The organism is uncultured Campylobacter sp., from assembly GCF_905372745.1.
Taxonomy (GTDB): domain Bacteria; phylum Campylobacterota; class Campylobacteria; order Campylobacterales; family Campylobacteraceae; genus Campylobacter_A.
In genome coordinates this window covers 1-98910 of record NZ_CAJPQR010000002.1, presented here as the reverse complement: position 1 = coordinate 98910, position 98910 = coordinate 1, and the positions used below count along the sequence as shown (strand labels likewise).

Below are 98910 nucleotides of genomic sequence, written 5' to 3'. Positions count from 1 at the left end.
AGGTGGGGGCTTGGGGGCGGAAGGGGCGACGCTTCGTAAGTAGAAACCCCCTTCCGCCTCCAAAGAAATAGAAAAACTAAAATTTGACACCGATATCGTTTGTTACAAATTTGGCTTTATTAAATTCGACCGAAATTTTCGCTAAAATCATACTCAAATTTTACTAAAGGAAAGCCAAAAATGATACTTTGCGAGGACGATTATCCGAGGATTTTGGATCAAATTTGCGACTATTTGACTGCGGGCGAGGTGGAGCTTAGCTTTGTTGACGCCGAGGAGATGAAGGAGATAAACGTCCGCCAGCGCGGCATCTACGAGACTACGGACGTGCTGAGCTTCCCGCTTGAGATGCAGCTGCATGCGCCGCTTGGCTGTATCGTGATAAACACCGAGCTGGTCGCCGCCAAAGCCGCCGAGCTAGGCCACGGCGAGGATGACGAGACGGCGCTACTTTTCACGCACGGGCTGCTTCACGTGCTGGGTTTTGACCACGAGAGCGACGCTGGCGAGATGAGGGCAAAGGAGTGTGAGGTGATCGAGAAATTTAGTCTGCCAAAGAGCCTCATCGTGCGAACGGAGGATGCGGGCGAAGAATAGGCAAAATCTCGGTAGCTTCGTAAAGGCGCTGGTCATGCCAAGCGTAAAACTAAGCGCGGCGGTAAAGCTTGGATTAGCTGCCTGCTAAAATGCGTTTTAAGCAGCCAGTAAAATCAAATTTGCATTTTGGCGTCGTGAATCAACGCGGCGTTAAGCGCTAAATTCGTTCAAACAAGCTATCAAATTTACCCTCCGTCCGCACGGATATCGCCGCGTAAAAAAGACGTTTCTAGCGTATGCTTTGCCTCTGCGTTTAAATTTCCTCAAATTTGCCGCGCGTAGTGGTTAGATATTTAATAATTTTGGCTAAATTTACGAAATGTTTTATGTTTTATCGTCTTTGATCATCATTTTTATGAATTACGTTTCTTATCGCGGGCTTTTCGCCGATGCCGCGCTCAGGCCGCTTGCCACGCATAAAAGGGCGCTTGGACTATTTTTCTTAACGCTTGCTATGGGCGGCGTCGCGCTGGCTTTTTCGCTGCGGTTTAACTTTTTAGGACCTAGTCTTCGCATCGCCTGTTCGCTGATGTTGGCGCTGACGTTTATTATTTTTTCGTTCGTGCTTTTTACGAACGTCGTCGCGCTCGCGGTTCGCCCCGTAACCAAGCGTGCGTTTAGCGAGAGCAGGCGTAAATTTTTGCGCCTATATCTTGACGTCACGATACTTATTTTGGCGTTTAGCTACTTTTTTAAAGGCATCTTTAACGCCGTAAAATTGCCCGAAGTAAAAGAGCAAGATATCGAGCTAAAGGGGTTAAAGGGCGAGCTAAAGATCGCGGTTTTAACGGATATTCATTTGGGCGATTTTTTAGGAGCGGACTTTGCGCGGGCGGTAACCGGGCGCGTAAACGAGCTGGATGCCGACGCGGTCGCGATCGTAGGCGACATCGCGGATCTACCGCCGCGCCGTTTGGCCGAGTTTATCGCGCCGTTTAACGAGCTAAAGAGCAAATACGGCACCTTTTACGTGCCGGGCAACCACGAGTACTATAACGGCATCGACGGCACGCTAAAAGCGATCCGCGAGACGACGAATTTTAAAATTTTAGGCAACGAAAACGCGCGAGTGGGCGGGGTAAATTTAGCCGGCGTTTATGATATCATCGGTTTAAGATTTAAGGCATACGAGCCTGATCTGGTCGCAGCTCTGGACAGTCGCGACGTAAATTTGCCTACCGTTTTGCTCGCTCATCAGCCTAAGTTTTTAAAATACATGGACGAAAGCGCGCCCGTGGATCTGGTGGTGAGCGGACATACGCACGGCGGGCAGATTTTTCCGTTTTCGCTACTAGTAAGGCTCGATCAAAAATACGTCGCCGGGCTATACCGCGCGAACAAAAATACGCAAATTTACGTTAGCCGCGGTGCTGGATTTTGGGGGCCGCCGGTGCGCGTGATGGCGCCTAGCGAGATTTCGTTATTAAGATTAAAAGGAGTTGTATGAGGGGACTTATTTCTAGGATATTCGGGTTTGTAGCGGCGGTTAAATTTCCGAGATTTTTGCAAACATTTATCAATGAAAAATACGTAAGCGGCTTTAAGATCGACATGAGCGAGTTTAAAGAGCCAAAGGAATACGAGAGCCTGACGGCGCTTTTTACCCGCGAGCTACAGCGTCCGCGAAATTTTGATGTTTCGCCGCAGGCCTTTATCAGTCCTAGCGACGGCACGTGCCTGGAGCGCGGAGTTAGCAAGGAGCTAAAGGCAATCAGCGTCAAGGGCCACGAGTACGGTATAGCAGAGCTTCTGGGCGATAGTATGGACCGCAGTGAGCGAGATGCCGAGCTAGAGTACGTAAATATTTATCTGAGCCCGCGCGACTACCACCGCTACCATGCGCCTTGCGATATGAGGATTTTGTCCGCGCTCTACGTGCCTGGCGAGCTATATAGCGTGGCCGTCAGTGCGCTGCTAAAGGTGCCAAATCTATACGCCAAAAACGAGCGCGTGGTGCTAAAATGCGAGCTTGCAAGCGGCAAAAAGATGTGGCTGGTCTTTGTCGGCGCGCTAAACGTGGGCAAGATGAAATTTGGCTTCGACGCGCGCATACAGACTAACGCCTGCGCCGGCAACGTCGCGCTTTATGAATACGAAAATTTAAGCGCGAAAAAGGGCGAGCAGCTGGGGATGTTTGAGCTGGGCTCTACGATCCTAATCCTTAGCGAGCAGGGCGCGGTCAAATTTGATCTAGCAGCCGAGCAAAAGCTAAAATACGGCGACAAAATAGGAACTATCAACTAAGGAGGCGTGATGGGAATGCAACTAGTCGAACAAAACGAGCTAAAAGAAACGCTAGAACTAAAAGAGCGCATCGAAAACAACACGGTGGTCGAGCTCTGGGAAAACAGCGAGGACTACGAGCGCCTGGCTAACGCGACGCGCAAGACCATGCGATATATCAACGACGAACAGATAAAGAGCTTTGCCGATGCACTAAATCAAACGAACGAAAAGATCTTAAATTTGACCTTTGAGGGCGTGAAAAAGCATCACGAAAAGAAATTTGAGCAGATCAGAAAAAAGCAAAAACTCTACGTCGCTTTGGCCTTTGCGGGCGGCGTTTTAGTCGGCGCTCTTTGCGTCTGGGCGGCATTTAGAATTTTTGCTGGATAGATTTGGTTTTGGGCTCGGTCGCTTGCGATGCTTGCGCGCCGGGAGTTTATTTTGCTCGGTTTTTGGCAAATTTGACTTTTAAACCGCGCGACTGCTTGCGGCTTGGGCGTGAGGGCTTAAATTTTACGCTTTGATTTTCGGATTTGCTTGGGTGTTTTTGCTTTAAATTTGAGCACGGCGGCTTTTAAAATTTGCTTGTTATTGCGTGCTTGGCTCAAATTTGATTTCGGACTGCGGCTGTAAATTTGATCTTTTATCTTGCACTGCTACCATCAAGCTCGGCTCAACTTTTTATGTGGCGGATTGAACCGCTTTTTATTTATAAAATGCGTTATAAGTTTATAAAATTTACATCTCAAATTTAGCCGCCGACTTGCGTATCTGCGCAAAAAGCTAAATTTTGATTTTTCTTGTGGCGTGACGGACGATTTGCTGCGTGTTTTTGTTTTGCGAGCTTTGCCAGCGCACGAGCAGCTCTTTTGCGGCGGCGAAATTTACCTTTAGATAGTCTGTGACGTTGTTTGCGACCGAGCGCTGCACGAAGCGCACCTCGTCTTCTTTTAGTATCTCCAGCACCGCAAAAACAGGGCTTGGGTCACTCACGAAAAGCTCCAGTTTACTAGCCCACGGCAGCTTTGGTCGTAGACCTTCGGACGCTAGCCTGCGCAGGTGGAAATTTGACGAACGCGCCCACTGCGTCATGGTTTTGAGCGAGTTTTGCGGATATTTTTTGATAAAGGCGCGCACCGCATACTCGCCCGTGCCGCGCTTCGTGATTTCCTCGATCGCGCTCATCGAGGTTTCAAAGTCGTCTATGCCGTAGATTTCGACGTATTTTGCCAGCGGCAAAGTCCAGTAAAAATGCTTAAACATGCCCGTTTCGTTCGGGTTTTCTTCGCCTAAAATCGCGACCAAAATCTCTGCCGCGCGCCTAAAATCCGGCGGCAAAAGTTCATTTAGCGTGTTTGCGTGCGCCAAAATCCTTTGCGAATAGCCGAAATTCGGCGTGCTTTCAGCGATTTGTCCGCAGTAGCTCTGCGCGTCAAATTTAGGATAAACCGCCTTTATCTTTTGCGATAAAATTTGCGCCAAATTTTCTCCGAAATATACCGCCAGTCCGCCGTTTTCCATGTTTTTCCTTTGGGTAGTTTTATCTAGCCTTTAAGCAGGCATGAATCGTAAATTTGTCGCCTAAAACCAGGCGGAGTTAAATTTGCAGCCGTTACGCTCGTCAAATTTGACCGCCCGCGCAAGCAAAGCGTCAAATTTGTCGCGGTTTTTTTGGGTCAAATTTAAATATCGACCCAAAAAGAGGGCGCTAAATTTAGCGGCGGCTAAAATAACGCCCGAAAGTAAATTTATTTACACTCGACCTGCGGCATTTGCGCTAAAAATATCGGCATTTTTTGCTTGATTAGCGTGTGAAATTTACTTCTATCGGCGATATTTAGAAACTTTAGCGCGTAGTGCGTGACTCTAAGCCCGCAGTTAAGGCTTTTTACGTTGATTAGATTGATTTCGTAGTTGTCAAAATCGGGGTTGCCAGCGATCGGATAGTAGATCGTGTAAGCTTGATACTCTTTGTCGTTTATAGACTTGAAATCATACTCCGCTTTGCCGAATTGTCCACTTTTTAGCGCGGTCATAAAGGTCCTTTGGTATTCGTTGATATCGGCGTTTTCGTCGACTGTGACGCTTACTAGCTTGCTCCACTTAAAGCCCACTTTTTCGTTTGGTAGATAAAACTCAGCCGTTCTTGCGTTTTTTTGCTTTAAGACGAATTTTTCGCCGTCTATGGCTACCTCGTTTGGCAGATTTACGCTATCTAGCGCGCTTTTTGGTAGCTCTATCTGCACGGTTTTAGGCTGGGTGCAGCCGCCCAAAAATAGACAAAAGGCCGCAACAGCGGCAAACGAAACTTTTTTAAAACTCATGTTTTGCTCCTTTATTAGTTGATTTTTTAAACTCCATGCACTTTTTGGCTAGCCCAGCCTCGCACTCTTTTTCGTGCAGTTTTTGCGCCTTTTGGCGTAGCGTGGCGGCTTGTTTTTTGTCGCTGCGCTCAAGATGGCGCGCTAGATTTAGGCACCCGCGCGCGTCGCCGGCTTCGCAAGCCTCGCTAAAAAGGCTATCGGCTTCGTTTTCGTCCGCTTTTATCGCTTCGCCTACGCCTCTTTCGTAGATCGCGCCTAGATTCGTGCAGGCCGGTTTTAGCCCGTTGTAGCAGGCAATCCCGTAAAAGTTAAAGGCCTTTGCTATATCTTGCGGCACGTCTGATCCATCAAAATACGCATCCGCTAGGCTCTCGCAGGCATCTAGTCGCCAAAGTAGGCAGGCTTTTTCAAAAAGCTCCAGTGCGCGAGAAACGTCCTTTATTGCGCTGCGTCCATGAAATAACATATCACCAAGCTCGGCGCAAGAAGCGCCAAAGCCGCCTTCGCAGGCTTTCTCGTGAAATTTGACCGCCTGCTCGCTATCTTGCCGCGCTCCGCCAAGTCCTTTTGCGTAGAGCTGCGATAACGCCGCGCAGCCGCTTGTTACGCCTCTATCGCACGCCTCTTTGCCTAGCTCGTAGGCTGCCTCAAACTGCCCGCTTTGATACTGCGCCCAGCCGCCGTATAGCTCGTCCAGCCGCTCGCTGCCGCTGCATTTGTAGGCATTTACGGCGCAGGCCTTGTCGTAGTAGGATCTAGCGGCCTTGATATCCTGCGCAAAACCCGCCTCGCCGTCCTCGTAAAGCCGTCCCAAAGCCTCGCACGCTTCGTAAATTTTACCATCGCAGGCAAGCGAGTAAAATTTGAGCGCGTTTTTTGAGTTTTTCGCGGCTTCGTCGTTTTTGCCCATTGCGCCGTCCGCATACACGCCGCCTAGATGGTAGCAAACTACAGCGTATCCGCGCTCGCAGGCTTTTACGTAGAGGTCTAGCGCTTTGCTTTCATCCGGCGCGACGCCGACGCCCGCTTCGTAAATTTGAGCTAGATTATAGCAGCTTAAACCAAATCCTTTTTCGCAGGCTCGCTCAAAAATCATGGCGGCTTTGGCGTGTTCGCCGCTGTTTTGATAGAGCGAGGCTAGGGTGTTGCAGCCGCTTAGCTCGCCCGCGTCGCAGGCTTTTTCGTAAAATTTGCCGGCTTTTACGTCATCTTGCTCTACGCCTTTGCCGCTTTGATATAAAAACCCAAGCCTTACGCAGCCGCGTGCTTCTCCTGCTTCGCATGCTTTTTGCCAAATTTGAGCCGCCCTTTGCTCATCGCCCGCGTCATAGGCTGCTTGACCTTCGCTCGTCAAATTTGCCAAAGCTAAATTTAGCGCAAAAAGTAGTAATAAGACCGGTTTTATCATTGCGCTCCTTTGTTAAATTTTACTTATTTTGTTTTTCAAATTTGATCTATTTTGCCTATTTGTATGCCACAGTCCTGTTTGTATCGGACGGGTAGGTTGTCGCGTCTTGTGCTGCCTTGATAGCGCGACGATATACTAAAATCGCGCGACATTGGCGTTCTTTAAAATTATTTGAGTGCGGAGTAAATTTGGCGCGGTTACGAAAACGGCTATGATCTTTTTCAAATTTTTCCTTAAATTTAGCGCGAGTCAAATTTGAGCGACAAAACCGCGCCGAGCTGAATTTAACGCGCTCTTAAGGACTAAAATAAATTTTGCGGCGCAAGTTGTTGGGGTAAATAAAACATCGGCACAAAAGGGCGTCAAAATTATTTTGATCACGTTTAGACTCGTAGCTGCGCGGCATAAAACAGATAGCGGTCAAATTTAGCCAAAAACCGCTCGGCTATAAAGCCAAATTTGACCGATTTTGCGCCTTAAACGTTAAATCTAAAATGCATCACGTCGCCGTCTTGAACGACGTAGTCCTTGCCCTCTAGGCGCATTTTGCCCGCCTCTTTGGCCGGGTTTTCGCCGCCGCACGCGATGTAGTCCTCGTAGCCGATGACTTCGGCTCTGATGAAGCCCCTCTCAAAGTCGTTGTGGATGACGCTGGCGGCTTTTGGCGCTTTCCAGCCTTTTACGATCGTCCACGCGCGCACCTCGACGACGCCAGCGGTAAAGTAGCTGATCAAATTTAGCTTCGCAAACGCCGTTTTGATGATCTTTTCTAGGCCGCTCTCGTTCGTGCCGAGCGAGCTTAGAAATTCATGCGCCTCTTCGTCGCTAAGGCCTACTAGCTCCTCTTCGATCTTGGCGCAAAGCTTGATGACCTCGTGCCCTGAGCGCGCGGCAAACTCGCGAAGCGCCTGTACGTATTTATTATCCTCTGAGATGCCGTCCTCACCCACATTTGCGCCGTAGACGACCTCTTTTGCGCTGAGTAGCCTTAGCTCTTTGTTTAAATTTATAAACGCGTCGTCGTCCTTGCCACCGAAACTGCTCGCGCTTTTGCCGTCATTTAGGTGAGCTAGCAGCGCATTTGCCGTCTCTAGCGCCTCTTTTGCGCCTTTTGCGTTTGCTTTGGCTTCGCGGGTTAGGCGTTCGATTTTTTTGTTTAACTGCTCGATGTCGGCAAGGATGAGCTCGGTCTCGATGATCTCGACGTCCCTGACGGGATCGACGCCGCCTTCTACGTGCGTGATGTTTTCGTCCTCAAAGCAGCGCACGATGTGCAAAATCACCTCGGTTTCGCGGATGTTTGAGAGAAATTTATTTCCCAGACCTTCGCCCGCGCTTGCGCCCTTTACGAGCCCCGCGATATCGACGAATTCGATCGTGGAGTATTGGATTTTGTTTGGATTTACGATTTTGGCTAGCTCGCCTAGGCGCTTATCGGGCACCGGCACGACGGCTTTATTTGGCTCGATCGTGCAGAACGGATAGTTCGCGCTCTCGGCGTTTTGCGCCTTCGTTAGCGCGTTAAACGTGGTTGATTTGCCGACGTTTGGCAAACCTACGATACCTACTGCTAGTCCCATTACAGCTCCTTTGCCATAGCGCATAGATAATAAAGATTCATTCGCACGCCCGCTCCCGTCGCGCCCGCCTGGTTATATCCCCAAGCTTTTTCGGTGTATGCGGGACCAGCGATATCTTGGTGTATCCACTTGTCTTTAAATTCGTCTTTTATAAATTTATCGAGGAAAAGCCCCGCCGTGATCGCGCCGCCGTAACGACTGGATCCAGTGTTGCTGACGTCTGCGATCTGACTTTTTATTAGCTCGCGCAAATGAGGGTTAAACTCTAAAATCGTATTTAGCTCGCCGCTCTTTGCCGCTTTTGCCTTAAATTCGGCCTTTAGCTCCTCGTTGTTACCCATTATGCCGCTTGTGTATTCGCCAAGACCGACCACGCAAGCGCCAGTTAGCGTCGCCATGTCGATGAGGATATCGGGCTTAAAATCCTGCGCGTAGCTGAGGCAGTCGGCAAGTACCAGTCGCCCCTCGGCGTCGGTATTTCGCACCTCGATACTAACGCCGCTGCGAGAGATCAGCACGTCGTCCGGTTTATAGGCGTTGCCGCCGATCATATTTTCCGTCGCGCCTAAAATCGCGTGAATTTCAAACGGCAAATTTAGCTCCGCCGCGCCTTTTATGATACCTATCGCCGCAGCTGCGCCGCTTTTGTCGGCTTTCATCGTTAGCATATAATCAGCTGGCTTTAAGCTAAGCCCGCCGCTATCGTAGGTTAGTCCTTTGCCGACGAAGATTACGCGTTTTTTCGCGTCTTTTGGTTTGTAGATGAGGTGGATGAGGCGAGGCGGATGGACGCTGGCTCTATTTACCGCTAAAAATGCGTTCATCTTTTCTTTTTCGAGGAATTTCTCGTCGTAAATTTTGCAGCTTAAATTTGGGCTAGACTTAGCTAGATTTTGCGCCTCTTCAGCCATTTTTTGCGGGGTGTAGATTTCTGGTATTTCGTTTACGATGTCTTTGGTGAAATTTGTCGCAGAGGCGATTATCTCGCCGTGAGCAAAGCCATCCTTTGCGTCGTTTTCGCGGACATCCTTGTTGTTATACTCCTCAGAGCTAAAAATAATATCTTTTAGCGCGTATTTTTCTTTTTTTTCTTTGTATTTGTTAAATTCGTAAGCGCCTAGCAAAAAGCCCTCGGTTAGAGCCTGAAAGCTCATTTTTTGGCAGCCTGCGACGTATGAGGCTAGTTTTAGGCTTTTGACGTTTAGCGATTTTACCGCGTTGTAGGCTTTTGCCGCAGCTATGCGAAGCTCGTCGTAGCCAAGCTTATTTAGCGGGACGTAAACCCTGCCGCTTTCTAGCAAAAGCAAGACGCTCTCGCCCTTGTAGTTGGCAAATTTAAACGCCTTTTCGTCTTTTATAAATTTATGTTTTAGGTTTTTATCTACGACGAAAATAAGCTCCAAATCGGCCTTGATTTCTTCTAAATTTTTATTTACTATTTGAAATTGCACCTCTGTGTTTCCTTTCGTTTAAAATTTTATTTTCTATGCGCTTAAAGCCGTAGAGCAAAGCGCCTAAACATAGCGCTACTACCGGCACGGCGACGTACCAGTGCTCTTTTGCTTTGTGTAAAATTTCAAGTATGTGCTCGCCCAAAACCCACGCGGGAATTATCGTTATCGCGGCCCAGCACCACGCGCTTATTAGGTTTATAAACGCGTATTTTTTTGCGCTGTATCCAGTTAAGCCTATGGTCATCGGTATGATGACGCGAAAGCCGTACATATAGCGCTGGATAAAGATGATCGGCCAGCCGTATTTTTTCAGCATTATATGCGCGATGGCGAATTTTCGGCGCTGGGTATGAAGCTTTTTGGCGATATATTTTTTGTTGTAGCGGCCTAGATAAAAGTAAATTTGATCGCCGACAAAGCCGCCCAGACCTGCTACGAAGATGGCCGGCACGATATGCATATGCGTTTGATGAGAGAGGATACCTGCCATTATGAGCGCCATTTCGCCTTCCATTATGCACCAGACGAAAAGTATGATGTAACCGTACTCGATGAGTAATTTCGTAAAAAATTCTTCCATCATAGCTCCAAAATGCTGTAAATTTTAGTTAGCGGGCGTAAATTTGCACTACCGCCCAGATCCTTTAAATCGATCAAAAAGCAGGCCTCTACGCAAACGGCGTTTGTTTGATTGATTAGCTCTGCTGAGGCTTTGGCCGTGCCCCCAGTAGCGATTAGATCGTCGATTAAAAGCACTTTTGCGCCCGCTTTTTCGCCGAATGCGTCGACGTGAATTTGCACTTCATCCACGCCGTACTCTAGGCTGTATTTTTGCGAGATCGTGATGTAGGGTAGTTTTTTTGGCTTTCTAATCGGCACGAAAGGTAGTCGCAGTTTAGCCGCCAAAGCCGCTGCGAATATAAATCCGCGCGACTCGATGCCCGCGATGAAATCGATATCGGCACCCTCGTATCTGGCAACTAGATGATCCATTAAAAAATTAAACGCCTCTTTGTTGTTTAGCAGCGTCGTGATGTCGCGAAATACTATGCCCGGTTTTGGAAAATCGTTTATGCAGCGGATAGAATTTAATAAAAACTCCTTCCCCGCTTTGTCTAGTCCTTTCATTTTTTGCCTTTAAATTTGATTTATAGTAGCGCTTCGATTTTGCCCTCTAGCTCGCGGATGCGCTGGCGGAGTTTGTCGTTTTCCAGGCGGTACTGCGAGTTTCTGGTGCGAAGGGCGTTGGCATCGTTTTTGACTTTGTTTAGTTCGTCGGTGAGTATGTCGATGTTGCCAAGGCCGCGCTGGAGCTGGATTTGTAACTTGCGAATTACGACTTCGGTATCTTGGAGATTGTTTTTCATAAAATCGCGCGTCGTGCGCTCTTTTTTAAGCAAGGTTTTAAAGTAAAACACCATCACGGTGAGATAGATACAAATGCAGATCAAAATCGTAAGTACGAGCCAATCGGTCATTTCTCGCCTCCTAGTTTTTTCACGCGCCTTTCGTGTCTGCCGCCGGCAAATTCGGTAGCGAAAAAGGCTTTTATCATATCAGCAGCTACGGCGTCGCCGATAGTTCTAGCACCCATGGCTAGCACATTTGCGTCGTTGTGCTCGCGCGCTAGTTTTGCCGTGGTGACGTCGTGACAAAGAGCGCAGCGAACGTGCGAATGACGGTTGGCCGCGATACTGATGCCGATACCCGTGCCACAGATTAGCACGCCGTATTGGTTTTTGTGCCGTAAATTTTGCGCTAGAAGCTCGGCAAAATCGGGATAATCGACGCTATCTTTGCTATGCGTTCCTAGGTCGCATATGTCAAAACCTTCGTTTTTTAAAAGCTCGCAAATTTGCGCCTTAAGATCAAAGCCCGCGTGGTCGCTCGCGATAAAAATTTTGTCTATTTTCATGAAATTTCCATAAGCTAAAAAATGCTTAATTATAGCAAAAAAGCATTAAAGTAAAATTTCGCCGCGAGCCTTTAGGAGCGAAATTTGGGCTAAATTTTAAAATTTGCCGTTTACAAAAACATCCTCATGATCGCCACGGCATATCGTATGGGCTCGAAAAAGTAATCTTTTAACGGCGAGATCACGATGATAACTAGCGCGATAAAGCCGTATCTTTGCATGCTATTTAGCCAGTTTGCCGCGCCGTGAAGCCCGAAAATGTGCAAAAAATACTCAAGCGCCTTTGAGCCGTCAAGAGGCGGGATAGGGTAGAGGTTAAAGAGAGCTAGGACTAAATTTACGGCTGCAAGCATAAATGCAAACTCCGCTATCGCGCCGTCAAAAAATCCCTCGAAGCCTATAAATTTAAATAGGCAAAACGCTAGCGCAAAAAGAGCAAGGTTGTATGCGATGCCAGCAAGCGCGACGACGATAGCAGCCTTGTAGCCGCCGTTATAAAGCACCGTGCGCAAATTTATGGGTACGGGTTTAGCCCAGCCAAACGTCACTCCCGTGCTAAGGTACATGAGTGCTGGCACGACGATAGTGCCTAGCGGATCGACGTGTTTTATGGGATTTATGCTGAGCCGCCCCAAATTTTTGGCGGTCAAGTCGCCGAATTTAAACGCTGCGTATCCGTGCGCGATCTCGTGTCCGACGACGGATATAACGAGTACGGCGACTAGGATCGCTACCTGAGCGAAGTTGATACTGTCAAGGTTCATTCGATCTTGTTTCCGTCGTTTTTAGCTTCTGCTCTGGCGGCGTTTAGCAGCTCGGGCGAGTTTTGTATAAAATCCACGCTCTTGCCGACTCTGTTCCATCTGATTTTGTATTCGTCGTCCCAGCTAAAATATACAAACCAAGGCTTGCCGACGATATTTTTGTAGGCCACGGACCCCCAAAATCGGCTGTCGTTTGAGTGGTCGCGGTTATCGCCGATCATAAAAAACTCGCCTTCAGGGACCTGAAAATAAAATGCGTTAAACGGATAGTTGCCTACGCTTGGTAGTTCGTTTACGATAACGGGTTGCATGGCGAATTTGCTTGCGTTTAGGTAGTTTACGGCTAAATCAAATAAATTTACCTTCTCGTCGTAGTGGATGCCGCCGAATTTATAGGGCTCTTTGACGAAAAGTTTGCCTCCTAGTTTAACGATATCTTTTTCGTCGAAATTTGCCTTTATAAACTCCTCGCCCTCGTGCGGATGCAAAAATAGCGCCTTTTCCGTAAATATCACTTCATCGCCGCCGACTGCGAAATTTCGCTTGACGTAGTGGATCTTTTCATCGTGCGGATAGCGAAAAACCACGATATCGCCGCGCTGCGGCTTTGCTCCCTCGATGAGATGACCGTTACCGTTAAAATCTGGCAAAACCTTGACCTCGATCCACGGAATGCGCGGAGTCGAGATGCCGTAGCTAAATTTTTTAACGAAAAGATGATCGCCGACTAAAAGCGTATCCTTCATCGAACCAGACGGTATCACGAAGGCCTGCGCGACAAAGAAAATCACGAGCAAGACGATGACGACCGTGCCCGTCCAGCTGTTTGAAAAATCTAAAAATTTATTAAACGCTTTTTTCAAAATTTATGCCTTCTTCGCGCGGTTTTTGGCCGATTTTATGGTGTTTGACAGTAGCATCGCGATAGTCATCGGGCCTACGCCCCCGGGAACGGGCGTTATAAACGAGCATTTTGGAGCTACTTCGTCAAATTTGACGTCGCCTTTTAGCTTGCCGTCGTCCATTCGGTTTATGCCTACGTCGATCACGACGGCGCCCTCTTTTACCATATCAGCCGTTACGAAATCGGCTCTACCGATAGCAGCCACTAGGATGTCGGCCTCCGCGCAGATTTCTTTTAAATTTCGCGTTTTGCTATGCGTCACGGTTACGGTCGCGTTGGCGTTTAGCAGTAGATTTGCCATCGGTTTGCCCACGATGTTGCTACGTCCGATCACGACGGCGTTTTTGCCCTCTAAATTTATATCGTATGCTTTAAAAATTTCCATTATGCCTAGCGGCGTGCACGGTACGAACCCGTCAAGCCCGCTAGCTAGCTTGCCGACGTTTATCGCGGCAAAGCCGTCCACGTCTTTTGCGGGGCTAATGGTTTCTAAAATTTTATTCGTATCTATGTGCTTTGGTAGCGGCAACTGCACTAATATGCCGTCGATGCCGTCGTCTAAATTTAGCACGTCTATTAGCGCGATTAGCTCGCTTTGCGTCGTAGACTCGGGCAAGCGGTGCATCACGCTTTTTATCTCGCAGGCTATGCAGGCTTTTTCTTTTGCCGCGACGTAGGTTTGGCTGGCTTTATCCTCGCCTACCAGTATCACCGCAAGTGCAGGCTCTATGCCTTGATTTTTCAAATTTAGCGCTTCGTTTTTTACTCTTTCTTTTACCTGCGCGCTTACGTTTTTTCCATCTAATATCGTCATTTTCGTCCTTTATTACTTTTTAATCGCAAAGATTGTATGATAGCTAATTTTAGATTAAATTTACGAAAAAGCGAAAGAATTTATGAAAATTTGGCTGATTTCAGCGCTACTTTACGGCGCGGCGTTTGCGAGCGATTTTATCACGAAAAACGAATACGCGAAGATGCTCTATCAAAACCCGCGCGGCATCGGCTGCGACAAGTGTCACGGCAGCGGCGGCGAGGGCAGCGTGATCGCAAAATACAAAGAAGAAAATAAAAAAACAAAAGTAAAAGAGGAAAAAGAACTGGTAGCTCCTAGGATAAATAATCTTGATTTAGAGACGTTTAAAAAAGGCGTACTTGGCGCAAGGAGCATGATGCCTAGCTACTTTTTAACCGACGAAGAGATAAATTTGCTTTACGAATACGTGATAAATTTCAACAAGGATAAAAAATGACGAACAAAGAAGCTTTTGAACTAGCCAAAATTTATATCCCTGGCGGCGTAGATTCGCCCGTTCGCGCGTTTGGTAGCGTCGGCGGCGAGCCTTTTATAGTAGATCGCGGCGAGGGGGCGTATCTAGTCGATATCGAGGGAAACCGCTATCTGGACTTCATCCAGAGCTGGGGACCGCTCATCTTTGGACACTGCGACCCGGATATCGAGAGCGCGGTAATAGCGACGGCTAAAAAGGGGCTTAGCTTTGGCGCCCCGTCAAATTTAGAAACAAGGCTAGCTAAACTAATCTGCGACGAGTTTAAAAACGTAGAAAAAGTACGCTTCGTAAGCTCCGGCACCGAGGCCACGATGAGCGCGATACGCGTAGCGCGCGGCTTTAGCGGCAAGGACGGACTGATAAAATTTGAAGGCTGCTATCACGGGCATAGCGATGCGCTTTTGGTAAAAGCGGGCAGCGGCGCTACGACGTACGGCAATGCTTCAAGCGGCGGAGTGCCTGCCGATGTGGTAAAAAACACGTATCTAGCGCGCTACAACGATTTAGAAAGCGTACGGGCGATATTTGAGGCAAATAAGGGCAAAATAGGCGCTCTAATCATCGAGCCTATCGCCGGAAATATGGGGCTAGTGCCTGCTAGCAACGAGTTTTTAAGCGGGCTTAGACGCCTTTGCGACGAAAACGGCGCAGTTCTGATATTTGACGAGGTCATGAGCGGATTTCGCGCGAGCAGGCGCGGATCGTTCGAATTTAACGGTATAAAGGCCGATCTAGTAACGTTTGGCAAGGTTATCGGCGGAGGCTGCCCGGCGGCGGCGTTTGGCGGACGAGCCGCTATCATGGACTGCCTAAGTCCGCTAGGCGCAGTGTATCAAGCAGGCACGCTAAGCGGCAATCCCGTAGCTATGGCCGCAGGCATCGCGAGCCTAAGTAAAATTTTTGCCGACGACGGTTTATACGCCGAGCTAAGTAAAAAGGCTAATTTGCTAATGAGAGGCTTTGCCGAGGCCGCTAAAAAGCACGGTATCGCGCTGCAAACGACGGTGCGAGGCTCGATGTTCGGGTTTTTCTTTAATCAAAACGAGGTCAAAAACTACGACGACGCGCTAAAAAGCGACGTAAATTTATACGCCAAATTTCACGCAAGTATGCTAAAACGCGGCGTTTATCTAGCGCCTAGCCAGTTTGAGACGGGCTTTGTTTGCAAGGCGATGAGCGACGAGGATATAGTTTTTGCCGTTAGGGCCGCAGACGAGAGCTTTGACGAGATCACGGACGAGATGCACGACGAGCACGAGAGGATGCAAGGCGTAAAAGCCAGGATCGCCGAGCTGGAGGAGCGGCTAAAAGAGGCAAAACTAGAGCGAGAAAAGATAAAAGAGCAGATAAAAAACAGTTGGGGATTTGTCTGATGGCTAGGATAAATTTAGGCGAGATCGTAAAAGGCGCCGAGCAGCTAAGCTTGGGCATCTCTATCGTCGTGGCGCTTGCTATCGGGGCCGGGTTTGGCTACTGGGCGATGAAGGAAACGGGCTGGACGTGGACGCTGTTTGCGGGCATAGCCGTCGGTATCGCCGCAGCCGCGCTAAATGTCAAAAAGGCCTACGACGCGCAGATAAAAAGCCTTGACGAGCTAAAAGATAAAGGTAAATTTAAACCCGCGAAAGACGACGACGAGGACGATGAGTGATTTTTAGGCTCCTTGCCGTTTACGGCGCGTTTGAGGCTTTGCTCTTGCTGGGCTCGGCGGTGTTTGGCCGCGCGTGGTTTTACAGCTCGCAGGTCGCGTTTGCGGGCTCGCTTTTGGTGCTGGCGGCGACCTTTAGAGCCTACAAAAAACGCGTAGAAAACGGCGTGCGAGACTATGACGCCTCCGCAGATGACGACATAGACGAGTGGGGCGAAAATCACGAGGAGTTTCCGGACCGCCCCGCTGAGTCTAAATTTGACGGGCATGACCCGCACTGCGAAAATGCTAAGCGACTAGATGCGTCAAATTTGGACGGCTCGGTAAAAGCGGACGCGAAATTTGACCAGGCGGCGGAGTTAAATTTAAACGGCGAAAACGAGCGGGTTAAATTTGACGCGGCAACAGAACAAAACGAAGCCGCGCAGGGCAAATTTGACGAGCAGAATTTAAGCGGCGCAGGCCAAAGCGGCGAGTCAAATTTAAGCCGGGCAAATGAGTCAAATTTAAACGAATCAAATCAAAACAGCGAAACTAAGCCGTCAAAAAAGCAAAATTTCGCGCGTAATTTAAAGCAAAATTCGCCCAACTATTTCACCGCCTTCGTGCCTTTTCGGCTGATCGCGTATGCGGTTTTGGTCGTCGGATTTTTGGCGCTAAAAAGACAAGACAACCTTGATATCGCCGCGTTTTTGATCGCGCTTGCGGCGATGCCCGCGGGCGCTTTGATATATGGAGTAAAAAGCAATGAGAAATAGCTCGATAATAACGATTAGATCGATGTTTGCGCTATTCGTCGGGATGGCGTTTTTGTTTGTGGGAAACGGCCTCATCATCAGCTCTGCGGGCGTCGAGCTAAAAAAAATGGGCGCGGACGAGCTAGAGACGGGATTTGTTATCGCGGTATTTTTCGTTGGAGCTATGATAGCTACGATATTTTCGCATAAAATCGTCTCAAAAGTCGGCCACATCAGGAGCTTTGGGATATTTGCGTCGCTTTTTGGTATCGCGGCGATGTTTCACGACCTTAGCCAAAATCTCTATTTTTGGGCGTTTTTGCGCGGGTGTTTGGGATTTTGCTACTACTCGATTTTAATGATAATCGAAAGCTGGCTCAACGCGCGCGCTAGAAACGAAGTGCGCTCGCGAGTACTGGCATTTTACGAGATCACGTTTTACGTATGTTTTGGACTGGGTATCCTCGTGCTATCGCTAAATTTATCCACTTCGCACGTGCTTTTGCTTAGCGCGGCGTTTATTTTGTTTTCGAGTATTCCTTTAAATTTAATCCGCATCAAAGAGCCGCCTATCCCCGAAAAAAAGAGCGTCTCTATCCCGAAGGTCTTTGCGCTCGTGCCTTTGGCGCTCATTACCAGCATCGTAGCGGGCATCCTCATAAACGGCTTTTTTGCGATGGCTAGCGTTTATATCCTGCTGCAAGGATACGGCGCGAGGGAGGTTTCGTTTTTTATGACCGTCGCAATGGCGGGCGGCTTTATCGCTCACTCTCTCATCGGCGGCTTTTCGGATAAATTCGGTCGCCGCCCCGCGATAATGTGCTGCGCGGGCGTGTCGCTATTTGCGGCTATTTGTTTTTTGGCGCTTAAGCCCTCCATCTACGCGCAGTACGTTTTGTCGTTTTTTTTGGGTTCCGGCGCTTTTTGCCTCTATGCGTTATCGCTTGCTCGCGCCAACGATGTTTTAAAACATAAAAATCAAGGCATCGAAGTAGGGCGCGCCGTGCTTTTTAGTTACTCTTTCGGCTCACTTCTTTCGTCCGTGATAATGGGCGCTAGTATGAAAATTTTAGGCTTTGACGGCTTTATGTGGGTTTATGCGGCGCTGCTTGCGTTTCTCATCGCGTTTTGCCTCACGCAAAAGACCGTTCCGCTTGAAAGCAGGCGAGGCTTTGAGCATAGCCCCGGCACGATGGCCAATAGCTAATGAAAATCTCAAATTTGACGATATAGCCGTATGGAATCAGTAAATAACGCTATAAGCTCGCAAATCGCGACCCAAGCCGCAGTCGGCGGCGCGCTACCCAAAACAGGCGGAGTAGGCGGCGCAAACGCCGGACAGACGGGTCAGGCGGGCGAAACCAAAAATCTTTTTAAAAATCAGCCCGCGCCCTCGCAAAATTTAGGCTCCGAAGCCGCAGATAACGCCGTAAAGGATTTAGACAAGCTCGTAAATAAGCTTTTAGACGAGCTAAAATCAAGCCCTACGCAGGCCAAAGAGCTGGCCGCGCAGGCTAAAAATCTCCAGCTCTCGCCAAATCTCGCAAAAGATATGAAAAGCCTCGTCGCGCTTGCCGAAAATGAGCCCGACCTAAAGGAATTCGCGCTTAAGCTAAAGGAGTTTTTAAAACCCGTCGCCGACATAAAAAGCGCGCCGCTAAACGAACAGATAAAAAACTCGGGCATCATGCTGGAGGCAAATTTAAAGGACGCGCTAAACGGCAAATTTAACCTACCTAGCGCGATAAATAAGCTGTTTGGCGATATAAAAAATCTCTCGAATCAGCAGCTTTTGGAGCAAATTTCAGCCTTGGCTAAGGATGACAGCCTAAGCACGAACGAGAGCTTTGCAAGGCTTGATCAAATTTTACAAAACGCTAAAACCGCAGCCAAGGATACGCTAGCGGGCTCGCCTTTTAAACAGCTTTTTGAGATCGCTGACAAGCTCGAAAATGCGGCTAAATTTATGGATAAACAAGCAAGCGCCATGAGCGGCAGCGGGCTAAGCCTAAACGAAAAAACGCTAAACGCCGAGCTAAATAAAGTCTCGCAGCTACTAGCAAACGCGGGCGAGAAAATGCAAAATTTAAACAGCGAAAAACTAAGTCAAAACAGAGGCTTTGCTTTAAATTTCGCCGAGCTAAAAAACGCGATAAAAGATCTAACGGACGAGCTTAGCGCGCTTGCGGCCTCGCAGGATAAATTTAACGATTTCGCGCAAAAAATCGTCCGAGACGGCGCGGAAGGAAGCGAGGGCGCGACGCTGCAAGACAAGCTGCAAAATGCGGCTAGAAAGTTAAATTTCGCCCTGCAAATCGCCGATAAAGCCGGCTTTGAAGCAAAAAACAACTTAGATGAAGTCGGCAAGCTAATAAAACAGCAAAACATCGCCCGCGGCGAGCTTGGCGCCGTGACGCCAAAAAGCGCCGAAGAGACGGCGAAAGTCCTGCAAAACGACGTAAAAAGCGCACTTTTAAACATGCAGTCAAAGTCCTCTGACGCTAGCTCCGTAAAAGACGCCGCCTCAAAGCTACTCGCTCAAATCGAGATGCACCAGCTAGCCTCCGCGGTCGCAGGCGGCGTGCAGACCTATCTGCCATACGTCTGGGAGGGCGTAGAGGGCGGAAACATCAGGTTTAAGCAGGGTAAAAAGCAAAAACACTACGCGCAAATCGACCTAAATTTTCAAAATTTCGGCCAAATCAACATCATGGTGGCGCTTAGCGAAAACAAATACATCGACCTTGCGATCGCGACGCAAAAAGAGGAGTTTAAGGAGCTCATCTTAAGCGGCGCAAAGGAGCTAAAAAGGGCTATCGGCGAGCAGGGGCTGATAGTGTCGAATTTTAGCCTAAAAACTATACCTAAACTGCGTCTTAGCGGCGTTTACGGCGGTCTGGATAAGCTTGATATGGGCTTTGATAAAAAGGCGTAAATTTGGCAAAAGTACAAAAAACTAAAAAAGCCGTGGCTCTTGGCTACAACCGCCAAAAAGATAATGCTCCAAAGGTGCTAGCTACGGGTTCGGGCGAAGTGGCGAAAAACATCATAAATCTAGCCAAATCTCACGATATCCCAATCAAAGAGGACGCCGATCTAATCGAGGTTCTAAGCAAGGTCGATCTAAACGAGGAAGTCCCGCCAAATCTCTATAAAGCAGTCGCCGAAATCTTTAACTTTTTGTATCAAATGACGAATAAAAAATAGGGCGCTTGCGGCAAAGTAGAAGCGAGGGCAGGCTTATCGCAAGTGCAAATTTGAGCGCGAACTAGGCAATTTAAATGAAAAAGACGGTCGGGATAATAGCGATTTTAGCCTTGCCTTTGTTGATCTTATTTTCGGCTCTAGTTTTTGCTAGCGGTAACGGCTCAAAAGGTGCAAACTACCCAAAATACGCGCTAGAAAAAGCGGTAACGCACGATAAAAAAGAGCCTCATCTAAAGAAAATAAAACCGCCCGCTATCAAGTAAAATTGACGACTATTCCGCCGCTACTGCAAGCGCAAAAATCTCGTCCAAAATTTGCCGCAGCACCCAGTTATCATAAAATTATTTGCATTATTTTATGTATTTTGCCTTATAGCTAAATTTAATATAAATAAAGATAAAATAGCCGTAAAATTAACTTGAAAAACGGAATAAATTTGAAACAAAAACTGGTCTTAGTCGGCGCCTCGACGGGCGGTCCGGGACATTTAAAAAGGCTTTTTAAAGGGCTTGAGCTAAACGGAGCTAGCGTCGTTATCGCGCAGCATATGAGCCTGGCTTTCATCCCTAGTTTTATCTCGCAGTTTGACAAGGAGTGCGCGGCGCAGGTCGCGATGCTAGGCGCGCCCACGCAGCTAAAAAGCGCGATATATATCTGCGAAAAAAACTCCGAGATAATCTCTGCTAGCCCCCTAACGGCCGGCATGTGCTCGCCGGCAAAGGAGACCACGTATAACCCCAACGTAGACGTGCTTTTTCACTCCGGCGTTCAGGCTTGTAAGTTTGCCGACGTCATGGCGATACTGCTAACTGGCATCGGCGACGACGGCGCGCGCGGGCTAAACGAGCTATATAAAGCCGGCGCTAAATGCATCGCCGAAAATGAGGAGAGCGCGATCGTCTACGGCATGCCAAAACGCGCGAAAGAAATCAACGCAAATTTAAGGTCGCTACCCATCGGCGGTATAAGAGCGGAACTGGAAAGGTTTTTACATGCTTGAAAATGCAAATTTGACGCCCGCTCCTAGCGATGCGGCGGGGCTAAATAAATTCGTCGAAGTTATCAAAAATATGTGCGGCGTGGATCTGGAGTCCAAAAAGGACATGATAAAGCAGCGCCTAATAAATTTCTGCCAAGCAAGCGGCATTCCAAGCTTTGAAGCGTTAAGCTCAAAAGTCGTCGTAGACCGCTTTATGAGGCAAGAAATCGTAAATTTGATCACCACGAACGAGACTTATTTTTACAGAGAGTTGCCGCAGCTACAAGCCGCGATCTACTACGCTAGAGAGGAGCTTGATAGCGTGCGTATACTGTGCGCGCCGTGCTCGACGGGCGACGAGGCGTACTCACTAGGTATGCTAGCACACTCAAATTTGCTTGACGTAAATCGCGTCACTATCGTTGGTATCGACATAAACTCCGAGGCTATCGATAGCTGTAAAAAGGGCGTTTATAACGAGCGTTCATTGCACCGCCTAAACGACAATCAAAAAAATATCTACTTCACAAAACGCGACGGCAAGTACGAAATCAAGCGCGAGATGCTGCCTAGATGCGAGTTTAGCGTGGCAAATATCTTTGACGACGCGATCTTTAAGCTGGGCAAATTCGACATCATTTTCTCGCGAAATATGATGATTTATTTTAACGAGGAATTTAAGCTAAAAACCGTCGAGCGCTTTCATAAAATTTTGAGCGATCACGGCAGGCTCTACGTCGGACATGCCGATTTGGTGCCGTTTACGACGCTCTATAAAAAACATATTTCAAACGGAACGACTTATTACGCCAAGGCCTGAGCGAGATAAATTTGAGGTCAAATTCGGCTCAAATTTGCTTAAATTTGACGCGAGCGGACGGCTGCATTTTTGGTGTGGACGGCAAATTTGCCACTTGCCAAACCCGCGCCGCAAATCAAATTTATGCTAGCTCGTCTTTGTAAATTTTACGCACGAATAGCCAATAAATCGCTCCGGCAAAAAACATACAGCCTATTAGCGCAGTGATCAGCCAGAGACTAAGTCCTAGCTCAAAAAGAAGTCCTATGCCGCTAGAAATCACCGCCGCGACGCCTAGATAAACCATATCGTTATAGGCGATGATACGGCCGTAAAATGCGGGATCGCACTTTTGCTGGATGAGCGTGTAGGTGTAGCTCCAAAGCGTCGAGGTGAAAAATCCCGCGCAAAAAATCCCTATAAATCCGATATAAAAGTTAAACTGCAGCGCGCTCCATGCTATGACGCCAAGGCCATGCCCGGCGTAGATATAGACTAGGTTTGCGTTTGAGACGAATTTGCTAAGCACGAGCGGACCGACGATAAGGGCGACGGCGCGGCAGGCGTTTATGTAGCCGATGATGAGCGATGCCGAGAGCAGGCCAGCGTACGGATAGTCGGCTAGCAGAGCCACGAGCGCGTCATAGCTGGTTACGCCCACAACGGCGTGTAGCATGATGAGATGTGCGATGAGCGGATTTTGTTTTACGTATTTTAGGCCGTTTTTTAGCATCTCGCGGACTCTTTCGCCGCCTTTTTTGGCTCGCACGGCGATGTCCGTTTTAAGCAGGACGATGAGTGCTACGCCGTAAAGAGCGCAGTCTAGCAAAAAGGCGCTTTTTATCCCGAAAAAATGGATATAAATGCCCGCTAGCCCCATGCCTGCGGTGTATGAAAATGCCCAGATAAGCGAGTGGATCTCGTTTGCGGTTTTTAGGTCGTCTTTGTTTAAAATTTTAGGAAACAAGCTCATCTCGACCTGAAAATACGTTCCGCCGGCCCCGACTCTGATAAATATTATCGCAAATAGTAGCCACATCAAGGAGAGCTTGTCAATAAAAACGAGCATAAAAACCGTCGCCATCTCTACGACCGTGAGCGCTATTAGCATAGGTTTAGGGCTAAATTTATCCACCACGATACCGCTAAAAGGCGATAGCAGCACGCCCGGCACGAAAGCAAGCGCTGCTGCCGCCGTGATCGCCCAAACGGGCGCGTCAAGCTCGATAAGCAGCGTGAAAATGCCCGTGTGCGAGAACCAAACGCCAAAATAGCAAATCAGTTGTATGAGCGAGAGGCGCGCGAAAACGGGCTGCGTTTTTAGTAGGGTTATAAATTTATTCATTTTGGCTTCGGGTCAAATTTGAGCGCTAAATTTGCTGCTTAGTTGGCTTCTAGCTTTTTGTAGATGCGCTCCTGGGCAAAATTTTCTTTGATAAAGCTGTTTTGGTTGCTTATCTGGCGTAGCGTATCGCCGCTAATCTCGAAATTTAGCTTTTCGCGGTATTGATTCGTCACTCTTAGGGTGTTGCCCTCTATCTCGTATTTGCCATTTTGTAGCTCTCTTTGCGCGATCTTTTTTTGATAAACGGTGTCGATTTTAAACGTGCCGTCCGCGTTGAGCGTTAGCGTGCTTTTTGAGTTTTCGCTACATCCGTCGCAAAGCACCTTGGCCTCGTAAACGCCGATCAAATTTTCCTTATCTATTTCAGCACCGCACGTTTCAAAAACCTCCGTACCGCCGCATTTTTTGCTATTTACCGCACTTGCGCCGTCGCTTGCCGCACAGCCTGCAAATATCATCGCAGCCGCTGCCAAAAATAAAATATTTTTCATGATTTATCCTTAAAATTTTGGCTAATTATACTAAAAATTTTCCGCTAAAATGGCGATTTTTTAGCAAAAAGCGGCTAAAATGATGAAAAATATTTTAAGGAGTAGTCATGGAAGAGAGCATCCCGTTTATCGTATTTGCCGTGGTCGTGCTGGCCTTTGCGGTCTTGTTTTTAAAAGCCGGTATTAAGATCATCTCGCAGTCTGATATTTACATCGTCGAGCGTTTGGGTAAATTTCACAAGGTGCTTGACGGCGGATTTCACATCATCATCCCTTTTGTCGATCAGATCCGTGCCGAAATCACGGTAAGAGAGCAGCTAGTAGATATAACCAAGCAGCAAGTCATCACCAAAGATAACGTAAATATCAGCGTCGACGGCATCGTGTTTTTAAAGGTCGTGGACGGCAAAATGGCTCTGTATAACGTCGATAGCTACAAGCGCGCGATCGCAAATTTAGCCATGACGACGCTGCGCGGCGAGATAGGCGCTATGAACCTCGATGACACGCTTAGCTCGCGCGACCGCCTAAACTCCGCATTGCAAAGAGCGCTCGGAGACGCCGCCGATAACTGGGGCGTAAAGATCATGCGCGTCGAGATCTCCGAGATCTCCGTGCCTCAAGGCATCGAAGAAGCGATGAATCTACAAATGAAAGCCGAGCGAGAAAAACGTGCGATCGAGCTAAAAGCGCAGGCTGAAAAAGAGGCGCTCATCCGCAACGCCGAGGCGTTAAAGCAAGAAAAAGTATTGCAAGCCGAAGCCATCGAGCGTATGGCCGATGCGAAAAAATACGAGCAAATAGCGCTAGCCACGGCTCAAAAAGAGGCTATGGACATGATAAACGAAAGCATGGCGCAAAACGCAAAAGCAGCCGAATTCCTGCTCGCGCGCGACCGCGTCGGAGCCTTTAACGAGCTAGCCAAAAACGGCTCGAAAGATAAAATTTTAGTCCCTTACGAAGCGACCGAGCTTATCGGCTCTCTAAGCGTCTTAAAGGACTTTTTGGGCGCTAGGGCGGCGAAATGATACCCGCGTACTTGATGCTGGCTGCCGGCGTGGGCCTAATCATGCTCGAGTTTATGCTCGGTAGCTTTTTCGTGCTATTTTTCGGGCTTGGATTTTTAGCGGTCGGAGTGCTTGGATTTTTTGTCGATATCGCTTGGGAGTATCAAATTTTACTCATCGCTATCGTCTCATTAGTTCTGCTTTTTGCGCTTAGAAAGCCTTTAAAGGCTAAATTTAACCGGCACGAAAGCGAAGTTAAGGACGACTTTTTAAACGAGAGCGGCGAGGGCGAGATCAGAGAGGGCATGGTTTATTTTAAAGGTACTTTGTGGCGCTATGACGGAAATTTAGCCGAGGGCTCGAAAGTGCGCGTGCTTGGCACCAAAGGCAATAAAGTCGTTTTACAGCGGGATTAAATTTTTATTATTGCGGTTTAAAAACGCTTTTAAATTTTTCAAGGAGTCAAAATGTTTATCGTAAATTTAACTTATGTTAAAGAGTTAAGCGAAGTAGATAGCTTCATAAGCGAACACAATGCATTTTTGGATAAATTTTACGCAGAAAATAAATTTATCTGCTCGGGGCGTAAAATCCCGCGTAGCGGCGGCATCATCTTGGCAAACATTAAAGATCGCTCGGAGCTTGACGAGATTATCGGACAAGATCCGTTTTTTAAAAACGGTATCGCAAAATATGAAATTACCGAGTTTTCGCCGACGAAATTCGTACCTGGTTTTGAGCGGCTTTTAGGCGAGTAAACGAACTGGGCAAGCTAAGGTTAATCGGCTTGGGTAACTATTAATAAAATTGCAAAAAGGCAAACGACTGCGACTGGATTTGCGCGTTTGCCTGCAATAAAATTAACCTTTAACGGTGCAGTTTAAAATACGGTTGCCGTTTTTACAACTTTTATAAAATTCTCGTTTAAAATTTAAAATCAAAAAAGTTGGTTTCTCTTCGTAAACTTAAAATCTAGCCAAATTTAACAAACGGCTAGCTTAATTTAATATACGTTTAGTCACTAACGCTCATTTAAGATAAATTTATAACAACCACTCCGGCTACTATCATGTCTATGGCGATGATTGCGGGCAAATCAAGCTTTTGCCACATAAAAAATAAGCTATCGCCGAGATGAGAACTATGCCCGCCTCGGACCGTATCGCGTAAGCGATACCCATGGGAATGTGCCTAAAATATCGCAAGCAGGTAGAATAAAATCCCGAATAAAACAAGCGAACCAACGGCGTATAAGGGCTTTGCAAAGCTGCAGCTTAGCTTTAAAAGCGAAGTTGCAGCCGCCACTAGCGTGATACTTATGCCTATAAATACCCGGTATTTGATCATTTTTTCTTCTTTGAATTAATAAAGGAATTATAAACTCAAATTTTAAATATCTAAATTAACTATAAATAAATTAAAATTTGACCCTCTGCGTGCTTTTGCAGGCTTAAATTTGATGGAGAAAGCGATCAAATTTGACCTTGACCGCATTTAAATTTTAGTGTTTGTGATGAGGACAGGCGTGCGCTTCGTCGCTTGCGCGGCTTTTGCCGTGATGAGTGCACTCTTTATGTTGTGCACATCCTTGCGCTTTCGCGTCGCATTTTGGGCACGGCTTTGATTTGGCGCTCTCGCCGCTACAGCCGAGATTTTTGTCCGCTCCGTGATTTCCGTGATGAGGGCACTCTTTTATCGCGCCGTGAGCCTGGGCGCAGCTAGCGTCTTTTATCTGCGTAGCGTGGCGATACTCCTGCGCGTTTTGCTCTGCAGGAGCCGGTTTGTTTGCCGCGCAGCCTGCAAAAAACAGCGCCGCAATCGCAGCTAAAATTAAATTTTTCATCTTTTCTCCTTTGGTAAAATGTCTCGCGATTTTATCAAATTGAAGCTTTATAAATCGGGTTAAATTTAAAAAGCCGCGGCAAATTTACGCCGCGGTTTATATAGGCGTCTATCTGCGACGGTGCGGACCATAGTGCCTACCTTGGCGATGCCTAAGCCCGTTGCGGCCGTCTCTGCGGTCGGGCTGTTTTATGACGCAACGAGACTCAACACCCCGTCTAGCGCCAAATGGCTAAATTTCTTAGCTTGGTTGCGTCTTTTCCCTTTTTTGAGGCGCGAAACGATATCCGCAAGAAGTTAAAAAACGCTTTTATCAAAGATAAAAGCGTTTTTCGCTAAACTCGCATAAAAAATTTAAAGGAAAAATTTGAATAGACTAAGCGTGGACGAGGCGGTAAATTTGATAGAAAACGCCGAGCTAAACGAGCTTGGAGCGATGGCTCTAGCACGCAAGCGCGAGCTGCACTCTGACGGCGTCACGACCTTTATCGTAGATAGAAACATCAACTACACGAACGCGTGCTGGGTGGACTGCAAATTTTGCGCGTTTTACCGCGATCACAAGGACGAGGACGCTTATGTGCTTAGCTTTGACGAGATCGGGCAAAAGATCGAGGAGCTCATCGCTATCGGCGGGACGCAAATTTTGTTTCAAGGCGGCGTGCATCCGAAACTAAAAATCGAGTGGTACGAGGATCTCGTGGAGTTTATAGCAAAAAAATATCCAAGTATCACGATTCACGGATTTTCCGCGGTCGAGATCGACTATATCGCTAGGATCTCGCGCATTAGCACCAGGGAGGTGCTTCGTAGGCTGCGAGAAAAGGGTCTCTACTCGATGCCCGGAGCCGGAGCCGAGATACTCAGCGACCGCGTCCGCGACGTAATCGCGCCTAAAAAATGCGACGTAGAAACGTGGCTACGCATCCACCGCGAGGCGCACGAAGAGGGGCTAAAGACGACTGCTACGATGATGTTTGGTACGGTAGAAACCACGCGCGAGATCGTGGAGCACTGGGAGCACATTAGGAGTTTGCAGGATGAGACTGGCGGCTTTAGAGCGTTTATATTATGGAGCTTTCAGGGGTTAAACACGCGCCTAGCCGCCGAGCATCCCGAGATCAAAAAGCAAAGCTCGAATCGTTATTTGCGCCTGCTTGCGGTATCTAGGCTGTTTTTAGACAACGTACCAAACATCCAAAGCAGCTGGGTCACGCAGGGCAGCTACATCGGGCAGCTAGCCTTGCTGTTTGGCGCAAACGACCTAGGCAGCACGATGATGGAGGAAAACGTCGTCAAGGCCGCCGGCGCTAGCTACCGTATGAATCAAGACGAGATGATACGCCTCATCAAAGACATCGGCGAAAAACCCGCCAAACGCAATACTAATTATGATATTTTAGAAAGGTTTTATTGATGAAAATCATAAATTTAAAAGCCGCAAATTTACAAATCCCGGCCGTCTACGAGGCGAGCAAAACCTTGCCAGCGGTGAGCCTAAAGCTCATTTTCAAGGTTGCCGGAGCTTGCGCGGAGGAGAAGGCCGGACTTGCTAAATTCGTCGCGAAAATTTTCGACGAAGGCACGCTAAGCAAGGGTGCGGCAGGCTTTGCCAAAGAGCTTGAAACGCGCGCGATCAGCCTTTACGCGAGCGCGGGATTTGAGACGTTTGCGTTTGAGCTAAACTGCCTAAAGGAGCACTTTTCTTTTGCGCTTGCTAAGCTAAAAGAGCTTTTAGAGGAGCCAAATTTAAGCCAAAAAAGCTTTGAAAAGGTTCGAACTCTGACTCTGGGCGAGATATCTAGCAATGAAAGCGACTACGACTATCTAGCTAGAGTCGCGCTAAACGGACTACTCTATCCCGGTACGAATCTAGCAAGACCTAGCATCGGCACGAAGCAAAGCGTGGAGAGTATCACGCTAGACGACGTTAAAAACTTCATCTCTAGCAAGCTTGATCTAGCAAATTTATTTGTAGTGCTCGGCGGCGAAGTGGCGCCGGGGGAGCTAAATTTGGACGAAATTTTAAGCTCGCTAAAGCATGGCGAAGCGCGCAAGCTAAAACTACTAAAAACAGATGAAAAATGCGGCGAAAAAGCCATCATCAAGCCTAGCGAGCAAGCCTATATTTACTTTGGCGCGCCTTTTGACGTTTCCCGTGAGGAGCGGTATAAGGCCAAAGTAGCGACGTTTATTTTGGGCGAGGGCGGCTTTGGCAGTAGGCTGATGGAGGAGATCCGCGTGAAGCGAGGGCTAGCGTATTCGGCGTATGCTAGGAGCGAATTTGCGCTGAGCCACTCGCAAATTTGGGGTTATCTACAAACCAAAAATGAGAGCAGAAGCGAGGCGGTCGCAGTCGTAAAAGACGAATTTGCAAAATTCGTCAAAAACGGCGTAAAGGCTGGCGAGCTAGCGCAGGCTAAAAGATTTTTGCTAGGCTCGCAGCCGCTACGCCAAGAGACGCTTTTTAACCGCCTAAACATCGCTCAGAGCGAGTTTTATAACGGCTTTAAACTAGGAAATTTTAAAGACGAGCTAGAAAAAATCTCGAAGCTAAAGCTTGCCGAGCTAAACGCGTTTATCGCGGAGCACGCGGAGATAGAAAAGCTCAGTTTTGCCGTGCTTTACAATGAAATTTGATGAAAAAGACAGAATCAATCTAAAAAAAATCGGCGTAACCACTCTGCTCGATCTAGCACTTAAGCTTCCTAAAAGCTTCGAGGATACGAGTCTAGCCGCCGCACCAAAAGACGGGTACGTGAGCGTCGCCGTGGAGATAAAAAGCGCGTATCGCCAAGGCGGAATGCTGCACGCCGTATGCTGGTGTGAGGCGTGGGGGCAAAGCGTAAAGATCGTGATTTTTAACGCCAAACCTTGGCATCACGGCGCTTTTAAGGTCGGCAAAAGCGTATTTGTAAGCGGCAAATGTGCCTACGCCTACGGCTCGTGGCAGCTAACAAATCCAAAAATTGTCACGAAAATAAACGAAATCATACCCAAATACAAGCTTTCTCTCAGAGACGATTCGTTTAAAAATTTGATCCAAAAATACGTAAATTTGCCAAATTTGATCGAGGCGGGACTCGCGCCTAAGGAGGCTCGGTTTTTGCTAGATCTGCACAGAGGAGACGAAAAAAGCGTGGCGATGCTAGAGGCTCTCGTGCGAGAAAAAGCTGGTGAAGAGGTGCTAAAATTCGTCGAAATTTACAACTACCTAAAAAAGCTAAACGTCAAAAAAACGCATTTTAAAGCGCCTAAAATCAAGCTTTTTGATATCTCGGAGTGGCTTAAAAATTTGCCGTTTGCGCCCACGGATGACCAACTAAATGCCATCGCTGATCTGCGTGCGGACTTTAGCAGCGAGGAGGCGGTGCGGCGCGTCGTGATGGGCGATGTGGGTAGCGGCAAGACACTTGTTATGCTAGCTGCCGCGCTTAGCGTCTATCCCGGCCCTGCGCTCATCATGGCGCCCACGTCGATACTGGCCGAGCAAATTTACGCCGAGGCGGCGCGTTTGCTGCCTGATTTTATGCGAATTTTGCTTGTTAAAAGCGGCGACAAGCCTGAATTTGACGGCGTAAATCTCATCATCGGCACGCATGTTTTGCTCTATCAAAGCTTGCCCGCCGCGCCTTTAGTTATGATAGACGAGCAGCACCGTTTCGGCTCAAATCAGCGCGAGAAAATCAACGCTCTAGCTAGCGGAGGGCTTGGGCAAGAGACGCAACTTGACGGGGCGGAGGGCGAATCTAGCGGTAAATTTGACAGCGGCGAGCGGGCAAATTCGACCGCAACCGAGCCCGAAAAAAGAAATAAACAAACAAAAGCGGCGAATGAGACCAGAGCTCACGTGGTGCAGTTTTCGGCGACGCCGATCCCGCGCACGCTAAGCATGATACAAAGCAGCTTCGCGGAGTTTAGTTTTCTAAAGCAGATGCCTTTTGAAAAGCACATCCATATGCAAATTTTACAAAGCGCGAACTTTGGCGAGCTACTGACGCATATCAAATCGCAAATCGCCAAAGGCAAGCAGGTTGCCGTGATCTATCCGCTGGTTGAGAGCAGCGAAAACTCGAACTATCAGGGACTAGAGGAAGCGCAGGGGTTTTGGCGGACAAATTTTACAAATGTCTACGTCACGCACGGCAAGGACAAAGAAAAGGAGCAGGTGCTGCGCGAATTTCGCGAGCGCGGAGACGTGCTACTCTCGACGACGGTTGTTGAGGTCGGTATCTCGCTGCCGCAGCTTAGCACGATCGTGATCGTGGGCGCAGAGAGGCTAGGACTAGCGAGCCTGCACCAGCTGCGCGGGCGCGTAGGGCGAAACGGCGGGAGCGGATTTTGCTTTTTGTTTACAAAGCTCAAAAATCCGCCGTCGCGTTTGAGGGAGTTTTGCGAGACGCTGGACGGCTTTAAGATCGCCGAGATAGACCTCAAAAATCGCCAAAGCGGCGACATCCTAAACGGCGCGTTTCAACACGGTGCAACGTTTGAATACTACGACTACGAAGAGGAAATCACGCAAGCGGCCAAAGATAGGGCGGGGCTTGGGTAAAAAGCGATTTAACGCTAATTTCAAGCCCTTAAATCTCGTATTTTTGTTTTATAAGAGCCTTAAATTTAGCCTGTTTGGATTGCTTGATGTAGCTCTAGATTTGACGAGTTTTAGCGACTTTACGCGGAATACTAAATTTAAAACCGCCAGTAAGCCATCAAATTTGATTCGGCTTTTTGATATTTCAAGTTGCGTTTTGCGTCGCTTGCGTAAATTTTAGGACTAAAATTTACTCGGTATCGCGTTTTTGGTATTTGATTTTACTCGGCGCGCTGCAGATTTAAGCTTGCTGCGATTTTTAGCTTTAAATTTGACGGTACTTGCGACCTTGTAAATAGCACGCGGCTAAATCGCACGCTAAAAACGGCCACATGATTTGGCTTGATTTAAGCTATTTTTTGATTCTACCGCCTCGATGCCTGCCCTAAATTTATCCAAATCAGACTATAATCGCGAAAAAGGATAAATCATGCAAGAGTGGGCTTTATGGGCGCTAGCTTCGGCGGTTTTTGCCGCGCTTACGGCGATTTTCGCCAAGGTCGGGCTTGAGGGCGTGGACTCAAATTTCGCGACTTTTATCAGGACTCTAGTTATCGCAGCGGCTCTAATTTTGTTTCTAACCTATACTAAAAAGTGGCAGCCCCTTGGCGAGCTTGGTGCGCGGAATTGGCTGTTTTTGACGCTCAGCGGACTGGCCACCGGCGCGTCGTGGCTGGCGTATTTTAAGGCGCTTCAGATGGGCTCCGCGTCGCAGGTAGCGCCCATAGATAAGTTTAGCGTCGTTTTGGTCGTTGTTTTTGCGGTTATATTTTTAGGCGAGCGCCCGAGCGCGCGAGAGTGGATTGGTATCGCGCTGATCGCTAGCGGCGTGTTTACGCTGGTTTTTGCCAAGGCTAGCTAGATCGTTGCTTGCTACCGCGAGGCTTAAAGAATCTCGCCAAGCACCGCCGTACCGCGCGCTTTGCGAAGATACCGCGCTTAAAGTCTAAAATTTGCGCTAAATCCGACGCATTTTTAAATTTAAAATCCAAATTTAGCAAATATGCCGCCAAATTTCGCGCTCTATCTTCAAAATTACCGCCTAAATTTTGCGATTATTTTTCTTAGCCTAGCCGCGTTTTTCACGCCCTCAAATTTACCTTCGCAGTACTGTCTTGCGCTCGTTCCGGCGTCGTTTATCGCGTCCAAGTCGGCGCCCGCCGAGAGCAACAGCTCAAAAATCCTCTCGCTATCGCAAAAACATGCGCGTTGTATTGGCGTGAAACCGTCTTGGCCGTGCAGATTTGCATCCGCGCCTTTATTTAGCAGTATTTCCACGGCATATTCATCTACGTCCGCAATCGCTAAGTTTAAAATCGTTTCGCCGTTCGCGTCTTTTTGATTGGGCGAGACGATTTTACTATCAAATTTGCTCTTTAGAGCGAATTTCTCGTAAACCTTGTCCACTAAGTCGCAAACTATAGCACCGCGTAGCCGCACAAGATACGCACCGAACGTAAAACCTCCAAAATTCGGCTCGTAACCGTGACTATGCGAGATCTCTTTGCTTTTGTATTCGACCGGTTGCAGTACGCGTCCGTACGGTCCGTCGCATGGTTCGTAGCGAAAATATATCGCCGAAATTCCCGTCACGACACCCGTTATCTCGCACTCTTCTCCGCCGTGCGCCTTGTAAGAGTAGTCGGCATCCTTGAAGATGAAATCCGAATCCGCTTTAAATTTTGCCGTATACCAATTTACCTTGTCGCCGAGCTTAAACGCATCGCCGCAGCACTCCATTTGCCAGTTGTCGTAGAATATTTTTAGATCCATTTTTTCCCTTTTAAATTCGTCGCAATTTTGCCGAGCGAGCTAAAGTCGCCGCAAATTTTATTTAAACGACAGCGCTAAATATAAATTCAAACGGTCGCTACGCGCGTTTGACGAGGTATTTTGCGCTGCTAAACTTTATCTTTAAATTTCGCTTCATGCTCCAAAAGCCAAATTTTAGTCGCCAGCCCTTCGCCGCCGCTGTATCCGCCAAGGCCGTTTGAGGCGACGACTCTGTGGCAAGGTACGATGATGGGGATTTTGTTTTTTGCGTTTGCCGAGCCTGCCGCGCGAAACGCCTTCGGTCGCCCAGCCATCGCTGCAAGCTTGGCGTACGTGACGCGCTGCCCGTAAGGGATCTTTTGCAGATTTTCGTAAACGCACCTCTGAAATGCCGTGCCGCCGATATTTAGCTGCGTTTTAAAGGTTTTAAGCTCGCCTTTAAAATAGCTTTCAAGCTCGCTTAAGCAGAGCTTTAAATTTGCGTCCGTTACGTCAGTGCGGACAAAATCTCGCACGAAATTTATCTCGCAAACGCCGCTCTCGTCGCCGCAAATCTCCAAAACGCCGATAGGCGAGTCAAAATACGCTTTTTGCAAAATTTACTCCTTGGGTATCAAGTAACGCAAATTTAGCGAAATTTAGTTTATATTATTATCTGTTTTTCGCTAAAATCGTATCGTTTAAAAAATGGATTAAGGAAAAACGATGGATTTTTTCACAGAGTACGAAAAACACGTAAAAGAGCGCGAGGCCCTAGGCGTGCCGCCGCTACCGCTAAACGAGGAGCAGACGAGGGAGGTTTGCGAGCTTTTAAGGCTTGAAAGCGCGCACGAGAGGGAGTATCTAGGCTTACTTTCAGGTCGCGTACCGCCGATGGAGCTGGGCGGTGAGGGCGAAGCGATTATCGCCGCAAAGCTAGACGAAAATCAAAGGAGGGTAAAGCGGCTCGTAAATTTACTAGCAAATCGCGTAAATCCGGGCGTAGACGACGCGGCGAAGGTAAAGGCGGAGTTTTTAAACGAGATTATAAATCACGGGCTTGAGATAAGCGGCCTTGACAAAATCGGCGCCGTAAATTTGCTGCGGCCGATGCTAGGCGGATACAGCGTCATCGTGCTGCTTGAGAGCCTAAAAAACGCCGACGAGGCCGTAGCGCAGGCCGCCTGTAACGTGCTAAAAGAGACGATTTTCGTGCATGATTATTTTAACGACGTGACAGAGCTTGCAAAAAGCAATAAATTTGCGCTTGAAGTCTTGCGCTCGTGGGCGGAAGCCGAGTGGTTTAAGGCGCGCGAGAGCTTGCCGCGACGCATTAGAGCGGTCATATTTAAGGTCGCCGGCGAAACCAACACCGACGATCTAAGCCCGGCTAGCGAGGCCTACACGCGCTCAGACATCCCGCTGCACGCAAACGCGATGCTAGTTAAGCGTCAGCCGGGCAGCCTAGAAACGATCCGCGAGCTTAAAAAAGGCGGGCTCGAGGTCGTCTACGCGGGCGACGTCGTGGGTACTGGCAGTAGCCGAAAGAGCGGCATAAACTCCATCCAGTGGCACCTCGGGCGCGAGATAGAGGGCGTGCCGAACAAAAAAACGGGCGGCATCGTGATAGGAACGGCGATTGCGCCGATATTTTTCAATACCGCCGAGGATAGCGGCGCGTTGCCGATCGTAGCCGACGCGAGCGCACTAGAGACGGGCGACGTCGTCGATATCTATCCGTACGCGGGCGAGATTTTCCGCGTCGGGCGGGTAAATTTGAGCGCCGAGGGTAAATTTGACGCGGTTCAAATTTGCGGTGAAGCTAAATTTGATAATTTAAACGAAAATGCTAAGCCTCAAGGCGAGCCGGTCGCTCGTTTTACGCTTGCACCAAACACGATATTTGACGAGATCAGAGCAGGCGGGCGTATACCGCTCATCATCGGCCGCTCGCTTTGCGGTAAGGCCAGAGCCGCGCTAAATTTAGGCGCGGAGGATATATTTGCGAGGCCCGTGCAGCCGCAAGCGGACGAGAGTGAGGGCTATACGCTAGCTCAAAAGATCGTGGGCAAGGCCTGCGGCGTGCGGGGCATTAGAGCCGGGCAGTACTGCGAACCGGCGACTCTAACCGTAGGCTCGCAGGATACCACGGGGCCGATGACGCGCGACGAGATCAAGGAGCTGGCAAGCCTCGGATTTTCAGCTGATTTCGTGCTGCAGAGCTTTTGTCATACGGCGGCCTATCCAAAACCTAGCGACCTTGAAATGCAAAGGACGCTGCCTAAATTTATGAGCTCGCGCGGCGGAGTGAGCCTAAGGCCCGGCGACGGCGTCATACACTCGTGGCTAAACCGCATGGTGCTGCCAGACACCGTAGGCACTGGCGGCGACAGCCATACGCGGTTTCCTATCGGCGTGAGTTTCCCCGCGGGTAGCGGGCTAGTCGCGTTTGCGGCTGTATCGGGAGCTATGCCGCTAAATATGCCGGAGTCCGTGCTCGTGCGATTTAGCGGGCGACTGCAAAGGGGCGTGACGCTGCGCGATCTGGTAAACGCGATCCCGTACTACGCGATCAAGCGCAGGCTGCTCACGGTTGAAAAGAAGGGCAAGAAAAACGTATTTGCGGGTAAAATTTTAGAAATCGAGGGGCTAGAAAATCTAAAAGTCGAGCAGGCCTTTGAGCTAAGCGACGCCTCAGCCGAGCGCTCTGCAGCGGCATGTGCGGTAAATTTGAGTATCGAGAGCGTCTGCGAATACGTCCGCTCAAACGTTGCTCTAATTGAAGCGATGATAGAGGCCGGGTATGAGAGCAGGGCTAGCCTTGAGCGGCGCGCGGCGAAAATGCGCGAGTGGCTAGCGGCACCTAGCTTGCTGCGAGCCGACAAAAACGCGCGCTACGCCGAGGTGATCGAGATAAATTTGGACGAGATACAAGAGCCCATCCTAGCCTGCCCGAACGACCCCGACGACGTCGCGACCCTGAGCGAAATTTTGGCTAGTAGCTCGCGCCCGCATAAGATCGACGAGGTGTTTGTGGGTAGCTGTATGACCAATATCGGCCACTACCGAGCACTCGGCGAGGCTCTGCGAGGGCTTGGGACGCTGCCTACTAGACTCTGGATAGCGCCGCCTACCAAGATGGATCAGGCGCTACTAGAAAAGGAGGGCTATTATGATATCTTTCGCGCTGTGGGCGCTCGCACGGAGGTGCCCGGCTGCTCGCTTTGTATGGGTAACCAAGCCCGCGTAAACGACGGTGCGACCGTGTTTTCGACCTCAACGAGAAACTTTGATAACCGCATGGGTATGGGCGCTCGCGTGTATCTTGGTAGCGCCGAGCTGGCCGCCGTTTGCGCCGTGCTAGGCAGGCTACCTAGCGTCTCAGAATACATGAGTATAGTACCCCAAAAGCTTGCGGGCAAAGAGGCGCAAATTTATCGCTATCTAAATTTTAACGAGATAGAAAATTTTAAAATTTAGCGATTTGGAGGCGGAAATTTCGGCGTTAGCTTCGTTGCAAATTTTGCCAAAAACGGTTAAGTCTGCAGCATGCGGGTTGTTTATGGATAGACGGCCTGGCTCTTGCTACGACGGCAATATCGCTAGGCGCGAAAAACCCGCCGACGATATCTTCTCTTGCGCGAATTTTAGACGACTATAAGTTTTCCTGTATGGTTGTAGTATCATATCTAAACTCTACTTCGCTACGCCCGTAACTTTTCAGGAGGTAGTAACAAAGCAAGTCGCAGCTAAAAGGTTTTCTATGCCGTTAATATGATTTTACTGTTTGCCTCTTGTAAAGTATCAAGCGTAGCTAAAGAATGCTTTACTCTATAATGAGCTTTCGGCTCCGTAATCTACTAATCCGCCATAAGCTTTCCAGTAATCAAAATATTTTACGCTCTCATTCAGATAGCTCTTATACTTAACTTCGCTATGAACACTAGTTCATTTATAGAACAGTTTTAACTACCCAGGTATAAACTCTGCCGTCTATATTTTGCTCTACTTTGCTACGCTAGTTGCTTTTAAGACCTCGCACTCTTTAAGCATCAAAAATTCTGATATTTTTAATTATTTTGGTGATTGTTTGTTCTGAGATAGTAGTAAATTCGGCTATTTTTACGGCTTCTATGTCAGATGAAAAATACCATAGAATTTCTCTAAATTTCTTTTCCGAAATTCTAGAACAGATTATATACTTATTTTTTAACCTCGTTACGCTTTTTACTCACAAGAGCATCAATAAAATCATAGTTTTTGTACTTGCACTTTCTTTCTTTAGAAAAAACTTCTTTGAGGTTTTTGGGTCAAAATTTCAAGCAAAAAGTATTTGCATTGAAATTGGGTTTTAAAAAGTGAAGAGGCATAAAATTTAGAAAATTTGAAAATAAAAGACAAGCCCTAAAAAGGGCTTAAAAATTATAGTCCCTCAAAAGGGTTGGTCACCACGTTGTCGCGATCGACTACGTAAGGTATCAATGCTGCTTGGCGAGCGCGCTTGATAGCCTTCTCTACCATCTCTTGATATTTTTTAGAGGTTCCGGTTAGACGCCTTGGCATGATTTTAAATCTCTCTGATAAGCAGTACTTTAAAAGCGAAGTATCTTTATAGTCGATAAATTCTATCTTTGCTTCCGTAAATTTGCAGTATTTGCGTGAATATTTTCTTTTTTCAGCCATTGTTTTTCCTTAATTAAAATGGTATCGTTTCATCGCCGTCATCGTATTTGTCGGCATCTATATCTATTTCTCGGACGTTATCGCCATAGTATTCTTCTTTTGGCTGTTGCTTTTGTTGTTGTTGTTGCGGTTTATTAAAATTTTGCCTTTGCATACCGCTTTGAGCGTAGCTATTTTGCTGATTCTGACCGCCTTGATAGCCGCCGCTGTAGCCGTTATTTTGATATCCGCCTTGCTGATAGCCTTGATTACTATTTTGATTATATCCGCCTTGTTGCTGTCCGCCTAGCATCTCCATATTTTCCACGCTGATCGTGTGTTTGCTTCTATTTTGTCCGTTGTTGTCCGTCCATTGGTCGAATTTGAGGCGACCCTCGACCAGAAGCTTTGAACCTTTGGAAAGATATTGGTTTGCTATCTCCGCTTGTTTTCCAAAAAATGTTATGTCAATAAAGCACGTTTCTTCGCGTTTTTCGCCGTTTACGTTAAATTTTCTCGTTACGGCGATGGCGCTGTTGCCTATGGCTGCGCCCGCAGTCGTATATCTAAGCTCGATATCTCGTGTTAAATTTCCTACTAAAACGACTCTATTAAACATTTTTCGTCCTTATTCTTGCGCTGCCGGAGCTTCTTCTGCTTTGACTTTCGGTTCTTTTTTGTTTAGTTTGATACCCTTGCTCATCTTTTCCCAAGCGGCGATCTCTTTTTTGTTTTCAAATTTGACCGTTAAGAATTTGATGATATCTTCGGTGATTCTGATGATACGCTCGACTTCGGCGATAGCTTGGGTCGGAGCCTCGAAATACACGACGAAATAAGTTCCGCGCTCATATTTTTTTACGGTATAGGCTAATTTTCTAGTACCCATAGACTGCACAGACGCGATATTTGCGCCGTTTTTGGTTAGGATTTCTTTAACGAAATCAACTTTTGCGCTTACTTCTTCTTCCGTCAAAGTAGGCTTCAAAATAAATAAAAGCTCGTAATGCTTCATTGATTCTCCTTGTGGGTATTAAGCTCGTTTGCGCGGTTGCAAACGGGCAAGGAAGTCTTTCGACAAGAGCTGATTTTATCTTTTTTTTACTTAATATTTGCTGTTTTTGCCGATAAGATTTTGTAGGCCCAGCACGCAGGAGAGTAGAAAAGTTTTTTTATCGAGCGCAGAGTTTGTTTTTAGCTCAGATTCCGCCAAATTTAGCGCGGTGAATATTTCTTTATATGCTTTTAAATTTACCGCCAGACACTGTCTTTTTAGTTCATTTGCGACGTTTGGCGGCGGCGCATAGCCGAGCGTTTCTTTGATGTCGAATTTGCCTGTTATTTTGATGCCCGCATGTAGTTTAAAGAGTCTAAAAAACGCGCGGTAAAGCGAGTTTATAAATAAAATTTCATTAAAATTTCCATCGTCCGCGCAGGAGAAAAAATCGGCCCTTATATCTTTTAGCGCAATAAATTTATCGAAAAAATCGTCAAAACTCACGCTTGATAGCGAAAAGACCAAGCTTCTTACGATATTTTCGTTTATAGACTCGTTTAGAGAGGCTAGTTTGTTTAGCTCGCTCGCGGCTAAATATAAATTTTCGTTATGTATGCGGTAGAGTTCAAAAAGCGCGTTTTTTGTAATATTTAGGTTCATTTTTGCGGCTTGTCTGCCGAGTAAATTTACGGCCTCTTCGGGTGAACCGGGTTTAAAAAATCTCGCAAAATTTACCCCGAAAGCCTTTTGCGTATCAAAAACCGCTTTGGCGTCGGGCTCAAAAAGCTCGAAAACGAATGCGCCGCCGTTTTTGCAACCCTCTATCAGGGTTTTTAGCTCTTTTGCGGGAATTTTTTTATCGCTTTTTACGTGTAAAAGCGGGCTGCCGCCAAATAGCGAAGGCTCGCAAAGGTGCGCGCGTGCAGCGTCAAAATCGTACTCGTCGTAGTAAAGGCTCAAAATTTCAAGATCTTTAAATTTGGCTAAAATTTCCTTCGCAAAAAGCTCGATTTGGTATTCGTCCGCACCGTAAAGCAAAAAATAATTTGGAAATTTGGCTGCATTTAGCGTGGCTTCAAGCTCTTTTCTATACATCGATTTTCTTTACGACCTTGCCGAAAATTTCGGCCGTTGCGATATTTGCGTCCGTGATTTCGACGATGACTTTTTTCAGTAAATTTGCGCAGTACGCGCCCAAAAATATCCTGGCGCCTTTTATCTCGTCGTCAAGCCTAGCGACCGCGACGTTTTGATTTTCGCTGATATAGGCATTAAATCGCTGTCCGATGCGCTCTTTTGCCCAGCGCGCAAATTTCCTATCCATAAAGTCAAACGCAACCCTGTCGGCCTCGCGCTCGAGTTCGCTTAAATTTGAGCAAGTCGATTCTATATTTAAAAGCAGATAGTTGAAAAACTTCTCATCATTGCGCAGTTTGGCCTTTAAAAGGCGGTGTAGCGTGAGGTCGGAGTAGCGGCGGATTGGGCTCGTAAAGTGCGTGTAGCGCTCAAATCCCAGTCCGAAGTGGCCTAAATTTTGCGCGCCGTATTCGGCCTTTTTTTGCGATTTGATGATGAGTTTGTCGATTTCCTCGCGGTTGCCTACGGCGTCGGCCTGCGCTTGGATTTTGCGGACCAAATTTGCGATGTCGCTTTCATAAACGAAGTCAAAGCCCAGAGCGCCGAGGTCTTCGAGTAAAATTTGTATTTTTCGCAGATCCGGCGAGCCGTGATTTCTAAAAACGCCTTTACCGATGCGTTTTGCCGCAGCGACGTTGGCTAACAGCATGCAGTCCTCGACGAGTCTGTGCGAGTCGGTATCGGTCTCAAATCTCGTAGAGGCAAGCCCGCCATCTGCGTCAAGGCTCATGCGAAGCTCCTGCGTTATAAAGTCAAACGCGTTTTTTAGACGTTTTTTGCGTAGGCGCGATGTGAGCGCGAAAAGAGGCTTTATCCAGCCGGTTTCATCCTCGCGTTCGCCGCGTAAAATTTGATCGACCTCGTCGTAGTTAAAGCGTCTTTTTGAAGCGATTAGGGCTTCTAGGAGCTCTTCTTTTACGACTTCGCCGTTTTCGTCTAGCGTGATTTTGAAACAAAATGCAAGGCGTGCGGTATTTGGCTTTAGCGAACAGATATTTTCGCTCAAATTTCGCGGTAGCATCGGCACGGCTTTGTGCGGAAAATATATAGAAAATCCGCGCGTTTTGGCTTCTGCGTCTATTGGGGAGTAGGGCGTAACGTATTCGCTCACATCGGCGATCGCGACGTAAATTTCGCGCTTTTTTTTGTCAAAATATATCGCATCGTCAAAGTCTTTGGCATCGACGGGATCGATCGTGCAAAAAGGCAGCTCCCTTAAATCTACCCTTTGCGGATACATCGAGGCATCGACCTCGTCGCCCCACGCTAGAGCTTCAGCTTCGCACTCCTCGCTAAATTCGTCATTTTTGTTAAATACGGCGAGCGAGATTTTTTCGTCGCTAAGTGGGTCGTTGATATTGCCGATAACCTCTACTATTTCGTTATTTAAATTACTAATTTTTAGTAGCGTGCCCGGCGGCAGCATTTTTAGAGATTTTTGCGAGGCTTTTAGAGCCGAGCTAAGTCCGGTTTTAACGTTTACGCCAAGGATTACCGAGCCTATTTGCTTGGTATAGACTACGCTCGTTTCGTTGGCGAGTTTTAGCGTCATCACGACTTTGGCGCTTTGGCGTTTTTTCTTTAGCGGTAAAAGCTTTGCCAGCACGATGTCGCCGTAGTGCGAGGCGTTTAAATTTTTATTTTCTATTATTATATCTTGCTTGAAGCGTTTGTCGTAAGGCGCCAAAAAGCCCGTGCCGTTTGCGCTTATATCTAGTTTTCCGCAGACAAAGCCGTTGTTTAGATAGTAGCGATCTTTGTGGCAGCTTACGGCGTTTAAATTTAGTAAATTTCGTAGGATTTCTTTATCGGCGGAGGCGACTTCCTTTTCGTTCGCTCCGCCAAGTAGTTTGGTTAAAAATTCTTTCACAAATTCGCTTTGACTTTTGCGACGGCTTCTAAAAATTTATCTTGCGCAAAGCCGTATTCGTCGAGGCACATTAGCGTATTTTGTAGTCCGTCGTCGCCAAGTTGGCTAAAGATATTTACGGCGTTTTTGACGACTCTGAGCGCTTTTGAGTAGTCTTTGATATGCTCGGGCGCATCGTCCGGATCGTTTGAATAATATATCGCCTCTACCAGCTCGGTTTCTAGGTTCCATTGCTCGAAAATTTTAGCCGTTACCGTTTCGTTTGAGATGCCTACGATCTCGGTTTCTAGATCGGATAGATCAAACGGATTTGAAATTTCTTTTAATCTTTTTCTAAATTCGTCCACCTTGCCTTTTTCGTTTAACTCATGAGAAATCACGATTTTGCCGACTTCTAGCATAAACGAAGCGGGGCTTAACACGGCGAGTTCTTTTGCGTCGATCTTAGAGTACCAATTGTAAGTGAGCGCATTTTGCATTATGGAAATATTTAAAAAGTCGTGGCTAGTAATGCCGTAAGGGTCTAAATTTATCTTAAAGTTCTTTTTAACGGCGCTTGAGAGCGCGAAACCGCGTACGGTCGCCATACCAAAAAGCGATACGGCCTTTTCTATAGTCGTTATTTCGCGACTAAAACCGTAAAGCGGGGAATTTGCCGAGCGTAAAATATTTGCCGTTAGCATCGGGTCTTTAGCGATTATCTGGGCTAGGTCGCCTAGCGAACTATTTTCGTTTGAACAGACGGCTTGGACTTTTACTACCGTATCGTCTAGCGGAGGAAGTGCCTTTATATGCTTGTAGATTGAATCATTCATAATCTTTACACTCTATATCTATAAATTTTTATAATCGGCAATTTTACACTAAAAGGCTTTTTAATAAACTTAAATCGAGTCTAAGTCAAGTTTATTTCAGCGCGCAAATAGTATAATCACGCAAATTTATCTTAAAACAAAGGAATGCAAAATGGCTGTAAATATTTATTATGACAAAGATTGCGATTTGAGCTTGATTAGAAGCAAAACCGTCGCGATGATAGGTTTTGGCTCGCAAGGACACGCGCACGCCGAAAATTTGCGCGATAGCGGCGTAAAGGTGATCGTGGGTCTGGCAAAAGGCGGCAGAAGCTGGGCAAAGGCCGAAGCAAAAGGCTTTGAGGTAAAAACGGTAGCAGAAGCCGCAAAGGCCGCCGACGTCGTTATGATTTTAACTCCCGACGAGCTTCAGGCCGAAATTTTCGAGCGAGAGATTAAACCTAACCTTAAAAGCGGCGCGGCGATCGCGTTTGGACACGGATTTAACGTGCATTTCGGACAGATCAAAGCTCCAGAGGACATCGACGTCATCATGATCGCTCCAAAAGCGCCCGGCCACACCGTAAGAAGCGAATTCGTCCGCGGCGGCGGCATCCCTGATCTAATCGCCGTAGAGCAAAACGCGAGCGGAAAGGCTAAAGAGCTAGCTCTAAGCTACGCTAGCGCGATCGGCGGCGGCAGAACGGGCATCATCGAGACAACTTTTAAAGACGAGACCGAGACCGATCTTTTCGGCGAGCAGGCGGTGCTTTGCGGCGGACTTTGCGCGCTGGTAAACGCCGGATTTGAGACGCTGGTCGATGCCGGATACGAGCCTGAGATGGCGTATTTTGAGTGTCTTCATGAGCTAAAACTAATCGTGGATCTAATGTATCAAGGCGGCATGGCGGATATGCGCTACTCTATCTCAAACACTGCAGAATACGGCGACTACGTAAGCGGACCGCGCGTCATCGGCGAAGACAGCAAAAAAGCGATGAAGGAAATTTTAAAAGAGATCCAAAACGGTAAATTTGCAAAAGACTTCATCCTCGAGCGCAAGGCCGGATACGTCCGCATGAACGCAGAGCGCGGCATCGCCGAAAGAAGCCTGCTAAATCAAACCGGTAAAAAACTACGCTCTATGATGCCTTGGATTAGCTCTGGCAAACTCATCGACCAAAGCAAAAATTAATTGAACCCAAAATCCAGAAAAAGATCCGCCAAAAAGCGTCCTAAAAAAGGGCGCTTGCGAGGCGGATTTAAGCTACTGTTTTCCGCTATTTTTATCGCCTGTATCTTGCTCGTCGGCGCATTTTATTTTTTGGACGTTAAATTTAAGCCGGATGCCGCCGAAAAACTCATCGCAAAGGCGCAAGAGTATCTAAGTGTTTCTAAAAAAGAAGAAACGGCGAATTTAGCATCGTTTAAGTCCGGCGCCGCGGATGCGGACGAAGTCCAAAATAGCGACTCTGGCGTGCATTCTAGAGCGAATTTAACGGATATCAAAGCTCTTTTTGCGCAAGCTTCGGTAAATGAGGCGAGTTTAGAAAAAAACGATGACGGCGCAGGCGCGGCTTTTTTACAGGCTTCGCATACGCAAAGCGAGCTTGGTTCGGATTTTTTAAACGACGATCAAGACGAGCGAACGAAATTCATAAAGCGCCAAAACGTCATCGTGCGCGATAAAATTTCTCTTGAGTCGCGCGATCATTCCGAGCTTGAGGGCGCAGTAAAAAACAGCCTAGCTAAAAAGGACGGACGAGGAAATGAAAATCTAAACTCGCCAGATCCATACGGCGAACAAAACGACGAATTTAACGGCATTCAGACCTCAAAAAGCGCAAACAAAACGCAAAGCGAGGCTCTAGAACAGACGCTAAAAAGTCCTAAATTTACTATAGATTTCGGCACGCAAAACGCGGGCGAATCAGGACTGGGCGATGCCGATGCCGCGGGCGTAGACAAAAGCGCGCAAACGCAAAACCAAGAAGGCAGACAAGAGGCTAAAGTAAGCATCCAAATGAGCGGACAAAGCGCGCAGGATAAAGAGGACGCGCAAAGCGCTAAAAACATGGACAAAGCTAACGGCAAAAAGGACGAAAATCCGCAAAAGCTCGCAGACTCAATTAGCGAAGATAAAAAATCTAAAATTTACTCAAAATTAGGCGCTAAACCGCGTCTAGTCATCATCATCGACGACGTGGCGTATAGACACCAGGTAGACGCGATAAAATCGGTAAATCTAAAGCTCACGCCGTCCTTCTTCCCGGCAACCTCCGCCCACCCCGAGACGCCTGTTTTGGCGCGGCGTTTTGGCTTTTACATGATCCACCTACCTATGCAGGCTCTAGGCGGTTTTAAGGGCGCTGAGATCGGCACTCTTACTGTAAACGACGACTACGAAAAGATCGCTAAAAAACTGCAAAGCATCAAGCGAGACTTTCCGAATCTAAAATACATCAACAACCATACCGGAAGTCGCTTCACTAGCGACGCGACCGCGATGGATAGGCTGATGCGAGCGATGCGGGACGAAAATTTGATCTTCGTCGATAGCAAGACGACCTCGCCGACCAAGGTTTACGGCGCGGCAAAAAAATACTCGATGCCCTATATAGCGCGCGACGTGTTTTTGGATCACGACGGCTCAAAGGCGGCGGTACGAAAGCAGCTAAAATACGCCGTCGAGCTAGCTAAAAAGCGCTCCTACGCCATTGCGATCGGCCATCCGCACAAAAATACGATCGAAGTCCTGCAAGAAAGCGCAAAACTCCTGCAAGAAGTCGATGTCGTCTATCTAAAGGATCTTTTTTGAATGTTTTAACCAAGCTTCCTAGCGGCCTTTTGCGTCTTAAAAAGCCGCCGCAAAAGCTCTATTTCGAGGGAAATTTGGCCCTGCTTGAGCGCCCGATGGTCTCGATCGTGGGTTCGAGAAAGGCCAGCGCCTATACCAGGCAGTGCGTAGAGGCGCTGGCTAGGACGCTGGCAAACAGCGGCGTTTGCGTGGTTAGTGGAGCGGCCATCGGCGTAGATATCGCCGCGCACAAGGGGGCTTTCCCGCATACCATCGCCGTTTTTGGCAACGGACTAAATAAAATCTACCCGCCAAGTAACGCCAAAATCATCAAAGAAATCTACCAAAACGCGCTGGCTCTGAGCGAATACGCCCCCGATGAACCGCCGCTTGCTTATAGATTTTTGGAGCGAAACCGTATCGTAGTCGCGCTTTCGCAGGCTCTAGTCGTGGCGCAGGCCGACGCTAAAAGCGGCTCGATGCAAAGCGCGCGCATGGCAAAGGAGCTTGGCGTGCCGATATTTACGCTGCCTCAGCGCCTAGGCGAGAGCGATGGGACGAACGAGCTGGTCGCTAGCGGCGCGGCAAATTTGATAAACGATTTTGACGAATTTGCGCTTCGTTTCGGCGGCAAACCCGCGCCCGCGCAAGAGGATGAGGTGATAAAATTTTGCAAAAACGGCGCGAGTCTTGATGCGGCCTTAGCGAAATTCGGCGATAAAATTTACGAATACGAACTGGAAGGCAAGCTGCGAATATCGGGACTTACGGTGTTTGCGGAGTAAAATTTAGCGTTAAATTTATGCCGCGCGAGTTTTTGTTAAAGAGGCGGTAAAATTTGAAGTAAATTTTGGCGGCTTGACGGCGATAAATGCGTTTTGGCGACGTTTTATTTTGTAAATTTGTCGTAGCGGAGGTATCAAATTTGAGCTTGCCGCCGTCAAATTTATTGCTAAATTTAAGAAAATCTAAAGGACGAAAATGAGCATAATGGCCATCGACGTGGGGCTAAAACGTATCGGCGTGGCGCTATCCGTCGGGCAAACCGTGATGCCGCAAACGCCCGTACTGCGCAAAAATCGTAACCAAGCAGCGCGCGACGTTAGCGCCGTTTTGCGCGAATACGGAGCAAAAAAGCTAGTCGTGGGCGTTCCGCTTGGGGGATCCAGTGAGGACGAGATGCGAAGGCGGATCGCGCACTTCGTGTCGCTGCTCGAATTTGAGGGCGAAGTGGTCTATCAGGACGAGGCGATGAGTAGTTTTGAGGCGAGCGAAATTTACGCCGAAGGCAGACGCGACGGGCGGCTCGATAGCATCGCTGCGATGATTATTTTAAAGCGGTATTTGGGGCTTTGAGGCGGTTTGTAAAATTTGGCGCGCGGCAAAACGGCGGCAAATTCGAGTTTTGCGCTAGGGGGCTATGTCGGGGGGCGTCTTGGCCGGTTGCTATTAGCGTAGAGGTCGAGTAAAATTTGAGCTAAATTTTCGCCTCCGCGGTAAATTTGACCGAGGTTTTTGCGTAAAATTTAAAAGCGGCTTAAGCAGAGGATTTGCGAGTCAAATTTGACTTGCTGGTTAGGCACGCTACGACTTGAAGTAAAATTTTATCCAAAAGTCAGCTACTATCAGCTATAGCTCCGTATCCAATCATCTAAAAAACGCATTTGCTCTGCCGTGTGAAACCAGTGTTCGCCGTTTTTCATGACTGTAAGCGTTGCTTGGGCTTGGTTTGCAAACTCGCAAATCGTTTCAAAAGAGGTCAGATTGTCATTTTCGCCGTATAAAATATGCGTCGGCGCCGTCCAGAGGGTAGGATGTTCTCTAGCGTAACAAAGATATTTCCACGAAAGTTTTTCTCCAGACCCCGTGTCCAGCTCGCCTTTATTTCGCAGCTCCTCCTCGCTAGCGTTTGCCCGCGACAGCATGTTTAGTATCAAATTTTTCATGTTTACGATAGGGGAGATAAAATACGCCTTTTTGATACGCATGTCCTGCAGGGCGTGCATGGCAAAAAACGCTCCGATACTGTTTGCTAAGATCGTTACGGATTTGCGGCTTTTAAGTATATACTCAAAAAACGGTACAAATTCCTCTTTTGCCTCCCACGGAGTACGCGCTTCGTAATCAAATCCCAACACGTCTCTATCAGTAAAAAATTGTTGAAAATGAGCCGCTTCTGCCGCACTTCCATTTTTTCCGTGTATGTATACGACTATGTCTTTCATGATTTTGCCTTTTTGCGGCGGTTAAGCAGCTAAAATCAAAGCGCTTTGACGCCGCAACTAGTTAAATTTGAGCAGCACGTCCTTGTCAAATTTAAAACCGGGCCCCCAAGCCACCTCCCGGTAGTATCCGTCGGGATCGGCAAAATAGCGCGGTATCAGCTCCAAAACGCATCTTGGGACTTTTTGATTATGACTCCGCCCGTTTTTTTTACTAGCTCTATGCCGCTATCCGCGCCCTCTTTGTTTTTTACGTTGCAGGCTAGCGCAATGCCGCCAGATCCGCTGCCTCTGGGCGGATCGTTCTCGTTGATATCTCGCGCCGACACGCCAAAAAAGGGGGAGGGTAGAGCTCAAATTTAGCCACTGGAGTTAAAAGCACGCTGCTGGTCGTCGTCTTTATAATCCGTCTCGTAACCTAGGCCGTCTCTGTAAAATTTTAGCACCCTTTGCATGCTTTGTACGCCTAGGCAGACGCAGGTTATTTTATTCATTTTAGCCTCCGTTATTTGGGCTTATTATATCATTTTGAGGTAGCGGTTTTGGGTCAAATTTGAGCTTATCAAACGAAGCAGGGCGGTTTAACGAGCTTTAAAAATGCTAGTAAAATTTCAAAAAGCTAAATTTTATCCCCGTTTTGCATCTTGAATTCGTAAGCTTCGTTTAAGACGCACACGAGCATATCCGGCAAATATGGCTGCGGCAGCGACAGGACGCGTATTTTTGGATTTAGGCTTGTCTGCGCGCTCGTATTTTTAAGCACGACAAGAGCGATTTTTTTCTCTGCGATATCGTTTTGTAGCGACTCGTCTATGCTTTGCAGTAAGCTCTCGTCGATAAAAACGACATCTGGGCGAAAAATCATATCCCGCACGTGGCGTTTTACGACGTCCCATTCGCGGCATGGTTTGACGTCGATGCCGATAAAATCGAGATATTTTTTTAATGCGTAAAAGGCGCTAGCGTCCGGGTGAGCTATGAGGGCGATGAAATTTTTGGGATTTTTTATTTTTATATTTTTTACGGTGTCAAGCTTTCGGCTTGATATTTTGAGCGATATTTCGGTGCTTATGCGAACTGTGTTTCCAAACTCAAACCAGATATCAGAGCCGTTTTTACGGGCGAGAGCTTGCGCTAGTCGGTAAAATTTACGGCTTTTTTTCGACATATTTATATGTATGGCGCAGGGGTTTTTATTTACGAAAAAATTGGTCTTGGACGCCGCGCTGATCGTAAATTTGACGTTATCTTTATAGTAATTCGAGAGCAAAAATTTTATCGTTACGGTCGAGTCCGAGACGCTTTTTAAAAATATCTGCGCTAGCGCGTCTATAAGCTTAGCCAGGGCATCTATATCCGCATAAAATATGCGCGGATACGCAATATCGTAATCAAAAATCACTCGGTTGCGATTTTTTGCCGCATCTTCGTTTAGCGACGAGGCTAGAAATACCAAGCCTCCCGCGATATCGATTTTGCAAGGATTTTTATCGGAGTTTTGTAGTTCGTACGTTTTTTGCAAAGGGGTAAATTTGATGAAATTTCGCTTTTGCCTACGCGTCCTAGCATATAAAAAATATCCGACGCATAGCGCGGCGTAAAAGGCGAGCGATATCAAAAATGCGCCTAAAAAGCTCATCGTCGCCCCACTAAATAACCAGCATCGCGTCGCCGTAGGAGTAAAATTTGTACTTTTGCTCCACGGCGGTTTTGTAAATCCGCATAGTCTGCCTAAGCCCGACAAAGCTCGTAACGAGCATGATTAGCGTCGATTTTGGCAGGTGAAAATTCGTAAGCAGGTAGTTTTGGCGGATGGGTTTATTGTTTAAATTTAAAAACAGCCTGCACTCGCCGCTAGACTTGCCGCTTCTGGCAAACTCCTCTACGCAGCGCGTCACCGTCGTGCCTACGCCTAGGATCGGTCTATTTGAGTTTATCAAATTTTGCGTATCTTGCGGGATATCGTAAAACTCCGCGTGCATCTTGTGCTGCGTGATATCCTCGCTCTCCACGCCCTTAAACGTCCCAGCGCCCACATGCAGGGTGAGGTAGGCTATCTCGCGGTATTTGGCTAGGCGCGCGATCATCTCGTCGCTAAAGTGCAAGCTCGCCGTCGGAGCCGCCACCGCGCCCTCGTTTTTGGCAAACACGCTTTGATACCAGCTCTCGTCGTCTTTGGTATCGCTTCGTTTGATGTAGGGCGGCAGAGGCACGTGACCGATGCGAGATAGGATTTTATAAAGCGCGGCCGTGTCCAAAGATTCGCCGTTTTGGCTAAATTTGACCGTGCGCGAGCCGTCCTTAAAGAGCTCGCAGACCTCGGCGGTCAAATTTTCGCCGAAATTTAAAACGCTGCCCGCGCGGACTTTGCCTTTTATATAGACGCTAAATTTACCCTCCGCAAGCGGAGAGTTTAGTAAAAGCTCCGTCTCGCCGCCGCTTTGTTTTTTACCGAAAATTCGAGCCTTTACCACCTTGGTATCGTTAAAAATAATATCGCAAGGCGGTAAAATTTCGGGCAAATCGCCGAATTTTAGATGTGAGATTTTTTCGCCGGCTCGCTCGTAGACTAGTAGTCTAGCGTCCTCTTTAGGAAAGGTTGGGAAATTTGCGATTAGCTCCGGCGGTAGCTCGTAGTCGTAGGCGTCAAGCGAGTTTGGATTTAAAATTTGACTCATTTGGCTAGCCTACTTGGTTTCATGGTTATTCGTTCTCTTTTTCTTCGTCGGTTTCCTGCTCGGGCTCTTCGTTTTTGGCCGGATTTACGCGGGCGGCTATAAAGATAGAAAGCCCGTAAAGACCGATGAGAGGCACCGCCATCAAAAACTGGCTGAGGATATCCGGAGGCGTCATAATCGCGGCAAATATAAAAATCACGACGATAGCGTAGCGAAAGGAGTTTTTGAGCATCTTATCATCTACTAGGCCGAGTTTGGCAAGGAAAAAGGTGATAACGGGAAGCTCAAACGCGATGCCAAATGCAATGACTAATTTCGTAAAAAAGCCGACGTAGCCGCCGATGTTTAGCATCGCGGAAAAGAGCTGTTGGCCGAAATTTATAAGAAATGCAAAACCGATAGGAACGACGACGTAGTAGCAAAACGCCGCGCCTACTAGAAACATAAAGGTTGCCGAGATCACAAACGGTATGACGTATTTTTTCTCGTTTTCGTAAAGCCCGGGCGCTACAAACAGCCAAAACTGCCAAAAAATAATCGGCAGCGAAAACAAAAATCCGGTAAAAAACGCCACTTTCATCGCTACGAAAAAAGGCTCTTGCACCTCGAGAAAGACCATTTTTTGATTATCGGGCAGGGTGTTTTGCAGCGGCGCGATGATAAAGTCTAAAATTTGATTCCAAAAGCTAAAGCACACTACAAACATCACGATCACGGTCATGACGCTGATGAAAAGCCTTTTTCTAAGTTCTACTAAATGCGGTTTTAGCTCTTCAAACATTACGCCTCTTTTTTCTCGTTATCGCCTAAAACGGCGTTTTTGACGGCTTCGCCCGGATTTTTGACCGCTTCGACGCTCTTTTTTACGTCGTTTAGGCCGTCCGTGATGCCGCTAGCGACGTCGTTTACGCCTTTTTTGAGCTCGTCAAGCTCCTCAAACGTGAGCTTTTTTCGCACCGTTTCGGTGGTTTTTGCGATGCTCTCTTTGTATTTTTTTGCGTCCTCTTTGAGTTCTTGGATTCTTATCTCTTGATCGAAGCTGCTTTTTGCGTCATTGACCGTTTTTTTAACGGTTTTAAAAAATTTTGCTATCTCGACCATTGCGCTAGGAAGCTTATCGGGCCCCAAAAATAGCACCGCGATGACGGCTATGACGATGATCTCGGGTAAGCTCATGCCAAACATTTTTTTATCCTAAATTTTTATTTTAAAGCGCTCATTTTAGCGTTTTTTATCTCAAATTTGTATAAATCAACCCGCGATAAATAAAGAAATTTCATCCGCGGTGAGGAAATTTTCGGCGTAATATCGCCCGTCTTTAAATTTTAATTTCCCGCTCTTTTTTAGTAGCGACGCTCTTTGTTCTTGCTCTGCGTTTAGGCTGTTTTGCCAGATACCGACGATGCTTCTGGCTCCCAAAAATATCCGCTCCAAATTTAGCTCGTCCGCGCTTAAATTTTCGATTTTTTTAGCGTGCGGATTTTTTACGTAGGCGTTTAAATTTGAAGCGTTATAAAAACGATGATCCAGCCAAAATCCGACCGCGTAAGCGCCCAGGGCAAGGTAATTTTTGCCCTGCCAGTAGCCCAGGTTATGCCTGCAAATTTGACCGAAATTTGAGATTTCGTATTGTTTTAGGCCGATTTCTTCGATGCGGTCTATCATAAATTTAGCTAGCCTCGGACTATCTTTTGCGTAGTTTATCTTGCCTGCAAAGGGCGTATTTTCCTCAAGCGTTAGCGAATACGCCGAAACGTGCGAAATGCCTAGATTTCGGACATTTTGCGCCTCTTGCTCGAGGCGTTTTTTAGTGTCTAGCTTCGTGCCGTAGATGAGGTCGACATTTATATTTTCTAGCCCTGCCGTTTTGGCGTTTGCTACAGCCTCGTAGATCTGCCTCGCGTCGTGGATACGCCCGAGAAATTTAAGCTTATCCTCAAAAAAGCTCTGAGCGCCGAAGCTTACGCGGTTTACGCCGTATGATTTCATCTGCGATAGCCACTTTTTGCTTGCGGAGTTTGGATTTGCCTCCGTCGTGATCTCGGCGTTTGCCGCTAGGTACGGCGCGACCGCCTCAAATAACCGCTCGTAGTAGCCCCCGTCCACTGCGCTAGGTGTCCCTCCGCCGATAAAAACGGTTTCGATCTCGCCTCTTTTTACATCAAATTTTAAGATCTGCTCCCTAAAATCAGCAATCATCGCGTCAAAATACGCGCTCGTTAAATTTCGTTTGCCCACGACCGAGCCAAAGGCGCAGTAGGGGCATTTGCTCTCGCAAAAAGGGATGTGGACGTAAAGAAGCATTTTGACCTTTGTTTTTGCCGTATTTTAGCAGAATTTGCGGCTTTGCGGCGCGACGTTTGATATTTTGGCTTTCGCGCCGTTTGGCGGTCGGTTTGCGGTAAATTTAGGTCGGGTTTAGGCGTAAAACCGACTCTAGTAAGTTGCTTGACGCTTTTAAATTTTAAAATTTACCGCCGTTTTTGCCGCCCGTTAAATTTAAAAAGTCGCGCCGATACGTTTAAATTTGATTTTAATTTAACGCTCGCAAAGCTCCGCAAGAGCGTTAAATTTACGTGTAAAATTTCTTTTGTTTTAAAATTTGCGTCGGCAAAACGCCGAATTTTTCTCTAAAAATCTTTGCAAAGTGCGGAGCGCTGGCGTATCCGACGATTTTTGCGGCTTCGCTTACGCAGACGTCTCCGCGCTCTAAAAGTTTTTTTGCCGCGTTTAGTCGCTCGGTCGCTAGCAGCCCGTAGATCGTATCGCCAAAGTAGCTTTTAAAGCCCGTTTTTAGCTTAAATTCATTCGTCGCGCACGCTCTGGCTAGCTCTTTTATGCTGGGCGGATTTTGGACGTCGCTTAGTAGAATTTGCCTTGCTTTATTTAAAATTTTTACGTATTCGTCGCTAAAATCGCGCTTTTTTTCATCGGCTTCGGGCGTTTTAGGCGCGCCTAGGCTTTTGTAGATCAGCTCTAAAATTTTAGCTTCCATGAAGATTTCTCGCATCTTACCATTAAGCTCGCTCGCGGCTAAAAGCTCCCGCAAAATCAGGCTTTGGGCTAAATTTATCTTAGCCGTTTGGATGCAGATTTCGTTTTCTTCGCCTAGATTTTTAAATGCCGCTAGCTCGCCGGCCAGCTCGTTTTTTAGCACGATGCATCGCCCGGCGTAGCTGCTACTTTGATACTCGCAAACGCCCTCAAATCCGCTATCTACGCGCCCCATCCAAAACTCTCCGGCCTTTAGACAAAAAGTTTTTTTACCCGCCTTAAGCCCGGCGTCCCCTCTTGCGTCGTTAAAGAGCAAAAAGCAGTAGCCAGCGCTCCTTTCAAGCCGTCTTTTTACGCTTTTGTTGCAGATTATTTCGCTCCTGCAGTAGCTTGCGCCGCTTGTGCCTTTAAAAAACTCGACCTTGCATTTTCTATCTTGCTCTTGCCACGCGCTTTGTCCGTAGCGCACCGAATTTTGCGCGATTTCTTGTTCGTTTGCTCGTAAAATATCTTTAAATTCGACCTTCATTTGCTTTTATCCTTTTAGCGTTGATAAAAATCCCTCTACCGTTTGCCTAAGTATTGATAATAATTATCTGATTATAGTAAAATAGGGTTTAAATTTAAATAAGGAGTCTAAAGGTGAAAAGTATGCCTAAAATTTCTATGCTAGCTTGCCTAGCACTATCTTGCGCGCAGGCGGCCGATGAAGTAAAACTAAACGAAGTTACCGTAACTAGCGCGACTGGTTTTGAGCAAAATATCAAAGACGCGCCAGCCTCCGTTTCGGTAATCTCGCAAAAAGAGATAGCCAGGCGCAACCATCAAGATATAGAAAGCGTCGTAAAAGACGCTCCGGGCGTTTTCGGCGCGACGCTGGGGGCGGCTAGTAGACGCGGTATCACGATGAGAGGCCTTGGTCAAAAATACACTAAAATTTTAATAGACGGCCGCCCTGCGACCAGCGATAGCGCGTATAGAGGGCTTCGCGCGGTCGGTAGCGCTCAAAATTTCCTCCCGCCCGCAAACACGATCGAGCGTATCGAAATCGTGCGAGGGCCGATGAGCTCGCTATACGGCTCGGATGCGATGGGAGGCGTCATAAATATCATCACTAAGGGCTTTTCAAACGAATTTAGCGGTAACGTAAACGGCTACTACACGCTTGCGGGCAAAAGCGGGATAAACGACGACTATCAGGCGGGATTTTACGCAAACGGCGCAGTGATCCCAGACGTGCTAGGTATCGCGCTTTACGGGCGGTATTTTCATAAATTTGAAGACGAGCGAGTCTTTACGAACCGCAAAAACGAGGACGTAAATTTCGGCGCGAAAATCATGTATAACGCCACCGAAAACGACGAAATAGCGCTTGATTTGCGCCGCGTAGTAAATAAATACGAGCGCACCGAAGGTAAGACGCTAAGAAGGGCTACCGGCGATAATACGAGCGTTGCGTTTGAAAAGATGAGCGGATATACCGCCTCGCTCTCGCATACGGGCAAATACGACAAGCTGCTGCTTGAAAGCTTTTTAACCCACGATCATATGAAAGAAAGCGGACAACAAGATCTCACGCTAAAAACGACGACGCTAAATACCAAGGGAACGTATTTTTTTGATAACAACACGCTAAGTCTGGGGGCTGAATACAGAAGAGAAAGGCTAAACGAAAAGGCAACGACGGCCGACGCCGCAAACGTAAAGAGATATGATTTTTCGCTCTACGGAGAGGACGATTTTGACGTAACCGACGCGCTCACGCTAACTGCCGGCCTAAGATACAATCACGACAAAGACTACGGCGGACACGTATCGCCGCGAGGATATGCCGTATATCATCTAAGCGAAAATTTATCGCTAAAAGGCGGCGTATCGGCAGGTTACTCGACGCCAGATATCAAGATGCGAACCGATGGGCTTGCTCTGCCTTTTGCCGGCGGAATGGGAGCGCAGCTGGGTAAAGGCGACCTAAAACCAGAGTCTAGCCTAAACTACGAAGCCGGCGTCGCGTACGGAGACGAGAGCCTTAACGTCTCGGCGATGGCGTTTTATACGCGGATAAAAGACGGTCTAGGCACGAAGCCAGTTTGCGTCGCACGCCCGGGCGTCCCTTGCGTGCATAACGGCAAGACCTATAGGCGCGGTATCTGGGAGAGCGTAAATATCGGCAAAGCCGAAGTAAAGGGCGTCGAGCTCGCCTCAGACTGGCAGATTTTATCAAATTTAGCCCTGCACTCAAGCTACGTTTATACTAAATCAAAGCAAAAATCGGGCGCGTACGAGGGCAAATCTCTAAACAATCTACCCGTACATACCGTAAAAATAGGGCTTGATTACGATATGACGCCTGATCTAAATTTCTGGACGCAGATGAACTATCTGGGCAAAACTAGAGCCGTTTACGGCTCGCCGGGAGACGAGGAGATAAGGGATTATACGCTATTTGACGCGGGCGCAAGCTACAAGATAACTAAAAACGCGAGCGTAAATTTTAGCATTTATAATATCTTTAACGAATACGTAACGACAAAATCTGGACGCTATGAAATTCTGATCGCCGACGGGGTTAAATATAGACTCGGATTTAACGTAAATTTTTAAATTTAGCCGTATTTAAGCGGGGGGGGGGTGCGGTGCGTAGCGATCGCCACCCCACTACCGGTTTTTAAAATTCGAGTTTAAATTTAAGGAGAAAGATGCCGTTTTTAAAGAAAAAGAAATTTTGGTTTAACGTCCATTTGATTTTAAGCCTAGCCTGTGTTTTGCCGCTGCTTATCGTCGCTCTTAGCGGCGCAGTCATATCCTATCACGACGAGATTATAGACCTTGCAAACTCGCAAAAAACCTTCGTCGAGCGAGGCGAAAAAGAGCTTAGCGCGAGAGAAATTTTAGATATTTTTAAAGCTAGGGAACCAAATTTTACGCTTAGCTACTACAAGATTAACTCGGACGCAAATCATGCTCTAGGCATATCTGGCACGAATGCTAAAGGCGAGTTTAAGTCGTATTTTATAAATCAATACACCGGCGAGATAACAGGCGAAAATTTCGGCGATAAATTTATCGGACTAATGTTAAATTTACACACTAACTTAGGCCTTGGACTTAGCAAAAACGAGACGTTGCGGCTTATAGGCAAGCATATCGTCGCGGTTTGCTCTATCGCTTTGGTTATCTTGGTTATATCTGGATTGATAATCTATTATCCTAGTTTTAAAACTAAATTTGCGCGCGCATTTACTTTAAAAATCAAGGCCAAAGGCTATGCGTTTTTATACAGCCTGCATGGATTTGCCGGCGTTTATCTTTGTTTATTTTTGACTTTTATAAGCGTTACGGGGCTTTACTGGTCGTACGACTGGGCGGCAAAGCTCGTAAATAACGCGCTTGGCGAAAAAGAAATTTTTAGAAAAAAGAGCTTTACGCAGGTGAGGGGATTTTCGCTGGAGGACGAGGGCAAGATAGCAAATTTACAAGCCGCGATAGATATTTTTAAACGAGATAGAGAGGATTACGAGCTTTTTAACGTCATCACGCAAGAAGACGGCGAAAATTTTATGATATTTTACTTTGACAAAGGGCTGGAAGAGGACGATAAGGTAAATACGATGACGATAAACGCCGCCAAGGGACAAATTATCAGGCACGCGAGGTTTGACGACGCGAAAAGTTCGATGCCTAGGCCTTTTGCGATTCATAAAGCGGTTTTGAGCTTGCATTCGGGATATTTTTTAGGCGCGGTCGGTAAATTTATATTTTGTTTAGCTTCGGCGTCGGTTTTGTTTTTCGTTATAAGCGGTTTTTGGATGAGCTTAAAACGGCTCAAAAGATAAATTTTGATAAATTGATCAGCTGCAGTCAAAAAACTCGCCAGATGCGTTGTTTGCGATAAGATTTTAAATTGCAAGAATTATTTTATTATTAATCTAATAGATATAGATAACGGTTCTTAATATTTTATAGAAATTTAATTTCTTTACGGTTATAATTTTACTTATAAATTTTATTTTAAGGAAAATTTAATGCGTAGATTACATTTGTCTTTTGTCGTCGCCGCACTTTTGGCGACGCAGTTATGTGCTGAGGAGGCCTCTGAGGTCGAGCTAAAAGAAGTTACCGTCGTTAGCGCGACGGGGTTTTGAACAAAATATCAAAGACGCGCCCGCGACGATCTCGGTAATCAGTAAGGATGAGATAGAAAAGAAAAACCACAAAGACGTAGCCTACGTCGTAAATGACGTGCCCGGCGTGTATTCCGCGCCTAGATTTAGCTCGATGAAGGGTAAAAGCGACATCAGAATGCGCGGCATGGACTCAAAATACACCAAAGTTTTGATCGACGGTCGTCCCGTTTCCAGCGAGAGCGCGTTTCCGGGGTTTGGCTCGCAAGGCAGTATCCAAAGCTTCGTTCCGCCGGCAAATGCTATAGAGCGCGTGGAGGTCATCCGCGGGCCGATGAGCTCGCTATACAGCACGGACGCGATGGGCGGCGTAATAAATATCATCACGAAGGGATTTTCAAACGAGCTTAGCGGTAACATAAACGGATACTACGATACCGCGCAGCACAAAGATGTCGGCAACGACTATTCTACGGGATTTTATCTAAACGGCGCGCTCGTGCCCGACGTGCTGGGCATCGCGCTTTATGGGCGGTATTTTCATAAATTTGAAGACGCCAAAGACTACGGCAATCCAAAAGATGCGGATAAAAATTTCGGCGCGAAGCTGATGTATAACGTCACTGAAAACGACGATTTGACGCTTGATTATAAGCACACGAAAAATGTAACTTCAAGAATTCTTGGTAGGACGGCGTATCTAGGATATAACACTCACGAAAACGACAAGGACGATCAAATTTCTCTCTCCCACAGCGGCAGATACGATAAATTTATTACCGATACTTATTTATCGCACGAGCTTACGAAAACATTTTCCGATCAAGCCGCTAGCAATATCAAACTAGGTTCTACGATATTTAATACCCAAGGTTTATATCTTTTTGACTCAAATACCTTAACGCTGGGCGCGCAGTATCACCGTGAGAAGCTTGATTCTTCGCAAAACGAACCTGGCTTTAGCGACGACGCACACCTAAAAAGATGGGATTTTTCGGTGTTCGGCGAGGACGATTTTGACGTGACCGACGCGCTCACGCTAACTGCCGGCCTAAGGTATAATCACGACAAAGACTACGGCGGACACATCGCGCCGCGCGGCTACGTCGTTTATCATTTAAGCGAAAATCTATCTTTTAAGGGCGGCGTATCGGCGGGATACACGACGCCAAATATCGACGACAGAACCGAAGGGTTAAAAATACCGATAAACCACGGGCGCGGTATTAGATTGGGAAAAAGTAGCCTAAAGCCCGAAACTAGCGTAAACTACGAGATTGGGGCATCGTATGATAATAACGAAAATTTAAGCTTTTCTGCAACGGCTTTTCATACCGACTTTAAAGACAAGGTCGATAGTGTCGTGAGATGCGGCGGCTGGGGTTCTGGCGCGGATTTTAATAATCCTTCGACTTGGACGTGCGTATATCAGGGCAAGACGTATTTTGGAATTTATGAAAATATAAATATCGGAAAAGCTGAGATAAACGGACTTGAGCTTACCGCAGATTGGAAAATTTTATCAAATTTAGCCTTCCATGCAAACTATACTTACGCTAAATCAAAGCAAAAATCAGGCGATAATGAGGGCAAGTCTCTAACCGATACCCCGCGTTATATGATAAAAACCGGGCTTGACTACGACCTTAGTAAAGACCTAAACCTCTGGGCTCAGATGAATTATATGAGCAGGGTCAAAAACGGCGTTTACGTAAAAACTAAGGGTTACGCCGTTACCGACGTAGGGATGAATTACAAAATCACTAAAAACGCAAGCATAAATTTTAGCGTTTACAATCTGTTTGACGAGAAATTCATAGACGAACACCCTACCAGATACCTCATAGCTGAGGGTCGTAAATTTCAGCTTGGCTTCAACGTAAATTTTTAATTCGAGCAAAATTTAAAGATAAAATTTGAACGATGAGGAGAGTTTTAAAGAAAAACTTTTGGTTCAACGTCCATTTAATTTTATCTCTGCTTTATGCACTACCGCTGCTCGTAGTTGCCTTGTCGGGCTGTTTCATCTCGTATCACGATGAAATTTTTGACGCGATTAACGAGCGACAGTCTTTCGCCGTCCAAAAAGATGTACCTCACCTAAAAATTTCTGAAATTTTAAAAATTTTCGGCGAGAAGCAAAGCAGCTTCACGCCGGAGCTAATCGGCATAAAAGACGGCGGCACAAGCATCGAAGTCGCGGGCAAAGACGGCAAAGGGTATTTTTTGAGCCCTTATGACGGACAAATCGTCGGCGAGAACTATGAAGAGAGGATAATGAACGTTGTGCTAAGCCTACATACAAATCTAGGCTTTGAGCTTGCCTTTGGCGAGGGGGCTCGCGAGATCGGCAGGCAAATCGTGGCACTTAGCACGCTAGGGCTCATTTTACTTTTGCTAAGCGGGATTTTGATCTATTATCCATTTTTCAGACTCAAGCTCACAAAGGCGCTAAAGATAAATTTCAAAGTTCGCGGCTACGCGCTACTTTATCAGATCCACTGATGCACGGGCATCTATACGGCTGTAATACTTTTTATTATAAGCGCGAGCGGGCTATATTTTTCTTATGACTGGTTAGCAAGACTAACGAATAAAATTTTGGGCGAGGAGCAAATTTACAAAGCTGAAAAATTTGAACCTAGACAAAAGTTGGGATTTAAGGATGCAGGCAAACTACGGGAGATCGACGCGATGTTTAAAATTTTTACCCAAAAACACGGCGAAAATTTTAAATTTTTTAACATAATGCTTAATCCGAAAGACGAAGTATATAGCGCGATATACGGGATTGCGAGCGATGGGAGCGATGAATTTAATAGAATCGCGATCAATGCTACGAGCGGCGAAATTTTAAGGGACGTTAAATTTGCCGATATGAAAGCGCAAATGCCACGTTTTATGACGATACGCACGGCGGTTTTAGATATTCATTCGGGCGAAATTTTCGGGCAGGTCGGTAAATTTATATTTTGTTTAGCTTCGGCATCGGTTTTGTTTTTCATTATAAGCGGCTTTTGGATGAGCTTAAAACGGCTCAAAAGATAAATTTGATAAAATCGCTCGAAAAAACTGAAAAAGGCTAAATATGCGAGTGATTTTGGATGGATTTGACGGCTCTTTTTTGCCGATTTTGCAAAGCTTTAAGGCCGTGATGCCAAGCCTGCGTATAACAGGCATCGAGGAGATCGGACAAAGCGTCAATGAAGCGCCGAGTAAAGACGCGGATAACACAGACGCTATCAACGTAAGCGAGCTTTTTGCGCGCCAAGACGAGCGGGACGAGATTTTGCCCGACGGCTCTTTGTTTTTGCAGGACGATAAATTTGACGAAAACGTTAAATTTGAAAATGCGCGTCAGGCGATTGGCAACGCCGAATTTGAGACAAATTTAGCGGCTAAGAGCGAGCGAAAAACTGCTTTTGCTCGGGAGCAAATTTTACAAGACGGGCCAGTTTTCGCGCCGTATCAAGAGAGAAGCCGCGAGGAAAAGGCTATCTTGCAAACAGGTTCTTTAAGCAAAGCGCCAAAAACCGCAGTTTTAGCCGAAAGTGCTCAAAATACCGTTCAACAAGAAGCTTCCGTGTTTGGCGGAGCTACTCAAACGGCTCCGTTTAGCAAAGCGGCTACCTCAAACGAAGCCGCGAAAACGGCCGTTTCAGACGATTTTGCTCAGGCTGCGTTGTTTGATTTTAACGAGTCTGGACAGAATTTGACGTCGCGCGCCGAATCCAAAACCGCGCTTGAACGCAAAAAGCACGAAAGCGCAAGTCTGTTTACCGACGAAGAGGTGCGGGCGATACTGGAGCTAAAATAGCGGCTTAAATTTAGCGGATAGTCAGGCAAAATGCGCAAATTTTACTGCGTCACAATGTACCGCAAAAAGTAAAATTCGTAATTTTAAATTTTAAATAAAAATTTTAAGCCTAAGCGTTAAATTTTTCCGCTAACCTCTCGATATTTAGCTATATCTTAACTATTTTTCGTTAAAATCCGCAATTAAAAATTCTCGGAAAAAATATGGAAAAAAAATATAGACCAAACGTCGCGGCGGTCATACTCGCGCCTTCTTATCCGTTTGATTGCAGGATATTTATCGCGCAAAGATGCGATATGACGGGTATCTGGCAGTTCCCGCAGGGCGGCATAGACGAGGGCGAGACGCCGCAAGAAGCTCTAAAAAGAGAGCTAAAAGAGGAGATAGGCACGGATGAAATAGACGTGCTTAGCGAGTATCCGCAGTGGCTTAGCTACGACTTCCCCGAGGGCACGACGAGTAGGAAATTTTATAATTTTGACGGGCAGACGCAAAAGTATTTTCTAGTGCGGCTGCGCCCTAGCGCGAAGATAAATATAAATACCAAAAAACCCGAATTTAACGAGTACAAATTTATAAACTCAAGCGAGGTTTTAGGCGACGTAAACCACTTCAAAAAGCCGATTTATAGCAAGGTTATCGGCTACTTCAAAGAGAAAGGATTTATCTAATGTTAATCGTCCAAAAATACGGCGGCACGAGCGTAGGGACGCTTGAGAGGATAGAAAACGTCGCCGCTAGAGCGATAGAGGCTAAAAAAAGCGGAGCTGACGTCGTAGTCGTGGTCTCGGCTATGAGCGGCGTGACTAATCAGCTGGTGGAGTACGCCGAGCATTATACGAAGGCTCCCGACGGCGTGGCGATGGATATGCTGCTTAGCTCCGGCGAGCGCGTTACCTGCGCGCTTTTAACGATAGCGCTGATAAATTTAGGCTATCCCGCAGTTGGTCTAAGCGGTAGGCTAGCGGGAATCATAACAGATAGCGTGCACACTAAGGCCAGGATCGAGGCGATAGATACTAAGCGTATGAAAGATGAGCTAAAGGCGGGCAAGATCGTCGTCGTAGCGGGCTTTCAGGGTATAGACGAAAAGGGCGACGTAACGACTCTGGGACGAGGCGGTAGCGATCTTAGCGCAGTGGCGATCGCAGGCGCGCTAGATGCGGATCTTTGCGAGATTTATACCGACGTAGACGGAGTTTATACCACCGATCCTCGCATCGAGCCAAAGGCTAAAAAGCTAGATAAAATCAGCTACGACGAGATGCTAGAGCTTGCGAGCCTAGGCGCAAAAGTGCTGCAAAACCGCTCGGTCGAGCTAGCTAAAAAGCTAAACGTAAATTTAGTCACCAGAAGCAGCTTTAATCACAACGAAGGAACACTAATAACAAAGGAAGAGAGTATGGAAGCAGTGCTAGTAAGCGGTATCGCGCTAGATAAAAACCAAGCTAGAGTAACTTTAAGAGGCGTGGTCGATAAGCCGGGCATCGCGGCTGAAATTTTCACCGCGCTTGCAGAAAAAAATATAAACGTGGATATGATAATCCAAAACGTAGGCCAGGACGGCACGACAAATCTTGGCTTTACCGTACCGCAAAACGAACTTCACGTCGCAAAAGAGTGCATGGATAAACTAAGCGCGTCGAGGGAAATTTTATACAACGACGAGATAGTTAAGGTTTCAGTCGTAGGCGTAGGTATGAAAAGCCACACCGGAGTGGCGTCTCTAGCCTTTCAAACGCTAGCAAACGAAGGCATAAATATCCAAATGATCTCAACTAGCGAGATAAAAATCTCGATGATCGTCGATCAAAAATACGGCGAGCTAGCCGTTCGCGCACTACACGAAGCTTATAAACTCGATAAATGAGCGATTTTATAAAATGGACGCTCGAGGCGATCCGCGAGGAGGGCTCGCTGATGAGCTGGATGGAGGAGAGGCGCACCGAGTGGACGCCTTTGCTCGCCTCGAAGCTTAAATTTTTACTCGAAGGGCGCGCGTTTATTTTGATAACCGATAGCGAGCGCGGCTGGTTTGAGGAGTATTTTTTAAAAAATATAAACAAACCCACGAATGCTCGCCCGGTGCTACCTTTTTTCTCGTTAAAGGCGCTTTATCCGTCTTTTGAAAATATCGGCTCAAAAGAGGAAGTCTCGCTGCTTTTAGACATGCTTAGCCTTGCTTTTCCAAACGGTTACGTGTTTTTTTACGTCGGCAAAAGCGCTGAAAAAAGCTCGCAAATCGCCAAAGGTAAGGACGATAGCTATATGTGGCTTTTTGACGAGCAGGCGCAAAATAGCTTTTATCTCAGCTCCTCCGACGGCGCACTAGATATTAAGCTTTTGTCGTTGTTTAGGCTTTTTGATAAGAGCATAGACGCTGCTTTATTTGCAAAAGTAACACTCTAATCTATGCGAAGCAAAATCGTAATCACGAGCGATTTTGAAGCCTTAAAAGAGGAAATTTTAGGGCTTTACGGCGTAAATTCGGTTAGATTTTTTTTCGCCGAGGACTTTTTGTTAGAAAATGCAAAAGAGGTCGCCGCCGAGGCCTATATCGCGGAGAGTGAGCCCAAGCTGCTAGTTTTAGGCGCTAAAAATTTCCGCGTCGAGGCTCAAAACTCTCTACTAAAAATCATCGAAGAGCCACCTAAAAATATCTTTTTTATCATAGCCTGCGAGTCGAAAAATATGCTCCTGCCGACCGTTCGTTCGCGCCTAGTTACCGAAAATAGGCTTGAAAAAAAGCAGCGAGAAAAAACGGGGTTAGATTACAAACGCCTCGAGCTAAAAGAAATTTGCGCGTTTATCGATGAAAAATCAGCTCTCGAGCGCTCCGAAAAGCTCGGTAAAAACGACCTAAAAGAGCTAATCGCCGCGATAGTACTCGAGGCTACGGCTCAGGGGGTTAAATTTAGCGCCGATGAGCTTGAGTATTTTTTCAAAGCCGTGCGCCTAGCCGAGCTAAATACCAAAACTCACGCGCTTCTTACACCGATACTTCTTATGATTTATGAAAAAGGGCTTAGATGAAAATTTTTAAAATCAATCCGCAAACGGGTTTCAACGAGATTTGCGAGATTATCCGTCCTAGCGACGAGGGGCGAAATTTGATGAAAAAAAAGTCGGCGATCAACTTTTTTTTGATTAAAGATTTGCGCTCGCCGGCCGCAAATATCCTAAAGCAAGACGCGCTAAGCGTGGGTGCAGAGCTCGTGACTAACCGCGACGTGATTTTGGGCGGAGCAAACTCGGTTGCGCTTTTAATGGCTACCGATGCGCAAGTTCTTGCGCTTGCTAAAAAAGAGGCCGCTCAGGATTTCGGACTAAAAAATTTGGCCAAATTTTTAAAATCTCCGTTTAAAAAACCGCAGCGCGCGCAGATAATGGGCGTAGTAAACGTAAATGAAGATAGCTTTAACGCCGCAAGCCGCGTGAACGAAAAAAGCGGTATAGCGCGTATTGAAGCGATGATCGAACAGGGCGCGGAGTATATCGACGTGGGTGCGGTTAGCTCCAGACCCGGTAGCAAATATGTCGGACGCGAGATCGAGTTTGCCAGGTTGGAAAAGATAGTAGCCGAAATTTACCGCCTAAATTTGCACGAAAAGGCGATATTTAGCCTCGATAGCTTTGATCCGTACTGCCTAGAATACGCGCTAAATCACGGCTTTAAAATGATAAACGATATCACGGGCGACGTTAGCCTCTGCGCTCTAGCGGCGCGGTACGGCGCTATCTACTGCCTCATGCACATGCAAAATAGCCCCGAAAATATGCAGGATAACCCGCATTATGGTGATTTGCTAGGCGAGATAGACGCGTTTTTTGATGCCAAGATCGCTGCGGCGCAGGATCTTGGATGCCGCGATATCGTGCTGGATGTTGGTATCGGCTTTGGCAAGACGGCAGAGCAAAATATGATTTTGATAAAAAATTTAGAGCATTTTTTACGCTTCGGTTTGCCGATCTTGGCGGGCGCAAGTAGAAAATCAGTCATAAATTTTTATAGCCCTAGCGAGATAAAAGACCGCTTGCCGGGTAGCCTCTATCTGCATTTGGAGGCCTTTAGAAACGGCGCGCAGATCATCCGTACGCACGACGTGGCCGAGCATGCGCAGATGTTTAGGCTGGAAAACGCAATGAGAAAGCTCGCGACGTGGTAAGGGCGAAATTCGGGAGATTTGCAAAAACTAGGAGGTAAAATGAAAAATCTATTGCCCCCGCTATGGATCAAATTTCCGCATATCTCAGCGTTTAGTATCGGCTGGAGGATGGGCTACGGCGAGGATTATAAGGTTAAATTTAACGATTGGCTTGAGTCTCTTAGCGAAGACAAACGGCGCGAGTATGTGCGCCTTTTTCCCGAGCCTGCGACATGGCGCGGATACTGGAACGATACGATTGGTGAGGATGAGAGCGCGCTGATTGCAAACGGCGACGATTTTTTGATCGACATCTGGGAGCGCGAGCCTAGATATGATCTAAAATGGCTCAAAAAGCGATACGGCGCCGGTAAAGCAGACAAAATTTTGCTATTTTGGGGTCATCAAAAAGAAGCCCAGATCGGCGCTAGCTGCCTAAGCCAGTGGTACCCGTCCGTATTTACCGAGAGCGAGAGATATGTTTGCGCCGAGCAATATATGATGGCTAAAAAGGCCGAGTGTTTCGGCGATACGGAGATTTTAGAGAAAATTTTAGCCGCAAAAGACCCAAAGAAGATGAAAGACCTGGGCAGGCGGGTGCGAGACTTCGATGCTGATTTTTGGGACGAGATAAAATTTGGCGTCGTGTTAAACGCAAATTATTTAAAATTTAGCCAAAACGAGGATTTACGCGAGTTTTTGCTCTCTACGAAAAATAAAATTTTAGTCGAGGCTAGCCCTCACGATAAAATTTGGGGTATAGGCATGAGCGCAAACGAGCAAAACGCGCAAAATCCGGTAAAGTGGCGCGGACAAAATTTACTGGGATTTGCGCTGATGAGAGTTAGAGACGAGATAGCTAGGGTTTATGAGAATGTGCATTTGTGCGACGCTAGCGAGCTAACGCAGCGCTAAATTTAAATAAATATGCAAAATTCGGAGTAAAAAATGACGAAAAAAGAGTACGAAACCGCAGTCGATACGCTAAATGCGTGGGCGAAGGCCTACTACACCGACGATGCGCCCATAGCCACCGACGAGGAGTACGACGAGCTTTATCATAAGGTGCTGGAATTTGAGAGAGCAAATCCCGGCGATATCTCGATGTTTAGTCCGACAAAGCGCGTCGGCGGCGAGGTTAGCGAGGGCTTTATCAAAGCTCGTCACGGCGCGCGCATGTGGTCGATGGAGGATATTTTTAGTTTTGATGAGCTGCTAGCGTGGCTAAAGCGCGGCGACAAAGAGGGGCTGGAGTTTGCGCTTCAGCCTAAATTTGACGGCGCGAGCTTAAATTTACTCTACGAAAACGGCACTCTCGTGCGAGCTATCACGCGCGGCGACGGCATAACGGGCGAGGACGTTACGAGCAACGCCAAAGTCATCAAAAATATCCCGCTGCAAATCGCCTATAACGGTAGGATCGAGATCCGCGGCGAAGTCGTGATCGCTAAAAACGACTTTGACGAGATAAATTTCGCCCGCGCGCAAAAGGGCGAGCCTCAGCTATCAAATCCTAGAAATGCGGCCGCCGGTAGCTTGCGCCAGCTAGATAGCGCCGTGACGGCGTCGCGCAGACTGAGGTTTAAGCCTTGGGGCTACGGCGAGCAAAATTTGGGCCTTGAAACCTACTCGCAGATGATGGATTTTATATATTCGCAAGGCTTTGAGCGCGAGGAGTTTTTTAAAATTTGCCGCACTGCCGAGCAGATCGAGGATGCGTATAAGCAGCTCGTGGCGCAGCGAGATAGTAAGCCCTTTATGATGGACGGACTAGTCGTGCGCGTGCAGAGCATCGCGGCTAGCGAGGAGCTTGGCTACACGGAGAAATTTCCTAAATTTATGGTCGCGTATAAATTTCCCGCGATCGAAAAGACCACGCGGCTGCTTGACGTGGCGTTTCAGGTCGGGCGCAGCGGCGTCGTGACTCCTGTGGGCGTGCTTGAGCCTGTAAATATCGACGGCGCGATAATAAAGTCCGCTACGCTGCATAACTTCGACGAGATCGAGCGCTTAGGCGTGCAAAAGGGCGATTTTATCAGCATTATCCGCTCGGGCGACGTGATACCAAAGATCACGGGCGTTTTTAAACAGCGCAGAGACGGCTCGCAGACTCCGATAGAGAGGCCGCGCGAGTGCCCGGTATGCGGGTCGATGCTGCTAGACGAGGGCGTTTTTATTAAGTGTCAAAACCTCGAGTGCAAGGCGCGCGTGATAAATTCGCTCATACATTTTGCGAGCAAAAAGTGCCTAAATATCGACGGTCTGGGCGATGCGATCGTAAATCAGCTTTTTGAAGCGGGTTTGGTCGCCAAAATCGCCGACATTTACGAGCTTACGGCGCAGGATTTGGCGCGGCTAGAGGGCTTTAAGGATAAAAAGATCGCAAATCTGCTCGGTGCCATCGAGGCTAGCCGTACGCCCACTTTGCACAGCTTTATAGCGAGCCTGGGTATCGAGCACATCGGCGAGGTCGCTGCCAAAAAGATAGCGCAAATTTACCCGCAAAACTGGCGCGAGCTAAGCTTCGGCGAGATTGCCGCGATCGAGGGGTTCGGCGAGGCGATGGCGGAGAGTTACGCGGAGTTTATGCAGGTAAATAGGCAAAATTTGGACGAAATTTTACGTTTCGTTAGTCCGCAAGCGCAAATTTATGAGACAAAGCAAAGCGTGATAAGCGGCAAAACATTTGTGATAACGGGCACGCTTAGCAAAAGCAGGGATGAATTTAAGGCGGTTTTAGAGGCTAATGGTGCTAAAGTAAGCGGCTCGGTGAGTAAGAAAACGGACTTCGTCCTCTACGGCGAGGAGGCGGGCAGCAAGCTGGAGAAAGCGCGTGAGCTAGGCGTCAAGGCGATAACCGAAGACGAGCTAAGGCGGATGATTGAGATTTGATCTATTTACTGCGAGCCGCCTAAATATCAGCCGAAACAAAGCCGCCGAGCTCATAAAAAGCGGAAAAATTTTACTAAACGGAAAAATTTGCTCTAAGCCCAGCTTTGAGGTGGGCGAATTTGATAAATTTGACGGCTCGGACGGGCTAAATTTAAAGGCTTGCAAAAACGACGACAAAAAGAGTGCGGTAGCGGAAACTAAAAACTTACGCGAGGCAAATTTGACGGACACTGTCGAAACCGCATGTAAAAAGGCCTGTAACGGCAAACAAAATTTAAACTCAAACGGCGCAAAAATCGAGCTCGTCGGCGAAATTTACGTCGGACGCGGTGCGCTAAAGCTAAAAAGCTTTTTGGCGGCTTGTCCGCTAGAAGTCAAAGGCAAAAACGCCCTTGACGTGGGCTCAAGCACGGGCGGTTTTGTGCAGATTTTATTGCAAAACGGCGTAAAAAGCGTCACTGCGCTAGATGTGGGTAGCTCGCAGCTAGATGAGAGCCTGAGAGCCGATCCTCGCGTGAAAGTGGCTGAGAATACCGACGTGCGCGAGTTTGCGGCGGGGTGTCAAAACTCGGCCAAAGACGGTAAATTTAACGACGCAGAGCAAAATTTAAAAAACCAAATCGAGCCGAATTTTAATCCTGGCAAATCAAATTTTGCCGAGCGGGACGGATTTTTAAGCGAGCCCTGCGAGCCAGCTTTTTCGCCGTCAAATTTAACGAAGGCTGGAGCCAGGACGGACGAGTCAAATTTGACTGGCGTAGATTTCGCAGCAAAAAACCAAAACGCCAAATTTGACCCCCACGCCGCTAAAAACGCCACACGCAAATTTGATCTCATCACCTGCGACGTGAGCTTCATCTCGCTTAAAGAGATTTTGCCATCCATCGACGCGCTAGCTGGCAAAAACTGCGATATTATCCTGCTTTTTAAGCCGCAGTTTGAGGTCGGCAGGACGGCCAAGCGAAATAAAAAAGGCGTCGTAACGGACGCAAAAGCCGTGCGCGAGGCGAGGGCTAAATTTGATCTTGCGGCGGCAAATTTGGGCTGGATAATGCGCCAAACGCTCGAATGCGAGGTAAAAGGAAAGGAAGGAAATGCCGAATTTTTCTACGCTTTTAACAAAAGATAACATCACGGCCGTGGCGATCGGACACTTTGACGGCGTGCATCGCGGCCACAAGGAGCTTTTAAAGCGCCTTGGCGTTTACGGCGGGCTGGTCGTGATCGATAAAAACAAGGCCAACATCACGCCCGGCCTAAAGCGCGCCGAATACTCTCGCTATCCGTGTTTTTTGTATGATTTTGAGAGCATAAAAGGGCTTAGCGGCGAGGAGTTTATCGCGCTTTTGAAACGTGATTTTAAAAATCTGCAAAAAATCGTCGTCGGTTTTGATTTTAGATTCGGTCGCGGTAGAGCGTGGGATAAGTATGATTTAGCGCGCATTTTTGACGGCGAGGTAGAGATCGTGGACGAGTTTTGCTTTGAGGGTATGGGCGTGCACAGCTCGGCCATACGCGAGTACATCAAGCAAGGTGAGATCTACAAGGCAAACCGCCTGCTAGGGCGCGAATACTCGGTCGAAGGTCGCGTGATAAAGGGGCAAGGCATCGGGTCACGCGAGCTCGTGCCGACGTTAAATTTGGACATCAAAAGCTACCTTTTGCCGCGCGAGGGCGTCTATGCGACGAGGACCCGCATCGGATACAAGACCTACGGCTCGGTTACCTTTATCGGCAACCGCGTGAGTACGGACGGCAACTTTAGCGTCGAGACGCACGTGCTAAACGAAAATATCGAGGACGCTCGTGACGTCGCGGTTTGCTTTATCAAGCGACTGCGCGACAACCGAAAATTTGAAAGCCTAGAGGAGCTAAAGCGTCAAATTTACATCGACATCAAGCAGGCGATGGAGTTTGTCGGCGTGTGCGACCTTTATATCGCCGGCGCAAATGCTAAAAGGAGCGAGCCGTGAAGGACGAAATCTTTAAAGAGCCGATAAAAAAGCAGTTTGAATTTGACGCGAGCGTGGCGTCGGTGTTTGACGATATGATAGGGCGCTCGGTGCCGTATTATGCGGCTTCTCAAAAGCTGATCGCCGATTTTTTAGCGCAAATTTTACCGCAAGGCACAAGCGCGGTAGACCTTGGCTGCTCGACCGCCTCGACGCTGCTAGCTCTTTGGCGCAAAAGAAGCGATCTCGCGCTAAAAGGCGTGGATAATGCGCCTGCCATGCTGCAAAACGCGCGCGCCAAGATAGAGGCGTACGGCGCTAAGATCGAGCTTGAACTAGCGGACATTTTAGAGTGTGAATTTGACGCTCGCGATGCCGTTTTGATGAACTACACGCTACAGTTTATCCGCCCGCCCAGGCGCCAGGATTTCGTGGCTAAAATTTACCGCGCGTTAAATGACGGCGGCGTATTTGTTTTTAGCGAGAAGCTCATTTTTGAGGACAAGACGCTGAGCAAAAACATGATTGAAATCTACGAAAAATACAAGCTCGAACAAGGCTACTCGCGCTACGAAATCGCTCAAAAACGCGAGGCGCTGGAAAACGTGCTGATCCCTTACACTGAAGCGGAAAATAGAAATTTAGCGCTTAGTGCGGGGTTTAAAAACGTGGAATGCATATTTAGGTGGGCGAATTTTGCGACGTTTGTCGCTTTTAAATAATAAATTTAGTGGCTCGTCTCGCGAGCGCTTTTCCGAAATTTTGCAAAATTTTCGCTCCGCAGGCTACATGCCTAGCGCACGCTCAATTTTGCTTCAAAACTCGAAAAATTATCTTGCGGTACTTCGCCTTGACTTTTTACGTTCAAATCTAAAAACTTAAATTTAATCAAATTTGAAAATTCAGCCTCAAAATTTTATCCACCGATACCCGCGTCTTGAAAATGTCAAATTTACATTTTCGGCGCGATAGCGCCGGATCAAACTGCGCATAGCGCAGCAACATCTCACGTCGTAGGGGTTGGGGGATCGTTAAGGGGGAAGGGAGCTCTTTTGCTTCGGCTTTGCCTCGCAACTGCTAGCAGAGCGTAATTCAAGCCCCTTCCCCCTTAACAAAGAAGCAAGATGGTGCTAAATTTTGACTAAGCTAAAATTTAGCGTCTTAAAGTTGCAAGTCTTGGTGCGTAAAATTTAAAAATTTATCCAAATTTAACCAAGTCAAATTCTAAAATCGCAAGGCGCCCAAACGACTCGCGAAAATACCGCTGTTTAAAGCCAAATTTAGCCTTTCGTTAGTAAAATACCGCCCAAGAGTTGCGGGACAACTATTATTTATACAAGGCATTTCATGCAAAGACGCGATTTTTTAAGAAACACTGCGATTTTAGGCGCCGTTATGGCCACTCCGAGCACCGTTTTGGGCGAGGGCAAAGCTATGGGCAACAAGAGGGTTTTTGACGTAACTCTAAATCACGAAATTTTAGAGGCGGGCAAGAAAACCAGGCTATGGATACCGCTGCCGTTTGTTAGAGAGTATCAGAGCGTAAGCGACATCAAATTTGACGGTAATTTCGCCAATCCGTCGGTAAATTATGGCGCGATCCCGACGCTTTACGTGGACTACGCCGAGGTGGCAAAGCCGACGCTTAGCGTTAAATTTAGAGCCCAGACCTTCGAGCGAAACACCGACTTTAGTAAGGTTAAATTTAACCCGAACGAAAAGCTAAGCGCTGAAACGGAATTTTATCTAAAACCTACTCAGCACATCCCAAATGACGGCATCGTAAAGCAAAAAGCGGGGGAGATCACTAAAGGCATAAAAGGTGATCTGGAGCGCGCAAAAGCGATCTACACGTGGGTGGCAAACACCATGCAGCGCGATAACACCGTCCTAGGCTGCGGCACGGGCGACGTAAAAGCGATACTTGAAAGCGGCAAGCTGGTGGGCAAATGCACCGATATAAACTCCGTATTCGTGGGGCTTTGCAGAGCCGTAGGTATCCCTGCGCGCGAGATTTTTGGTATCAGAGTAGGGCAGAGCAGATTTTCAAACGAGATGGGAAAGGCCGATGAAAAGGGCCTCGCAGCGATCTCTGGCGGTCAGCACTGTAGGGCTGAATTTTATCTAAAAGGACACGGCTGGATCCCGGTCGATCCTGCGGACGTTGCAAAGGTGCGCCTAGGCGAGAAGCTAAGCAACGACGACAGCAAGCTCGCCAAAGTCCGCGAGTTTTTATTCGGCAACTGGGAGATGTGCTGGATCGGCTTTAACGACGCGCGCGACTTCGTCCTATCGCCGAAGCCTGCGGAATTTCCGCTAAATAACTTCGGCTATCCTTACGGCGAAGTGGACGACAACGTGCTAAATTACTATTCGCCGAAAGAATTTAGCTACGACTACAAGTCGCAAGAGCTCAAATGAAGGGCTTTTGGCTAGCTTTGGCGTCGGTTGCGAGCGCGCTAGCGGCGACTCTTTGCTGCCTGCCCGCGCTTTTGTTTTTGATTTTCGGTGCCTCGTTTAGCCTGCTTAGCTCGGAAGCGATAGAGAGCTTAACCGAGCTGAGACCCTATTTTACAGCACTTGCCGCGATCTGCTTTGCGGCGAGCGCATTTTATTTTTTCAAAAAACCAAAATCCTGCGATCTTGCAAATCGCCGCAAAAAGTGGATTTTCATCTACGTTTTTTTAGCTGTTTTTGTGATTATTCTGCTATCATACCCCGAAGTTTTAGGAAAAATTTATGAATAAAATTCTATCTATTTTACTGCTTGCAAGCGTGGCGTTTGCAAATCAAAATTTTGTTATCAAAGTCGAGGGGATGCACTGTCCGCTGTGTACGGCGATGGTGCGAAAAGCCCTGCTGAAGGTAGATGGCGTCATCAGCGCCAAGGCTAGCCTGCACGACAAAACCGCCCGCGTCGAGACGAAAGACGGCGTGAGCGAGAAACAGCTGCTAGATGCGGTGGCGACGACGGGCTACACGGGCGAGATAGTTAAGTAAATTTAAGGAGCAAACATGCAAAAAAACGAGGTTATGAATGATTTTAAAAAGCTGTGCGAGATACCGCACTGTAGCTGCGAAACGGAGCAGATGAGGGAGTTTTTGGCGGATTTTGCGCGCTCTCAGGGCTTTAGCGTGAACGTCGATCAGGCGGGCAACATCCACGCCGTAAAGGGCGAGCCTAAAATTTGCCTGCAAAGCCACTACGACATGGTTTGCGTGGGTGCGGCGCCCAATTTGGAACTCATCGAAGAGAACGGCATACTAAGGGCGAAAAACTCGACTCTGGGCGCTGACGACGGCATCGGCGTGGCGATGATGATGGGCGCGATGCGGGAGTTTGCGAACTTAGAGTGCCTATTCACCAACGACGAAGAGGTCGGGCTCGTGGGCGCAAACGCCTTTAAGGGAAAAATTTTATCGCCAAATTTGCTAAATTTAGACAGCGAAGAGGATGACCGCGTGACGCTGGGATGCGCCGGCGGCATAAACGTAAGCGCGAAAATCGGCGCCGCGAGCGTCAAAAAGAGCGGTAAAATTTACGAGATCGGCGTCACCGGGCTTAGCGGCGGACACTCTGGCAACGAGATACACAAAAATATCCCAAATGCGACGAAGCTGCTAGCGAAATTTCTCGCCGAGGAGGGCTGCGAGCTCATCAGCCTAGATTTTGGCGAAAGGAGCAACTCGATCCCCGCAAACGCCGTGTGTAAGGCGCTGTGCGCGCATGAGCCGGCGCAGCGCGGCCTGGCGTGGGTAAAGAGCCTGGGCGAGGGCGAAGCGGACGTGCTGGTAAATAGCGGTAAAATTTTGGCGCTAATTAACTCCTTCGCCCAGGGCGTGCGCAGCTACGACACGCAGCTTGGCATGGTGAATGAAAGCATAAATCTCTCGACCGTCAAGCAAAAGGGCGATGTGATCGAGTTTGACTTTTTCGCGCGCGCGATGAAGCGAGAGGGGCTCGAAAATCTTGGCTTTGAGACCGCTACGCTAGCTAGCGAGCTGGGTTTTGAGGTTAAAGTAACCGACCGCTCGGCGAACTGGGCGCCGCACGTCAGCGACTTCGCGCATCTCGTGCTTGAAGAACTGCAAAAACAAAAGCCGCAGGCTAAATTTGCCGCCGTGCACGCAGGCCTTGAGTGCGGCGTACTGGTCGCAAAACAGCCCGAGTTACAGGCCTGCTCCATAGGCCCAAACATCCACTCGCCTCACTCGGTGAATGAGCACTGCGAGATAGCGTCGGTGGAAATGATGGCGGAAGTCGTAAGAAATATCATTGCCAGGCTTCAGTAGTTTGGAAAGGCTTGTCTCTTGCACGCCTTTAAATGAGCTAGAAATTTTCTCCCTCGATGAACTATATGTTCTATCTTCGGTCGAAAATTTCGTCGCAACATTTAAATTCATCGCAAGATACTTCGCCTCGTCGTTTCTAATCCAAATTTGAGGCCAACTTTTACCAAATTTGTAAATTCGGCTTCAAATTTTCCTCGCCGAGACCCGTACCCTGAAAACGCAAATTTGACTCTATTAAAATTTTAAGTGTGTGACGCTTGCCTTTGTGTCAAAGATATGTTGTTACCTTAACGTCTTATGTGATAGGCGGTGTTAAAAAGCTCTTTTGCTTCGCTATTTTAAAACATCAAATTTAACCCGTAAAATTTAGTTCCGCGTTTACAGGCTTAAATTTACGGAAAATTCTTATCCTTACTGCTGCACAGCTCGTTTAAAAAGCACTCCTTGCAGTTTGGCTTTATCGCCTTACAGGTGTAGCGGCCAAAAAGCACCATTGCTTGATGAAGCGTGTTTAGCTCGGTTTTAAAGGCTTTAGTTAGATCAAGCTCGACTGCTTCGGGCGTCTTGCCCCTGCTAAGGCCAAGCCTATGCGCCACGCGAAAAACGTGCGTATCTACCGCCATCAAATTTGATCCAAAATGCTCGATCAGCACGACGTGAGCGGTCTTTTGTCCGACTCCGGCTAGGCTCATCAGCTCTTTTTCGGTTGTCGGTATCTCGCCGCCAAATTCGCTCATCACGCTCTTTGCCATTTTGATCAAATTTTGGGCCTTGTTGTTAAAAAAGCTACAGGAGCTGATGAGCGCTTTTACGCTGGCTAGATTTGCATGCGCTAGGCTCGCGACGTCCGGGTATGCCTCAAAAAGCGAGGGCGTGATCAAATTCACGCGTTTATCGGTGCACTGCGCGCTTAACATCACGCACACGAGCAGCTCGTAGAGGTTGCGAAATTTAAGCTCACTGCCGGCGTCTTTAAAATTTTCTAAAAATAAATCTTTGATAGCGTTTATATCTTTTTTCGTTCTCATAGCGCTGATTTTAGCCGTTTTTATTTAAATTTTCGATGAATTATAACTTATATTTAATGACTTTCCTGCTATAATTACCCTCGCAAAAATCTAAATTTAAGGAACAAAGATGAATAAAATTTTATTCGCATCTCTTAGTTTGGCTGCGGCTTTAAGCCTAAACGCGGCGGAGTACGCCACCGTAAACGGTTCTAGCATAACCGATAAGGACGTGGCTTTCACGCTTGCTGCAATGCCTGGCGTTACTCTTGAGCAACTACCTAAAGACACGCAAAGAAAGGTTATCGACGAAACAATCAACAGAAAACTGCTTCTAGACGAGGCTAAAAAGAGCGGACTAGATAAGACCGACGAATACAAAGCCGCTCTTGAAGAGCTAAAAAACAATCTTGCGCTTGATCTTTGGATGAAGAGAATTTTCGACAATATAAAAGTAAGCGATAGCGAAATTAGCGACTTTTATAATAAAAACAAAGCCGAATTTGCCGTACCTGCGCAAGTAAGAGCTAAGCACATCCTAGTCGCTACCGAAAAAGAGGCAAACGATATAATAGCCGCGCTAAAAGGACTAAAAGACGATGCGCTGGTTAAAAAATTCGAAGAGCTAGCTAAATCTAAATCTACAGACCAAGGTTCAGCCGTAAATGGCGGTGAGCTAGGCTGGTTTGGTCAATCTCAGATGGTAAAACCTTTTGCGGATGCTGCATTTGCGCTTAAAAAAGGCGAAGTAACTCAAAAACCTGTTAAATCGAATTTCGGCTACCACGTAATCCTAAAAGAGGATAGCAAGGCTGCCGGTACCGTAAGTCTAAACGAGGTAAAACCTCAGATCGAAGGCAGCATAAAGATGGAGAAATTTAGAAACGATATCAAAAAAAGAGGCGACGAGCTTCGCGCTAAAGCTAAAGTAGAATATAAATAAGGTCGGTAAAATGGGTGTTTTAGACGTAGTAAAAGCCGGCGTTTTAAGCGGCGATGACGTAACTAGGCTGTATAAATACGCAAAAGAGCAGGGTTTTGCCTTGCCTGCGGTAAACGTGGTCGGAAGCAACTCGGTAAATGCCGTTTTAGAGGCGGCAAAAACGGCTAACTCACCCGTTATTATCCAGTTTAGTAATGGCGGAGCCGGCTTTTACGCCGGCAAAGCTTGCGGAAATGCCGACGTACTAGGTGCGGTAGCGGGCGCGCAGCACGTGCACCTGCTAGCTAAGGCTTACGGCGTGCCCGTGATCCTACACACCGATCACGCAGCTAGAAAGCTACTGCCTTGGATCGACGAGCTGGTTAAATTTAGCCGCGAATACAAAAAAGCTCACGGCGTGCCGCTTTTTAGTTCGCATATGCTTGATCTTAGCGAGGAGAGCTTGGAGGAAAATTTAAGCACTTGCGAGAAGTATCTAAAAGAGCTTAGCGAGCTTGGCACCAGCCTAGAAATCGAGCTTGGCGTAACCGGCGGCGAAGAGGACGGCGTGGATAACACGGGTGTTGATAATGCGCTTTTATATACACAACCGGAAGACGTCGCGCGGGCATACGAGAGGCTAAGTAAAATCAGCGATAGATTTAGCATAGCGGCAAGCTTCGGTAACGTCCACGGCGTGTATAAGCCTGGCAACGTTGTGCTTCGACCGGAAATTTTGAAAAACTCGCAAGCATACGTTGCGGATAAATTTCAAACACTAACCGATAAACCCGTAAATTTCGTATTTCACGGCGGTAGCGGTAGCGAGCTAAAGGATATCAAAGACGCCGTTAGCTACGGCGTGGTAAAGATGAATATCGACACGGATACGCAGTGGGCGTTTTGGGACGGCGTACGCGGCTACGAGGCGAAAAATCGCGCTTATTTGCAAGGTCAGATCGGCAACCCCGAAGGCGAAGATAAGCCTAACAAAAAATACTACGATCCGCGTAAATTTTTGCGCGCCGGCGAGGAGTCGATGGTAAAGCGCCTACTAACGGCGTTTGAGGACTTAAACTGCTTAAATAGAAATTAAGGCTTACGATGGAACCCAAGAAAGAAGCAAAGAACGATAGTTTTACCGATTTGACGCTGCCTGAAGTAAAGGGCAGGCAGTCGTTTTTCGTGTATGCGAAAATTATATTTTTGCCGACGGCGATATATCTGGCGGCGCTTCTTGGATATTTTGGGTATATAGATTTTCAAATCGGCCTACATACAGTCGTTATGATGGGTATTATCTGGGTGATTTCGCTAATCTTTGCTAAAAATAGCGCCGAGCTTGCTTGTTGCTATTTCGAGCAAAGCGGGGCTGATTTTAAGCGAAATTTAAAAGAATACATCATCAAACACCTTTTGGTTATCGGTAAAGATACGAAATCAAACGCCGGATTTGATGAATTTGTCACTTATTACACCAGAAATTTGCGTAATGAAAATTTTGCTTCCGTGGGTGCCGGTATCTTCCCGATGCTAGGCATCTTAGGAACGTTTATCAGTATCGCTGTTTCTATGCCGGAGTTTAACTCCTCAAATACAACTGAACTCGAAACTGAAATTTCAACCCTTCTTAGCGGCGTAGCGACTGCATTTTACGTCTCTATCTACGGTATCTTTCTGGCGCTTTGGTGGATATTTTTTGAAAAATACGGAACGAGTAAATTTGAAACGCTGGTACGAAGGCAAAAAAATGCTACGAGCGGCTTTTTCTGGACTAAAGAAGAGCTTGATAGAAGATATTTGCAAGAGAATTTAAGACACTTCGAGAAGATCGGAGTGATATTTGAGCACGTTAGTAACGCCGAGTTTTTCGAGGAACTCGACAAAACTATCGAGGCTAAATTTAAAACTTTTACAAATATCTTAAAAAATGAGGAAGAAGCCGTTAAACTAAGCGGCGGACACATCAAAGAGACGATGAATACGCTGCTAAGATCCTCAAAAGATCAAAAAGACCTCATCAAGGTTCATGCCGAAATCTTAAACGTTATCAACAAATTTAACGGCAACATCAAAGATATGCAGTTAAAATTTGCCGAGCAGTACAACAGGTTATACGACGTGGGCGGCGAGCGTATCGCAAGGCTTGAAAAGAGCGTGGGCGAACTAGAGCATAATGTTAGAAATTTTAGCGAGTCTCTTTCTAAATTTAGCAGCGAAATCTTAGAAAAACAAAAACTAGCTATGGACGGCTTTAAAGAGAGCTTGATCGATGGAGTGCAGGCGTTTAAAAAGGCCTTTGACGACGAAGCTATCGTAGCTTACGACGATAATAGCGCGCTTATTGAAGGGCTAAAACAAGACATAGACGAGCTTGATAAAGAGGCAAACGAGATCTTGCAAACCATCGAAAAGGCGAGTATGCTAGATGAAAACGCGTAACGAGGGCAAAAGCGACGACCAGACCTTTTGGATATCGTATGCGGACCTGATGGCTGGGCTGATGTTTGTTTTTATGCTTATCATCGGCGCCGTCGTCGTAAAATACGTCCTTAGCCAAAGCGATCTGGCAAAACTACAAAAAGACTTAAGCGAGCGTGAAAAGCAAATCGCCTCATCACAAAGCGAGCTCGTCCGTAAAGAAAACGTCATAAAAGAAATTTTTTCAAATTTGGACCGCGCAAAGAGCGAAAATAAAGAGCTTGCCGATATAAATAGGCTCGTAAACGAGATGCTTGAAGGCGTTAAAAAAGAGAAAAACGAACTCACGAATCTAACCCAAACCTACGAAATAAATCTAAACGATGCAAACAAGACTATCACTGATTTGCAAGATAGAGTGGTGCAGCTTGGGCAAATTTTAGCGCAAAAAGACGAGGCACTAAATGAACTAAACGCAAAATACGGCGATGAAATATCAAAATTTATCGCGCTGGAAGAGGATTTTAACAAAACAAAAGACAAGATAAGAGACATCAGCTCGCTTCGCTCAAACGTCATATCAAATTTACGCACCAAGCTCGGAAATAAGGTGAGTATAGATCCTAGCACGGGCGTCGTATCGCTGCCTGAGTCTATACTTTTTGACACGGGTTCATACGAGCTAAGAGACGAAGCAAAAGCGCGCCTAAAAGAAATTTTGCAGACTTATTTCGAAGCGATTTTAAATAACGAAGAGATCGCAAAACACATCGACAGAATCGTGATCGAGGGACATACGAACTCCGTAGGTAGCTACATGTACAACCTTGATCTGTCGCAAAAGCGCGCGTATTCGGTGTTAGATTTTATCTACTCGTGGAACAAAGACAAGCGCCTAGAGCGCTATCTCATCGCTAGCGGGCGTAGTTTTAGCGATCTGGTGATGAAAAACGGCAAAGAAGACCCCGATGCCTCAAGGCGCATCGAGATCAAATTTTCGATCTCGGATAAAGAGTCGATAAAAGAGATGCAAGATCTCTTGGAGCGGCAAAATCAAAAGTATTCAAAAGACTAAATTTAACGGACTCGAGTTTTACGTACTTCGCGACGATCTGATGGACGGCGAATTTAACGGCAATAAAGCTAGAAAGCTGGAGTATTTCTTGCATGTCGGTCTAGGCGGCGTAAAGCGCGTCGTTAGCTACGGCTCAAGCCAGTCAAACGCGATGTATAGCTTAAGCGTTTTTGCAAAGATAAAGGGCCTTGAGTTTCACTACGTCGTTTCAAATTTAAACTCAAATTTGGCGGCAAATCCGATCGGAAATTTTAAATTCGCCCTTGAAAACGGGATGAAAATATATGTAGATAAAGATAGACGGGCGCGAGCTAGGGCTTTAGCTTATGAGCTTGCCGGGGTAAAAGAGAGCGAGATTTGCGGCGTTGAGACTGCAAATTTGACGGACAATCGCAGCGAGAGCGGGTTAAATTTAAAAAACGCCGGCGGGTTAAATTTGAGCAAATTTGACGAACAAACGGAGTTCGCGGGCGTAAATTTGAGCGAATACATAAGCCACAAAAGCTCAAATTTACCCGCCGCGCAGGATTGCTTCATCGGCGATTCGCTTTTTATAAACGAGGGCGTTTGGCAACCGCAGGCAGAGGCGGGCTTTATCTCGCAGGCTAGGCAGATAGAGCGCTGGGCGGATGCGGAGGGTAAAATCGTGGATATATTTTTGCCCTCAGGTACCGGCACGTCGGCGGCGTTTTTGGCTAAGCACGTTAAATTTGACGTCTATACCTGTCCTTGCGTGGGCGACGCGGACTACCTAAAAAGCGAGATCGAAGCGCTTACGCCAAACTCGAAGGCTCGTATTTTACAGCCGCCTAAGAAATATCATTTCGGTGATCTAAAGCCCGAGCTTTATCAAATTTGGCGCGAAGTATGCGAGCAAACGGGGATAGAATTTGAGCTTATTTACGATCCGGTCGGCTTTTTAACGACGATGGCAAACCTTGGCGCGTTTAAAAACGAGATTTTATACATCCACCAAGGCGGCGCGCTCGGAAATATCAGTCAAAAACTAAGATACGAAAGAAAATTTAAGGAGACGAGATGAAGTTTTTACTCACTAGCAATGAAAATTTTAAGGACTATTTCGCGGCTTTGGTAAACCGCTCAAACGGCGATATGAGCGCAGTTATGCCCGCCGTTTCGCAGATACTTGAGGATGTGCGCGCTAGAGGCGACGAGGCGCTCTTTGAGCAGATAGAGAAATTTGACCGCTGGAAACCCGACGTAAATACCCTAAAAATCGGCACCGACGAGATGCAAAAGGCATACGACGGCATAGATAGCTGCCTGCGAAACGCGCTAAATTTAGCCTTTGAGCGCATCAAAAGCTACCACGAAAAAAGTCTGCCTAAAACCTGGATGGAGCACGACGAGCACGGCGTTTTGCTAGGTGCTAAATACACTCCGCTAGACCGCGCCGGACTATATATCCCCGGAGGCAAGGCCGCCTATCCTAGCTCGCTTCTCATGAACGCCGTGCCGGCTCTGGTCGCGGGCGTTGGCGAGATAGTAGTCTGCACGCCTGCCGTCGGAGGCAAGGTAAACGCGCTACTGCTAGCCGCCATGCACGTTTGCGGTATAAAGGAAGCCTATAAAGTCGGCGGTGCGTCGGCGGTAGCGGCGATGGCCTACGGCACGCAAACGATCAAAAAAACCGACGTCATCACGGGTCCCGGCAACATATACGTCGCTACGGCTAAAAAGCTCGTCTACGGCGAAGTAAATATCGATATGATCGCGGGCCCTAGCGAGATCTGCGTTATCGCCGACGAGAGCGCCGACCCTCGCCATATCGCCGTGGATCTACTCTCGCAGGCCGAGCATGACGAGATGGCTAGCGCCGTGCTCATCACGCCAAATCAAGCCTTCGGCGCGGCGGTGCAAAGGCATATCAACGAGGAGATCAAGACTCTAGCCAGGCAGCCGATCGCGCAGGTTAGTATCGATAAAAAGGGCGCTATCATCGTAGCTAGCGACCTTGATGAGTGCGTGAGGCTGGCTAACGAGCTAGCGCCCGAGCACCTAGAGATCGCCACAAATGACGCGATGGAGCTAGCTAGGCAGATCAGGCACGCTGGAGCGATATTTATCGGGCACTTCACGCCTGAAGCGATGGGCGACTATCTAGCCGGGCCCAATCATACGCTGCCCACGGGCGGTAGCGCTAGATTTTATTCGCCGCTAGGGGTTGAAAATTTTATGAAGCGTACTTCGCTCATCTCGCTAAACGCAAAAGGCATAAGCGAGCTAGCAAATGCGTGCATGAAGCTAGCCGATGCCGAGGGGCTGGGGGCGCATAAGCGTTCGGTCGCGGTTAGGCTCGAGGCTTTGAAATAGCGGCTTGATTTTTTGGCACTTTTAAATGATTTTACAAATTTCGCCCGTCGATGGACTTTGCGTCCTATCTTAGGATGAAATTTGATAAAAAACATTTAAATTTGCTCAAAACTCTTTGCCGCGAGTTTGGGGTGCGAAATTTGAGCTAAATCAGCGCAGTTTATAAAAATGTGCAGCGGCGCAATTTAAATTTACAACGACTTTACGGGGTAAAAATGGATTTTGAAAATTTTAGCTGGGCCGATGACGAGATGCTTGCTTTTTTGTCCGCTTTGGGTGACGAGTGGTGCGCGAATGACGGCGGAGCGGAGTTTATAGGGCAAAATTTTAGTTTTATCGGCTCAAAGCCGGTTTTGCAAAATTTAAAAGACTACAAAACGGCCGATTACAAAAATTTTACCGATATTAAGGGTTTTATAAGTTCAAATCCAAACATCCAAAGTAAAATTTTAAGCGCGGATATAAGCTACGTCGGCGACAATCTGACCAATGCCGAAGTCAAATTTGCACCCGAGTATTTTTACGATTTTTTAAAATTTATGCTAGAAAATATCCCCGAACATCACTATTTTTACAGCCCGGATGCCGCTTGGATAATGCTTATAGCCATGGAAGGCTATGTGGAGTTTGCCGTTTTAAAGTAAATAACGTCTGCGCTTTTGCATGGAGTCGCGGCGTATAAATTCTCAAAACGATAGGGTTTGCCGCTGTAGTTTGAGCGCATTTTGGCGGAGGATTTTAAGCAATTTATCTTTTAGCGATAGACAAAATCGCACCGCAAGCCAAGCAAACGCTGTTAATCGGCATTTTTAAATTAGTGAAATTTCCTACGAATCGGCGTAACCGTAATGCAAAAATCTGCAGTGCTTTTGCGGATTTTTGCGTCAAATTTAAACTCTTAAACAAAATCATAATATAATCATAAAAATTTAGTTTAAATTTAGGCGATTTATGAAAATAAAAAACTCCCCCGCTGCTTGCGCGGTTGCGCTTTTTACCGTACTTTTTACGGTATTTTTTACGGTTTATATCGCTAGCTACGAGGAGGAGGGTGAATTTACTCAGATGGGCGACAGCGAATTTTACGCGACGCCGCAGGGTAAAATTTACGCGCTAATCCCAAGCGGAGGCAAATTTGAGCTAAAAGGCGCGCGGGCGGATAAATTTAGGGTTCTTGCGTCAGGCGGTTATCGCGGGCGAAACGTCGGAGCTGACGAAAGTGCCGTCTACTGCGGCAATCTAGTCATGAGCGGGCTTGATCCCACGCGCGCTAGGGCGATTGGCAACGGATATTTCACGGACAGCCGGGTTAGTTATTTTTGCAGCGACGTAGGCGAGAGAAACTACGAGCTAGGAGCTTTTGCCGAGGCGGTTCAAACCGCGGCGTACGCGCTACTGGGCGCTGATAAACCGCAAAGCTATATTTATAAAATAAAGCGCGTTTTAGGCGTAAATTTGACCGAGGTTTTGGGTTTTGGCTTTGCGGCGGGAAGCGCGAGCCAAGGCGGTAAATTTAGCGAAAATAGCGACGCGGACGATAAAAAAGGCGTCCAAGTCGGAGCGCAAATCGGCGGCGATAAAGGTGACAAAAAAGTATATTTCGAGGGCGAGGAGTTAGAGGGCGCGGACTCGGACGGGCTAAGATACGTGAGGGATGCGCGCGGGCGAACTAGCGATTTTTACGTCACGGACGGGCGAAACGTCTATTTTAAAAGCTCGCGACTCGCGGTTAAATTTACCCCTGAGCTGCACGAGGCTGCGTATTTTGGCGGTGTGCGCTATCTTTTAGAGCCCGTTAGCGGCGTAGTCAATGCGGACGGGAATGAGTTTGCGCCCGAATTTGCGCCTTATTCGCTACCGTTTGGCGTCTTTGGCGCGCATGCCTATCACCTGCTTTTTCGCGGCAAGGACGGAATTTATTTTTGGGAGAGTAAAAATGACGGCAAAAACGGCGAGCTAAAACGCGTGGCGGCGGATCCGTTTACGGGTGAAATTTCGCCGCTTGCTGGTAGCGTTTTTGTTAGCGGCGCCCAGACTTATTTCATGCAGAGCCGCGAAATTTGGAGCCGCGGCAAAAGCGGCAGGCGGTTAAGCTCGCGCCATACTGAGCTTTTTAGGCTTGAAACTAGCGAGCAGTGGCGCAAAATAGGCCTTGTGCGCAACGGCGTATACGGCGCGGTTTATGCAAACGGCGATAAAATTTACTATTTTGACGCGCTTGGGACGCAGCAGGGGATTAGCGCTAGCGTTTACGAGATCGCAGACGTTGCCGCCATAAAGGCCTTGATGCGGCCGTATGATCCGAGCGGGCAAAACATAAGCGGCGCGGACATCCGTAAGATGATAAAAGAAGAGCGGCTCGTGCCGGCGCGAGGCGAGCTCGTTTTTGAGGCGGTTACTTATTACGAAAGCGGCGAGACCTATCGAGTCGCCGCATTTGCGCTTTTGGTAGTTATTGCGGGCTTTGCGCTTAGGGCTATAAAGCGTGCCAAGGGGCTAAAAATCATGAAAAAGTCCTTGGCAAAGTAAAATTCGGCGGCAAAGCCGCTTGGGTAAAGTGACAAACAACGGAAATTTAAGCAGATAAATCTCCGCCCGCAAAATCAAAGTTTAAGTAAAAAGTCTATGTACTCTTTTGCGCTATTTTCGACGTCTTCGTCGCTAGCGCCCAGTAAAAAGCCGTACGAGGCGAAATCTGCCATAGGCTTTGCACCGACGAAATTTAGAGTAGCTTTAAACGGCGACAATACCTCTTGCAGGCTAAAGCCCTCGATACCGTCTTTGGAATACATATCCTCTTTCGCGCCCGCCGAGATAGCTAGCGAAAATAGCTTGCCATTTAGCTTGGTGCCTCCCGTGCCGTAAGCCCAACCGTAGGCGAACACGTCGTCAAACCACTTTTTTAAAAGCGGCGGGAAATTTGACCAATATAGCGGATATTGAAGCACGATTTTATCATGAGTTTCGAGTAGTTTTTGTTCCTTGGCCACATCGATTTTAAAGTCGGGATAAAGCGAGTAAAGCTCGTGGAGCTCGAATTTATCGGCGTGTTTTAGGATTTCTTCCTTCCAGCGACGATTTACGCGAGAGCCTGCGATATCAGGATGCGCTAAGATAATAAGCGTTTTCATATTTTCTCCTTTTAAAAATAATTCGGAATTATAGTTTATTAAGATATATTTTGTCTTGTTTTGCGTCAAGTTTTGCGATGAGTTATCAAGAGCGAACCAAAATTTAGATAAAAGTTAAGTAAATTTTCGATATCGCATAAATTTAGGCGGTTTTTAAACAGCCGTTTGCAAGAACGCTGCTTAAATTCGGCGTCATTTTTGAGTTTTTTTCGCGCTTTTTAAGTAAGCGTAATATCTCACGAGAGCGTCTAAACGGCATCATAGCGTTACCTGGCAAAAAGACGGGCATAAATTTATGCGCGACGCCCGGTAAATAGGCGTAATTTTGCTATTTGCTTGATAAATTTAGGCGTCTAATTCGGGCTTAAATTTTTACATTCATATAATGATAAATTTTTAATCAAATTTTCGCTATAATCGGACAAAATCTAAGGAGCGAATATGAAACTAGGAAATTTTTCGACTAATGCAAGCATGAGTAGCCACTATCTCGAACAAGCTCAAGCTAACAATGCAAAAGCCCTAAATAACATCTCCGCACAGCGCGCTCTAAGCGGTATCGACAGCGCAAATCTAGCTATCGCGGACTCCCTGCGCTCTCAAAGCTCCACGCTAGAGCAGGGCGTCGCAAACGCAAACGACGCTATTGGCATCCTACAGATCGCAGACTCCACGCTAGCAAATATCACGCAAAGCGCCGACCGCATCGGCGAGCTCTCGGTGCGCTATAGCAGCGGTATCCTAAATGCCGACCAGCAAAAGATGATAAAAAGCGAAGTCGGTGCGCTAACTAAATCAATGCAAGATAGCGTAGATCAGGCTAGCTTTAACGGTAAAAATGTGTTTGGCGGACAGATGAGTTTTCTAACCGGCAACGGTATGGAGGGCGTAAATTTATCTGCGCCTAAATTCGGCGGCATCGACGTGGGCGATATAAATAGCGTGCATAAATTTATCGGCGGCGTAAATGCTTTGCGCGGCGAGATAGGCGCGGCGCAAAACGGCATACTCTCCGGTATAAATGCAAGCCTGGCGAAAAACGTCGCGCTAAAGCAAAGCGAGTCCCGGCTGCAAAATAACGATATCGCCAAAAACGTAAGCTCGTTTAAGCAAAATGATTTACAAGCAAATGCCGCCGTCCTAGCACAAGCGCACAACGCGGCAAGCTTGCAAGCGCAGTTTGGCAGACTTCTGGGATAAATTAACTAAATGCAGCTTTGGCCACTATGATTATTGGCGGCTAAAGCGCTTTTATTTTATTCTAAGTTGCGATTTGATCGCGCCTTAAATCAATCTATCAAATTTCACTTTCGCGTTTAATATGCATCCATGCTTTGCGATCAAAAAAACTTACTGCATTAAATTTATCGGAGCGAGCTACCTTCTGCGTTAAATTTACCTAAACCCTCCACATTAGCTTTGCTAGGATTATCATTGTGACGCACAAAACAAGGGCGATGACGTGCGAGTATTTACCGAAGGGATCGGGCTTTTTGAGCTTATAAACGAAAAAGAGCGATATCGCCGTAACTAGGCACATCAGTCCTAGCACGCCGATTTTTGCCATTAGCAAGATCTGAAACGAGCTACCAAACCATCCATTTTCACCGCCTAGATATTCCTTTGCCATAAAAATACCGCTGATAATTAACATCAAAAACGCCGTACCGAACACCTTCGCGCTGCCTTTGGTGTAGGCTTTTTTGACGCGAGCGAGGGTATATTCGTCTATGTGCTTTTTTGCAAACGGAAATATGCAAACGTCGAAAAATACGTAACCGACAAAGGCGACGGCGCTCAAAATATGAACGATCAGGAAAAATAGATACATTTAGGACCTTTTTTGTTTGATTATATTTAAATCGGTCGTTTAAAGGGATGATTTTGATTAAGGATTACGCGGAAGAGGATTAAATTTAAATTTATCGGCGAGGCGGCAAATTTGCAATAAATCTTTGCGGGGTCAAATTTGAATAGATTTGTAAATTTAGGATTGCATAAAATTTGAAAGAAATTTATAAAATCCGCCCGTAAAATTTAACGGGCGGGGTAAATTTAATGGTGCGTAAAACGCTAAAACCTTAAATTTTCGTTTGAAGCCCTTGCTAAAACAAGGGCTAAATTTTACTCGACTTCGGCGTCGATGACGTCGTCGTCTTTTTTCTTGCCGCCGTTTGCTTGCTCGCCCGCGGCGCCGTCTTTTTTATACATCGCTTCGGCCAGTTTGTGGCTAGCTTCGCTTAGAGTTTTGACCTTCGCGTCGATCTGCTCTTTGCTTGCGTTTTCGTCTTTTAGCGTCTCTTTTAGCTCGTCAAGCGCCTTTTGGATACGCTCTTTGTCCTCGGCAGGGATCTTTTCGCCTAGCTCATCAAGGCTCTTTTGCGTTTGGTGCGCGAGCGCGTCGGCTTGGTTGCGCGCCTCTACCGCGTCTTTGCGTTTTTTGTCGTCCTCTTTGTGTAGCTCGGCGTCTTTGACCATGTTGTTGATCTCGTCCTCGCTTAGGCCGCTTGAGCCTGAGATCGTGATATTTTGAGCTTTGCCTGTAGCCTTATCTTTAGCTGAGACCGTTAGGATACCGTTGGCATCGATGTCAAACTCTACTTCGATCTGCGGTACGCCGCGAGGAGCGGCAGGGATGCCCTCTAGGTTAAACTGACCCAAAGACTTGTTGTCGCGGGCAAATTCGCGCTCGCCTTGCAATACGTGGATCGTGACCGCGCTTTGGTTGTCCTCGGCGGTTGAAAATACCTGATTTTTCTTAACCGGGATAGTCGTGCCTTTTTCGATGATTTTCGTCATCACGCCGCCTAGAGTTTCGATACCTAGGCTTAGCGGAGTGACGTCTAGGAGCAATACGTCCTTCACGTCGCCTTTGATGACGGCGCCTTGGATCGCCGCGCCGATAGCTACGACTTCGTCCGGATTTACGCTTTTATTTAGCTCTTTGCCAAACGCTTTTTTGACCTCTTCTTGAACTAAAGGCACGCGCGTCGAGCCGCCCACCATGACGATTTCTTTTATATCTTTTTTGTCAAGTCCGGCGTCTTTTACGACCTCGTTTATCTTGGTAATCGTTTGCGCGACTAGATCCTCGATCATGCCTTCAAATTTAGCCCTAGTTAGCGTCTTTGTGAGGTGTTTAGGACCAGTAGCGTCGGCGGTGATAAACGGTAAATTTATCGTCGTTTCTTGAGCCGAGCTTAGCTCTTTTTTGGCCGTTTCGGCCGCCTCTTTTAGGCGCTGCATAGCCATCACGTCGGTTTTTAGATCGATGCCCGAGTCGCTTTTAAATTCGCTCGTTAGCCAGTCGATTAGGCGGTTATCGAAATCATCGCCGCCTAGAAACGCGTTACCGCCGGTAGCTAGAACCTCGACCACGTTATCGCCGGTTTCTAGTACGGTAACGTCGAACGTACCGCCGCCTAGGTCGTAAACCATGATCTTTTCGGACTCTTTTTTATCTAGGCCGTAGGCTAGAGCCGCCGCGGTAGGTTCGTTTATGATACGAAGCACGTTTAGTCCGGCGATGGTGCCCGCTTCTTTAGTCGCTTTTCTTTGGCTATCGTTAAAGTACGCAGGCACGGTGATGACGGCGTCTACGACCGTTTCGCCCAGATAGCTTTCAGCATCCTCTTTTAGTTTTATGAGCACTTTTGCGGAGATTTCTTGCGGAGTGTAGACCTTGCCCGCGATCTCGATAGCGCACGCGCCGTTTCTATCTACGACGTGGTACGGCAGTCTAGCTTTAGCCTCCTGCGCGTTTTTCTCGTTGCTCATTAGGCCCATTATTCTCTTGATAGAGTAGATGGTTTTTTCAGGGTTTGTGACGGCTTGGCGTTTCGCGCTGTCGCCTACTAAAATTTCGCCCTTATCTGTGAAAGCCACGACCGAAGGAGTCGTGTTTTTGCCCTCTTTATTCGGGATTACCTTGCTTTCGCCTCGCTCATACACGCTCACGCATGAATTCGTCGTTCCTAGGTCTATACCTATTACTTTTGCCATTGTTTTTCCTTTTTATTAAATTTTTCTTTCAAATCTTACTTCGCTATCGACACCATCGCAGGTCGTAAAACTCTGCCGTTGATTAGATAACCTTTTTGTATCACTTGCACAATTTTTCCTTTTTCCACGTCCTCGCTATCGATTTGCAGTACGGCATTGTGGAAATTCGGATCAAATTCGCCCTCGGTTTCGATCGGTGTGATACCGTTTTTTTCAAAACACTTTTTAAACTGATCTATCGTTATATAAATTCCCTCTTTGATTTTTGCCGCATATTCGTCACCTTCGGTTTCAAAATTTACCGCCATCTCAAGCGCGTCTATCACTGGAAGCAGATCTCGCGCGAATTTCTCGTTCGCATATGTCGCGATGTCTGCTTTTTCCTTTTCAAAACGCTTTTTGATGTTTTCAAAGTCCGCGTTAGCTCTATAATACTTATCCGTTAGCTCCTCAAGCTGCTTTTGAAGCTCTACGTACTTCGCGTCTAGGCCCTCAAAGCTGATACTCTCGTCGAAATTTGACGGGATTTGCTGCTCAAGCTCTACATTTTCATTCTCGTTCATGCCGCCTCCTTTAAGTTGTTTAAAAATCTTTCATAGTCGTTGTAAATACTGCCCGCGCAAAGCATTTTAGCCTCTTTGCCCTCAAAATTTACGTCTAGCTTCATACCTAGATAATTTTCGCCGAAAAAGACTAAATTTGAGTCAAAAAAAATCTCAAAGCTAGGGCTTAGCGCGTTTTTAAAGCTCTCTCCGAAAATCTCAAGCGCTATCTTTTCGTTTTCTAAAAAGCGAATTTTAGTGCGCTTTAGCTCGGCTATCTTATTTCTTAGCTCGTTTAGGCCCACCTGCATACAGGTAAGCTCGAGTCTGCCCAGATCTATGCCGATGAGATTGCTCAAAAATTTTTCGACTTTCGAGTTAAATTTGAGTGCTATCTCGTCCTCACTAAAGCTCAAAATCAAAAATCTATTGTTTAAATTTAAAACCTCGTTTAGCGTTTGGGTTTTGCTTTCAAAAACCATCGCGTAAATTTCAAATTTATCGCTTAGCAACTTTAGTAGGCTAGGATTTGCGATATTTAGCGTCTCATCGAAATTTAATCTAGCTCGCCAATAATCTCTCATCGTCGCAGCCGTCGGTATCCTGCCGCCGCTAACGTGAAACTGGGTAATCGCACCCTCGTCGGAGAGCTTTTTAAAATAAACCCTAATCGTAGAGGCTGGGATCGACATCGCCATACGCGAACCAAGCTCGCTAGAGCCGATCGGAGCGTTGTCGCTAAGATAAGCTTGAATGATAGAATCAAGTATCAGATCTCGCTTGCTCATCTTTATCATATTAGCACTCTCTCCTTTAAATTGCTAGGCGCATTATACAACATTGAGCGGATAATTGTCAAGGGGTAGAGTTAAAAAAAATTATTTAGATAACTTTAGCGTAATAAGCTCAATGTTAGAAAGATAAAATTTGGGTGAAATGAGCGGTATGCGGGAAAATTTAAATATATTTAATGTAAGAGAATGGTAAATTTGGTTTTTTGATAAATTTTAGGAATCTAAAACTTGACGTGTTAAATTTAAAAATGAGTAAAAAAGTAAAATTTGAAAGAAAAGCCCCGAATTTGGGGCCTGGGATTATTTATCTCTGAGATTTAGCTCAGCGATAACTTTTGTGTAAGCTGCGTAATCTTTAGCTTTTAGATATTTCATCAAGCGTTTTCTGCGACCGACTATTTTAAGTAGTCCGAGGCGAGACGAGTGATCTTTTTTGTAGATTTTTAGGTGCTCGGTTAGTTCCTCGACTCTTGCGGTTAGCAATGCGATTTGAACTTCCGGAGAACCGGTATCTTTTTCTTTTCTAGCGAATTTCGCAACAATTTCTGCTTTTTTAGCCGAATCCAAAGCCATAATGACCTCCTGATTGGTGAGATTAAAAAAGGCGATTATATCATAAAAATCAAAAAATGCGGCGCCTGCTTTAAAAAATATTGATTTAATCAAATTTGCAGATAAAATTTAATAAAATATCCGCAAAAAATTTAAGGGGAATTTATGCTTTTGACAAAAGCCAGCGAATACGCACTGCTTTCGCTGATTTACATAGCGCAAAAAGACGCTCCCTCGGACGTTGATACGATGTCGGGCGAGCTTGATATATCAAAAAGCTTTTTGGCTAAAATTTTGCAAAATTTGGCTAGAGAGGGCATTTTGGTTTCGTTTAAGGGTGCAAACGGCGGATTTATGCTCGCGCAAAAGCCCGAAGAAATCAGTATAAAAAGAATAATCGAAAGCGCAGAAAAGCGTAAAATGGCGGTATTTGAGTGCTCTATCTCGGCCGATAGTTGCGCCTCCAGCAAGGGCGGAATGTGTCAAATTTGGCCGATGTTTAGCGCGCTTCAGTCTAAAATCGACGATTTTTTAGATACAATTACGTTAGCAAATATAATCAAGAAGTAAATTTTGGCAAAACAAAAGCGCAATATCCTAACCCTGGTCGCACCGTTTTTAGAGCCTATCGTAAGGTTTAGGGGGCTCACGATCGTCGGCGTTATAATCGCCATCCTAGCGATCATCATAGTGCCGCTTCCTAGCGCGGTTTTGGACTTTTTTCTTGCGCTTTCCATCTCTATTTCGGTGCTTATCATCCTTATCGCCGTTTACGTACCAAAGCCTACCGACCTTAGCACGTTTCCGACGCTTATTCTCATTATCACGCTTTTTAGACTCTCGCTAAACATAGCCACCACGCGTATGATTTTGAGCGAAGGACACAACGGTCCCGATGCCGTGAGCGAGATAATCTCAAGCTTCGGGCAGTTCGTCGTAGGCGGCAACTACGTCATCGGCGTGATAGTTTTTACGATCCTGGTGCTTATAAATTTCATGGTCGTCACCAAAGGTTCGACGCGCGTGAGCGAGGTGCAGGCGAGATTTACGCTTGATGCGATGCCTGGTAAGCAAATGGCGATAGATGCCGACCTAAACGCGGGTCTGATCGACGAAAAGACCGCTAGAGAGCGCCGTGAAGCCATCATCGGCGAGGCGAATTTTTACGGTGCGATGGACGGTTCGTCTAAATTTATTAAAGGCGATGCGGTTGCTGGCATCATCATCACGATCATAAACATCGTCGGCGGCTTTCTCATCGGCTCGTTTCAGTACGGCCTAGATATGGCTACTTCGGCGCAAAACTACACGATCCTAACGATCGGCGACGGTCTAGTGAGCCAGATACCTGGCCTCATCACTTCGACGGCCACGGCGATCATTATCACGCGCGCTAGCAAGGACGATGAAAATTTCGCCGAGGGCTCGCTAACGCAGCTGCTGGGCGAATACAAAACGCTTTTAATAGTCGGCTTTATACTATTTATATTTGCCCTGGTTCCGGGGCTTCCGACGCTATCTCTCGGATTTATCTCGCTTCTATTTTTAAGCATGGGTTATATAATGAAAGAGGTAAAAGAGGGCAAGATAAATTTGACCGCCAAGGCCCAAAGCGTAAGCTCTACCCAAGTCGAAGAAGAAGGGCAGACTGCACCAAAACCCCCTAAAAAAAGCGAAGAAGAGATCGCTCGCGAAGAGGAAGCTAAGATAAACGATATCTTAAAGCTTGAAATTTTAGAACTCGATCTAGGATACGGCCTGCTAAAGATCGCCGAAACAGATCTCATCGAGCGCATACGAGCGATGCGCCGAAATATCGCGGCACAGCTTGGTTTTTTGATGCCAAAGATCCGCATTCGCGACAACCTCCAACTACCGCCCAACGAATACCGCTTTAAGCTAAAAGGCGTCGTGATCGGGCAGGGCGAAATTTACGCGGATAAATTCCTCGCGATGGATAGCGGGCTAGTTAGCGACAACATCGAAGGTATCCCGACTAAAGAGCCGGCGTTTGGCCTTGATGCTTTATGGATCGATGCGAGCGTGAAGGAGGACGCGATACTAAGCGGCTACACGATCGTAGATCCCGCGAGCGTCATCTCTACGCACATGAGCGAGCTGATAAAACAAAACGCCGCCGAGCTCCTAACCCGCCAAGAGACGCAAAATTTGCTGGATAAGCTAAAATCTGAATACCCGGTCATCGTCGAGGATACGCTACGTATCGCGCCTATCGGAGTGATCCAAAAAGTGCTAAAAGCGCTGCTAAAAGACCATATCCCGATAAAAGACATGCTAAGTATCCTTGAGGCGTTAAGCGACATCGCCGAGGTTAGTAAGAACCTCGATATGATCGTCGAACACGTCCGCACCGCGCTTGCTCGCGCTATCACTTCGCTTTACGTCGATGAGGGTGGGCGGTTAAATTTTTACGTGATGGAGCCCGCCGCGCAGCAAAAGCTGATCGACGCCGTGCAGTATAAAGACGGCGCGTATCACCTGATGATAAACGTCTCGCAGACCTCGGCGATCGTGCAGGCTCTGCGTGAGGCGAGGGCGAAGCGGCCGATCTCGGAGTACGGCTCGATGATACTTTGCGTGGAGCCTAGCTTGCGTAAATTTATCGCTGATATCTGTGCAAATTTCGCCATAGATATCACGGTGCTTAGCTTTGCCGAAGTCGCGGCAAATACGCCGTTTGAGACGTTAGGCACGATAGAAATATCAAATTTGTAAGGAATAAAATGACCATCCATCACCTCTCGCACACCGATCTGGACGGATACGGCGCACAGGTAATAACGAATCACTATTTTAAAAACGTTAAATTTTATAACTCAAACTACGGCAAGGAGATTGACGAGAAATTTGATCAAATTTTGGCTCAAATTTCTGATAAAAACGCAGCCCCGGCGGAGTCAAATTTAAGCGGCGAGCAAAACGAGAGCTCGCAAAATGCGTCCGAAAATCGCGGCGAGGCCGAAGCGGCTAAATGCGATGAAAAAGCGCTCATCCTGATAACGGATCTAAATTTGACCGTGGAGCAGTGCGAAGCCTACGAAAAGGCGCTCGCAAATAAAAACGCTAAAATTTTGCTCCTAGATCATCACCAAAGCGGAGCCGAGTGCGCGAGCAAATTTAGCTGGTATTTTTTAGATAATTCAAGGTGCGCGACTAAGATCACGCATGATTTTTTCGCTAAAATTTACGGGGTCGATGCTAGCCTAAATCACTTTAGCGACGTCGTAAATGCGGTCGATATCTGGCTAAAAGACGACGTAAATTTTGAAATGGGCAAGGTCGGGCTCGGACTCGTCGCAAACGCAAAAGAGATAAATAAAACGATGTTTGAGGCAGAAAACTCTCGCTATCTTTTTTATCTTATCGAGCGTGCGCGGGAGTTTTTTGACGCGGGAGACGATTATGTCGGGCTTGACGAGGCGATTTTCGGGTTTAAAAAGGACTTTTTTAGAGAGGATAAAAACGATACGTTAAGCAATCTGATCTCAGCATTCGTCGTAAAAAAACTAAGCGAGGAAAAAGAGAAATTTAGTATAAAATATAACGATCTTAACGGCATTTTGACCTACAATATCGGCAACACCTCGGTTATCGGCAACGACTTTTTAGTTGCTAACCCAGATATTGATTTTTTCATCGACGTTACGAGCAAAAAGACTCTGAGCTTTCGCGCTAACGGCAAGGCGGACGTAAGCCAGATGGCTAAAAATTTAGTCGGCGGCGGCGGACACGTGAACGCTAGCGGCGGGCTTTTTGCGGGCTTTAAGGATAGCTTTAGCTATGAAAACGTAAAGGCGCAGATAACCGACCTAATAACTAAAAAAACGATTTTACAAGGATAGAAAATGAAAGAAATAGAACCTACCGTAGACGAGCTAAGCTACGAGCTTTCGATGATGCTGGAGGCGATGCTTTATTATGCCGGCGTGAAAAAAGATAGGCTCGAGGACGCGGCAGAGACCTACATCGAGTGCATCGACGATGCGCTGGAAAACAGTGATGCCGAGGGCGTGGACGAGGTGCTCGAAGTCGTCGAATACATGAAGAAAAAGTACTCTAAATTTTTCAAATGAAAACTCTAGCGCAAATTTTATTTTTTTCGGCTCTGGCGGCTATGCTGGGCGGTTGTGTGTTTTTAAACGACCGCGGCGTGACGACGAAGTACTACAACGAGTGCAAGGAGTACTACGACGCGACGGGTGTCTATCACAAAGAGTGCCCTAAAAACATCATCGACTGGACGGAGTGATGAGCTTAGAAGCGGCTAGAGTGGCGAAGGCTAGGGAGCTGGCGGGCAAAACCTACGCGCCTTTGATGCGGGAGATAGAGGAGCTGGCTGCTAAATTTAAGGATCGCGAATTTGAGCTCAAATTTGACGATATAGTCGAGATAAGCGCAAATTTAACCCCTATAGAGCGCGAAGAGACTCTGCAAACGGCGCTAAATTTACGCTCGTGGCGCAAGGGGCCGTTTAAGATAGACGATATCTTGATAGATAGCGAGTGGAGGAGTTTTGTTAAATTTAACCTACTCGCGCCGCACATGGATCTAGCAGACAAGGTCGTGGGCGATATCGGCTGCAACAACGGCTACTATCTCTTTCGTATGTTGCCCCAGCGCCCCAAAAAACTAATCGGCTTTGATCCCGGCATGATGAGCTTTTTGCAGTTTAAATTTATCGATGCGTTCGCGCGATCTGGTATAGAGTACGAGCTACTAGGCGTCGAGCATCTGCCCCACTACGGCGTCAAATTTGACGCGCTATTTTGTCTTGGCGTGCTCTATCACAGAAGCGATCCGGTGCGTACGCTAAAAGAGCTAAAAGGCGCGCTAAATGCGGGCGGCGAGCTATTTTTGGACACGATGTATCTTGATATGCAGGGCGATTTTGCCTTGAGCCCTAAAAATACATACTCAAAGATACCGAATATCTACTTCGTGCCGACCGTTGGCGCGCTTTTAAACTGGTGCGAGAGGGCGAATTTTAAAGACGTGCAAATTTTAGCCACAAAGCCGACGGACGCGCACGAGCAACGAAAAACGGAGTGGATCTTGGGTCAGAGCTTGGGCGATTTTCTAGATCCCGTAGACCCTACGCGCACGGTCGAGGGCTATCCCGCGCCAAAACGGGTCTATCTAAAACTAAGCGTATAAAGGTAAAAAATGGACGAAAATATATACAAAGACGGCGGCAGCGAGGATACTATACTGCCGGAGGATGAAAACCCTTTCCGCAACGAGCTAAAAACCTCGCCGAATATAAAAACCAGCTTAAGCGGCACCGTGACCGAACTGGGTTCAAATCAAGCAAAAACGAATTTTTTTGCTAGCGAAGAGATGGCGTCTGACGCCGAAGGGCTTATTCACAGCGGTTTTGTTTTTTCGGCGGCTAGCTATGCGGCGATGGCTGCGGTAAACGAAACCTTCAGCGTCGTGATAGGGGCTAAGATACATTTTTTCGCCCCAACCAAGATCGGCGAAAACGTGGAATTTGATGCTAGGGCTCAGTTTAACGATAGCGCTAAACGCGAAGTTAGAGTGATCGGCAAAACGCGCGATATCAAGGTTTTTGAGGGTACGTTTCAAGTGGTTGTTTTAGAAGATCACGTATTTAAAATTTATAAAGCTAACATCCAAAAACAAGCCGCTCAAAGACAAAGAAGCCGAGCCAAAGCCGAGGAAGAGGCGCAAAACTCTTAATTTTGCCTAAATTTAAAAGATTTTAAAATATCTTTTGACAAGCCTAGCGAAAAATCGGCTTAAATTTACGGCAAATTTATGTAAAAGGCGCAGATGAAATATGCATTTTTGCGTTATTGATAGTTTTACACATCCGTCGGTAAATCGCGGGAGGAATGATTTAAATTCACGCTAAATTTAGAGTGGGGCGTTATAATTTTGTCAAATTTGGTTTAAGGGTTTTTGCTGCGTTTGCGAATTGCAGACGAGCGCTTTTGAAAGAGATTTTTGTCGTACTCGTAGCTTCAAGCAGAGGAAATTTAAATCAGCAACGGGCTCCAGCCTAGCCTTGGTTAAATTTCTGCACGACTTTAAATTCGCCTTGCGATACTTTGCATTATCGCTTTACGTTTAAATTTGAAGCTAAATTTACAAATTTTGAGTTGCAAAGACCCGCACCTTGAAAATGTAAATTTAGAGTCGCTACGCAACAGCGCTAAAATTAACCTACACCAGGTGCAGCAACATCTCACGTGCAGTGGGGATGGTTGGGTTTTTGCGTCGCTTCGCTCGTAACTGCAAGCAGACAGTAAGTAGTTCTGCTTGCAGTTACGAGCCGCAGGCAAAGTAAAGTCCCCTTCCGCCTCCCAAAAAAAGAATTTGAAAATCTAACGCCTGATGACAAATTTTGAAGTTTAAAGGCGCGGGTCTCGGTGTGTAAAATTTAAAACCGTCAAATTTGAAGTCAAATTTGCCTGAATCAAATTTAATCAAAAATTTAAGCCACAAGGAGCGAAAATGCTTGGCAAAACGTTAAAAACAGTTGGAATAGTCGGCGCTTTGGCGCTATTTTTAGGTATATTTTTAAATTTACAAGGAGAACAGATGAATCATAATACGAAAGAGTCTACGGCCGCGAACAAAACGATCGTGCTGGCGGGCGGGTGCTTTTGGGGCACGGAGGCCTATCTCAAGCAGCTCCCCGGCGTGGTTAGCACCTACACGGGCTACGCGAACTCAAAGGTGCCAAACCCTAGCTACGAGCAGGTCTGCACGGGCGACACGAACGCCGCCGAGGCCGTCTGGGTCGAATACGACGAGTATGTGATCGACCTGCCGCATTTGCTCAAATTTTACTTTAACACCATCGATCCCACCAGCCTAAACAAGCAAGGCGGCGACCGCGGCACGCAGTACCGTACGGGCATCTATTACACCGATGCGGCGGACGAGGCGGCGATCAGAGCCTTTATCGCCGAACAACAAAAAAACTACAAAGCGCCCATCGTAACGGAGGTCGCGCCGCTAGAAAATATCTACAAAGCCGAGGAGTATCACCAGGACTATCTGGACAAAAACCCGCACGGCTACTGCCACGTGACCTTTGAGAGCCTGCCTAAAAAAGGCGAAATTTTAAGCGACAAAAAGCGCGATATGAAGCAAAATTTGCAAAACTACAAAAACAAAGACGACGCGGCGCTAAAAAATGAACTAAGCGCCATCTCATACGACGTCGTAAAGCACGCCGCGACCGAGCGCCCACACAGTAGCGAGCTAAATGCTGAGGAGCGTATCGGCATCTACGTCGATATCACCAACGGTCAGCCGCTTTTTAGCTCGTACGATAAATTTGACGCGGGCTGCGGTTGGCCGAGCTTTACTAAGCCGATCGACGCGAGCCTAATCGCCGAAAAGTCCGATCTATCGCACGGCATGGTACGCACCGAGGTCAAAACCGCGATGTCGGACTCGCACTTGGGGCACGTATTTGACGACGGTCCGAGCGACAAAGGAGGGCTAAGATACTGCATAAACGGCGCTGCGCTGAGATTTGTGCCAAAGGAGGAGATGGAGAAGGAGGGGTATGGGTATTTGATACCGTATCTCGACGCGCAGTATTCTAAAAAATAACGGCTTGTCTTTTTCCTTTATACGTCGTTGGAAATTTCGCCGAAGCTCGGTTACGTATTTAGTATACGCGCCCTCGCTCGGCTTATTTCCGCCTCGTTTAAAGAAAAAATACTTCACCTTAACTCTTTAGGCTCAAAGTTGGAGTCAAATTCGGTTAAATTCGCAAATTTGGCTTTAAATTTTACCCGCCGAGACCCGTATCTTGAAAACTCAAATTTAAAATTTGCGACGCTTTGCGTAAGCAAAGCAGTGTCGCCACATCTCACGTGCAGTGGGGTTG

General features: G+C 47.1%; 100 protein-coding genes and 3 pseudogenes. 63 read left to right on the top strand and 40 right to left on the bottom strand.

All coding sequences use genetic code 11. The features are described from left to right. The first annotated feature begins 180 nt into the window (after positions 1-180). From ybeY to QZ157_RS01225, 4 genes are all read left to right on the top strand, one after another. Complete coding sequence (gene ybeY, locus QZ157_RS01240; RefSeq protein ID WP_295140750.1) at positions 181-597, top strand: rRNA maturation RNase YbeY; 417 nt, start codon at positions 181-183, stop codon at positions 595-597. Between the two features lie 355 nt (positions 598-952). Then, on the top strand, positions 953-2044 hold the full coding sequence (locus QZ157_RS01235; RefSeq protein WP_295140748.1) for a metallophosphoesterase: 1092 nt from the start codon (positions 953-955) through the stop codon (positions 2042-2044). Then, on the top strand, positions 2041-2841 hold the full coding sequence (locus QZ157_RS01230; RefSeq protein ID WP_295140745.1) for a phosphatidylserine decarboxylase: 801 nt from the start codon (positions 2041-2043) through the stop codon (positions 2839-2841). Before QZ157_RS01235 ends, QZ157_RS01230 begins: the two co-directional genes overlap by 4 nt. 9 nt (positions 2842-2850) lie before the next feature. After that, a complete protein-coding gene (locus QZ157_RS01225; protein ID WP_295140742.1) occupies positions 2851-3213 on the top strand; it encodes a hypothetical protein in 363 nt (120 codons plus the stop codon). A gap of 393 nt (positions 3214-3606) precedes the next feature. Here QZ157_RS01225 and QZ157_RS01220 read toward each other — a convergent pair whose 3' ends face one another. The 12 genes from QZ157_RS01220 to folD all read right to left on the bottom strand — a co-directional run bounded on the left by QZ157_RS01220 (position 3607) and on the right by folD (position 13986). After that, positions 3607-4344, bottom strand: coding sequence for a DNA alkylation repair protein (locus QZ157_RS01220; RefSeq protein WP_295140740.1), 738 nt, complete (start codon positions 4342-4344; stop codon positions 3607-3609). Positions 4345-4571: 227 nt separating this feature from the next. Further along, positions 4572-5147, bottom strand: a complete 576-nt coding sequence (locus QZ157_RS01215) for a hypothetical protein (RefSeq protein ID WP_295140738.1) — start codon at positions 5145-5147, stop codon at positions 4572-4574. Continuing rightward, positions 5137-6555: a tetratricopeptide repeat protein gene (locus QZ157_RS01210; RefSeq protein WP_295140735.1), complete on the bottom strand. Its 1419-nt coding sequence runs from the start codon at positions 6553-6555 to the stop codon at positions 5137-5139. Before QZ157_RS01210 ends, QZ157_RS01215 begins: the two co-directional genes overlap by 11 nt. A 476-nt stretch (positions 6556-7031) precedes the next feature. Continuing rightward, a complete protein-coding gene (gene ychF, locus QZ157_RS01205) occupies positions 7032-8135 on the bottom strand; it encodes a redox-regulated ATPase YchF (RefSeq protein ID WP_295140733.1) in 1104 nt (367 codons plus the stop codon). After that, the gene (locus tag QZ157_RS01200) at positions 8135-9586 is read right to left on the bottom strand and encodes a leucyl aminopeptidase (protein ID WP_295140730.1); all 1452 of its coding nucleotides are present in this window, start codon (positions 9584-9586) and stop codon (positions 8135-8137) included. The genes ychF and QZ157_RS01200 overlap by 1 nt, the downstream gene beginning before the upstream one ends. Beyond that, complete coding sequence (locus QZ157_RS01195; RefSeq protein WP_295140727.1) at positions 9564-10169, bottom strand: DedA family protein; 606 nt, start codon at positions 10167-10169, stop codon at positions 9564-9566. Before QZ157_RS01195 ends, QZ157_RS01200 begins: the two co-directional genes overlap by 23 nt. Then, on the bottom strand, positions 10169-10717 hold the full coding sequence (apt, locus tag QZ157_RS01190; protein WP_295140724.1) for an adenine phosphoribosyltransferase: 549 nt from the start codon (positions 10715-10717) through the stop codon (positions 10169-10171). The genes QZ157_RS01195 and apt overlap by 1 nt, the downstream gene beginning before the upstream one ends. Before the next feature lie 20 nt (positions 10718-10737). Beyond that, positions 10738-11067: a hypothetical protein gene (locus QZ157_RS01185; RefSeq protein WP_295140721.1), complete on the bottom strand. Its 330-nt coding sequence runs from the start codon at positions 11065-11067 to the stop codon at positions 10738-10740. Continuing rightward, entirely contained in the window at positions 11064-11504 is a 441-nt protein-coding gene (rpiB, locus tag QZ157_RS01180) for a ribose 5-phosphate isomerase B (RefSeq protein WP_295140719.1), read from the bottom strand. Before rpiB ends, QZ157_RS01185 begins: the two co-directional genes overlap by 4 nt. Before the next feature lie 110 nt (positions 11505-11614). Continuing rightward, on the bottom strand, positions 11615-12268 hold the full coding sequence (locus tag QZ157_RS01175; protein WP_295140716.1) for a site-2 protease family protein: 654 nt from the start codon (positions 12266-12268) through the stop codon (positions 11615-11617). Beyond that, entirely contained in the window at positions 12265-13131 is an 867-nt protein-coding gene (gene lepB, locus QZ157_RS01170; RefSeq protein WP_295140713.1) for a signal peptidase I, read from the bottom strand. Before lepB ends, QZ157_RS01175 begins: the two co-directional genes overlap by 4 nt. 3 nt (positions 13132-13134) lie before the next feature. Then, entirely contained in the window at positions 13135-13986 is an 852-nt protein-coding gene (gene folD, locus QZ157_RS01165; protein WP_295140711.1) for a bifunctional methylenetetrahydrofolate dehydrogenase/methenyltetrahydrofolate cyclohydrolase FolD, read from the bottom strand. A gap of 82 nt (positions 13987-14068) precedes the next feature. On the opposite strand from folD, the gene QZ157_RS01160 reads away from it, so the two are divergent. From QZ157_RS01160 to QZ157_RS01115, 10 genes are all read left to right on the top strand, one after another. Continuing rightward, the gene (locus tag QZ157_RS01160; RefSeq protein ID WP_295140708.1) at positions 14069-14425 is read left to right on the top strand and encodes a c-type cytochrome; all 357 of its coding nucleotides are present in this window, start codon (positions 14069-14071) and stop codon (positions 14423-14425) included. Continuing rightward, positions 14422-15837, top strand: coding sequence for a glutamate-1-semialdehyde 2,1-aminomutase (gene hemL, locus QZ157_RS01155; RefSeq protein WP_295140705.1), 1416 nt, complete (start codon positions 14422-14424; stop codon positions 15835-15837). The genes QZ157_RS01160 and hemL overlap by 4 nt, the downstream gene beginning before the upstream one ends. Then, positions 15837-16115, top strand: coding sequence for an AtpZ/AtpI family protein (locus QZ157_RS01150; protein WP_295140703.1), 279 nt, complete (start codon positions 15837-15839; stop codon positions 16113-16115). Before hemL ends, QZ157_RS01150 begins: the two co-directional genes overlap by 1 nt. Then, on the top strand, positions 16112-16870 hold the full coding sequence (locus QZ157_RS01145; RefSeq protein ID WP_295140701.1) for a potassium transporter TrkA: 759 nt from the start codon (positions 16112-16114) through the stop codon (positions 16868-16870). Before QZ157_RS01150 ends, QZ157_RS01145 begins: the two co-directional genes overlap by 4 nt. Further along, a complete protein-coding gene (locus QZ157_RS01140; RefSeq protein ID WP_295140698.1) occupies positions 16860-18056 on the top strand; it encodes an MFS transporter in 1197 nt (398 codons plus the stop codon). The genes QZ157_RS01145 and QZ157_RS01140 overlap by 11 nt, the downstream gene beginning before the upstream one ends. Before the next feature lie 30 nt (positions 18057-18086). Then, positions 18087-19784 carry a flagellar hook-length control protein FliK gene (locus QZ157_RS01135; RefSeq protein ID WP_295140696.1) on the top strand — a complete coding sequence of 566 codons (1698 nt, stop codon included), beginning with the start codon at positions 18087-18089 and terminating at the stop codon, positions 19782-19784. A 2-nt stretch (positions 19785-19786) separates the two neighbouring features. Further along, on the top strand, positions 19787-20056 hold the full coding sequence (locus QZ157_RS01130) for a FlhB-like flagellar biosynthesis protein (RefSeq protein ID WP_002948585.1): 270 nt from the start codon (positions 19787-19789) through the stop codon (positions 20054-20056). 74 nt (positions 20057-20130) lie between these two features. After that, positions 20131-20319, top strand: a complete 189-nt coding sequence (locus QZ157_RS01125) for a hypothetical protein (protein ID WP_295140692.1) — start codon at positions 20131-20133, stop codon at positions 20317-20319. A 173-nt stretch (positions 20320-20492) separates the two neighbouring features. Further along, positions 20493-21056 (top strand): CheB methylesterase domain-containing protein, encoded by a 564-nt coding sequence (locus tag QZ157_RS01120; RefSeq protein ID WP_295140690.1) that lies wholly within the window; start codon positions 20493-20495, stop codon positions 21054-21056. Further along, positions 21049-21855 (top strand): protein-glutamate O-methyltransferase CheR, encoded by an 807-nt coding sequence (locus tag QZ157_RS01115; protein ID WP_295140687.1) that lies wholly within the window; start codon positions 21049-21051, stop codon positions 21853-21855. The genes QZ157_RS01120 and QZ157_RS01115 overlap by 8 nt, the downstream gene beginning before the upstream one ends. A 121-nt stretch (positions 21856-21976) precedes the next feature. On the opposite strand, the gene QZ157_RS01110 is transcribed toward QZ157_RS01115, so the two are convergent. Then, a complete protein-coding gene (locus QZ157_RS01110) occupies positions 21977-23179 on the bottom strand; it encodes an MFS transporter (RefSeq protein WP_295140684.1) in 1203 nt (400 codons plus the stop codon). Between the two features lie 38 nt (positions 23180-23217). Then, positions 23218-23670: a copper resistance protein NlpE N-terminal domain-containing protein gene (locus tag QZ157_RS01105; RefSeq protein ID WP_295140681.1), complete on the bottom strand. Its 453-nt coding sequence runs from the start codon at positions 23668-23670 to the stop codon at positions 23218-23220. 107 nt (positions 23671-23777) lie between these two features. Here QZ157_RS01105 and QZ157_RS01100 point away from each other — a divergent pair, with 107 nt between their 5' ends. Genes QZ157_RS01100 through QZ157_RS01090 form a run of 3 tightly spaced genes read left to right on the top strand, consistent with a single transcriptional unit; the run spans position 23778 to position 25435 of the window. Continuing rightward, entirely contained in the window at positions 23778-24698 is a 921-nt protein-coding gene (locus tag QZ157_RS01100) for an SPFH domain-containing protein (protein ID WP_295140679.1), read from the top strand. Next, entirely contained in the window at positions 24695-25093 is a 399-nt protein-coding gene (locus tag QZ157_RS01095) for an NfeD family protein (protein WP_295140676.1), read from the top strand. Before QZ157_RS01100 ends, QZ157_RS01095 begins: the two co-directional genes overlap by 4 nt. A 51-nt stretch (positions 25094-25144) precedes the next feature. Beyond that, a complete protein-coding gene (locus QZ157_RS01090) occupies positions 25145-25435 on the top strand; it encodes a YciI family protein (protein ID WP_295140673.1) in 291 nt (96 codons plus the stop codon). 433 nt (positions 25436-25868) lie between these two features. Here QZ157_RS01090 and QZ157_RS01085 read toward each other — a convergent pair whose 3' ends face one another. Then, positions 25869-26024: a hypothetical protein gene (locus tag QZ157_RS01085; protein WP_295140671.1), complete on the bottom strand. Its 156-nt coding sequence runs from the start codon at positions 26022-26024 to the stop codon at positions 25869-25871. Positions 26025-26178: 154 nt separating this feature from the next. Then, complete coding sequence (locus QZ157_RS01080; protein ID WP_295140668.1) at positions 26179-26520, bottom strand: hypothetical protein; 342 nt, start codon at positions 26518-26520, stop codon at positions 26179-26181. Positions 26521-26886: 366 nt separating this feature from the next. Between QZ157_RS01080 and QZ157_RS01075 the strand changes: the two genes are divergently transcribed. From QZ157_RS01075 to QZ157_RS01060, 4 genes are all read left to right on the top strand, one after another. Beyond that, a complete protein-coding gene (locus QZ157_RS01075; RefSeq protein ID WP_295140666.1) occupies positions 26887-27936 on the top strand; it encodes a dehypoxanthine futalosine cyclase in 1050 nt (349 codons plus the stop codon). Next, positions 27936-29159: a pitrilysin family protein gene (locus tag QZ157_RS01070; protein WP_295140663.1), complete on the top strand. Its 1224-nt coding sequence runs from the start codon at positions 27936-27938 to the stop codon at positions 29157-29159. Before QZ157_RS01075 ends, QZ157_RS01070 begins: the two co-directional genes overlap by 1 nt. Then, a complete protein-coding gene (locus QZ157_RS01065) occupies positions 29149-31074 on the top strand; it encodes a DEAD/DEAH box helicase (protein ID WP_295140660.1) in 1926 nt (641 codons plus the stop codon). The genes QZ157_RS01070 and QZ157_RS01065 overlap by 11 nt, the downstream gene beginning before the upstream one ends. A gap of 469 nt (positions 31075-31543) precedes the next feature. Beyond that, positions 31544-31975, top strand: a complete 432-nt coding sequence (locus tag QZ157_RS01060; RefSeq protein ID WP_295140657.1) for an EamA family transporter — start codon at positions 31544-31546, stop codon at positions 31973-31975. A 173-nt stretch (positions 31976-32148) separates the two neighbouring features. On the opposite strand, the gene QZ157_RS01055 is transcribed toward QZ157_RS01060, so the two are convergent. Then, positions 32149-32886 carry an ankyrin repeat domain-containing protein gene (locus tag QZ157_RS01055; RefSeq protein ID WP_295140655.1) on the bottom strand — a complete coding sequence of 246 codons (738 nt, stop codon included), beginning with the start codon at positions 32884-32886 and terminating at the stop codon, positions 32149-32151. Between the two features lie 128 nt (positions 32887-33014). Continuing rightward, entirely contained in the window at positions 33015-33482 is a 468-nt protein-coding gene (locus QZ157_RS01050; RefSeq protein ID WP_295140653.1) for a methylated-DNA--[protein]-cysteine S-methyltransferase, read from the bottom strand. A gap of 109 nt (positions 33483-33591) precedes the next feature. On the opposite strand from QZ157_RS01050, the gene QZ157_RS01045 reads away from it, so the two are divergent. Beyond that, entirely contained in the window at positions 33592-36345 is a 2754-nt protein-coding gene (locus QZ157_RS01045) for a bifunctional aconitate hydratase 2/2-methylisocitrate dehydratase (RefSeq protein ID WP_295140650.1), read from the top strand. A gap of 577 nt (positions 36346-36922) precedes the next feature. Here QZ157_RS01045 and QZ157_RS01040 read toward each other — a convergent pair. The 7 genes and pseudogenes from QZ157_RS01040 to QZ157_RS01010 form a co-directional block, all read right to left on the bottom strand. Continuing rightward, a pseudogene (locus QZ157_RS01040) lies at positions 36923-37063 on the bottom strand (IS1595 family transposase); the annotation flags it as partial. A 224-nt stretch (positions 37064-37287) separates the two neighbouring features. Further along, complete coding sequence (rpsR, locus tag QZ157_RS01035; protein WP_295140647.1) at positions 37288-37548, bottom strand: 30S ribosomal protein S18; 261 nt, start codon at positions 37546-37548, stop codon at positions 37288-37290. Between the two features lie 13 nt (positions 37549-37561). Then, on the bottom strand, positions 37562-38146 hold the full coding sequence (locus QZ157_RS01030; protein WP_295140644.1) for a single-stranded DNA-binding protein: 585 nt from the start codon (positions 38144-38146) through the stop codon (positions 37562-37564). A gap of 9 nt (positions 38147-38155) precedes the next feature. Next, positions 38156-38542, bottom strand: a complete 387-nt coding sequence (rpsF, locus tag QZ157_RS01025; protein ID WP_295140643.1) for a 30S ribosomal protein S6 — start codon at positions 38540-38542, stop codon at positions 38156-38158. A gap of 90 nt (positions 38543-38632) precedes the next feature. Continuing rightward, a complete protein-coding gene (gene holA / locus QZ157_RS01020) occupies positions 38633-39619 on the bottom strand; it encodes a DNA polymerase III subunit delta (RefSeq protein WP_295140641.1) in 987 nt (328 codons plus the stop codon). Beyond that, the gene (locus QZ157_RS01015; protein ID WP_295140638.1) at positions 39612-41531 is read right to left on the bottom strand and encodes a ribonuclease R family protein; all 1920 of its coding nucleotides are present in this window, start codon (positions 41529-41531) and stop codon (positions 39612-39614) included. The genes holA and QZ157_RS01015 overlap by 8 nt, the downstream gene beginning before the upstream one ends. Further along, on the bottom strand, positions 41528-42346 hold the full coding sequence (locus tag QZ157_RS01010) for an HDOD domain-containing protein (RefSeq protein ID WP_295140635.1): 819 nt from the start codon (positions 42344-42346) through the stop codon (positions 41528-41530). The genes QZ157_RS01015 and QZ157_RS01010 overlap by 4 nt, the downstream gene beginning before the upstream one ends. Positions 42347-42497: 151 nt before the next feature. Between QZ157_RS01010 and ilvC the strand changes: the two genes are divergently transcribed. The 4 genes from ilvC to ruvX all read left to right on the top strand — a co-directional run bounded on the left by ilvC (position 42498) and on the right by ruvX (position 46478). Continuing rightward, positions 42498-43520 (top strand): ketol-acid reductoisomerase, encoded by a 1023-nt coding sequence (gene ilvC, locus QZ157_RS01005; RefSeq protein ID WP_295140633.1) that lies wholly within the window; start codon positions 42498-42500, stop codon positions 43518-43520. Next, positions 43521-45143: a divergent polysaccharide deacetylase family protein gene (locus tag QZ157_RS01000; RefSeq protein WP_295140630.1), complete on the top strand. Its 1623-nt coding sequence runs from the start codon at positions 43521-43523 to the stop codon at positions 45141-45143. It begins immediately after the preceding gene. Next, on the top strand, positions 45140-45907 hold the full coding sequence (dprA, locus tag QZ157_RS00995; protein ID WP_295140627.1) for a DNA-processing protein DprA: 768 nt from the start codon (positions 45140-45142) through the stop codon (positions 45905-45907). The genes QZ157_RS01000 and dprA overlap by 4 nt, the downstream gene beginning before the upstream one ends. 196 nt (positions 45908-46103) lie before the next feature. Beyond that, positions 46104-46478 (top strand): Holliday junction resolvase RuvX, encoded by a 375-nt coding sequence (gene ruvX, locus QZ157_RS00990; protein ID WP_295140624.1) that lies wholly within the window; start codon positions 46104-46106, stop codon positions 46476-46478. A 269-nt stretch (positions 46479-46747) separates the two neighbouring features. Here ruvX and QZ157_RS00985 read toward each other — a convergent pair whose 3' ends face one another. The 8 genes from QZ157_RS00985 to QZ157_RS00950 all read right to left on the bottom strand — a co-directional run bounded on the left by QZ157_RS00985 (position 46748) and on the right by QZ157_RS00950 (position 53545). Further along, on the bottom strand, positions 46748-47347 hold the full coding sequence (locus QZ157_RS00985) for an alpha/beta hydrolase (RefSeq protein WP_295140622.1): 600 nt from the start codon (positions 47345-47347) through the stop codon (positions 46748-46750). Positions 47348-47703: 356 nt separating this feature from the next. Next, positions 47704-47838, bottom strand: coding sequence for a VOC family protein (locus tag QZ157_RS00980; protein ID WP_295140620.1), 135 nt, complete (start codon positions 47836-47838; stop codon positions 47704-47706). Between the two features lie 125 nt (positions 47839-47963). After that, positions 47964-48983 (bottom strand): hypothetical protein, encoded by a 1020-nt coding sequence (locus QZ157_RS00975; protein WP_295140617.1) that lies wholly within the window; start codon positions 48981-48983, stop codon positions 47964-47966. A gap of 10 nt (positions 48984-48993) precedes the next feature. Then, complete coding sequence (gene queA / locus QZ157_RS00970) at positions 48994-50022, bottom strand: tRNA preQ1(34) S-adenosylmethionine ribosyltransferase-isomerase QueA (protein ID WP_295140614.1); 1029 nt, start codon at positions 50020-50022, stop codon at positions 48994-48996. Between the two features lie 25 nt (positions 50023-50047). Beyond that, entirely contained in the window at positions 50048-50803 is a 756-nt protein-coding gene (gene tatC / locus QZ157_RS00965) for a twin-arginine translocase subunit TatC (RefSeq protein WP_295140611.1), read from the bottom strand. Continuing rightward, on the bottom strand, positions 50803-51207 hold the full coding sequence (gene tatB / locus QZ157_RS00960) for a Sec-independent protein translocase protein TatB (RefSeq protein ID WP_295140609.1): 405 nt from the start codon (positions 51205-51207) through the stop codon (positions 50803-50805). Before tatB ends, tatC begins: the two co-directional genes overlap by 1 nt. A gap of 66 nt (positions 51208-51273) precedes the next feature. Further along, positions 51274-52326, bottom strand: a complete 1053-nt coding sequence (gene hemW, locus QZ157_RS00955; protein ID WP_295140606.1) for a radical SAM family heme chaperone HemW — start codon at positions 52324-52326, stop codon at positions 51274-51276. Positions 52327-52594: 268 nt separating this feature from the next. After that, entirely contained in the window at positions 52595-53545 is a 951-nt protein-coding gene (locus QZ157_RS00950; RefSeq protein WP_295140604.1) for an AraC family transcriptional regulator, read from the bottom strand. A 113-nt stretch (positions 53546-53658) separates the two neighbouring features. Between QZ157_RS00950 and QZ157_RS00945 the strand changes: the two genes are divergently transcribed. From QZ157_RS00945 to QZ157_RS00850, 20 genes and pseudogenes are all read left to right on the top strand, one after another. Next, positions 53659-55620, top strand: a complete 1962-nt coding sequence (locus QZ157_RS00945) for a TonB-dependent receptor (protein ID WP_314391229.1) — start codon at positions 53659-53661, stop codon at positions 55618-55620. 95 nt (positions 55621-55715) lie between these two features. Then, positions 55716-56852, top strand: a complete 1137-nt coding sequence (locus tag QZ157_RS00940) for a PepSY-associated TM helix domain-containing protein (protein ID WP_295140602.1) — start codon at positions 55716-55718, stop codon at positions 56850-56852. A gap of 316 nt (positions 56853-57168) precedes the next feature. Continuing rightward, complete coding sequence (locus QZ157_RS00935) at positions 57169-59031, top strand: TonB-dependent receptor (protein WP_363147536.1); 1863 nt, start codon at positions 57169-57171, stop codon at positions 59029-59031. A 32-nt stretch (positions 59032-59063) separates the two neighbouring features. Then, a pseudogene (locus QZ157_RS00930) lies at positions 59064-60188 on the top strand (PepSY-associated TM helix domain-containing protein). A gap of 40 nt (positions 60189-60228) precedes the next feature. Continuing rightward, positions 60229-60957 (top strand): hypothetical protein, encoded by a 729-nt coding sequence (locus QZ157_RS00925; protein WP_295140601.1) that lies wholly within the window; start codon positions 60229-60231, stop codon positions 60955-60957. 203 nt (positions 60958-61160) lie between these two features. Next, positions 61161-61628 carry an RNA pyrophosphohydrolase gene (locus QZ157_RS00920; RefSeq protein WP_295140599.1) on the top strand — a complete coding sequence of 156 codons (468 nt, stop codon included), beginning with the start codon at positions 61161-61163 and terminating at the stop codon, positions 61626-61628. Then, positions 61628-62827 (top strand): aspartate kinase, encoded by a 1200-nt coding sequence (locus QZ157_RS00915; RefSeq protein WP_295140596.1) that lies wholly within the window; start codon positions 61628-61630, stop codon positions 62825-62827. The genes QZ157_RS00920 and QZ157_RS00915 overlap by 1 nt, the downstream gene beginning before the upstream one ends. Continuing rightward, the gene (locus tag QZ157_RS00910; protein WP_009495895.1) at positions 62824-63366 is read left to right on the top strand and encodes a HobA family DNA replication regulator; all 543 of its coding nucleotides are present in this window, start codon (positions 62824-62826) and stop codon (positions 63364-63366) included. Before QZ157_RS00915 ends, QZ157_RS00910 begins: the two co-directional genes overlap by 4 nt. A gap of 3 nt (positions 63367-63369) precedes the next feature. Beyond that, positions 63370-63990: a DNA polymerase III subunit delta' gene (locus QZ157_RS00905; RefSeq protein ID WP_295140591.1), complete on the top strand. Its 621-nt coding sequence runs from the start codon at positions 63370-63372 to the stop codon at positions 63988-63990. Then, positions 63987-65123: a dihydropteroate synthase gene (folP, locus tag QZ157_RS00900; RefSeq protein WP_295140588.1), complete on the top strand. Its 1137-nt coding sequence runs from the start codon at positions 63987-63989 to the stop codon at positions 65121-65123. The genes QZ157_RS00905 and folP overlap by 4 nt, the downstream gene beginning before the upstream one ends. 39 nt (positions 65124-65162) lie before the next feature. Further along, complete coding sequence (locus QZ157_RS00895) at positions 65163-66017, top strand: NADAR family protein (protein WP_295140585.1); 855 nt, start codon at positions 65163-65165, stop codon at positions 66015-66017. A gap of 33 nt (positions 66018-66050) precedes the next feature. Beyond that, on the top strand, positions 66051-67994 hold the full coding sequence (ligA, locus tag QZ157_RS00890; RefSeq protein ID WP_295140582.1) for an NAD-dependent DNA ligase LigA: 1944 nt from the start codon (positions 66051-66053) through the stop codon (positions 67992-67994). Then, positions 67984-68106, top strand: a pseudogene (locus QZ157_RS00885) (S4 domain-containing protein); the annotation flags it as partial. The gene ligA and the pseudogene QZ157_RS00885, both read left to right, overlap by 11 nt. Further along, positions 68104-69123, top strand: coding sequence for an SAM-dependent methyltransferase (locus QZ157_RS00880; protein WP_295140751.1), 1020 nt, complete (start codon positions 68104-68106; stop codon positions 69121-69123). The pseudogene QZ157_RS00885 and the gene QZ157_RS00880, both read left to right, overlap by 3 nt. Next, positions 69089-69967, top strand: coding sequence for a bifunctional riboflavin kinase/FAD synthetase (locus QZ157_RS00875; protein WP_295140579.1), 879 nt, complete (start codon positions 69089-69091; stop codon positions 69965-69967). Before QZ157_RS00880 ends, QZ157_RS00875 begins: the two co-directional genes overlap by 35 nt. Beyond that, entirely contained in the window at positions 69964-70668 is a 705-nt protein-coding gene (gene cmoA, locus QZ157_RS00870; protein WP_295140576.1) for a carboxy-S-adenosyl-L-methionine synthase CmoA, read from the top strand. Before QZ157_RS00875 ends, cmoA begins: the two co-directional genes overlap by 4 nt. 625 nt (positions 70669-71293) lie before the next feature. Then, entirely contained in the window at positions 71294-72367 is a 1074-nt protein-coding gene (locus tag QZ157_RS00865) for a transglutaminase-like domain-containing protein (RefSeq protein ID WP_295140574.1), read from the top strand. Continuing rightward, a complete protein-coding gene (locus QZ157_RS00860) occupies positions 72364-72693 on the top strand; it encodes a hypothetical protein (protein WP_002946762.1) in 330 nt (109 codons plus the stop codon). Before QZ157_RS00865 ends, QZ157_RS00860 begins: the two co-directional genes overlap by 4 nt. Beyond that, positions 72686-72946: a cation transporter gene (locus tag QZ157_RS00855; RefSeq protein ID WP_295140567.1), complete on the top strand. Its 261-nt coding sequence runs from the start codon at positions 72686-72688 to the stop codon at positions 72944-72946. The genes QZ157_RS00860 and QZ157_RS00855 overlap by 8 nt, the downstream gene beginning before the upstream one ends. Positions 72947-72961: 15 nt before the next feature. Beyond that, complete coding sequence (locus tag QZ157_RS00850; RefSeq protein WP_295140564.1) at positions 72962-74239, top strand: M20/M25/M40 family metallo-hydrolase; 1278 nt, start codon at positions 72962-72964, stop codon at positions 74237-74239. A gap of 392 nt (positions 74240-74631) precedes the next feature. Here QZ157_RS00850 and nth read toward each other — a convergent pair whose 3' ends face one another. After that, a complete protein-coding gene (nth, locus tag QZ157_RS00845) occupies positions 74632-75267 on the bottom strand; it encodes an endonuclease III (protein ID WP_295140561.1) in 636 nt (211 codons plus the stop codon). Positions 75268-75376: 109 nt separating this feature from the next. On the opposite strand from nth, the gene QZ157_RS00840 reads away from it, so the two are divergent. The 8 genes from QZ157_RS00840 (at position 75377) to QZ157_RS00805 (ending at position 84527) form a co-directional block, all read left to right on the top strand. Then, entirely contained in the window at positions 75377-76189 is an 813-nt protein-coding gene (locus QZ157_RS00840; RefSeq protein WP_295140558.1) for a peptidyl-prolyl cis-trans isomerase, read from the top strand. 10 nt (positions 76190-76199) lie between these two features. Continuing rightward, the gene (gene fbaA / locus QZ157_RS00835) at positions 76200-77264 is read left to right on the top strand and encodes a class II fructose-bisphosphate aldolase (RefSeq protein WP_295140555.1); all 1065 of its coding nucleotides are present in this window, start codon (positions 76200-76202) and stop codon (positions 77262-77264) included. Positions 77265-77272: 8 nt separating this feature from the next. Next, positions 77273-78610 carry a MotA/TolQ/ExbB proton channel family protein gene (locus tag QZ157_RS00830; protein ID WP_295140552.1) on the top strand — a complete coding sequence of 446 codons (1338 nt, stop codon included), beginning with the start codon at positions 77273-77275 and terminating at the stop codon, positions 78608-78610. Beyond that, positions 78597-79664 (top strand): OmpA family protein, encoded by a 1068-nt coding sequence (locus tag QZ157_RS00825; protein WP_295140549.1) that lies wholly within the window; start codon positions 78597-78599, stop codon positions 79662-79664. Before QZ157_RS00830 ends, QZ157_RS00825 begins: the two co-directional genes overlap by 14 nt. 40 nt (positions 79665-79704) lie before the next feature. Then, entirely contained in the window at positions 79705-80706 is a 1002-nt protein-coding gene (locus QZ157_RS00820) for a 1-aminocyclopropane-1-carboxylate deaminase (RefSeq protein WP_295140546.1), read from the top strand. Further along, on the top strand, positions 80703-81998 hold the full coding sequence (gene hisD / locus QZ157_RS00815) for a histidinol dehydrogenase (protein WP_295140543.1): 1296 nt from the start codon (positions 80703-80705) through the stop codon (positions 81996-81998). Before QZ157_RS00820 ends, hisD begins: the two co-directional genes overlap by 4 nt. A gap of 215 nt (positions 81999-82213) precedes the next feature. Then, entirely contained in the window at positions 82214-82642 is a 429-nt protein-coding gene (locus QZ157_RS00810) for a hypothetical protein (protein ID WP_295140541.1), read from the top strand. 307 nt (positions 82643-82949) lie between these two features. Further along, on the top strand, positions 82950-84527 hold the full coding sequence (locus QZ157_RS00805) for a DKNYY domain-containing protein (protein WP_295140539.1): 1578 nt from the start codon (positions 82950-82952) through the stop codon (positions 84525-84527). A gap of 74 nt (positions 84528-84601) precedes the next feature. Here the strand turns inward: QZ157_RS00805 and QZ157_RS00800 are convergent, their stop codons facing one another. Continuing rightward, complete coding sequence (locus tag QZ157_RS00800; RefSeq protein WP_295140536.1) at positions 84602-85129, bottom strand: NAD(P)H-dependent oxidoreductase; 528 nt, start codon at positions 85127-85129, stop codon at positions 84602-84604. A gap of 441 nt (positions 85130-85570) precedes the next feature. Here QZ157_RS00800 and QZ157_RS00795 point away from each other — a divergent pair, with 441 nt between their 5' ends. Beyond that, on the top strand, positions 85571-86329 hold the full coding sequence (locus QZ157_RS00795) for a flagellin (protein ID WP_295140533.1): 759 nt from the start codon (positions 85571-85573) through the stop codon (positions 86327-86329). A 199-nt stretch (positions 86330-86528) separates the two neighbouring features. Here QZ157_RS00795 and QZ157_RS00790 read toward each other — a convergent pair whose 3' ends face one another. The 5 genes from QZ157_RS00790 to rpsO form a co-directional block, all read right to left on the bottom strand. Further along, complete coding sequence (locus QZ157_RS00790) at positions 86529-86960, bottom strand: trehalose-6-phosphate synthase (protein WP_295140530.1); 432 nt, start codon at positions 86958-86960, stop codon at positions 86529-86531. A 293-nt stretch (positions 86961-87253) separates the two neighbouring features. Continuing rightward, a complete protein-coding gene (gene dnaK, locus QZ157_RS00785) occupies positions 87254-89131 on the bottom strand; it encodes a molecular chaperone DnaK (RefSeq protein WP_295140527.1) in 1878 nt (625 codons plus the stop codon). A 35-nt stretch (positions 89132-89166) separates the two neighbouring features. Next, complete coding sequence (gene grpE, locus QZ157_RS00780; RefSeq protein ID WP_295140524.1) at positions 89167-89694, bottom strand: nucleotide exchange factor GrpE; 528 nt, start codon at positions 89692-89694, stop codon at positions 89167-89169. Then, on the bottom strand, positions 89691-90470 hold the full coding sequence (locus QZ157_RS00775; protein ID WP_295140521.1) for an HrcA family transcriptional regulator: 780 nt from the start codon (positions 90468-90470) through the stop codon (positions 89691-89693). Before QZ157_RS00775 ends, grpE begins: the two co-directional genes overlap by 4 nt. A gap of 297 nt (positions 90471-90767) precedes the next feature. Continuing rightward, positions 90768-91040 (bottom strand): 30S ribosomal protein S15, encoded by a 273-nt coding sequence (gene rpsO / locus QZ157_RS00770; RefSeq protein ID WP_002952011.1) that lies wholly within the window; start codon positions 91038-91040, stop codon positions 90768-90770. 144 nt (positions 91041-91184) lie between these two features. On the opposite strand from rpsO, the gene QZ157_RS00765 reads away from it, so the two are divergent. The 8 genes from QZ157_RS00765 (at position 91185) to msrA (ending at position 98630) form a co-directional block, all read left to right on the top strand. Continuing rightward, a complete protein-coding gene (locus QZ157_RS00765) occupies positions 91185-91589 on the top strand; it encodes an Rrf2 family transcriptional regulator (protein WP_295140515.1) in 405 nt (134 codons plus the stop codon). A gap of 3 nt (positions 91590-91592) precedes the next feature. Next, positions 91593-93755, top strand: coding sequence for a flagellar biosynthesis protein FlhA (gene flhA / locus QZ157_RS00760; RefSeq protein WP_295140512.1), 2163 nt, complete (start codon positions 91593-91595; stop codon positions 93753-93755). 8 nt (positions 93756-93763) lie between these two features. After that, entirely contained in the window at positions 93764-94882 is a 1119-nt protein-coding gene (locus QZ157_RS00755) for a 3'-to-5' oligoribonuclease B (protein WP_295140509.1), read from the top strand. A 3-nt stretch (positions 94883-94885) separates the two neighbouring features. After that, positions 94886-95113 (top strand): hypothetical protein, encoded by a 228-nt coding sequence (locus tag QZ157_RS00750; protein ID WP_295140506.1) that lies wholly within the window; start codon positions 94886-94888, stop codon positions 95111-95113. Beyond that, entirely contained in the window at positions 95110-95289 is a 180-nt protein-coding gene (locus QZ157_RS00745) for a hypothetical protein (protein WP_002946522.1), read from the top strand. Before QZ157_RS00750 ends, QZ157_RS00745 begins: the two co-directional genes overlap by 4 nt. Continuing rightward, on the top strand, positions 95289-96194 hold the full coding sequence (gene cmoB / locus QZ157_RS00740; RefSeq protein WP_295140499.1) for a tRNA 5-methoxyuridine(34)/uridine 5-oxyacetic acid(34) synthase CmoB: 906 nt from the start codon (positions 95289-95291) through the stop codon (positions 96192-96194). Before QZ157_RS00745 ends, cmoB begins: the two co-directional genes overlap by 1 nt. 9 nt (positions 96195-96203) lie before the next feature. Beyond that, the gene (locus QZ157_RS00735; RefSeq protein ID WP_295140496.1) at positions 96204-96740 is read left to right on the top strand and encodes a PaaI family thioesterase; all 537 of its coding nucleotides are present in this window, start codon (positions 96204-96206) and stop codon (positions 96738-96740) included. Between the two features lie 777 nt (positions 96741-97517). Next, entirely contained in the window at positions 97518-98630 is a 1113-nt protein-coding gene (msrA, locus tag QZ157_RS00730) for a peptide-methionine (S)-S-oxide reductase MsrA (protein WP_295140494.1), read from the top strand. Positions 98631-98910: the final 280 nt, after the last annotated feature.

Coding starts and splice junctions, on each gene's coding strand:
- tatB (WP_295140609.1), bottom strand. CDS start 51,207: ATGTTTGGCATGAGCTTACCCGAGATCATCGTCATAGCCGTCATCGCG.
- QZ157_RS01100 (WP_295140679.1), top strand. CDS start 23,778: ATGGAAGAGAGCATCCCGTTTATCGTATTTGCCGTGGTCGTGCTGGCC.
- QZ157_RS00825 (WP_295140549.1), top strand. CDS start 78,597: ATGAAAACGCGTAACGAGGGCAAAAGCGACGACCAGACCTTTTGGATA.
- QZ157_RS01185 (WP_295140721.1), bottom strand. CDS start 11,067: ATGACCGATTGGCTCGTACTTACGATTTTGATCTGCATTTGTATCTAT.
- QZ157_RS00875 (WP_295140579.1), top strand. CDS start 69,089: ATGCCGAATTTTTCTACGCTTTTAACAAAAGATAACATCACGGCCGTG.
- QZ157_RS00775 (WP_295140521.1), bottom strand. CDS start 90,470: ATGATAAAGATGAGCAAGCGAGATCTGATACTTGATTCTATCATTCAA.
- nth (WP_295140561.1), bottom strand. CDS start 75,267: ATGAGAACGAAAAAAGATATAAACGCTATCAAAGATTTATTTTTAGAA.
- apt (WP_295140724.1), bottom strand. CDS start 10,717: ATGAAAGGACTAGACAAAGCGGGGAAGGAGTTTTTATTAAATTCTATC.
- QZ157_RS01090 (WP_295140673.1), top strand. CDS start 25,145: ATGTTTATCGTAAATTTAACTTATGTTAAAGAGTTAAGCGAAGTAGAT.
- QZ157_RS00830 (WP_295140552.1), top strand. CDS start 77,273: ATGGAACCCAAGAAAGAAGCAAAGAACGATAGTTTTACCGATTTGACG.
- QZ157_RS00750 (WP_295140506.1), top strand. CDS start 94,886: ATGAAAGAAATAGAACCTACCGTAGACGAGCTAAGCTACGAGCTTTCG.
- QZ157_RS00975 (WP_295140617.1), bottom strand. CDS start 48,983: ATGAGCTTTTTAGGCGCATTTTTGATATCGCTCGCCTTTTACGCCGCG.
- QZ157_RS00795 (WP_295140533.1), top strand. CDS start 85,571: ATGAAACTAGGAAATTTTTCGACTAATGCAAGCATGAGTAGCCACTAT.
- holA (WP_295140641.1), bottom strand. CDS start 39,619: ATGTATAGAAAAGAGCTTGAAGCCACGCTAAATGCAGCCAAATTTCCA.
- hisD (WP_295140543.1), top strand. CDS start 80,703: ATGAAGTTTTTACTCACTAGCAATGAAAATTTTAAGGACTATTTCGCG.
- QZ157_RS01070 (WP_295140663.1), top strand. CDS start 27,936: ATGAAAATCATAAATTTAAAAGCCGCAAATTTACAAATCCCGGCCGTC.
- rpsR (WP_295140647.1), bottom strand. CDS start 37,548: ATGGCTGAAAAAAGAAAATATTCACGCAAATACTGCAAATTTACGGAA.
- QZ157_RS00755 (WP_295140509.1), top strand. CDS start 93,764: ATGACCATCCATCACCTCTCGCACACCGATCTGGACGGATACGGCGCA.
- QZ157_RS00950 (WP_295140604.1), bottom strand. CDS start 53,545: ATGAAGGTCGAATTTAAAGATATTTTACGAGCAAACGAACAAGAAATC.
- QZ157_RS01225 (WP_295140742.1), top strand. CDS start 2,851: ATGGGAATGCAACTAGTCGAACAAAACGAGCTAAAAGAAACGCTAGAA.
- QZ157_RS00820 (WP_295140546.1), top strand. CDS start 79,705: ATGGACGGCGAATTTAACGGCAATAAAGCTAGAAAGCTGGAGTATTTC.
- QZ157_RS00800 (WP_295140536.1), bottom strand. CDS start 85,129: ATGAAAACGCTTATTATCTTAGCGCATCCTGATATCGCAGGCTCTCGC.
- dnaK (WP_295140527.1), bottom strand. CDS start 89,131: ATGGCAAAAGTAATAGGTATAGACCTAGGAACGACGAATTCATGCGTG.
- QZ157_RS01230 (WP_295140745.1), top strand. CDS start 2,041: ATGAGGGGACTTATTTCTAGGATATTCGGGTTTGTAGCGGCGGTTAAA.
- QZ157_RS00940 (WP_295140602.1), top strand. CDS start 55,716: ATGCCGTTTTTAAAGAAAAAGAAATTTTGGTTTAACGTCCATTTGATT.
- tatC (WP_295140611.1), bottom strand. CDS start 50,803: ATGTTTGAAGAGCTAAAACCGCATTTAGTAGAACTTAGAAAAAGGCTT.
- QZ157_RS01125 (WP_295140692.1), top strand. CDS start 20,131: ATGAAAAAGACGGTCGGGATAATAGCGATTTTAGCCTTGCCTTTGTTG.
- ychF (WP_295140733.1), bottom strand. CDS start 8,135: ATGGGACTAGCAGTAGGTATCGTAGGTTTGCCAAACGTCGGCAAATCA.
- QZ157_RS00895 (WP_295140585.1), top strand. CDS start 65,163: ATGAAAAATCTATTGCCCCCGCTATGGATCAAATTTCCGCATATCTCA.
- QZ157_RS00915 (WP_295140596.1), top strand. CDS start 61,628: ATGTTAATCGTCCAAAAATACGGCGGCACGAGCGTAGGGACGCTTGAG.
- QZ157_RS01080 (WP_295140668.1), bottom strand. CDS start 26,520: ATGAAAAATTTAATTTTAGCTGCGATTGCGGCGCTGTTTTTTGCAGGC.
- QZ157_RS01210 (WP_295140735.1), bottom strand. CDS start 6,555: ATGATAAAACCGGTCTTATTACTACTTTTTGCGCTAAATTTAGCTTTG.
- ilvC (WP_295140633.1), top strand. CDS start 42,498: ATGGCTGTAAATATTTATTATGACAAAGATTGCGATTTGAGCTTGATT.
- queA (WP_295140614.1), bottom strand. CDS start 50,022: ATGAGTCAAATTTTAAATCCAAACTCGCTTGACGCCTACGACTACGAG.
- QZ157_RS00860 (WP_002946762.1), top strand. CDS start 72,364: ATGAAGGGCTTTTGGCTAGCTTTGGCGTCGGTTGCGAGCGCGCTAGCG.
- QZ157_RS01135 (WP_295140696.1), top strand. CDS start 18,087: ATGGAATCAGTAAATAACGCTATAAGCTCGCAAATCGCGACCCAAGCC.
- QZ157_RS00840 (WP_295140558.1), top strand. CDS start 75,377: ATGAATAAAATTTTATTCGCATCTCTTAGTTTGGCTGCGGCTTTAAGC.
- folP (WP_295140588.1), top strand. CDS start 63,987: ATGAAAATTTTTAAAATCAATCCGCAAACGGGTTTCAACGAGATTTGC.
- QZ157_RS01030 (WP_295140644.1), bottom strand. CDS start 38,146: ATGTTTAATAGAGTCGTTTTAGTAGGAAATTTAACACGAGATATCGAG.
- QZ157_RS00905 (WP_295140591.1), top strand. CDS start 63,370: ATGCGAAGCAAAATCGTAATCACGAGCGATTTTGAAGCCTTAAAAGAG.
- hemL (WP_295140705.1), top strand. CDS start 14,422: ATGACGAACAAAGAAGCTTTTGAACTAGCCAAAATTTATATCCCTGGC.
- QZ157_RS01175 (WP_295140716.1), bottom strand. CDS start 12,268: ATGAACCTTGACAGTATCAACTTCGCTCAGGTAGCGATCCTAGTCGCC.
- QZ157_RS00985 (WP_295140622.1), bottom strand. CDS start 47,347: ATGAAAGACATAGTCGTATACATACACGGAAAAAATGGAAGTGCGGCA.
- folD (WP_295140711.1), bottom strand. CDS start 13,986: ATGACGATATTAGATGGAAAAAACGTAAGCGCGCAGGTAAAAGAAAGA.
- QZ157_RS01010 (WP_295140635.1), bottom strand. CDS start 42,346: ATGAATGATTCAATCTACAAGCATATAAAGGCACTTCCTCCGCTAGAC.
- QZ157_RS00980 (WP_295140620.1), bottom strand. CDS start 47,838: ATGAATAAAATAACCTGCGTCTGCCTAGGCGTACAAAGCATGCAAAGG.
- QZ157_RS00765 (WP_295140515.1), top strand. CDS start 91,185: ATGCTTTTGACAAAAGCCAGCGAATACGCACTGCTTTCGCTGATTTAC.
- QZ157_RS01195 (WP_295140727.1), bottom strand. CDS start 10,169: ATGGAAGAATTTTTTACGAAATTACTCATCGAGTACGGTTACATCATA.
- QZ157_RS01045 (WP_295140650.1), top strand. CDS start 33,592: ATGGATTTTTTCACAGAGTACGAAAAACACGTAAAAGAGCGCGAGGCC.
- fbaA (WP_295140555.1), top strand. CDS start 76,200: ATGGGTGTTTTAGACGTAGTAAAAGCCGGCGTTTTAAGCGGCGATGAC.
- QZ157_RS01115 (WP_295140687.1), top strand. CDS start 21,049: ATGCTTGAAAATGCAAATTTGACGCCCGCTCCTAGCGATGCGGCGGGG.
- QZ157_RS00735 (WP_295140496.1), top strand. CDS start 96,204: ATGGACGAAAATATATACAAAGACGGCGGCAGCGAGGATACTATACTG.
- QZ157_RS00850 (WP_295140564.1), top strand. CDS start 72,962: ATGCAAAAAAACGAGGTTATGAATGATTTTAAAAAGCTGTGCGAGATA.
- ligA (WP_295140582.1), top strand. CDS start 66,051: ATGACGAAAAAAGAGTACGAAACCGCAGTCGATACGCTAAATGCGTGG.
- QZ157_RS00925 (WP_295140601.1), top strand. CDS start 60,229: ATGCGAGTGATTTTGGATGGATTTGACGGCTCTTTTTTGCCGATTTTG.
- cmoB (WP_295140499.1), top strand. CDS start 95,289: ATGAGCTTAGAAGCGGCTAGAGTGGCGAAGGCTAGGGAGCTGGCGGGC.
- QZ157_RS01235 (WP_295140748.1), top strand. CDS start 953: ATGAATTACGTTTCTTATCGCGGGCTTTTCGCCGATGCCGCGCTCAGG.
- QZ157_RS01215 (WP_295140738.1), bottom strand. CDS start 5,147: ATGAGTTTTAAAAAAGTTTCGTTTGCCGCTGTTGCGGCCTTTTGTCTA.
- QZ157_RS01085 (WP_295140671.1), bottom strand. CDS start 26,024: ATGATCAAATACCGGGTATTTATAGGCATAAGTATCACGCTAGTGGCG.
- QZ157_RS00745 (WP_002946522.1), top strand. CDS start 95,110: ATGAAAACTCTAGCGCAAATTTTATTTTTTTCGGCTCTGGCGGCTATG.
- QZ157_RS01220 (WP_295140740.1), bottom strand. CDS start 4,344: ATGGAAAACGGCGGACTGGCGGTATATTTCGGAGAAAATTTGGCGCAA.
- ruvX (WP_295140624.1), top strand. CDS start 46,104: ATGAGCATAATGGCCATCGACGTGGGGCTAAAACGTATCGGCGTGGCG.
- QZ157_RS00810 (WP_295140541.1), top strand. CDS start 82,214: ATGGATTTTGAAAATTTTAGCTGGGCCGATGACGAGATGCTTGCTTTT.
- ybeY (WP_295140750.1), top strand. CDS start 181: ATGATACTTTGCGAGGACGATTATCCGAGGATTTTGGATCAAATTTGC.
- QZ157_RS01055 (WP_295140655.1), bottom strand. CDS start 32,886: ATGGATCTAAAAATATTCTACGACAACTGGCAAATGGAGTGCTGCGGC.
- QZ157_RS01095 (WP_295140676.1), top strand. CDS start 24,695: ATGATACCCGCGTACTTGATGCTGGCTGCCGGCGTGGGCCTAATCATG.
- QZ157_RS00855 (WP_295140567.1), top strand. CDS start 72,686: ATGAATAAAATTCTATCTATTTTACTGCTTGCAAGCGTGGCGTTTGCA.
- rpsO (WP_002952011.1), bottom strand. CDS start 91,040: ATGGCTTTGGATTCGGCTAAAAAAGCAGAAATTGTTGCGAAATTCGCT.
- msrA (WP_295140494.1), top strand. CDS start 97,518: ATGCTTGGCAAAACGTTAAAAACAGTTGGAATAGTCGGCGCTTTGGCG.
- grpE (WP_295140524.1), bottom strand. CDS start 89,694: ATGAACGAGAATGAAAATGTAGAGCTTGAGCAGCAAATCCCGTCAAAT.
- rpsF (WP_295140643.1), bottom strand. CDS start 38,542: ATGAAGCATTACGAGCTTTTATTTATTTTGAAGCCTACTTTGACGGAA.
- QZ157_RS00920 (WP_295140599.1), top strand. CDS start 61,161: ATGGAAAAAAAATATAGACCAAACGTCGCGGCGGTCATACTCGCGCCT.
- rpiB (WP_295140719.1), bottom strand. CDS start 11,504: ATGAAAATAGACAAAATTTTTATCGCGAGCGACCACGCGGGCTTTGAT.
- QZ157_RS00865 (WP_295140574.1), top strand. CDS start 71,294: ATGCAAAGACGCGATTTTTTAAGAAACACTGCGATTTTAGGCGCCGTT.
- QZ157_RS00805 (WP_295140539.1), top strand. CDS start 82,950: ATGAAAATAAAAAACTCCCCCGCTGCTTGCGCGGTTGCGCTTTTTACC.
- QZ157_RS01105 (WP_295140681.1), bottom strand. CDS start 23,670: ATGAAAAATATTTTATTTTTGGCAGCGGCTGCGATGATATTTGCAGGC.
- QZ157_RS01060 (WP_295140657.1), top strand. CDS start 31,544: ATGCAAGAGTGGGCTTTATGGGCGCTAGCTTCGGCGGTTTTTGCCGCG.
- QZ157_RS01110 (WP_295140684.1), bottom strand. CDS start 23,179: ATGAATAAATTTATAACCCTACTAAAAACGCAGCCCGTTTTCGCGCGC.
- QZ157_RS01140 (WP_295140698.1), top strand. CDS start 16,860: ATGAGAAATAGCTCGATAATAACGATTAGATCGATGTTTGCGCTATTC.
- QZ157_RS00910 (WP_009495895.1), top strand. CDS start 62,824: ATGAGCGATTTTATAAAATGGACGCTCGAGGCGATCCGCGAGGAGGGC.
- hemW (WP_295140606.1), bottom strand. CDS start 52,326: ATGCTTCTTTACGTCCACATCCCTTTTTGCGAGAGCAAATGCCCCTAC.
- QZ157_RS01065 (WP_295140660.1), top strand. CDS start 29,149: ATGAAATTTGATGAAAAAGACAGAATCAATCTAAAAAAAATCGGCGTA.
- QZ157_RS00790 (WP_295140530.1), bottom strand. CDS start 86,960: ATGTATCTATTTTTCCTGATCGTTCATATTTTGAGCGCCGTCGCCTTT.
- QZ157_RS01160 (WP_295140708.1), top strand. CDS start 14,069: ATGAAAATTTGGCTGATTTCAGCGCTACTTTACGGCGCGGCGTTTGCG.
- QZ157_RS01150 (WP_295140703.1), top strand. CDS start 15,837: ATGGCTAGGATAAATTTAGGCGAGATCGTAAAAGGCGCCGAGCAGCTA.